This window comes from Stenotrophomonas sp. PE591, assembly GCF_018320795.1.
Classification (GTDB): Bacteria; Pseudomonadota; Gammaproteobacteria; order Xanthomonadales; family Xanthomonadaceae; genus Stenotrophomonas; species Stenotrophomonas maltophilia.
Genome location: NZ_JAAOKO010000002.1, coordinates 838,007 through 946,242, shown reverse-complemented (window position 1 = coordinate 946,242; position 108,236 = coordinate 838,007). Strand labels below are relative to the sequence as shown.

The 108,236-nt window shown below is 67.3% G+C and carries 97 protein-coding genes and 7 tRNA genes; 44 read left to right on the top strand and 60 right to left on the bottom strand.

Annotated features, from left to right (window positions below):
* Positions 1-449: 449 nt before the first annotated feature.
* The 7 genes from JLDANKMP_RS09770 to JLDANKMP_RS09740 all read right to left on the bottom strand — a co-directional run bounded on the left by JLDANKMP_RS09770 (position 450) and on the right by JLDANKMP_RS09740 (position 7,232).
* Positions 450-2,096 (bottom strand): MFS transporter, encoded by a 1,647-nt coding sequence (locus JLDANKMP_RS09770; protein WP_212560989.1) that lies wholly within the window; start codon positions 2,094-2,096, stop codon positions 450-452.
* Positions 2,090-3,379: an alginate export family protein gene (locus JLDANKMP_RS09765; RefSeq protein WP_212560988.1), complete on the bottom strand. Its 1,290-nt coding sequence runs from the start codon at positions 3,377-3,379 to the stop codon at positions 2,090-2,092. The genes JLDANKMP_RS09770 and JLDANKMP_RS09765 overlap by 7 nt, the downstream gene beginning before the upstream one ends.
* Positions 3,358-5,205, bottom strand: coding sequence for an amidohydrolase (locus JLDANKMP_RS09760; protein WP_212561000.1), 1,848 nt, complete (start codon positions 5,203-5,205; stop codon positions 3,358-3,360). The genes JLDANKMP_RS09765 and JLDANKMP_RS09760 overlap by 22 nt, the downstream gene beginning before the upstream one ends.
* 119 nt (positions 5,206-5,324) lie before the next feature.
* The gene (locus JLDANKMP_RS09755; protein ID WP_005410009.1) at positions 5,325-5,750 is read right to left on the bottom strand and encodes a DoxX family membrane protein; all 426 of its coding nucleotides are present in this window, start codon (positions 5,748-5,750) and stop codon (positions 5,325-5,327) included.
* 2 nt (positions 5,751-5,752) lie between these two features.
* Positions 5,753-6,409 carry a hydrolase gene (locus JLDANKMP_RS09750; protein WP_005410010.1) on the bottom strand — a complete coding sequence of 219 codons (657 nt, stop codon included), beginning with the start codon at positions 6,407-6,409 and terminating at the stop codon, positions 5,753-5,755.
* Entirely contained in the window at positions 6,406-6,849 is a 444-nt protein-coding gene (locus JLDANKMP_RS09745) for an AraC family transcriptional regulator (protein WP_049395203.1), read from the bottom strand. Before JLDANKMP_RS09745 ends, JLDANKMP_RS09750 begins: the two co-directional genes overlap by 4 nt.
* A gap of 50 nt (positions 6,850-6,899) precedes the next feature.
* Entirely contained in the window at positions 6,900-7,232 is a 333-nt protein-coding gene (locus JLDANKMP_RS09740; protein WP_005413754.1) for a hypothetical protein, read from the bottom strand.
* A gap of 96 nt (positions 7,233-7,328) precedes the next feature.
* Between JLDANKMP_RS09740 and JLDANKMP_RS09735 the strand changes: the two genes are divergently transcribed.
* Together JLDANKMP_RS09735 and JLDANKMP_RS09730 are read left to right on the top strand one after the other, a co-directional pair.
* Positions 7,329-10,358: a sensor histidine kinase gene (locus JLDANKMP_RS09735; RefSeq protein WP_212560987.1), complete on the top strand. Its 3,030-nt coding sequence runs from the start codon at positions 7,329-7,331 to the stop codon at positions 10,356-10,358.
* Entirely contained in the window at positions 10,351-11,004 is a 654-nt protein-coding gene (locus JLDANKMP_RS09730; RefSeq protein ID WP_212560986.1) for a response regulator transcription factor, read from the top strand. The genes JLDANKMP_RS09735 and JLDANKMP_RS09730 overlap by 8 nt, the downstream gene beginning before the upstream one ends.
* Before the next feature lie 727 nt (positions 11,005-11,731).
* Here the strand turns inward: JLDANKMP_RS09730 and JLDANKMP_RS09725 are convergent.
* Positions 11,732-12,925, bottom strand: coding sequence for an MFS transporter (locus JLDANKMP_RS09725; RefSeq protein WP_212560985.1), 1,194 nt, complete (start codon positions 12,923-12,925; stop codon positions 11,732-11,734).
* 93 nt (positions 12,926-13,018) lie between these two features.
* Between JLDANKMP_RS09725 and JLDANKMP_RS09720 the strand changes: the two genes are divergently transcribed.
* Positions 13,019-13,948, top strand: a complete 930-nt coding sequence (locus tag JLDANKMP_RS09720) for a LysR family transcriptional regulator (protein ID WP_049451846.1) — start codon at positions 13,019-13,021, stop codon at positions 13,946-13,948.
* Between the two features lie 93 nt (positions 13,949-14,041).
* Here the strand turns inward: JLDANKMP_RS09720 and JLDANKMP_RS09715 are convergent, their stop codons facing one another.
* Together JLDANKMP_RS09715 and JLDANKMP_RS09710 are read right to left on the bottom strand one after the other, a co-directional pair.
* Positions 14,042-15,499 carry an amidohydrolase family protein gene (locus tag JLDANKMP_RS09715; RefSeq protein WP_212560984.1) on the bottom strand — a complete coding sequence of 486 codons (1,458 nt, stop codon included), beginning with the start codon at positions 15,497-15,499 and terminating at the stop codon, positions 14,042-14,044.
* 51 nt (positions 15,500-15,550) lie between these two features.
* Positions 15,551-16,252 (bottom strand): ankyrin repeat domain-containing protein, encoded by a 702-nt coding sequence (locus JLDANKMP_RS09710; RefSeq protein ID WP_212560983.1) that lies wholly within the window; start codon positions 16,250-16,252, stop codon positions 15,551-15,553.
* A gap of 122 nt (positions 16,253-16,374) precedes the next feature.
* On the opposite strand from JLDANKMP_RS09710, the gene JLDANKMP_RS09705 reads away from it, so the two are divergent.
* Both JLDANKMP_RS09705 and JLDANKMP_RS09700 read left to right on the top strand, forming a co-directional pair.
* Positions 16,375-17,256, top strand: coding sequence for a LysR substrate-binding domain-containing protein (locus JLDANKMP_RS09705; protein ID WP_012480566.1), 882 nt, complete (start codon positions 16,375-16,377; stop codon positions 17,254-17,256).
* A gap of 131 nt (positions 17,257-17,387) precedes the next feature.
* Entirely contained in the window at positions 17,388-17,825 is a 438-nt protein-coding gene (locus JLDANKMP_RS09700; RefSeq protein ID WP_188485124.1) for a DUF3806 domain-containing protein, read from the top strand.
* A gap of 68 nt (positions 17,826-17,893) precedes the next feature.
* Here the strand turns inward: JLDANKMP_RS09700 and JLDANKMP_RS09695 are convergent, their stop codons facing one another.
* A complete protein-coding gene (locus tag JLDANKMP_RS09695; protein ID WP_212560982.1) occupies positions 17,894-19,054 on the bottom strand; it encodes an amidohydrolase family protein in 1,161 nt (386 codons plus the stop codon).
* Positions 19,055-19,236: 182 nt separating this feature from the next.
* On the opposite strand from JLDANKMP_RS09695, the gene JLDANKMP_RS09690 reads away from it, so the two are divergent.
* Positions 19,237-19,878 carry a hypothetical protein gene (locus tag JLDANKMP_RS09690; RefSeq protein ID WP_099530104.1) on the top strand — a complete coding sequence of 214 codons (642 nt, stop codon included), beginning with the start codon at positions 19,237-19,239 and terminating at the stop codon, positions 19,876-19,878.
* A 29-nt stretch (positions 19,879-19,907) separates the two neighbouring features.
* Here JLDANKMP_RS09690 and JLDANKMP_RS09685 read toward each other — a convergent pair whose 3' ends face one another.
* Both JLDANKMP_RS09685 and JLDANKMP_RS09680 read right to left on the bottom strand, forming a co-directional pair.
* The gene (locus tag JLDANKMP_RS09685; RefSeq protein WP_212560981.1) at positions 19,908-20,534 is read right to left on the bottom strand and encodes a hypothetical protein; all 627 of its coding nucleotides are present in this window, start codon (positions 20,532-20,534) and stop codon (positions 19,908-19,910) included.
* A 110-nt stretch (positions 20,535-20,644) separates the two neighbouring features.
* The gene (locus JLDANKMP_RS09680) at positions 20,645-23,371 is read right to left on the bottom strand and encodes a TonB-dependent receptor (RefSeq protein ID WP_212560980.1); all 2,727 of its coding nucleotides are present in this window, start codon (positions 23,369-23,371) and stop codon (positions 20,645-20,647) included.
* Between the two features lie 217 nt (positions 23,372-23,588).
* Between JLDANKMP_RS09680 and JLDANKMP_RS09675 the strand changes: the two genes are divergently transcribed.
* Positions 23,589-24,188 carry a GNAT family protein gene (locus JLDANKMP_RS09675; protein ID WP_212560979.1) on the top strand — a complete coding sequence of 200 codons (600 nt, stop codon included), beginning with the start codon at positions 23,589-23,591 and terminating at the stop codon, positions 24,186-24,188.
* Here the strand turns inward: JLDANKMP_RS09675 and JLDANKMP_RS09670 are convergent.
* Positions 24,185-24,961 carry a CDP-diacylglycerol diphosphatase gene (locus JLDANKMP_RS09670; protein ID WP_005413766.1) on the bottom strand — a complete coding sequence of 259 codons (777 nt, stop codon included), beginning with the start codon at positions 24,959-24,961 and terminating at the stop codon, positions 24,185-24,187. The two genes, JLDANKMP_RS09675 and JLDANKMP_RS09670, sit on opposite strands and share 4 nt — an antisense overlap.
* A 68-nt stretch (positions 24,962-25,029) precedes the next feature.
* Positions 25,030-25,686: a decarboxylase gene (locus JLDANKMP_RS09665; protein ID WP_212560978.1), complete on the bottom strand. Its 657-nt coding sequence runs from the start codon at positions 25,684-25,686 to the stop codon at positions 25,030-25,032.
* 171 nt (positions 25,687-25,857) lie between these two features.
* On the opposite strand from JLDANKMP_RS09665, the gene JLDANKMP_RS09660 reads away from it, so the two are divergent.
* Positions 25,858-26,154 (top strand): hypothetical protein, encoded by a 297-nt coding sequence (locus tag JLDANKMP_RS09660; RefSeq protein WP_005413768.1) that lies wholly within the window; start codon positions 25,858-25,860, stop codon positions 26,152-26,154.
* Positions 26,155-26,248: 94 nt separating this feature from the next.
* Here the strand turns inward: JLDANKMP_RS09660 and JLDANKMP_RS09655 are convergent, their stop codons facing one another.
* The 7 genes from JLDANKMP_RS09655 to JLDANKMP_RS09625 all read right to left on the bottom strand — a co-directional run bounded on the left by JLDANKMP_RS09655 (position 26,249) and on the right by JLDANKMP_RS09625 (position 34,126).
* A complete protein-coding gene (locus tag JLDANKMP_RS09655; RefSeq protein WP_212560977.1) occupies positions 26,249-27,133 on the bottom strand; it encodes a hypothetical protein in 885 nt (294 codons plus the stop codon).
* Positions 27,134-27,244: 111 nt separating this feature from the next.
* Complete coding sequence (dld, locus tag JLDANKMP_RS09650) at positions 27,245-28,945, bottom strand: D-lactate dehydrogenase (RefSeq protein ID WP_212560976.1); 1,701 nt, start codon at positions 28,943-28,945, stop codon at positions 27,245-27,247.
* Positions 28,942-30,081 carry an FMN-dependent L-lactate dehydrogenase LldD gene (gene lldD / locus JLDANKMP_RS09645; protein ID WP_005410033.1) on the bottom strand — a complete coding sequence of 380 codons (1,140 nt, stop codon included), beginning with the start codon at positions 30,079-30,081 and terminating at the stop codon, positions 28,942-28,944. The genes dld and lldD overlap by 4 nt, the downstream gene beginning before the upstream one ends.
* A 4-nt stretch (positions 30,082-30,085) precedes the next feature.
* On the bottom strand, positions 30,086-30,850 hold the full coding sequence (lldR, locus tag JLDANKMP_RS09640; RefSeq protein WP_024957564.1) for a transcriptional regulator LldR: 765 nt from the start codon (positions 30,848-30,850) through the stop codon (positions 30,086-30,088).
* Positions 30,851-30,903: 53 nt separating this feature from the next.
* Entirely contained in the window at positions 30,904-32,562 is a 1,659-nt protein-coding gene (gene lldP, locus JLDANKMP_RS09635) for an L-lactate permease (RefSeq protein WP_033833904.1), read from the bottom strand.
* A 223-nt stretch (positions 32,563-32,785) separates the two neighbouring features.
* On the bottom strand, positions 32,786-33,238 hold the full coding sequence (locus JLDANKMP_RS09630; protein WP_005413774.1) for an MgtC/SapB family protein: 453 nt from the start codon (positions 33,236-33,238) through the stop codon (positions 32,786-32,788).
* Between the two features lie 129 nt (positions 33,239-33,367).
* The gene (locus JLDANKMP_RS09625; protein ID WP_212560975.1) at positions 33,368-34,126 is read right to left on the bottom strand and encodes an SDR family NAD(P)-dependent oxidoreductase; all 759 of its coding nucleotides are present in this window, start codon (positions 34,124-34,126) and stop codon (positions 33,368-33,370) included.
* Positions 34,127-34,573: 447 nt separating this feature from the next.
* Here JLDANKMP_RS09625 and JLDANKMP_RS09620 point away from each other — a divergent pair, with 447 nt between their 5' ends.
* A complete protein-coding gene (locus tag JLDANKMP_RS09620) occupies positions 34,574-35,527 on the top strand; it encodes an AraC family transcriptional regulator (protein ID WP_005413776.1) in 954 nt (317 codons plus the stop codon).
* A gap of 248 nt (positions 35,528-35,775) precedes the next feature.
* Entirely contained in the window at positions 35,776-36,240 is a 465-nt protein-coding gene (locus JLDANKMP_RS09615) for an SMI1/KNR4 family protein (protein ID WP_108242564.1), read from the top strand.
* 176 nt (positions 36,241-36,416) lie between these two features.
* Here the strand turns inward: JLDANKMP_RS09615 and JLDANKMP_RS09610 are convergent, their stop codons facing one another.
* From JLDANKMP_RS09610 to JLDANKMP_RS09600, 3 genes are all read right to left on the bottom strand, one after another.
* Positions 36,417-38,327, bottom strand: coding sequence for a CocE/NonD family hydrolase (locus JLDANKMP_RS09610; RefSeq protein WP_043035207.1), 1,911 nt, complete (start codon positions 38,325-38,327; stop codon positions 36,417-36,419).
* A 219-nt stretch (positions 38,328-38,546) separates the two neighbouring features.
* On the bottom strand, positions 38,547-38,933 hold the full coding sequence (locus JLDANKMP_RS09605) for a DUF4440 domain-containing protein (protein ID WP_212560974.1): 387 nt from the start codon (positions 38,931-38,933) through the stop codon (positions 38,547-38,549).
* Complete coding sequence (locus JLDANKMP_RS09600) at positions 38,933-40,291, bottom strand: MFS transporter (protein WP_212560973.1); 1,359 nt, start codon at positions 40,289-40,291, stop codon at positions 38,933-38,935. Before JLDANKMP_RS09600 ends, JLDANKMP_RS09605 begins: the two co-directional genes overlap by 1 nt.
* A gap of 105 nt (positions 40,292-40,396) precedes the next feature.
* Here JLDANKMP_RS09600 and JLDANKMP_RS09595 point away from each other — a divergent pair, with 105 nt between their 5' ends.
* Positions 40,397-41,293, top strand: coding sequence for a LysR family transcriptional regulator (locus JLDANKMP_RS09595; protein WP_212560972.1), 897 nt, complete (start codon positions 40,397-40,399; stop codon positions 41,291-41,293).
* Between the two features lie 101 nt (positions 41,294-41,394).
* Here the strand turns inward: JLDANKMP_RS09595 and JLDANKMP_RS09590 are convergent, their stop codons facing one another.
* Positions 41,395-44,190 (bottom strand): glycoside hydrolase family 3 C-terminal domain-containing protein, encoded by a 2,796-nt coding sequence (locus JLDANKMP_RS09590; RefSeq protein WP_212560971.1) that lies wholly within the window; start codon positions 44,188-44,190, stop codon positions 41,395-41,397.
* Between the two features lie 337 nt (positions 44,191-44,527).
* Between JLDANKMP_RS09590 and JLDANKMP_RS09585 the strand changes: the two genes are divergently transcribed.
* Positions 44,528-44,962, top strand: a complete 435-nt coding sequence (locus JLDANKMP_RS09585; protein WP_005410044.1) for a glyoxalase/bleomycin resistance/dioxygenase family protein — start codon at positions 44,528-44,530, stop codon at positions 44,960-44,962.
* A 379-nt stretch (positions 44,963-45,341) separates the two neighbouring features.
* Positions 45,342-46,046 carry an AraC family transcriptional regulator gene (locus JLDANKMP_RS09580; RefSeq protein ID WP_212560970.1) on the top strand — a complete coding sequence of 235 codons (705 nt, stop codon included), beginning with the start codon at positions 45,342-45,344 and terminating at the stop codon, positions 46,044-46,046.
* A gap of 9 nt (positions 46,047-46,055) precedes the next feature.
* On the opposite strand, the gene JLDANKMP_RS09575 is transcribed toward JLDANKMP_RS09580, so the two are convergent.
* Complete coding sequence (locus tag JLDANKMP_RS09575) at positions 46,056-46,934, bottom strand: sterol desaturase family protein (protein ID WP_249336835.1); 879 nt, start codon at positions 46,932-46,934, stop codon at positions 46,056-46,058.
* A 142-nt stretch (positions 46,935-47,076) separates the two neighbouring features.
* Here JLDANKMP_RS09575 and JLDANKMP_RS09570 point away from each other — a divergent pair, with 142 nt between their 5' ends.
* The 7 genes from JLDANKMP_RS09570 (at position 47,077) to JLDANKMP_RS09540 (ending at position 55,882) form a co-directional block, all read left to right on the top strand.
* Positions 47,077-48,027 carry a LysR family transcriptional regulator gene (locus JLDANKMP_RS09570; protein ID WP_181453421.1) on the top strand — a complete coding sequence of 317 codons (951 nt, stop codon included), beginning with the start codon at positions 47,077-47,079 and terminating at the stop codon, positions 48,025-48,027.
* 92 nt (positions 48,028-48,119) lie between these two features.
* Positions 48,120-48,770, top strand: a complete 651-nt coding sequence (locus JLDANKMP_RS09565) for a DsbA family protein (protein ID WP_005410049.1) — start codon at positions 48,120-48,122, stop codon at positions 48,768-48,770.
* Between the two features lie 35 nt (positions 48,771-48,805).
* Complete coding sequence (locus JLDANKMP_RS09560; protein ID WP_212560968.1) at positions 48,806-49,813, top strand: cyclase family protein; 1,008 nt, start codon at positions 48,806-48,808, stop codon at positions 49,811-49,813.
* A gap of 220 nt (positions 49,814-50,033) precedes the next feature.
* Positions 50,034-50,648 carry a translesion DNA synthesis-associated protein ImuA gene (gene imuA, locus JLDANKMP_RS09555; protein WP_005413787.1) on the top strand — a complete coding sequence of 205 codons (615 nt, stop codon included), beginning with the start codon at positions 50,034-50,036 and terminating at the stop codon, positions 50,646-50,648.
* Between the two features lie 9 nt (positions 50,649-50,657).
* Complete coding sequence (locus tag JLDANKMP_RS09550; RefSeq protein ID WP_005413788.1) at positions 50,658-52,067, top strand: DNA polymerase Y family protein; 1,410 nt, start codon at positions 50,658-50,660, stop codon at positions 52,065-52,067.
* Between the two features lie 6 nt (positions 52,068-52,073).
* Complete coding sequence (locus JLDANKMP_RS09545) at positions 52,074-55,184, top strand: error-prone DNA polymerase (protein ID WP_212560967.1); 3,111 nt, start codon at positions 52,074-52,076, stop codon at positions 55,182-55,184.
* Positions 55,185-55,375: 191 nt separating this feature from the next.
* Positions 55,376-55,882, top strand: coding sequence for a hypothetical protein (locus JLDANKMP_RS09540; RefSeq protein ID WP_005410054.1), 507 nt, complete (start codon positions 55,376-55,378; stop codon positions 55,880-55,882).
* A gap of 32 nt (positions 55,883-55,914) precedes the next feature.
* Here JLDANKMP_RS09540 and ptsJ read toward each other — a convergent pair whose 3' ends face one another.
* Entirely contained in the window at positions 55,915-57,201 is a 1,287-nt protein-coding gene (gene ptsJ, locus JLDANKMP_RS09535) for a transcriptional regulator PtsJ (RefSeq protein WP_212560966.1), read from the bottom strand.
* Positions 57,202-57,277: 76 nt separating this feature from the next.
* On the opposite strand from ptsJ, the gene JLDANKMP_RS09530 reads away from it, so the two are divergent.
* From JLDANKMP_RS09530 to JLDANKMP_RS09490, 9 genes are all read left to right on the top strand, one after another.
* Entirely contained in the window at positions 57,278-58,051 is a 774-nt protein-coding gene (locus JLDANKMP_RS09530) for a YggS family pyridoxal phosphate-dependent enzyme (RefSeq protein WP_212560965.1), read from the top strand.
* Positions 58,048-58,749, top strand: coding sequence for a glutamine amidotransferase (locus JLDANKMP_RS09525; RefSeq protein ID WP_005410057.1), 702 nt, complete (start codon positions 58,048-58,050; stop codon positions 58,747-58,749). The genes JLDANKMP_RS09530 and JLDANKMP_RS09525 overlap by 4 nt, the downstream gene beginning before the upstream one ends.
* A complete protein-coding gene (locus JLDANKMP_RS09520) occupies positions 58,746-58,970 on the top strand; it encodes a hypothetical protein (RefSeq protein ID WP_005410058.1) in 225 nt (74 codons plus the stop codon). The genes JLDANKMP_RS09525 and JLDANKMP_RS09520 overlap by 4 nt, the downstream gene beginning before the upstream one ends.
* 94 nt (positions 58,971-59,064) lie before the next feature.
* A complete protein-coding gene (locus JLDANKMP_RS09515) occupies positions 59,065-59,571 on the top strand; it encodes a hypothetical protein (RefSeq protein ID WP_032967211.1) in 507 nt (168 codons plus the stop codon).
* A gap of 124 nt (positions 59,572-59,695) precedes the next feature.
* Positions 59,696-60,205, top strand: a complete 510-nt coding sequence (locus JLDANKMP_RS09510; RefSeq protein ID WP_212560964.1) for an RNA polymerase sigma factor — start codon at positions 59,696-59,698, stop codon at positions 60,203-60,205.
* Entirely contained in the window at positions 60,202-61,128 is a 927-nt protein-coding gene (locus JLDANKMP_RS09505) for a FecR domain-containing protein (protein ID WP_212560963.1), read from the top strand. The genes JLDANKMP_RS09510 and JLDANKMP_RS09505 overlap by 4 nt, the downstream gene beginning before the upstream one ends.
* Before the next feature lie 64 nt (positions 61,129-61,192).
* Positions 61,193-63,664, top strand: a complete 2,472-nt coding sequence (locus JLDANKMP_RS09500; protein ID WP_212560962.1) for a TonB-dependent receptor — start codon at positions 61,193-61,195, stop codon at positions 63,662-63,664.
* Positions 63,651-64,451: a ChaN family lipoprotein gene (locus JLDANKMP_RS09495; protein WP_212560961.1), complete on the top strand. Its 801-nt coding sequence runs from the start codon at positions 63,651-63,653 to the stop codon at positions 64,449-64,451. The genes JLDANKMP_RS09500 and JLDANKMP_RS09495 overlap by 14 nt, the downstream gene beginning before the upstream one ends.
* Positions 64,444-65,157 carry an energy transducer TonB gene (locus tag JLDANKMP_RS09490; RefSeq protein WP_212560960.1) on the top strand — a complete coding sequence of 238 codons (714 nt, stop codon included), beginning with the start codon at positions 64,444-64,446 and terminating at the stop codon, positions 65,155-65,157. Before JLDANKMP_RS09495 ends, JLDANKMP_RS09490 begins: the two co-directional genes overlap by 8 nt.
* Here the strand turns inward: JLDANKMP_RS09490 and JLDANKMP_RS09485 are convergent.
* The 8 genes from JLDANKMP_RS09485 to JLDANKMP_RS09450 form a co-directional block, all read right to left on the bottom strand.
* Positions 65,154-65,588, bottom strand: coding sequence for a Rid family hydrolase (locus tag JLDANKMP_RS09485; RefSeq protein ID WP_212560959.1), 435 nt, complete (start codon positions 65,586-65,588; stop codon positions 65,154-65,156). The two genes, JLDANKMP_RS09490 and JLDANKMP_RS09485, sit on opposite strands and share 4 nt — an antisense overlap.
* A 180-nt stretch (positions 65,589-65,768) precedes the next feature.
* Positions 65,769-66,671 (bottom strand): cation diffusion facilitator family transporter, encoded by a 903-nt coding sequence (locus JLDANKMP_RS09480; protein ID WP_212560958.1) that lies wholly within the window; start codon positions 66,669-66,671, stop codon positions 65,769-65,771.
* Positions 66,672-66,699: 28 nt separating this feature from the next.
* Positions 66,700-68,988, bottom strand: coding sequence for an Orn/Lys/Arg decarboxylase N-terminal domain-containing protein (locus JLDANKMP_RS09475; protein WP_212560957.1), 2,289 nt, complete (start codon positions 68,986-68,988; stop codon positions 66,700-66,702).
* Between the two features lie 20 nt (positions 68,989-69,008).
* Positions 69,009-70,361: an arginine/agmatine antiporter gene (gene adiC / locus JLDANKMP_RS09470; RefSeq protein WP_005410068.1), complete on the bottom strand. Its 1,353-nt coding sequence runs from the start codon at positions 70,359-70,361 to the stop codon at positions 69,009-69,011.
* A 76-nt stretch (positions 70,362-70,437) separates the two neighbouring features.
* Positions 70,438-71,871, bottom strand: a complete 1,434-nt coding sequence (locus JLDANKMP_RS09465; RefSeq protein ID WP_212560956.1) for a DcaP family trimeric outer membrane transporter — start codon at positions 71,869-71,871, stop codon at positions 70,438-70,440.
* A 512-nt stretch (positions 71,872-72,383) separates the two neighbouring features.
* Positions 72,384-73,226 carry a thiol:disulfide interchange protein DsbG gene (gene dsbG, locus JLDANKMP_RS09460; protein WP_005410070.1) on the bottom strand — a complete coding sequence of 281 codons (843 nt, stop codon included), beginning with the start codon at positions 73,224-73,226 and terminating at the stop codon, positions 72,384-72,386.
* Positions 73,227-73,256: 30 nt separating this feature from the next.
* Positions 73,257-74,060, bottom strand: a complete 804-nt coding sequence (locus JLDANKMP_RS09455; RefSeq protein ID WP_212560955.1) for a TlpA disulfide reductase family protein — start codon at positions 74,058-74,060, stop codon at positions 73,257-73,259.
* A gap of 80 nt (positions 74,061-74,140) precedes the next feature.
* Positions 74,141-75,208, bottom strand: coding sequence for a helix-turn-helix domain-containing protein (locus JLDANKMP_RS09450; RefSeq protein ID WP_212560954.1), 1,068 nt, complete (start codon positions 75,206-75,208; stop codon positions 74,141-74,143).
* 187 nt (positions 75,209-75,395) lie between these two features.
* On the opposite strand from JLDANKMP_RS09450, the gene JLDANKMP_RS09445 reads away from it, so the two are divergent.
* The 7 genes from JLDANKMP_RS09445 to JLDANKMP_RS09415 all read left to right on the top strand — a co-directional run bounded on the left by JLDANKMP_RS09445 (position 75,396) and on the right by JLDANKMP_RS09415 (position 76,729).
* On the top strand, positions 75,396-75,806 hold the full coding sequence (locus tag JLDANKMP_RS09445; protein WP_212560953.1) for a heavy metal-responsive transcriptional regulator: 411 nt from the start codon (positions 75,396-75,398) through the stop codon (positions 75,804-75,806).
* An 89-nt stretch (positions 75,807-75,895) separates the two neighbouring features.
* Positions 75,896-75,971, top strand: a tRNA-Ala gene (locus tag JLDANKMP_RS09440).
* 54 nt (positions 75,972-76,025) lie between these two features.
* Positions 76,026-76,101, top strand: a tRNA-Glu gene (locus JLDANKMP_RS09435).
* Between the two features lie 183 nt (positions 76,102-76,284).
* Positions 76,285-76,360: transfer RNA gene (locus tag JLDANKMP_RS09430), tRNA-Ala, on the top strand.
* Positions 76,361-76,409: 49 nt separating this feature from the next.
* Positions 76,410-76,485 (top strand) — tRNA-Glu (locus tag JLDANKMP_RS09425).
* Positions 76,486-76,530: 45 nt separating this feature from the next.
* Positions 76,531-76,606: transfer RNA gene (locus tag JLDANKMP_RS09420), tRNA-Ala, on the top strand.
* 47 nt (positions 76,607-76,653) lie between these two features.
* Positions 76,654-76,729 (top strand) — tRNA-Glu (locus tag JLDANKMP_RS09415).
* A 164-nt stretch (positions 76,730-76,893) separates the two neighbouring features.
* On the opposite strand, the gene JLDANKMP_RS09410 is transcribed toward JLDANKMP_RS09415, so the two are convergent.
* Positions 76,894-77,310 carry a GNAT family N-acetyltransferase gene (locus JLDANKMP_RS09410; RefSeq protein WP_005410074.1) on the bottom strand — a complete coding sequence of 139 codons (417 nt, stop codon included), beginning with the start codon at positions 77,308-77,310 and terminating at the stop codon, positions 76,894-76,896.
* 77 nt (positions 77,311-77,387) lie between these two features.
* Here JLDANKMP_RS09410 and JLDANKMP_RS09405 point away from each other — a divergent pair, with 77 nt between their 5' ends.
* The gene (locus JLDANKMP_RS09405) at positions 77,388-78,344 is read left to right on the top strand and encodes an SOS response-associated peptidase family protein (protein WP_212560952.1); all 957 of its coding nucleotides are present in this window, start codon (positions 77,388-77,390) and stop codon (positions 78,342-78,344) included.
* A 10-nt stretch (positions 78,345-78,354) separates the two neighbouring features.
* On the opposite strand, the gene JLDANKMP_RS09400 is transcribed toward JLDANKMP_RS09405, so the two are convergent.
* Positions 78,355-78,735, bottom strand: a complete 381-nt coding sequence (locus tag JLDANKMP_RS09400) for a response regulator (RefSeq protein ID WP_005410076.1) — start codon at positions 78,733-78,735, stop codon at positions 78,355-78,357.
* A gap of 132 nt (positions 78,736-78,867) precedes the next feature.
* Here JLDANKMP_RS09400 and JLDANKMP_RS09395 point away from each other — a divergent pair.
* Both JLDANKMP_RS09395 and JLDANKMP_RS09390 read left to right on the top strand, forming a co-directional pair.
* Positions 78,868-78,953, top strand: a tRNA-Leu gene (locus JLDANKMP_RS09395).
* A gap of 200 nt (positions 78,954-79,153) precedes the next feature.
* Entirely contained in the window at positions 79,154-80,587 is a 1,434-nt protein-coding gene (locus JLDANKMP_RS09390) for a GGDEF domain-containing protein (protein ID WP_212560951.1), read from the top strand.
* On the opposite strand, the gene JLDANKMP_RS09385 is transcribed toward JLDANKMP_RS09390, so the two are convergent.
* On the bottom strand, positions 80,584-82,410 hold the full coding sequence (locus JLDANKMP_RS09385) for a methyl-accepting chemotaxis protein (RefSeq protein WP_212560950.1): 1,827 nt from the start codon (positions 82,408-82,410) through the stop codon (positions 80,584-80,586). The genes JLDANKMP_RS09390 and JLDANKMP_RS09385 overlap by 4 nt on opposite strands.
* 252 nt (positions 82,411-82,662) lie before the next feature.
* Complete coding sequence (locus tag JLDANKMP_RS09380; RefSeq protein ID WP_322888701.1) at positions 82,663-82,923, bottom strand: GNAT family N-acetyltransferase; 261 nt, start codon at positions 82,921-82,923, stop codon at positions 82,663-82,665.
* A 273-nt stretch (positions 82,924-83,196) separates the two neighbouring features.
* On the opposite strand from JLDANKMP_RS09380, the gene JLDANKMP_RS09375 reads away from it, so the two are divergent.
* Together JLDANKMP_RS09375 and JLDANKMP_RS09370 are read left to right on the top strand one after the other, a co-directional pair.
* Positions 83,197-84,285, top strand: a complete 1,089-nt coding sequence (locus JLDANKMP_RS09375) for a DUF5694 domain-containing protein (RefSeq protein ID WP_212560949.1) — start codon at positions 83,197-83,199, stop codon at positions 84,283-84,285.
* 61 nt (positions 84,286-84,346) lie between these two features.
* On the top strand, positions 84,347-84,637 hold the full coding sequence (locus tag JLDANKMP_RS09370; protein ID WP_005410081.1) for a putative quinol monooxygenase: 291 nt from the start codon (positions 84,347-84,349) through the stop codon (positions 84,635-84,637).
* On the opposite strand, the gene JLDANKMP_RS09365 is transcribed toward JLDANKMP_RS09370, so the two are convergent.
* From JLDANKMP_RS09365 to JLDANKMP_RS09320, 10 genes are all read right to left on the bottom strand, one after another.
* A complete protein-coding gene (locus JLDANKMP_RS09365) occupies positions 84,579-84,881 on the bottom strand; it encodes a hypothetical protein (protein WP_212560948.1) in 303 nt (100 codons plus the stop codon). The genes JLDANKMP_RS09370 and JLDANKMP_RS09365 overlap by 59 nt on opposite strands.
* Before the next feature lie 62 nt (positions 84,882-84,943).
* Positions 84,944-87,133, bottom strand: a complete 2,190-nt coding sequence (locus JLDANKMP_RS09360) for a PAS domain S-box protein (protein WP_212560947.1) — start codon at positions 87,131-87,133, stop codon at positions 84,944-84,946.
* 208 nt (positions 87,134-87,341) lie between these two features.
* The gene (locus JLDANKMP_RS09355; protein WP_212560946.1) at positions 87,342-89,729 is read right to left on the bottom strand and encodes a Tex family protein; all 2,388 of its coding nucleotides are present in this window, start codon (positions 89,727-89,729) and stop codon (positions 87,342-87,344) included.
* A 208-nt stretch (positions 89,730-89,937) separates the two neighbouring features.
* The gene (locus tag JLDANKMP_RS09350; RefSeq protein WP_005410085.1) at positions 89,938-90,153 is read right to left on the bottom strand and encodes a hypothetical protein; all 216 of its coding nucleotides are present in this window, start codon (positions 90,151-90,153) and stop codon (positions 89,938-89,940) included.
* Positions 90,154-90,871: 718 nt separating this feature from the next.
* The gene (locus JLDANKMP_RS09345; RefSeq protein WP_033833143.1) at positions 90,872-91,324 is read right to left on the bottom strand and encodes a hypothetical protein; all 453 of its coding nucleotides are present in this window, start codon (positions 91,322-91,324) and stop codon (positions 90,872-90,874) included.
* Positions 91,321-91,524, bottom strand: coding sequence for a PspC domain-containing protein (locus tag JLDANKMP_RS09340; protein WP_005410087.1), 204 nt, complete (start codon positions 91,522-91,524; stop codon positions 91,321-91,323). The genes JLDANKMP_RS09345 and JLDANKMP_RS09340 overlap by 4 nt, the downstream gene beginning before the upstream one ends.
* A 64-nt stretch (positions 91,525-91,588) precedes the next feature.
* Positions 91,589-91,957: a YfeK family protein gene (locus JLDANKMP_RS09335; RefSeq protein ID WP_005413813.1), complete on the bottom strand. Its 369-nt coding sequence runs from the start codon at positions 91,955-91,957 to the stop codon at positions 91,589-91,591.
* Positions 91,958-91,988: 31 nt separating this feature from the next.
* On the bottom strand, positions 91,989-93,056 hold the full coding sequence (phaC, locus tag JLDANKMP_RS09330) for a class III poly(R)-hydroxyalkanoic acid synthase subunit PhaC (protein ID WP_005410089.1): 1,068 nt from the start codon (positions 93,054-93,056) through the stop codon (positions 91,989-91,991).
* Entirely contained in the window at positions 93,053-94,117 is a 1,065-nt protein-coding gene (gene phaE, locus JLDANKMP_RS09325; RefSeq protein ID WP_212560945.1) for a class III poly(R)-hydroxyalkanoic acid synthase subunit PhaE, read from the bottom strand. Before phaE ends, phaC begins: the two co-directional genes overlap by 4 nt.
* Positions 94,118-94,139: 22 nt before the next feature.
* Complete coding sequence (locus JLDANKMP_RS09320) at positions 94,140-94,754, bottom strand: phosphatidylcholine/phosphatidylserine synthase (RefSeq protein ID WP_005410091.1); 615 nt, start codon at positions 94,752-94,754, stop codon at positions 94,140-94,142.
* Between the two features lie 343 nt (positions 94,755-95,097).
* On the opposite strand from JLDANKMP_RS09320, the gene JLDANKMP_RS09315 reads away from it, so the two are divergent.
* Positions 95,098-95,748 carry a class I SAM-dependent methyltransferase gene (locus tag JLDANKMP_RS09315; protein WP_212560944.1) on the top strand — a complete coding sequence of 217 codons (651 nt, stop codon included), beginning with the start codon at positions 95,098-95,100 and terminating at the stop codon, positions 95,746-95,748.
* A 537-nt stretch (positions 95,749-96,285) separates the two neighbouring features.
* On the opposite strand, the gene JLDANKMP_RS09310 is transcribed toward JLDANKMP_RS09315, so the two are convergent.
* The 5 genes from JLDANKMP_RS09310 to JLDANKMP_RS09290 all read right to left on the bottom strand — a co-directional run bounded on the left by JLDANKMP_RS09310 (position 96,286) and on the right by JLDANKMP_RS09290 (position 100,594).
* The gene (locus JLDANKMP_RS09310) at positions 96,286-97,650 is read right to left on the bottom strand and encodes an MATE family efflux transporter (RefSeq protein ID WP_212560943.1); all 1,365 of its coding nucleotides are present in this window, start codon (positions 97,648-97,650) and stop codon (positions 96,286-96,288) included.
* Between the two features lie 120 nt (positions 97,651-97,770).
* Entirely contained in the window at positions 97,771-98,400 is a 630-nt protein-coding gene (locus JLDANKMP_RS09305) for a DUF2239 family protein (RefSeq protein ID WP_212560942.1), read from the bottom strand.
* Between the two features lie 164 nt (positions 98,401-98,564).
* A complete protein-coding gene (locus JLDANKMP_RS09300) occupies positions 98,565-99,053 on the bottom strand; it encodes an 8-oxo-dGTP diphosphatase (protein ID WP_005410095.1) in 489 nt (162 codons plus the stop codon).
* Positions 99,054-99,094: 41 nt separating this feature from the next.
* Positions 99,095-99,604: a DUF1249 domain-containing protein gene (locus JLDANKMP_RS09295; RefSeq protein WP_032966899.1), complete on the bottom strand. Its 510-nt coding sequence runs from the start codon at positions 99,602-99,604 to the stop codon at positions 99,095-99,097.
* Positions 99,605-99,772: 168 nt separating this feature from the next.
* The gene (locus JLDANKMP_RS09290; RefSeq protein ID WP_049444639.1) at positions 99,773-100,594 is read right to left on the bottom strand and encodes a pyruvate, water dikinase regulatory protein; all 822 of its coding nucleotides are present in this window, start codon (positions 100,592-100,594) and stop codon (positions 99,773-99,775) included.
* Between the two features lie 144 nt (positions 100,595-100,738).
* On the opposite strand from JLDANKMP_RS09290, the gene ppsA reads away from it, so the two are divergent.
* Both ppsA and JLDANKMP_RS09280 read left to right on the top strand, forming a co-directional pair.
* Complete coding sequence (gene ppsA, locus JLDANKMP_RS09285) at positions 100,739-103,117, top strand: phosphoenolpyruvate synthase (RefSeq protein WP_044570462.1); 2,379 nt, start codon at positions 100,739-100,741, stop codon at positions 103,115-103,117.
* Positions 103,118-103,268: 151 nt separating this feature from the next.
* Positions 103,269-104,165: a mechanosensitive ion channel domain-containing protein gene (locus tag JLDANKMP_RS09280; RefSeq protein ID WP_005410099.1), complete on the top strand. Its 897-nt coding sequence runs from the start codon at positions 103,269-103,271 to the stop codon at positions 104,163-104,165.
* Between the two features lie 134 nt (positions 104,166-104,299).
* Here JLDANKMP_RS09280 and JLDANKMP_RS09275 read toward each other — a convergent pair whose 3' ends face one another.
* From JLDANKMP_RS09275 to JLDANKMP_RS09255, 5 genes are all read right to left on the bottom strand, one after another.
* Positions 104,300-105,415 carry an alkene reductase gene (locus JLDANKMP_RS09275; protein ID WP_212560941.1) on the bottom strand — a complete coding sequence of 372 codons (1,116 nt, stop codon included), beginning with the start codon at positions 105,413-105,415 and terminating at the stop codon, positions 104,300-104,302.
* A gap of 139 nt (positions 105,416-105,554) precedes the next feature.
* The gene (locus JLDANKMP_RS09270) at positions 105,555-106,430 is read right to left on the bottom strand and encodes an EcsC family protein (RefSeq protein WP_005413826.1); all 876 of its coding nucleotides are present in this window, start codon (positions 106,428-106,430) and stop codon (positions 105,555-105,557) included.
* Between the two features lie 170 nt (positions 106,431-106,600).
* Positions 106,601-107,173 carry an oligoribonuclease gene (gene orn / locus JLDANKMP_RS09265; RefSeq protein WP_005413827.1) on the bottom strand — a complete coding sequence of 191 codons (573 nt, stop codon included), beginning with the start codon at positions 107,171-107,173 and terminating at the stop codon, positions 106,601-106,603.
* Positions 107,174-107,248: 75 nt separating this feature from the next.
* Positions 107,249-107,773: a tRNA adenosine(34) deaminase TadA gene (gene tadA / locus JLDANKMP_RS09260; protein ID WP_005410103.1), complete on the bottom strand. Its 525-nt coding sequence runs from the start codon at positions 107,771-107,773 to the stop codon at positions 107,249-107,251.
* A 75-nt stretch (positions 107,774-107,848) separates the two neighbouring features.
* Positions 107,849-108,208: a helix-turn-helix domain-containing protein gene (locus JLDANKMP_RS09255; RefSeq protein WP_005410104.1), complete on the bottom strand. Its 360-nt coding sequence runs from the start codon at positions 108,206-108,208 to the stop codon at positions 107,849-107,851.
* Between the last annotated feature and the right edge of the window lie 28 nt (positions 108,209-108,236).

Below are 108,236 nucleotides of genomic sequence, written 5' to 3'. Positions count from 1 at the left end.
CCGCTGGCCGGCAACCCCGATCACCCATCGTGATCACGCACAGCCGGCCAGCGGCCTCTGCTTCGGTAGTGCCGGCCGCTGGCCGGCAACCCCATCACCATCGTGATCACGCGCAGCCGGCCAGCGGCCGGCTCTACCACCGGCGGGTCAACCGCCTGTGCTTCGGTAGTGCCGGCCGCTGGCCGGCAACCCCATCACCATCGTGATCACGCGCAGCCGGCCAGCGGCTGGCTCTACCACCGGCGGGTCAACCGCCTCTGCTTCGGTAGTGCCGGCCGCTGGCCGGCAACCCCGATCACCCATCGTGATCACGCACAGCCGGCCAGCGGCCGGCTCTACCACCGGCGGGTCAACCGCCTCTGCTTCGGTAGTGCCGGCCGCTGGCCGGCAACCCGATCACCATCGTGATCACGCACAGCCGGCCAGCGGCCGGCTCTACCACCGGCGGGTCAGATGTCGGTGTGGTGATGCGGCACGGCGGCAGGCAGCGGGTCATGCCCACCCACGAAGTGACGCACCACGGGGGCACGCTCACCGCGATGCAGCTCCCGCAACACTTCCTGGATGGCCTTGTCATCAGCGGTGATGCGTTCGTGCTGGCGCAGGTGCTCCAGCCACGACGGGGTCACGAAATACTCCAGGTGGATGCCTGGACTGGCCACGTCCTCGACCACGCCCCAGACCACCGCGCCATCGCGGCGGCGGATCGTGCCCAGCGCGCGCATCTGCGACTGGAACGCGGCACGATCAGCACCGTCGATGCGGTACTCGATGGTGACCAGCACCGGGCCGCGATCGTTCGACACCGGCACCGACAGCTCGGGTGCGGGCCAGTGCCCGGCCGGACGCAGGTTCAGATCCTCGGTGCCAGCAATCCGCACGCGCCACACCAGCAGTCCGCCGATCACCGCACCTGCGGCAGCCACCAGCAACGCCAGCTCCGGCGAGGTGCGCTGTGCCAGCGCGCCCCAGCTCAGGCCACCGGCCGCCATGCCGGCCGAGAACACCATGATGTACAGCGCCAGCGCACGCGCACGTACCCATGCCGGCACCGCCGTCTGCGCGGCGATCTGCAGCGACGACAGTACGGTGATCCAGGCGAAGCCATTGACCAGCATCACAGCCGGAAGCACGTACCAGCTGCGGGTCAGCGCCAGCCCGACCAGGCTGAGCGCCAGCGACAGCGTGGCCAGCAGCACCAGCAGGTCGCGATCCAACTGCGCGCGCAGCTTCGGCAGCAGCAAGGCACCACCTACGGCACCGATACCGATGCAGCCCAGCAGCATGCCGTACTGCCCCGCCCCACCCTGCATCTGGCCGCGTACCACCACCGGCAGCAGTGCATTCATCGCCGCAGCAAAGAAGAAGAAGCCCACCGACTTGATCAGCACGGCCTGCAGGCGTCCAGCGCGGCTGGCATAGCGCAGGCCCGCCTTCAAGCCGGCACCGAAACCTTCCGGTGGCAGGCTGGATTGCTTGGGATCACGCTTCCAGCCCCACACCACGAACAGCATCGCGGCAAAGGTGATGGCATTGAAGCCGAACGCCCACACCGCACCCAGCTGCGCCACGATCACGCCACCAATGGCCGGGCCGATCGAGCGGGCGATGTTGATGCCGATCGAGTTCAGCGCCACCGCCGAGGCCAGCATCGGCTGCGGCACCAGCTCGGACACGATCGCGGCCTGCGCCGGCATTGCCATCGCTGCACCGCAACCCATGCAGAAGGTCAGCAGTACCAGCAGCTGCGGAGTCAGCATGTCCATCGCAGTCAGCGCCGCCATCACGGCCGCGACCAGCAGCATCCAGCCCTGGGTCGCCAACAGGTACCTGCGGCGATCGACGATGTCGGCCAGCGTTCCGGCGGCGAGTGCCAGCAGCACGATCGGCACCGTGGTGGCCGACTGCACCAGCGCCACCATCAACGGCGAACCGGTACGTTCGGCCATGACCCAGGCGGCCGCCACGTCATTGACCCAGGTGCCGATGTTGCTGGCCAGGATCGCCAGCCAGATCGAACGGAACATCTGGATCTTCAGCGGGGACCAGGCACCTGCGGGCTGTACGGGGGGTTGCGACGCGCTTGCGTTCACCATTGCCATGCTCCAACGATCGAGGCGAACAGCGTGTCCTGGCCACCGGCCTGCTTCAGCGCAGGACCGGCATCGACCCAGGCCAGCTGCAGCTGCCATTGCCAGTGTTCGCTGGCCTGCCAGCGGGTTTCGGATTTGTATTGATTACCGATGCGGCGCGCAGCACCGGCACTGCCGGGCAACGCCACCAACGGCGCCGGCGTGGTGTAGACCGCATCGGCGCGACGATGCTTCCAGGCCATCTGTACGCCCAGCTCCGTCGTCACCGTGTCGTGCAGGCGCAGGCTCAGGGTCGGCTGCACGTCCATCAGGTTGGCCGGGGCCAGCAGGCTGGCCTCGCTGAAGTAGGCCGATTTCGGGAACAGTGCATTGAAGGTCCCCAGGCTCCCGTCTCGCGGATTGCCATCGCCACTGGCGATGTCGGCCTTCAGCCCCAGACGCGGCTGCAGCGGCAGCTCCGTCCAGCGCCACCCTGTATCGGTGGCCAGCGTCCAGGCGCGGATATCGAGCGTGCCGACGGCCGTTCGCAGTTCACCGCCCTGCGCCACCAGCTCGCTGTTCCAGTCCAGTGCACCGGCCTGGCCGAACCAGCGTGTACCCACGGTGTGCCGACGTTCGATGCCGGAGCCCGCCGCGAAGCGCGCACCCTCGCGGCGATAGTCGAGCAGATACAGGTCCCACTGTCCCGCGCCCTGCCCGCGTGCCGTGGTGGCGTAGGCGCCCCACAGGTGGGCACCGTGTTCCCCTCGATCATCAAAGGCGCCCGGCCGGTTCTGCACCGGTCGCAGTGCCATCAGATCAAGCGTGCCGAGGCGGCTCTTCCAGCCCAGGCGCGCACCATCGAAGGCCAGGCGGATGTTCGGCCCGTCGCGCACCGACAACAGCCGTGAGCTTCCGTAGCCGGCTTCCTGCCGACCGAGCTGCAGGTGGAAGCCGCTGCGCTGCCAGCGCCAGTACGCCTGCTGCACGTCCAACGCGCTGCGGTCGGTCCGTCCCGGGCCGCCGGCCTTGCCATTCTCGGCATGCACGCCCAGCTGCAGCTTTGCCTGCCAGCGGTCCTCCACATAGGTGGCCGAGGCCAGCGCACGCAGCAGGCCATGGCCATCTTCGCTGCCACCGATACCGAACCGGGTCGGATCGTAGTACAGGCCACGCAGGCGCAGTGACGCATCCCACTGCAATTGGCCGTCACCGGCGTCAGTGCAGCGGCCACCCCCGCACGCCAGCGCCAGCGCCAGCGATGGCACGGTCAGCAGCGCCAGGCTCAGAACGCGAAGCACGAGCATCCCATCGCGCCCCAGAACGCGGTCAGGTCATCGGTGGGCGCCGCATGCTGCGCGGCGTGACCGTGAGCGCCATGCGTACTGCAGGCCACGCCGTGATGGTGGCGATGGGCGGTGGCCAACCCGGTGGCGGCACCGCCGACGTGGTAGCCACCGAACCGGTTGACCGGCGACCAGTCCGGCATCGCCGGCGGCAGCTGCGGCGCCAGCCCTGCATAGTCGGCATCTGCATGCACGATGCGTCCGCCGACCACGGTCAGCACGCTGGTGATGTCGGCGATCTGCGCGTCATCCACGCGGAAGAAGTCGGCCGAGAGCAGGATGAAATCAGCCAGCTGACCGGCTTTCAGCGTGCCCTTCACCGCTTCGTCGCCGGAGAACCAGGCGCTGCCCTGGGTCCACAGGCGCAGCGCCTGCTCGCGTTCGAGCAGGTTCTCATCGCCATACAGGGCCAGACCGCCCACGGTGCGCCCGGTCACCAGCCAGGACAACGCCACCCACGGGTTGTAGCTGGCCACGCGGGTGGCGTCGGTACCGGCACCGACCGGTACGCCTTCGGCCAGCATGCGCTTGACCGGCGGTGTATGCCGCGCGGCCTGCACGCCATAGCGCTCGACGAAGGCTTCGCCCTGGTAGGCCATGCGGTGCTGCACGGCAATGCCGCCACCCAGCGCACGGATGCGTTCGATGTTGCGCGGGGTGATCGTCTCGGCGTGGTCGATGAACCAGTGCAGGCCATCGAACGGCACCTCGCGGTTGACCTGTTCGTACACATCCAGGATGCGCGTGATGCTCTCGTCGTAGGTGGCGTGGATGCGGAACGGCCAGCGCTTCTCGACCAGCAGCTTCACCACGTCGTGCAGTTCCGGCTCAAGCTCCGGCGGCAGTTCCGGGCGGGGCTCGTTGAACAGCTCGAAGTCGGCGGCGGAGAACACCAGCATTTCCCCGGCACCGTTGTGGCGCAGCAGGTCGTCGCCCTGGCGCGGCTGCAGGATCTCGCTCCAGCCACGGAAGTCATCCACTTCCTTGCCCTTGTTCTGGGTGAACAGGTTGTAGGCAATGCGCACCGTCAGCTGGTCATCGCGGTGCAGCTGCTCGATGACCTGGTAATCCTCGGGATAGTTCTGGAAGCCACCGCCGGCGTCGATCACCGAGGTGATGCCAAGCCGGTTCAGTTCGCGCATGAAGTGGCGCGTCGAGTTCGCCTGGTACTCGATCGGCAGGCGCGGTCCCTTGGCCAGCGTCGCGTACAGGATCAACGCATTCGGCTTGGCCAGCAGCAGCCCGGTCGGGTTGCCCAGCGAGTCACGCACGATCTGCCCGCCCGGCGGATCCGGCGTGTCCTTGGTGTAGCCGCAGGCGCGCAGCGCGGCACGGTTGAGGAGTGCGCGGTCATACAGGTGCAGCAGGAACACCGGTGTATCCGGCGCGATGTCGTTGAGCTCCTGCAGGGTCGGCAGGCGCTTCTCGTTGAACTGCGCGGCCGTGAAGCCACCAACCACGCGTACCCACTGCGGTGCGGGCGTGCGGTCGACCTGGGCCTTCAGCATGTCCAGGGCGTCGCCAAGCGAACGCAGGCCGTCCCAGCGCAGCTCCAGGTTGTAGTTCAGGCCACCGCGGATCAGGTGGGTGTGGCTGTCGTTGAGGCCGGGCAGCAGGCGCCGGCCCTGGGCGTCGATCAAGGTCGCTTCATTGCCCCAGCCGCGCATGATCTCCTCGTCGCTGCCGACGGCAACAATGCGTCCTTCCTGCACGGCCAGCGCCTGCGCATGCGGCTGCTGCGGGTCGAGGGTGGTGATGCGGGCATTGCGGATGACCAGCGTGCTCATGCGACGCTCCTTGGAAGTGGAATCGAGTTCGGCACCGGCACGGCCGGCCAGACCGAGCGCAACAGCGGCGCCGCTGGCCAGCAGCACGTTGCGACGGCCGTGATCGAGGGGATCGTGACTCATGCTAGGTCTCCCGGAAGGCGATGGACGTCCAGTGCCCAGGTGCCGGGCCCGGCCAACGCGATGGCCAGCAGTACCGTGGTCCACATCAACGGGTACTCACTGCCACCGCGCATCCAGAACCAGCCCCTGGGCAGGGCCAACAGGACGGTGAAGCCGATGAAAGCAGCCGCCGCAAGCGCGGCGATGCGGGTCTGCCATCCCAGCAGCACGGCCAGCCCGGACAGCACCTGCAGCAGGGCCAGCAACAGCGGCAACGGTGCCACCGCTGGCAGCCCGAAGCCGCGCAGCTCGGTAGCGAAGCCGGACAGCCCCGGTCCACCGAACCAGCCGAACAGCTTGCCCAGTGCGTGCGGCAGCAGGAAGCCTCCTGCCGCCACGCGCAGCATCAGCAGGGCCAGGTCGAGGCCATGGCCAGCCAGCATGCTCAGTGCCCGCCTTCCTGCGCGCCGAACATGCGCTTGGCGTACTGGATGCCGATGCCGTAGCCGCCGGCATGGTCGCGGGCAATGCCGGTGGTCAGGTCGTAGGTTTCACCGCGTGCCCAGTCGCGCTGCAGTTCGAGCAGGTACTGCACGCTGGTCATCGGCACCGCGCCGGCCTGCACCATGCGGGTGATCGCACGCTCGTGCGCTTCTTCGCTGACATCGCCGCAGGCATCGGTGATCACGTAGACCTCGAAACCCTGCGCCAGCGCCGACAGCGCCGGCCCGACGATGCAGACGCTGGTCCAGAGGCCGGCAAGCACCAGGCGGCGCTTGCCGATGCGGTTGATCTCATCGATCACCGGCTGGTCTTCCCAGGTATTCATCGAGGTGCGGTCGAACACCGGCTGGCCAGGGAAGATCTGCGGCAGTTCCGGGAACATCGGGCCGGAGAACGACGCTTCTGCAACCGTGGTCAGCACCACCGGCACATTGAAGCCCTTGGCCCCCTTGCTGATCAACGACACGTTGTTGCGCAGCGCGGAGATGTCGATGGTATGGGTAGCGAATGCCATCTGTGACTGGAAGTCGATCAGCACCAGGGCATGGTCGGTGGGCGACAACAGGGCCGGGGCGGGCGTGGCGGTGGCAAGGCTCATGGGTGGACTCCGTTGGAAACACGATCAGGGGGAAGCAACAGGGCTGCATCGCCGGCCAGGTACTGGCCGGGGCTGCAGCCGGTCTCGGCGCGGAAGCTGCGGACGAAATGGCTCTGGTCGAAGAAGCCGAGCTGCTGCGCCAGGCAGGACATCGGCAGGTGCTGGGCCGACAACAGCTGGCGCGCACGTTCGATACGGCGACGGCGTACATAGCGCAGCGGGCTGGCGCCGGTACCGCTGCGGAACAGGCGCACCAGATGGAAGCGACTGACGCAGGCGACGGCCGCCAGCTCGGTGACCCGCAGCGGCTGTGACAGGTGTTCATCGACATAGCGCAATGCACGCTGCAATGCGGCGACCTGCTGCGGCGCCAGTGAAGCGGCGGGCGGATCAGGCGGAAAGATGGTGGCCATGCGGGACGCCGCGAAGGGATGCCCCATGGTGCGTGACCCCTGCGTAATGCCCTACCCCCGTCGGTCGAGGCCAGCACCTACCCGAATGGGGGAGGCCGACGGCCGAGCAGGCGGCGCCCGAACAACCGCGCATCCAGTGAATAAGCGCCAGGGCCCAGCGCCAGCAAGGCCAGCGGCAACACCACCAGTGGCCACGGCAGTGCCTGTGCATACAGGCCCAGTGTTGCCGGCACTACCGCCAGCGGCGTCAATACGCCCAGTGCAAGCATCGCCACCGCCAGCAGGCATAGCGCCGACAGCCAGCCCGCGTGCGTGCCCGGCGTGCACAATGCAGCGGCCACGCACAGCCGCAGCCACAGCAGGCCGATGCCCGGCCCGCGGTCGGGGAACATCACGAACAGGCGCTGCATGGCCGGACTCCACAGGACATGCCGGCGTGATAGCCGACCACGGCACCAGGCGCCTACCCCGTTCGGGTCACCCGCGGCTGCCCCGCACCTGCCAGAATGCGCGCCATGCACCGCCGCCCCTTCCCGTTCCTGCGTCGCCTGCCGGCGCTGCTGGCGTGCCTGCTGCTGTGGACCGCCCTGCCCGCCCTCGCCGTGCAGCGGCCGGCCGTGAGCAGCGGGTTGCCCGGCTACGAGCACACCGCCTGGCGGGTCGGCCAGGGTGCACCCGGTGACATCTGGGACATCAGCCAGGACCGTGACGGCCTGTTGTGGTTGGCTACCGGTTCGGGCCTGTACCGATTCGACGGACGTCGCTTCGAACGGCAGGCGCCACCGGCTGGCACCCGCTACCCGTCCACCAACATGGTCACGTTGGAACACAGCGCCGATGGCGCACTGTGGATCGGCTACTTCCAGGCAGGCATCAGCCGGTTCGCGCGCGGCCAGCTGTACAACTACGGCCGCGGCCAGGGCGTGCCGGTTGGCGTGGTACCGCACTTCAGCCAGGACCGCGACGGCCGGATGTGGGCAGCCATCAATGGAGGGCTGCGCGAGTTCGATGGCCAGCGCTGGCAGCCGCTGCCCGCAGACACGGGCGTTCCGGAACACCGCGTGCAATGGGTGCTGCACGACAGCCGTGGCACCTTCTGGGTACTGGCCAACCTCAGGATCTGGATGCGTCCTGCAGGCCAACCGCGTTTCGAGGACACCGGCATTGCTGTATCCCAGATGGCGACGCTGACCGAGAGCCCGCAGGGCGAAGTCTGGCTGGCCGACCGTGTGCGCGGCACCTCGCCGCTGGCCAATGCGCAGGGCCTGCTGCCAGACAGCGAACGCGAAGCGCGACGCCTGCCGGACCTGGTCGCCGCACGCCTGCAGTTCACTGCCGACGGCGCGTTATGGGCCACGATGAGCCCGCATGGCGGTGTAGCCCGGGTCACGTTCGACGGCAGCCGCGCCGTGCGCATGGAGCGCTTCGATTCGCCGCACGGGCTGACCGCCACCTCGGCCGTGCCGATCATCGCCGACCGCGAAGGCAATCTCTGGGTCGGCACCAATCTGGGCCTCAACCGCTTCCGCGTGCGCAGCGTGCACACGCTGGCGGTCGGCCCCAGTGATCCCTATCGCTCGCTGGTGCGGGCCAGCGATGGGCGTGTGTACGGCTACGGCGAGGACCTCAAGCCGTACGACCTGCGCCGGCCACTGCTGGAAGGCAGCGCCGCACAACTGCAGGCGGCCGCGCGCCGGGCGCCCACGCCGATCTGGCAGTTCGACTGGGTCAACCTGGCACGCACGGTGGCCGGCCACACCACGCTGATTCCGCTGCCCGAGCCCTTCACCGGGCAACCGCTGCATGCCCTGCTGTTCGCCGATGACGACCAGGCCTGGGTCTGCACCGGTGAACGTGGCGTGCTGCACTATCTGCACGGCCAGTGGCAGCGCGAAACGCGCCTGCCCGAACAGGCCTGCTCATCACTGGCGCTGGATGCCAATGGTCAGCTGCTGCTCGGCTATGCCGACGGCCGGCTGCGCAGCATGGGCGCGACCCGCATCGAAACCTTCGATGCCAACCACGGGCTGTTGGTCGGCCCGGTCACCGCGCTGCTGCACCACCAGGACCTGTTGCTGGTGGCCGGTGAGGCCGGGCTGGCCGCCCGCCTCGGCAATGGCCGCTTCGTGCCGGTCAACACCGACATGGCCGGCGTGCTGGAGGGCATCACCGGCATGGTTGCCGATGCGCACGGTCACCTGTGGCTCAATGGCAGTCGTGGCCTGGTCCGGTTGGGGAGCGATCAGTTGCGGCGGGCGCTGCGTACCGGGCAGCCGGTGACGCCACGCCTGTTCGATGCGGTGGATGGCATGCCGGGCATCGCCCTGCAGAGCGGACCGATCCCCACCGCCGTGCTGGCCGACGACGGCCTGCTATGGCTGGCCACCAACCAGGGCCTGGCCTGGCTGGACACCACCCGGTCGCACGTCAATGCGATGGCTCCCAGCGTGCGCATCGGCGACGTGCTGCATGGCAGCGAACAGCAACCACTGCGGGACGGCCTGCGCCTGCCGGCCGGCACCAGCCAGCTGCAGATCGACTACGTGGCGCTGTCGCTGGCACGCCCGGAACGCAACCGCTATCGCTATCGCCTGTCCGGCGTTGACGATGGCTGGCAGGACGCGGGCAGCAGCACCCGCGCGTATTACACCAACCTCGCGCCAGGCAACTACCGGTTCGAGGTGGAAGCGGCCAACGAGGACGGCATCTGGAGCACCGCACCGGCCAGCCGCAGCTTCCGCATCGCGCCTACCTTCATCCAGACCGCGTGGTTCAAACTGCTGTGCACCGCCGCCGTGCTCGCACTACTGGTGCTGGCGGTACGCATCCGCAGCGGGCAGCTGGCCGCGCTGTTCCGTGCGCGCCTGCAGGAACGCAATGGCGAACGCGAGCGCATCGCGCGCGACCTGCACGACACCCTGCTGCAGGGCAGCCAAGGCCTGATCCTGCGCCTGCATGCGATCAGCCAGTCACCCCAGACCCCCGAGCCGGTGCGCAGCCAGCTGGAGTCGGCGATGCAGCTGGCCGAGCGCAACCTGGCCGAGGGCCGCGAGCGGGTCAATGCGCTGCGCGAGGGGCCGTTCGCGGGTCGCGACCTCGCTTCGGCACTGGCCGATGTGCACGCCGAGTATGCCGGGCACGGCACCAATCCGCTGCGCCTGACCGTGGAAGGCACCCCTCCACCGCTGCAGGCCGATGCCGCCGAGGAAGTGTTCCTGATCGGACGCGAGGCGATCCGCAATGCGCTGCGCCATGCCAATGCCAGCGCCATCGAAGTGGAGCTGTCCTACGGCACGCGGTGCTTCCTTCTACACGTGCGCGATGATGGCGCGGGCATCGCCGACGAAAATGCCGGCCATGGCCATTGGGGCCTGCAGGGCATGCGCGAGCGCGCGCAGCGCCTTGGCGCGGAACTGCAGCTGTGGACCCGCCCCGGGCTGGGGACCGAAGTGGCGCTGGCAGTTCCCGCCCGGCGCCTGTATCACCGCCGCCCATCACGTTGGCGCTGGCCCTGGAGTAGAACGAGCCATGACTGAAACCCCTGCCCCGATCGGCGTACTGGTGGTCGACGACCACCCGCTGCTGCGTGACGGCCTGGCCGCCCTGCTGGGCGCACAACCCGATCTGCGCCTGCTCGGTGAAGCCGCCGACGGCGAGGAAGCCATCGCACGCTACCAGCAGCTGCAGCCGGACGTGGTGCTGATGGACCTGCAGATGCCCCGCCTGGATGGTGTGGAAGCCATCGTGCGGATCCGCGCGATGGACTCGCGCGCGCGCATCATCGTGCTGACCACCTACCGCGGTGACGTACGTGCGGTGCGGGCGTTGCAGGCCGGCGCCAGCGCCTACCTGCTGAAGGACATGCTGCGCCACGAGCTGGTCGACACGATCCGCATGGTTGCGGGCGGCCGGCGCGCGCCGATTCCACCAGCGGTGGCGGCGAGCATCGCCGCGCATGTGGTGGAAGACCGGTTGTCGCCGCGCGAGACCGAAGTACTGCGGCACGTGGCCGGTGGCCTGTCGAACAAGCGCATCGGCGAGCGCATGCAGATTTCCGAGCAGACGGTGAAGGCGCACATGAAGAGCCTGATGGACAAGCTGGGCGTGGGCGATCGCACGCACGCGGTGACCCAGGCGCTGCGGCGCGGCATCATCAGCCTGGACGACAGCGGTCACGATTAGGGGGTTGTTCGGCAGGGCTTGCAGCCCTGCACCCGCGGTAGTGCCGGCCGCTGGCCGGCAACCTCAACAGCAACAGCAACGGCGACGGCAACGGCAACAGCAACAGCGTGGATTCCGTGGGATGGCGGGGCGGTGTCGGAGTGCGGGGACGCTGCAAGTACGTCCCTGTAAGCTTGGCAGCCGCATCCATGCGGCTGACACCCCGCACTCCGACACCGCCCCACCTCTGACAGATTCCGATGGCGGTTGGTAGGTGTCGACCTTGGTCGACACTTCTGTCAGATATCGAAATCAATCAGGTGTCAGATCCGTTTTCCTTCGGAAAACGGATCTCACCCCAAGAGCCGTTCCAACAGACCGCAGGAACCTGTCGAAGGCGGAGTGGGTCCGGTTGCGGGGGCGTGAGCGCCATGGGCCCGAGGCATGCCTCAGGCGGGTTGGGCAGGACGCCCAACCCCGGTCTTGCCGTGTGCGCAGGACAGCGCACACGAGCAAGGCGCGACCGAGCCTCCATGGGTGAGGGCGCTTTGCTTGCGAAGCATTGCTTCGCAAGCGCCCGAACGCACAGCCGCCAGCGACTGGGCCGGACCGCGGAGCGGGGTTCACGGCGTCCCCCGCAATCGGACCCACCCCGCCTGCCTACAGGAAACCCGCTGTTTGTGCTGTTGCCGGCCAGCGGCCGGCACTACCGCAGGTGCAGGGCTGCAAGCCCTGCGGAACGCCCCCCTTACTTCAAGCGCAGCAGCAGGCTGCCGCCCGCACACACCACCGCCAGCCAGGCCACGCCGTGCCACCCCCACTGTGCCAGCGCCAGGCTGCCCAGCGCACCGCCGGCGGCCATGCCGATGAACATGCCCGTGAACAGCAGCGCATTGAGGCGGCTGCGGGCCGGCGGCACCAGGCCATAGACCAGCGTCTGGTGCGCTACCAGCGCCGACTGGAAACCGAAGTCGAACAGCAGCGCACTCACCACCAGCAGCGGCAGCAGCGCAACGGCCGGCAACCAGGCTTCGGCCAGCAGCAGGCCGAAGCCCACCAGCGCCACTGCGATCGCCAGCCGCGCCACCGCATGGCAACCCAGGCGATCGGCGAAACGTCCTGCAAACGGCGCAGCCAATGCGCCGGCCGCACCGGCGATACCGAACGCACCCGCCGCCGCACTGCCCAGGCCCAGGCGGGCATGCAGCATCAGCGCCAGCGTCGACCAGAACGCGCTGAAGCCCACTGCCAGCAATGACTGGCTGGCCACCGCACGGCGCAGCTGCGGCTGCTCGCGCCACAACGCCAGCAACGAACCCAGCAACGCCGGATAGCGCAGCGTGCTGGTCGGTGCGAAACGCGGCAGCGCGCGCGCCATCACCGCGCCCATCGCCGCCACCGATACCGCAGCCAGTACGAACTGCGTGCGCCAACCCCATGCTTCAGCCACCACGCCACTGACCACGCGCGACAGCAGGATGCCGAGCAGCAGGCCGGTCATCACCCGGCCGACGATCTGGCCGCGTTGTGCATCCGGCGCCAGCGCCGCAGCGGCGGGCACGATGTCCTGCGCCAGCGTGGCCATCAGCCCGACCAGCAGGCTGGCCATCAGCAGCCCCGGCAGGTGCCCGACCATCGCTGCGGCACCCAGTGCCAGCGCCAGCAATGCGGACTTCAACAGGATCAGGGTGCGGCGGTCGAAGCGGTCGCCCAGCGGTGCCAGCAGAAGGATGCCCAGCGCATAGCCGAGCTGGGTCAGGGTCGGTACCAGGCCGGCGGCGCGCTCGCCTGCGCCGAGGTCCTGGGCGATCAGGCCCAGCATCGGCTGGCTGTAGTAGAGGGAGGCGACCGAGAAGCCGGCGCCGGCCGCCATTGCCAGCACCAGCGGGGTGGAGGGTGCGGTCGCGGGCGCGGAGGCGACGGATAGCGAAGGGGTAGACATGGGGGAGCCCGGTGGAGGAAGTGGACGTATCCTGCCGGTATTCGCCAAACGTCTGTAGTAGGCTTCATTACATATTCTTCATACGCCATACGCATGAATGACCTCGCAACCGGTGCGGATCGCCTGGATCTGCTGCGCACCTTCCTGCGCATCGTCGATGCCGGCAGCTTGTCTGCCGCGGCCGTGCTGCTGGGCACCACCCAGCCGACAGTCAGCCGACGCCTGCAGGCCCTGGAGCGACAGCTCGGCCTGCGCCTGCTGCAGCGCTCCACCCACGGCCTGCAGCTGACCGAAGATGGCCTGCGTTGCCAGCGTCATGCGCAACGCGTGGTCGACGAATGGGAGTCGCTGCAGGCCGAACTGCACGGCGAACCGGAAACGCTGCGCGGACGCCTGCGGGTGATGGTGCCGCACGCGTTCGGCCAGGCACAGCTGCTGCCGACCATGCTCGCGTTCCTCGCCCAGCACCCGCAGCTGAGCCTGGAGTGGATCCTGGAAGATAGGCGCCCGGACTTCATCGCAGAAGGCATCGACTGCGCGGTGCGGGTGGGACCGGTCGACGAACCGCGCATGGTCGCACTGCCGCTGGCCGAAGTGCCGCGCATCGTCGTGGCAGCGCCGTCGCTGGTGCAGTCCACCGCGATCAGCACACCAGAACAGGCGCAGGCACTGCCATGGATCTCACTGGTCACCTACTACCGCGAACGCCTGTTGCTGCATGACGCACAGGGTCGCGCGCATACGCTGTCGATCAGCCCGCGCCTGCTCAGCGACAACCTGTTCGTGGTGCAGCAGGCTGCACGCGCCGGGCTGGGCGCAGCGGTGGTCTCGGCCTGGCTGGTGGCCGACGACCTCGCACAAGGACGTCTGGTGCAGCTGCTGCCGGACTGGCAGGCGCCGGCACTGCCGGTGCATGTCGTGTTTCCTGCTGCGCGCCAGCAGCCGCCGCGGCTGCGCGCCTTCATCGATGCGATGAAGGCCGCACTGCCGCAGCTGCATGGCATGCGGCCGGCACCGCGTTAGGCCAACGGCCGCGTCATCCACGCATGGCGTGGATGCCGTCCAACCCCATAGGGTCGGATCCCTTCCCGCCGGGAAGGGCGCTGACCCTGTCGATCACTGCCTCTTCGCCGCCTCGGCATTCCACGCCGCCACCTTGGCCTTGGTATCAGCCAACATCTTGTCCAGCGCAGCGCGGTCATACACGCTGCCACGCAGGATCACGCTGTCGATCTTCTCGGTGGCGGCGATGTCCTGCAGCGGATTGGCGGTCAGCAGCACCAGATCGGCCGCCTTGCCCTGTGCAACGCCACCGTAGCGGTCCATCTGGCCGAACCAGGCCGGGCCGGAACGGGTTGCGGCCGACAGCGCCTGCGGCGCGCTCAGGCCCTCCTTCACGAACAACTGCAGCTCCTGGTGCAGGGCGATGCCCGGGAAGTTGAACGAGTTGAGGAAGCCCGCATCGGTACCGGCGATGATCGTCACGCCGGCCTCCTGCAGCATCGGCAGCACTGCAGCGACCTGGTGGTACTGCGCGTGGCGCGCTTCGATCTGCGCCGGCGTGGCCTTCGCCGCGCGGTCCACACGCCACTGGTAGGTCGCACGCAGGCCGGGGCCGATGTAGGCCAGGTACGGGTCGTTGGCGTGGTCATCCTGGTCAAGGAAGTCGAGGATGCGGCCACCGTTGAGGGTCGGGGTCACGAATACGCCGCGCTTGGCGAAATCACGGTAGGCATGCATCGCAGTGTCACGGTCGAAGCTGGCGTCGAGGCGCCGGTTGGCTTCGGCGCGGTCGATGCGGCCTGCGCTGAAGTCGGCGGCGATCTGCGCTTCATCCTTGCTGCCGGCCTTGAATGCGTAGTCCAGATGCTCGATCGAAGCCAGGCCGGCATCGACCGCCTGCTCCACGGTCAGTGCCATCGGAATATGCCCCGAGGCCTTGAAGCCGGCCTTTCGCGCAGCGCTGGCCGAGTACAGGAACAGTTCCGGCTTCAGCGTGCTGTCGGTGATCTTCACGAAATCGACCTTGTCATGCTGCAGGCGGGCGATCGCCTTGTCGGCGTCGGCCTCGCTGCCCACTTCGATCGTGCCCTTCCAGACCGGCTTGATGCCTTCGATCTTCGCGCCGGAACTGAGCAGGCGCGGGCAGAACAAGGTGCCCTTGGCGATCTCGCCGCGCCACTGCAGCACCTGCTCGGGCAGATCGCCGGAGCAGTCACGCACCGTGGTGATGCCATGCGCGATGTACAGCGGCAGCAGCGCCTTGTTCTCTTCGATCAGCGCCGGACCACCACCGAAGTGCACATGCATGTCCCACAGGCCCGGAATCAGGTACTTGCCCTTGGCATCGATCTGGCGGGCCGCACTCCATTGGCTGCGCAGCTGCGCGTCCGGGCCGACGGCGACGATGTCCTCGCCACGGATCACCACGCTCTGCCCGGCCAGGGTGCTGGCGTGCTCGACATCGACCACGGTGGCATTGCGGATCAGGAGGTCGGCGCGCTCGGCGGCAGACGCCGACAGCGGTGCTACCGCAAGGAGGATGGCAAGGGACAACGGACGGGAACGGAACATGGACAGCATCCTGATGGGCACGCCCAGCGTGCGGGTGGAAGGGGTTTGCATTCAGCGCACCGCGCCGTGCTGGCGCAGCAGGGTCTCAATTCCGGTATAGCCGCGCTGGCGCGCGTGCGCCAGCGGCGTCACGCCGTCGCCGTCGGCAAGCTCCGGGTCGGCACCGGCCTCCAGCAGCAGCTGCACGATCTGCACGTGGCGCGCACCACCATCGCCGAGCAGGATCGCTTCCAGCAGCGCGGTCCAGTGCAGCCGGTTGACATGGTCCACCGCCACACCGGCCCGCAGCAGCGTGCGCACGGTGGCGACGTGACCGCGCTCGGCGGCCGGAATCAGCGCGGTGCCGCCATAGCGGTTGGTGCTGCGCAGATCGGCGCCGTGCGCCAAGGTCATCGCCAGGATCTCGTCCAGGCCGCGCGCACCGGCGTACAGGTAGGCGCTGTCCTGCAACGCGTCCTTGGCATTGACGTCTGCCCCGGCCTCGATCAGCTCACGCGCGGCATCCACGTTGTTGCCGTGCGTGGCCAGCAGCAGCGCGGTGCGGCCCTGGCCATCGCGCGCCTCCAGCGTGGCGCCATCCTCGATCGCCTGTCGCACCGCATCGGCGTCGCCGCGACTGGCGGCATCCCGCAGGCGCGCGTCTGCGTCGGCCCTGGACGTGGCAGTGCAGGCCGGGGTAACCATGGCCAGCAGGCACAACAGCAGCACGCGCGCGAAGGGCGCAGGCCAGCCAGCGGAATGATGGACGCGCATGACAGTGTCTCCTCATGTCCGTCGCCACGGAACGCCGTGCGACGGTAGCAACAGCCGGGCGTTGCCGGCCCCTGCCCTGCATGGTAGAAGTCGGCCTGGGTATCCAGAAGTGAAATGTTCAAATGCAAGACAGTGCCAAATCGAATAGAACCCTGTTCGAACTGGACCTGCTGCGGGCGCTGGTGATGGTGGCCGACTGCGGCAGCTTCACCACGGCGGCCACGCGCCTGCATTCGACCCAGTCCACGGTCAGCCAGAAGGTGCGCCGACTGGAGGAACTGGCCGGGCATCGCCTGCTCGAACGCGGCCATCGCGACGTGCACCCCACCGACGCCGGCCACACCCTGCTCGGCTACGCGCGGCGCATGCTCGACCTGAACGAGGAAATGGCGCAGGCGCTGGCCGGTGCGATGGTGGAGACCGCAGTCCGCATCGGCGTGCCCGAGGATTTCGTCAACGCGCAGACCACGCGCATGCTGGCCGCCTTCAGCCGTCGCCACCCGCAGGTGAAGCTGGAGATCAGCAGCGGCCTCAGCCGCGACCTGGCGCAGGGCTTCGACCACGGCGAGCTGGACCTGGTGCTGGTCAAGCAACGCCGCAACAGCCGCCAGGCGGTGCATTGCCGGCGCGAGCCGATGCACTGGATCGACAGCCTGCGCAGCAGCTGCCTGCAGCAGGACCCGCTGCCGCTGGTCACCTTCCCGCCGCGCGGGCTGTACCGCGACGAGATGATCCATGCCGTGGAAGCGCTGGGCCTGCGCTGGCGCATCGCCTTCACCAGTTCGTCGCTGAGCGGCATCCAGGGCGCGGTGGCCGATGGCATCGGCATCAGCCTGCTGCCACGCCGCGCGGTCAGCCGCGAGCACCGCATCATCGATGGCGAGCGCGAGCTGCCGGTGATCGACAACTACGAGATCGGCCTGCTGCATCGCGCGGACGCCGATGATGCCGTGCGCGCACTGGCCAGCGAGCTGTGGCGGCAGGTGCAGCGCGAACCGGACTGACCACGGTAGATCCACGCCATGCGTGGATGCCTTTCGCGCATCACGCATCGAAACATGGTCACTCCGGCCGTATAGCGGGCAACAATCGCCTCGTAGAGTGCCTGTTGTTTCCGTGCTCCGCGGCGCCTGCCATGTCCGACGAAATCCCTACCCGCTTCGATCCCCTACCCGCGGCCCTGCAGACGCATCTGCAGCACCAGCGCTCGCTGATCGCCGCGCGCGTGGCTGCGGGCTTCCCGACGTTGCCGGTGCAGTGGCCGCTGGCGGCCACCACACTGCAGCGCGTGGTCGATGCCGAGCTGATCGATCGTGACGATTGCGATGGCTGGGAAGCGCTGGGCGTGGCGTTCGGAGATACCCTGGCCCAGCGCGTGCCGGGCCTGGCCTGGATGCAGGTCACCGATGCCTGGGGCATCGATGCGGTGCTGCGCTATGCCGACAGCAGCCTGCAGATCGGCGCCAGCACGCTGCTGCTCAAGCGCGTCGAACAGGGCGAAGTCATCGACATCGCCCATCTGCTGGCGTGGCTTGAGGAATTCGTCGCCACCCGCGCCGACGATTACGCCTGATTAGTAGATCCACGCCATGCGTGGATGAATGAGACCACGCGATGGCGCATCCACGCCATGACGTGGATCTACAGCCAGCGGCCGTCGACCACCACGCGGCGCTCCACCGGCACTCCGGCCACGGCGGCCGGGCCGTGGTCGGCACGCACGGCCACGAACGTCGCCGGCCGGCCTTCGGCAATGCCATGCTGCGGCAGGCCGATCACCTGCGCGGCGTGGGTGGTGACCATGTCCAGCGCCAGCATCAGGTCGGCGTCGGTGTAGAACCCGGAACGGTAGCCCAGCAACATCGCGCGCTGCAGCAGGTCGCCATTGCCATACGGCCACCAGCAGTCGCGGATGTTGTCATTGCCTGCGAACACGCGCACACCGGCATCATGCAGCGCGCGCAGCGGCGGGAACGGATGATCGCCCGGCGCGTTGCTCATGATCGCCACACCCGCCGTGGCCAGTGCTTCGCCCACCTGCAGCGCGCGCGCCAGCGGCACGTCGCCCAGCGCATAGGCATGGCTGACCGCAACACGCCCCTGCAGGCCGGCGGCCCGCGTCCGCGCCGCGATGCGCAGCAGCTGGGCCAGGCCGGTTTCGCCGGGCTCGTGCAGATGGATGTCCAGCTGCACGCCGTAACGCTCGGCCAGGCCGAACAGCAGCGCCAGCTGGCCTTCGGCATCACCATCGAGCGTGGTCGGGTCGATGCCGCCGAGCACCTCCACGCCCGCGGCAAGCGCCTGCTCCAGTACGGCGGCGGTGCCGGGACAGGAAATCACCCCGGCCTGCGGAAACGCCACCAGCTGGATCCGCATGATGTCGGCGCAGCGCAGCGCCGCCTCGCGCACCGCTTCGAGATGGCCGAGACCGGTGCTGCCGTCGATATCGACATGGCAGCGCATCGCCACCGTACCGAAAGCACTGCATTGGCGGATCAGCGCCTCGGCACGGTCCACCATCGGTGCCGCACCCGCCACAGCCGCCTTCTCCACGGCCAGCCGCTCACGCAGGCTGTTCACCGGCTGGTGCGGGTGCCAACGGTCGCCGACGAAGCTCTTGTCGAGGTGAATGTGGCCGTCGACCAGCCCGGGCAGCACCGCGAAGCCCTGCAGGTCGACGCATTCCGCCCCTTCGACCGGCGTGGCCTCGCCATTGAGCCCGCTGATGCGGCCATCACGGATATGGAAATGCAGTGGCGCACCGTCGCGGTCGACACCGCCATGGACGAACTGGAGGGTCATCGGGAACTCCCGGAATGCCAAGAATGGCGCCATCGTGCGCCTCGCCGCAGCCATCGGCCAACGAAATATCTGGATGGCACGCATTCATCAGAACGATGACTGCCCTGCGACAGCCGGTCGCAGCCACGCCGTGCACACCCCTGAACGGGTAACATGGGCGCCTGTTTCCGCTGTGATGCCGCATGGGCCCGTCCGACCGCCACGATCGTCTCCGCCGCTGGCAGGCCGCGTCCCTGCTTGCCGCCGCCCCGATCGCCAGCCTGTCCGCCACCGATGCAGCGGCTGCCGCGCCGCTGCAGTCACCGCCGGGCCAGCAGCGCATCGCCCCGGCAGCGCTGGTCGAGCGCCTGCACCAGCGCGTGCTGTCCGGGCAGAGCGCCACCGCCACGCTGGAACACTGGTGTGCCGAACATGGCCTGGCCGAACAGGCGCGGGTCCGCGCGGTGCGCATACACGGTCACGACAAGCCGGCCCCGGCCGACGTACTGCAGGCACTGGGTGCAGCACCCGGCGCCGAGCTGCGCTATCGCCGCGTGCAGCTGGTCTGCGGCAGCCGCGTGCTGTCCGAGGCCGACAACTGGTACCTGCCCGGCCACCTCAGCCCGGCCATGAACCAGGTGCTGGACAGCACCGACGAACCCTTCGGTCGCGTGGTCGGCCCGCTCGGTTTCCAGCGCCAGACCTTGGCTGACCAGACGTTCTGGCCGCCGCGGGGCGAAGGCGACCGCGGCGTGATCCTGGAGGTGCGTGCCCTGCTGCGCGACCGCCAGCAGCAGCCTTTCAGCTACGTCATCGAGTCGTACCTGCAACAGGCGCTTCCATAACGCGCCGTGGCGCCGGTCATCCGCCGGCGCTACGGGCCCGTGATGCCGTTGGCGGCCGGATCCACCGAGAACACGAAGCGCCCACCATGCTGGTCCCTGCCCCATGTCATCGGCGCCGTGGCCAGGCTGTAGACCGGGGTCGCCTTGTCCATGCCGATCGCCTCGGACCAGGCACTGAAATCCTCATCGGTGCGGCTGCGGATCTCGCCAACGCACAGGCTGTAGCCGCAGGCAAAAGGCACCAGCGTGCCGTCGTTGCCGATGAGCCGGGTCGCGGCCGTCCTGTAGAGCCGGGTCAGGTCCTGCACTTCCGGGTGGCCGGCCGCATCGCGCTCGAACTGGCTGATCGCCTGCGCGAAGGCCTTGTCGGAACCCAGCACCGCCTCGCTCTTCTGTGCGGACACCGCCCCCTCGTTCAGCAGCATGCGCTCGCCCTCGAGGAAGTGACCCTCCGGTTGCGCGAGCCCAGGGGCAGCCGTCGTGGTACTCGATGCCGTTGGCACGCGCGCTGATACAGCATCGGTCGCGGGGTTGGAAAGGGACGGCGCAGGCGCGGCATTGGCCACCTCCGCGGCATCCTCCACGCTGGCCGCCTGCCTGCCACTGCAACCTGCAATGGCCAGCACGGCAATCACGCTCCACCCCCTGACATCCATGCGCATCCTCCTCCGTGTATCGCCACAGCATGCCATGTGCGCGACGGCAGCACGGATGCACTGCGCAAAGAAAAGCCCGGCAATGCCGGGCCTTTCGTTCGCCCCCGGGATCAGCGGAACCGGTAGTCCAGCTGCACCCAGTACTGACGGCCATACGGGTCGTAGTTGCCGACCGGGTAGAACGGCCAGCCGCCACCGTTCTTGTCCGCCGGCGGGCGGCTGTCACGCAGGTTGTTGACGATCACGCCCACCGACAGGTTCTCGCCGAACTGGCGGAACACGCTGGCGTTGTAGGTCATGTACGGCGCGATGCGGCCACTGCCATCGGTCTTCGGCAGCGAGCCGAAGCGGTTGCCGTACAGCGTGGTGGTCCAGTCACCCTGGTTCCAGGTGATGCTGCCGTTGGCCTTGCTGCGCCACTGGTAGTCATCCAGCGAATTGCGGATGTCACGCTCCGGATCATCGGAGAACTGCCGGTATTTGTGCTCCAGCACCACGGTGTAGGCCAGGCGCGTGGTGAAGCGGCCATAGCGACCGGCATCGAAACGCCAGTTGCCCTTCAGGTCCAGGCCGCGAACCGATTCAGAGGCGGCGTTGATCGGATTGATCAGCACACGGGTCACCTGGTCCGGCTGCACGGTTGCATTGGACGGGTTGCGGATCACACGCGACAGCGCGTCCTGGCACAGCGGTGAGCCGATGTCACGCGCCTCGCCGCCCAGCGTCTTGCCCAACCGGCAATCGGCCTCGTCGCGCAGGATGCGGCTGGTATCGAGGCTGGTCACCTCGTTGTCGATGCGGATGTCGTAGTAATCGGCACTGAAATCCAGGCCAGCCAGCGGCGACCAGACCACGCCGAAGCCATACGACTTGGCCGACTCCGGCTGCAGCTGCGGGTTGGCACGGTTGCTGTAATCGATCGACAGGCCGTTGTAGTCGCAGTTGTCATATGACTGGCCTGCGGTGCGGCAGCGCCAGTAGTCGGTCATGCCCGGGTTGTAACCACGCGTCTCGGTTGCGAACACGTAGTTCATGTCCGGCGCCCGGAAGCTGGTGGCAGCGGTACCACGGATCAGCAGGCTCTCGATCGGGCGGAACTCGACGCCGAAGCTCCAGGTCGCCTTGCCGATGTGCTCACCACCGGCTCGGTACTGGTCATAGCGCCCAGCCAGGGTGGTGGTCAGCGACTGCAGCAACGGCAGCTGCAGCTCCACGCCGGCAGCATAGCGGTCGCGCTCGCCACCGGCACCAATACCGGCGCTGGTGTTCCAGAATTCACCGGTGCCCAGTCGCGGGTCCGGTCGATTGCGATAGCCCTGGCTGCCAGCCTCGACCACCGCGGCCAGCGCAGCGTCGCCACCGGGCAGTGCGAACAGCCGGCCGTTGACGCTGGCGCTGAAGGTCTGCAGCCACGCCGCGTTGCGGCTCTCCTGGTAGCCGGACAGGCTCTGGTACTCGTTCGGGTTCAGCGGCTGGAACAGGCGCGCCGGATCCGGCGCATAGACCTCTACGCCATTGCGCACGCCCAGCTTCGGGCCAAGCAGGTATTCGTTGATACCGGCCAGCAGCACCGGGCGGCGGGTGCGGTTCTCGTAGCGCGAACGGCTGTAGACCGCCTCATAGTCCCAGCCACTGTCGCCGATCTGGCCGCGCGCGCCGACGTTGAATGACCACGAATTTTCCAGGAAACGATTGGCATTGCGCGGCAGGCCACCGATCTCCTCGGGCGCAAAGCGGCGGTACCAGCTTTCCAGGTTGCCGGTGGTCTGGTTGTAGAAGTAGTTGCGGGCCGAGGTCCAGGTGGGCGCACGGGTGTTGTTGGTGATGCGTGCGCTGCCCACGGCCAGATCGGCGAACAGGTCGGTGGTCTCGTTGACGTGGAAGGTCAGCAGGCCGTAGCCGTTGAGGTTGCGCTTCTCGGTCTGCACCGTCCAGTAGCTGGCGGCGGCCTCGTTGCTGCCGCAATACCAGCCCTGGCGCGGGTTGAAGGCACGGAACACGCTGCCGCCATAGATGTCCGACGCCGCGTCGCAGCCATTGGCGCCCGGATCGATGTTGCGACCGGTCGCGGCGTTGCGGCGATACGCGATCGCGGTCGCCTGCGGCGCCTTGCCGGCCGGGTCATCATCGAGCGAGTCCATGAAATCGCGCTGGCGCGCATGGATCGCCTTGCGCACATCGAACTCGAAGCCGAACAGCGCATCCCAGCGCTCGCCGGAACTGCCACCAACCACCTGCACGCGCTGGTTGTCGCCACCGCCCTGCTGGGTGCCGCCGGCCCGCACGTTCACGTCCACACCCTCAAAGCGGTCCTTGAGGATGATGTTGACCACACCGGCGATGGCATCGGAGCCGTACACCGCCGACGCACCCGCAGCCAGCACCTCGATGCGCTCGATCAGCGCGCTGGGAATGTTGGCCAGGTTGACCACGTTCACCGAGCCCTCGTAGGCCAGCGGGTAGTCGGCCTGGCGGCGGCCGTTGACCAGCACCAGCGTGCGGTTCGGGCCCAGCCCGCGCAGGTTGATGGTGTTGGCGGCCGGGGTGAAGGTGTTGCCGAAGTCCTCACCCTGCACGTTGCCGGTGTTTTCAGTCAGGGCGCTCAGCGCGTCGAACGCGTTGCGGTAGCCCTGCGCGTCGATCTGCTCGCGGCTGATCACGGTCACTGGCGACGGCCCTTCGACACTGGCGCGGGGAATGCGCGAGCCGGTGACCTTCACTTCCTGCAATGAGGTGGGTGCGCTTTCCTGCGCGAAGGCCGGCGACGAGACCAGCATCAGGGACGACAGCGCGAGCACCAGCGGACGCGGGCGCAGCGCCTTGTGGGAGGCAGACATGGGCTTCCTGGGGGAGTTGGACGGGTGGTATGGGACCGGAGGCCTGCGCGGCGCATAACGATCCCGTAACGAAAGTGTCCTGAATGGATGGTTTCAACGGAAATGACCAGCCCTGATGGACTTATGCCTGAACCGAATCAGGCTCCGCCCGGTGATCGTCGCGTTTTTGCAATCTTTTGAATGGTCTGGCGAACCGGGCATTGCCATCGTTCCGGGGATGATGACCCCGTACCCCACATCCCCCCTCCCCCCGCTGCGCCCGGTGTTGCGCCGTCACCTGCTGCAGCTGCAGGCCGCACCGGTCACCCTGCGCCCGTTCCAGCGTACCGACCTGCCGCGCTGGCGCCTGTTCGATGACCGCCGCCGACGCGGCCGCCGCCATCCGGCCGGTATCGACGAAGAAGCCCGCTTCCTTGCCCACATGCATCGCTCGCGGCTGGAGCAGGACAACGACCAGCTGCTGCTGGGTGTGTTCGATGACGAGCACGGCACTGTCCTGGACCAGCTGCATGTCCGCCTGCAGTCCCTGCATGCGCGCTGCGCCGAGCTGCTGTCGCTGCAGCATTGGCACCCGCACGTGGATGCAGCGCTGCGCGCGCTGTGCCCGTTCCTGTTCGAGGATGTGGGCGTGCACCGCCTGTTCGTGATGCTGCCACCGGACTGCAGTGACCCGTTCGCCACTGCGCTGCACGCCTTCGGCTTCGAGCACGAAGGCCTGTTGCGCGACCATCATCTGGATCTGGATGGCTGGCAGGACCGCCAGCTGCTGGCGCTGACTGCACCGGTCTGGCGCAGCCGCCAGCAGCCACCGGGTTAGCGGACCCGCTCCAACGCGTCGCCTGCGCCGGTCAGCACCGAGCAGGCGTGGTCCTGCAGTTCTTCGGCGCTGGCCTCGTTGCCGGTGCCGGCGTCCACCCGGGTCGCCAGCAGGATGAAGCCCGGGCCGCCCTGCACGGCGTCCCGGCCGGCCACGACCAGGCTCCACTGACCAACGTCGTCCACGCCTGCGAGATCGTAAGCCAGCAGATTGAGCGGATTGGCGGTCAGTTCCGCGCCCGCCAGCAGGCGTGCCTGGTATTGATGGCCGCGCAGCAGCACCGGCAGCGGTGCCCAGCGGCTGCCGAGGGCGGCAGCATGCGTGTCCAGCGCCTGCAGCACGTCGGCACGCAGGCAATCCACGTGGATATGCAGCTGGTGCTGCGAGCGGCCGTGCGGCGAGTTCAACGCCAGGCTGGCGACGTTGCGCGGCAGCGGTTGCCGCAAGGCCTGTTCGGTGTGGCTGCGCGCCTGCCAGGCGGCAGCGAAGTAGTTCGGTGCGCCACGCTGGTACAGGCTGCGGCTCTCGATACCGCTGACCTTGTCCAGCGGCATCAGCAGGAACTGGTAGTCGCCGTGCGCATCCTTGACCAGCACATCTCGGCGGTCTGCGGCTGTCTCCACGTGCAGGCAGTCGCCGCGTGGACCTTCGGCGCCCCGGCAGTCACGTTCGATCAATCGCCACAATGCGTCGGAATGGGCCGGCGGCGGCGGCGCACTGGCACAGGCGGACAACAGCAGCAGGGACGACAGCAGGAAGGGGCGCAGGGACACGGCAACGACTCACGGAGCAGGCACGGCAGACAGCGCCGCGCTGCATTCTAGCCAGTGCGAAGCTGCAATCAGTAGGTGCCGAACGGCACTTCAACCACGATCGGGGCGGCACCCTCGCCGGCCTGCAGGCTGTAGCGGTCCAGCGCCCCATCATCATCGGCGTGCGGCTGGCGCTGGAAATGCAGCGGGTAGCGGGTGTCCCCCAGGCGCACGGCGCTGCCGTCAGCCTCCAGCGCGGCACCTTCCGGAATCAGCAGCCCGCCCAGGTCACTGTAGGCGCCAGGCACATCGGCGAAGCTGTAGTCGGCCAGCTCGTCCACCCGCTGCATCGCATAGACGTGCGGCACATAGGGACGTGCGGAGCTGCGGCCATTGCTCAGGTCGGTCACCCAGGCCTGCGGCAGGTGGTACTGCTCGCGCAGCGCGGCCACGCCCAGCGAGGGGCTGGCCACCTGCAGGCAGCACACCGTGCGCTTGCCCTCACGGTCAAGAATGGCGAAACGGTCACCGCGGGTGGCCGCCTGCGGCAGCATGGCGAAAGCCAGGTTACGCTGGGCCGGCGCGTAGCCGGATTCGGTCTGCAGGTTGCGCCAGGCACCGAATACCGGGGTTTCGACCGGCGCGGGTTCCGGATCGGCAGCGGAGGCGGCAAACGCCATGCCCAGCAACGACAACACCAGCGCCGTCATCGTCTTGTCCTTGCTGCGGAAACTGCCTGCCGTCATACCGTATCCAACACCTGCGCCGGAAAGGCCCGGCCTGCCCGCTGGCGTATTGCCAGCCATTGCTCCCACTATGCAATGACCACGCTGTGCCGGCAATGACCGGGGTGCTGACGCCTTTCGCACGCTCGGTGCTATCGTTCCCGCCATCTTCCCCTGCGCAGGAGCGCTCGCATGTCTGCATTCCGTCTGTCCCTGTTGCTGCCGGCCTCTGCCCTGCTGCTGTCGGCCTGCGTCAGCACCCCTGGCCCGGAGGTCAAAGGCAGCGGCCGCTGCGACGCCAGCCAGCTGGGCTGGGCGATCGGCCAGCCGGCCAACGAGCCCAACATCCGCCGCCTGTCCCGCGAGAGTGGTGCCGGCCTGGTCAACCCGATCGGCCCCAGCACCATCACCACCAAGGACATCCGCCAGGACCGCCTGCGCGTGTTCGTGGACAAGGACAACATCATCACGTCCACGCGCTGCGAATAAGCGCCGCCACCGCTTTTGTAGGGTCGAGCCATGCTCGACTGGCTTTTCGCGCCGCCCATCCGAAGACCCGTCGAGCATCGCTCGACGCTACATTTCAGGGTTCGGTATAGCCGGCACAGTCCGGCAGTGCCTGGTCCGGGTGGAACATCCCCGCCCCGAAGCGGAACAGCCGCGTGTAGGTACACGCCGGGTCCTGTTCGATGCGCAGATCCTGCTTCTTCAGCGGCCCCCTGGCCAGCGAATCCTCGAAGCGTGAAACGCCGGCCGGGAACCGGGTCGCCACGGTCTGGTAGCGCAGCACCGGCATGCCCGCGGCAGCCGTATCCAGCGCCAGCTTCGCCGAGAACCCGTATTCGTCGTGGCAGGCACCTGCGCGCTGCTTGATGTCCTGCTCGCTGAAACAGGCACGGATCATCGCATTACCCAGCCATGGCACGGTCAGCACGTCGTCGTCCACCTGGATGTCGTCCTGCAGGTGACGTACGCGTGCCAGCTGCAGCGTGGACGCGTCGGCACCTCCACCGGAGTACATGGCGCTGAACTTGACGATGCCGCCCACCAGCACATTCTGGCGGGCGCGCTGCTGCGGGTCGGTCACTGGTTCATCGCTGCCCACGCCCGGCGCCAGGCGCACGATCCATGGCCACAGCGACAGCTCGCTTTCCTGTGGCACGTCGATGCTGACGTGGTAGGTGTGCGGCTTGCCCTGGCCCGGTGCGTTCTCAAGCACTTCCAGCACGGTCGGCCGGTCACCCTCCTCGGCGACCGGCTGCACGCGTACGCACCAGTTGCCGTCCCGCGTGCAGTCATAAAGCCCCGACGGTCCAGTCTCACTCGCGATCAGTACCTGTCCCAGCGGCTCCATCACGTTGCCGGCGGCATCGCGCTGCTGCGGCAGGATCGTGCTCTGGGCCAGCGCCAGCAGCGGGGTCGCCAGCAATGCAGTGCACAGGGTGGCGCGGACGGCGGCGGTGGGCATGGATGGCTCCTGCGGATGGGCTTCCGATGGTAACCGTTGCCCGGGCGGCGTCGAGCCATGCTCGTCTGCTGTCTGTCGGCAGGAGCAGCCGAGCATAGGGTCGGCTCTACATCATCCGCAATCGCAGCCACCCCAGCCCTTGGCTTTCGACGTCTGGCCAATGCCCGGATTGAACGTATTGCTCGGGTCCAGCTGCCTGTAGAACCCGGCCAGCGCCGGCTTGGCCGGGTACAGGTGACCGACATTGTGCTCGGCCGGGTACTCGGCACCACGCTGGTCCAGCAATGCCCACATCGCGTGCTCGATCGCCATCGGGTCTTCACCCTTGCGGGCGATGTAGTCCTGGTGGAACACGTGGCACAGGAAGTGCCCGTAATACAGCTTGTGCAGCAGACGGCCGTCGATATCGGCCGGCAACTGCTCGAACCAGTCGGCATCATCTCGGCGCAGGGCAATGTCCAGCGCCACGATGTCCTGCACCTGCCCGCGATGCACTTCGCGGTAGCGCACCGCGGCACCGGCCACGGCGAAGCGATGCAGGAACGCCTTGCGCCCCTCCTCGGCCGTGCAGTGGAAAAAGCCGCCTTCGTGCCCGGCGAAGAAGCCGCGCAACCAGGCCTCGGTTTCCGCAGCGTCCTGGGCAGAGACCTTCAGCAACAGGTGATGCTCGTAGCGCTGGCGGAACTCGCCCATGCGCTTGGGCAGGTGCGAGGGCAGCAGGCCGGTCAGAACCTGCATCACCCGGTCAGTCACCCCACGCAGGCCCAGCCGTTCGAACCAGCCGTCGACGCGGCTCTTCAATGCGAACGCGGCAGGTACACGTGCGGTGCCGAGGCGATCGATCAGCAGGAAGCTGTCCTTGCCGTAGCGCTCGCCGATGTCATAGGCATCGCGGTGGATGTACTCACCGGCAATCGGCACGCGCTCGAAGCCGGTCAGCAGCTGGCGACGGATCGCCGTGAGGCTGCCGGTGCGGTTGCTGCCGATGTAGAAGACTTCGGCGGCCTCCTTTTCGAAGGTATCCAGGCGCACCGCGAACACCGCCAGCTTGCCGGCCGAACCGGCAGCCTCGTAGTGGCGGCTGGGATCAGCATTGAAGCGCGCCGGGGTATCGGCGTCGACCTTGCGCACTTCGTCGGCGTAGCGCGGATCGGAGGCTGCGCGGCCGTCGCCGTCCCCCACATCCGACGCACTGTAGTCGCCGGCCTGCAGGCGCTGCAGGATCTGCTCGGGCGTATCGCCCAGCGCGATGCCGAGATGGTTGACCAGCTGTAGTTGGCCCTGCGCATCGACCCGCGCGTACAGCGCCAGCTCGGTGTAGGCCGGGCCACGGCGCACCAGCGCGCCGCCGGAGTTGTTGCAGATGCCGCCCAGCACCGAGGCGCCGATGCAGGACGAGCCGATCACCGAATGGGGTTCACGGCCCAGCGGTGCCAGCGTCTGCTCCAGGCGGTCGAGCGTGGCACCGGGCAGGCACAGCACTTGGCGGCCTTCGTTCAACAGCTGGATGCCGGTCAGGCGCAGCGTGCTGACCAGCACGATCGGCCGGCCGTAGTCATCGCCGTCCGGGGTCGAGCCACCGGTCAGCCCGGTATTGGCCGCCTGCAGGATGATCGCCGCCCCACCCTGCACCGCTGCCTGCAGCACGCGCCACAGTTCCAGCAAGGTACCCGGGCGCACCACCGCCAGTACCGGGCCATCACCGAAGCGGTAGCCGCGACGGAAGCGGCGCGTGGCCTTGTCGCCGGTCAGTACATGGCGGCTGCCGACCGCGTCGCGCAACTGTGCCAGCACGGCATCGTGGCCACTCATGGCAGGCTGACCAGCGAATCGCGGCCGATGTCAGCGATGCGGCGCGCACCGGTCAGTGTCATCGCCACGCGCATCTCCTTGGCGATAAGGTCCAGCAGGTTGGCCACGCCGGCCTCGCCCTGCGCGGCCAGCGCATAAACGAAGGCACGCCCCAGCAGCACGGTATCGGCACCGAGCGCCAGCATGCGCACCACGTCCAGGCCGGTACGGATGCCCGAATCGGCGAGAATCTTCAGATCGCCCTGTACCGCGTCGGCAATCGCCGGCAGTGCGCGCGCGGTGGACAGCACGCCGTCCAGCTGGCGGCCACCGTGGTTGGAGACCACGATGCCATCGGCACCGAACCTGACCGCATCACGCGCGTCATCCGGGTCAAGGATGCCCTTGATCACCATCGGGCCCTTCCAGAATTCGCGGATCCACTCCAGGTCCTTCCAGGAAATGGAGGGATCGAAGTTGCTGCCCAGCCAGCCGATGTAATCCTCCAGCCCGGTCGGGTTGCCACGGTAGGTGGAGATGTTGCCCAGATCATGCGGACGGCCGAACAGTCCCACGTCCCACGCCCAGTGCGGATGGGTGATGGCCTGGCCGATACGGCGCAGCGAGGCATTCGGGCCGCTCATGCCGGAGTGTGCATCGCGGTAGCGCGCGCCCGGCACCGGCATGTCAACGGTGAACACCAGCGTGGTCACGCCAGCGGCCTGCGCCCGCTCCAGTGCGTTGCGCATGAAGCCACGATCGCGCAGCACGTACAGCTGGAACCACATCGGCCGCTGGATGGCCGGTGCCACTTCCTCGATCGGGCACACCGATACGGTCGACAGCGTGAACGGGATGCCGCGGCTGTCGGCCGCGCGCGCCGCCTGCACTTCACCGCGCCGGGCATACATGCCGGTCAGGCCGACCGGCGCCAGCGCCACCGGCATCGCCAGCGTTTCGCCGAACAGCTCGGTTTCCAGGCTCAGGTCGGACATGTTGCGCAGGATGCGCTGGCGCAGCGCGATGTCGGACAGGTCGGAAACGTTGCGCTTCAGCGTGTGCTCGGCATACGCGCCGCCATCGATGTAGTGGAACAGGAACGGCGGCAGCCGCCGTTCGGCAGCAGCACGGTAATCGGTGGAGGCGGAGATGATCATGGGGTCAACCGTGTGGGGAAGGTAGACGCGAGGCCCGCGCACGCCGGGCTTCGTTGTCATCGAGGGTGCGCAGCGTGGTGTGCACGAACTCGAGGTGGGCATGCGCGGCGGCGCGCGCGCGTTCGGGGTCGCCGGCCAGCACCGCGTCCATCATCTCGCGGTGCTGGTCGGACAGCGGCGAGAAGGTCCTCGCCGAGGTGTAGAGCTTTTCGCGGCTCTGCGAGATGTTGGTCTGCAGCAGTTCGAACAGGCCGCGCATCACCTGCAGCAGCACCAGGTTGTGCGAGGCCTCGGCAATGGACAGGTGGAAGGCCGCGTCAGCCTCCGCTTCACCGGTGGGGTCGTCCTTGCCGTGCGCGTCCATCATGGTCTGGAAGGCCTGCGCGATGCGCGTGCGGTCCTCGTCGGTGGCACGCAGCGCCGCATGCCAGGCGGTGGCGCCTTCCAGCGCATGGCGGATCTCCAGTACGTCGAAGCGGTATTCCGGGTCGCCCTGGAACAGCGGCAGGTACGGCGCCAGCGGTTCATCCAGCGCCTGCCGCGCGCGTGCCGCAGGCTCGGCCACGTAGGTGCCGCCACCGACCCGTGCGGTCAACAGACCCTGGCTGGCAAGCTGCGCGATGGCCTCGCGCAGCGCGGTGCGCGAGACCCCCAGCTGCACCGCCAGGGTGCGCTCGGCCGGCAGCCGGTCGCCCGGCCGCAGCTGTTGTTCCTGCACCAGGCCGCGCAGCTGCGCGGCCACCTTGTCCGAGATACGTTGCGTGCTCATGGCGCCATTGTGGCCCGAAGCACCCAGCGCGTGGTCGGCCGGCCGTGCATGGCTCAGGGGATCATCCAGGTCAGCCAGTAGGCCTGGGCGAGGGTGATCAGGCCGACCATGGTGGTGAAGACCAGGCTGTGCTTGACCGTGAAACGGAACAGGTCCGATTCCTTGCCGGCCAGGCCAACCGCCGCGCAGGCAATGGCGATCGACTGCGGCGAGATCATCTTGCCGGTGACGCCGCCGGTGGTGTTGGCCGCCACCAGCAGCACGTCGGACACGCCGATCTGCTGTGCGGTGGTCGCCTGCAGCGCCGAGAACAGCGCATTGGACGAGGTGTCCGAGCCGGTCAGGAACACGCCCAGCCAGCCCAGGAACGGCGAGAAGAACGGGAACGCGTCTCCGGTGTGCGCCAATGCCAGCGCCAGCGTTGCCGACAGGCCCGAATAGTTGGCGATGAAGGCGAAGGCCAGCACCATGCCGATCGAGTAGATCGGCATGCGCAGCTCACGCACGGTTTCGCCGAAGGTCTGCAGCGCCGACCGGGCCGGCATGCGCAGCGCGATGATCGCGATCACCGCCGCGAGGATGATCGAGGTGCCGGTGGCCGAGAACCAGTCGAACTTGTAGACCGCCTCATAGCTGAGCGGCGCGTCCACGATCGGTGGCATCTTCTGCACCCTCTGGTCGAGGCCCGGCACCGGGAGCTTCAGCACCCAGCCTTCCAGCGGGCCGCCTGCCGCGAACAGCGACTTGAACGGCTTGATGCTCCACAGCGTGACCATCGCGGTGAGGATCAGGAACGGCGACCACGCCTTGGCGATCTGGCCGACGCTGTAGCGCGGCGCCTCCAGTGCCTGTGCGGCCGCCTCGGCGCTGGTTTCGGTATCGAAGCGGAAGATCCGTACCGGCTTCCAGCGGCGCAGGAACAGGGTCAGGCAGACCAGCGACGCCAGTGAGGCGGTGATATCCGGCAGCTCCGGGCCGATGAAGTTCGAGGTCAGGTACTGCGCAATGGCGAACGAGCCGCCGGCCACCAGCACCGCCGGCCAGGTTTCCTTGATGCCACGCCAGCCATCCATGATCGCCATGATCCAGAACAGCACGATGACGGTCAGGAACGGCAGCTGGCGGCCGGCCATCTGGCCGATCTCGAAGGCATCCAGGCCGGTGACCTGCCCGGCCACGATGATCGGAATGCCCATTGCACCGAACGCCACCGGCGCGGTGTTGACGATCAGGCACAGGCCGGCGGCGTACAGCGGCTTGAAGCCCAGCCCGACCAGTAGTGCCGCGGTGATCGCCACTGGCGCACCGAAACCGGCCGCGCCTTCCAGGAAGGCACCGAAGGCGAAGCCGACCATCAGCATCTGCAGGCGCTGGTCTTCGGTCACCGACAGGATCGAAGCGCGGATGATGTCGAACTGACCGGTCTTGACCGAGACCTTGTAGAGGAACACCGCGCCGATGATGATCCAGGCAATAGGCCACAGGCCGTAGACGAAGCCGAAGCCGGCCGCACCCAGCGCCTGGCTCAACGGCATGCGGTAGAACAGCAGCGCCACGCCAAGTGCGATGGCCACGGTGATCGTGCCGGCCAGCCAGCCCTTCATGCGCAGCACGGCCAGGGCAACGAAGAAGAACGCGATCGGCAGCAGCGCGATCAGGCTCGACAACCACAGGTTGCCGGCGGGGTCGTACAGGTGTTGCCAGGGCTGCATGAAGACTCTCGACTGGATGCGGAAGGTGCCCCACCGCAGGCGGTGGGTCGCCGTGGCTGTCGATTATTGGTCGTACCAATAATGGTTTCGATCAGACCACTTGCAGCGGATTTAACCGCCACTCCGGCGAGGAACCTATTAGACCATAGGGCTAGATGCCATATTGGTCCGACCATTTAGTCCGCATGGTAGTGCCGGCCGCTGGCCGGCAATTCGAGATTCCCTACGAGATCCGTTTCTCCAACCGCCGCATCACCGCCAGCACCAGCACGCACAGCACGCTCACGCCGATTGCAATCACGTACTTGCTGATCCCCACCGCAATCCCGATGGCCGCCGCCATGATCAACGAGCTGGCCGTGGTCAGGCCGCTGACCTGGTCCTCGCGTGACCCACGCAGGATGGTGCCAGCGGCAACGAAGCCGACACAGGCCACCACCGCTTCGATCAGGCGTACCGGATCAACCTGCAGCAGGTCGCGGTAGCGCTCCTGCTGGAAATGCTCGGCCACCGAGTCGCCAAGGCCGACGATCAACGCGGCGGCCCCTGCGATCAGCATGTGCGTACGCAGGCCAGCGGCGTGCTTGCCCATCTCGCGCTCGACGCCGAGCACGCCGCCGAACAGCATCGCTGCGGCAACGCGCAGCAGGATCGAGACATCCTGGGTGAGTTCCATGGCAAAGGCTCCGGGGGTTTTTCCCGGAGCGTTGCTCGGCGGTCGTGGGACGGCGGTGAAGGCGATGGCACGCCTTCTTCACCGCACGCTTTCATCCACGCATGGCGTGGATCTACTGACCGCATTCGCTCACTGCGCCAGGTAGCCACCGTCGATGGCGTAGTACGCGCCGGTCGCGAACGAGGCATCGTCGCTGGCCAGCCAGGCCACCAGCGCCGCCACCTCCTCGGCCGTACCCAGCCGCTTCAAGGCGTGACGGCCTTCCAGCGTGGCGCGCACCTTCGGGTCCATCTTCTCCAGCAGCGGTGTGCTGATGAAGCCCGGGCCGACCGCGTTGACACGAATGCCGTCGGCGGCATGTTCCCACGCGGCTGTCTGGGTCAGCCCGACCACGCCGTGCTTGGCCGCCGCATAAGCGGTGGAACCGGCATACCCCACCTGGCCCAGGATCGAGGCCATGTTGATGATGCTGCCGCCGGTTCCAGCGGCTCGCATTGCCCGGATCTGCGCACGCTGGCACAGGAACACGCTGGTGAGGTTGACGTCGATGACCCGCTGCCAGCCATCGATCGGATAGTCACCGCTGCTGGCGGCCGGCCCGCCGATACCGGCGTTGTTGACCGCCACATGCAGACCGTCGAGTTCCTTGATCGTGCGCTGCACCGCCGCCTCCACCGCTGCATCGTCGGTGACGTCCAGCGCGATGCCGATGGCCTGTGCGCCGGTGCTGCGCAACTGCGCCACGGTGGCATCCACCGCATCCTGCTTCAGGTCCCAGACCGAGATCCGCGCGCCGGACGCCGCCAGGGTCTGCGCCACGGCCAGACCAATGCCGGACACGCCGCCGGTCACGATCGCGGTCTTGCCGGTGAGTTGGTAGTCAATCATCTGCGTTCTCCATCAGTGGGGGTATCGAAGTGGCCTGCAGCAGCCAACTGGCCCACCCTACGCGCGTGCCTGTGATGGCCTGGCTGACACCGCGTCTACGGGCGATCGTTCCAGCCATGAAACCTCAACTCAAGTTGATGTATGGAATTGCGTACGGATATGCATGCAAAACGCCGGCGTATGCTCGGCGGCATTTTCACTTTGGCCGTAATCGTCAATCGTTTTGACCCTATTGGAATCAAAAGCGCGCGAATCAAGGCGACAATGGGAAACGTTTCCAGTTTCTTCGACACACTCCATTCAACCTGGCGTTTTCCCAGCCATCCAGAGTGCCCACGCCACTGCTTCCCAGCATGCCTGCGCGGGTAACGACCGGATCTGCATCTGCGTTGCAGAGCGCGTGGGCGAGGTAATGCCAGCGTCCACCTCCAAAGTACGTGCCGAGCGATGTCCCGATACTTCACTTTTGCCGATTACCGCCGCTTCGGCCACCGTCATGGCTTCGATTACCGCGCTGACCCCGAACACCTGCGCGACGACCAGTGGGCCGGCCATGGCGAGGTCAACGAGCAGTTCCTGCGCGGCGGCATGAGCCTGATCGCCTCCGACGTCCATAATCGCTTTCCTTATGTAGCGACCGCCCAGCAGAGTCCCGGCCTGGCCATCCGCGTGATGCTGCAGGGCCAGGTCGATGTGCGCATTCCGCGACGCGGTGGTTTCACCCTGCGCGCCGGCACGGCGATGACCGCGCACCACCGCGAGCAGGTCGAGATGACCGGTGCGCATCCCGGCGAAACGCGCATGCGCGGCGTCAGCGTCATGGTGCCCGGCCAGATCGATCCGGATCTGTTCCATCTGCCGCAGCTGGAGACCGCGCTCAACAGCCACCTGGAATGCCGCCACTGGGCCATTCCGCATACCCTGCTGCCGGTACTCGGCCAGTTGTTCGACAGCCCATGGGAAGATGGCATCGACGCCTTGTGGCGCGAGGGCGTTGCTCTGCAGCTGCTGGCCGTTGGCCTGAAGGCCGAGGATCTGCAGACCGACCCTGTACGAACGCTGCGGGCCGGCCAGCGCGAGCGCCTGGAGCGCGTGCGTGCCTACCTGCATGACGACCCCAGTCACGCCCACAGCCTGGTCGAGCTGGCCCAGCTGGCCTGCATGAGCCCCAGCTCGCTGCGCCGTCATTTCGCCCAGCAGTACGGCTGCTCGGTGTTCGACTACCTGCACGAGCAGCGCATGCGCCACGCCGAACAGGGCCTGCGCGAGGACGGCTGGACGGTCGAGCAGGCCGCCGCCGCCAGCGGCTACCGCCACCCCAGCAACTTCGCCGCGGCATTCCGCAAGCGTTTCGGCCTGGTCCCCAGCCGCTGGCGCACGGGCCCTTCGAAGGTGGGGTGAGGATCCCCGCTCCGGTAGGTGTCGACCTTGGTCGACACGCTCCCGCACCATCGCGGATGCCGGCCAGCGGCCGGCACTACCGCCGCCGCAATCGACATGCCATGGCCAAGCACTGGTAGGTGTCGACCTTGGTCGACACGCGCTGGAAGCGATCATATTCCCGGCACATCTTTGCGCATGTCGCATATGCCCATTGCCGCGAAAGATGGGCCGCGGCATCGTAGTAGGGCTGACTACAGGGACTTCTCGTGGACAACCGAGATCAACCAAGCACGCCTTACTTCATCCGATGCATCCAAAGTCCATGGCTACCCGAGACAGGCGCGCATGCGGACGATCTACGCAGCTTACAGGCACATTGGAGCGAGGCAGCAATTTCAGAGGATTTCATACAGCTCCTGCGTTGGTCAAACGGTGGGCGCTGCGTGTTCCCTCATGCTTATGTCGACCTATGGTCCGTCGCCAGCATCATTCAGCTCAACCGCAGCTACCAGATCCGGCGTTATCTTGGCGACTCCCTGATGGGCATTGGAACGGACGGTGGATCGACGCTCATCGCGCTGGTTCTCTGCCCGCTCAGTCGCGGACAGATCGTCTCATTCGATCTGGGCGATCTCGACATCAGCCGGGGAAAGCCCATCGCCGAATCTATCGCCGAACTCTTTCGGAAGTTCGACAGCGGGCTGCTGACGAGCGACAACATTTATCCTTGAGCTTAGAAATGCCGGCCAGCGGCCGGCACTACCACACCCGCCTGAATCGACCTGCCATGGCCCAGCCTTGGTAGGTGTCGACCTTGGTCGACACGCTCCTGCGCCATCGCGGATGCCGGCCAGCGGCCGGCACTACCACGTGCTGCCGGGCCATGCCCGGCGTCATCCTCTCCGCCTCAATACACCGGCAGATCGATGTAGCTCGCCTGCGCGGCGCTGTGCCAGACCCGCTGCGTGGCCTTCTGGTAATCGCCTGGCTTGGCCAGGTAGATGTTCGGCACGTAGGTCTGCGGGTTGCGGTCGTACAGCGGGAACAGGCTGGACTGCACCTGCACCATCACCCGGTGGCCCTTCTGGAACGTGTGGTTGGCGTTGGGCAGGTCGAAACGGTACGGCAGCACCTGGTTCGCCGCCAGCGGCTTCGGGTCGCTGAAGCTCTCGCGGTAGCGGCCGCGGAAGATCGCCAGCGACACCGGCAACTCGTAGCCCCCCATCTCCGGCGTCGACGCTTCCTGGTCCGGATACACGTCGATCAGCTTCACCACCCAGTCGCTGTCGGTGCCACTGGTCGAGGCCTGCAGGTGCACCACCGGCGCGCCGCCGATGCGCAACGGCGCGGTCAGCGGTTCAGTGATGAAGGTCAGCACGTCCGGGCGGCCATCGACAAAGCGCTGGTCCTTGACCAGCCAGGTGGTCCACATGTCGCGGTCACCGAAGCGGACCGGGCGCGGCACGAACGGCACCGGCTTGGCCGGGTCGGACACGTACTCCTCGAAGTCGCCCTCGCCCGCCGCCGGCGCCTGGAATGCCAGCTTGCCGCCGGCCCGCAGGTACAACGGCTTGCTGCTGGCTGCACAGCCCTTGTCGCAGCTGCGCGGCCAACCCTTCAGGCGATCCCAGTGGTTTTCGCCGGTGTTGTAGATCAGCACCGGCGGCGTGTCCGCCTTCGGCGCACCGTCCACCAGGTACTGGTCGAAGAACGGCTTGAGTACATCACGGCGGAACTGCAGCGCGGTATCGCCGTCGAACTTCAGCGCGCCCAGCTCACTGCCGCTGTAGTTCACCTGGCTGTGCCGCCACGGCCCCATCACCAGGTAATTGCGGTTGTTGCCGCTGTCGCGCCCTTCCATTGCCTGGTAGGCGTGGTTGGCGCCCCACATGTCCTCCTGGTCCCACAGGCCCTGCAGCCACATGGTCGGCACCTTCAGCGGTGTCTTCGCCATCACCGCATCCAGTGCCTGGCCCTGCCAGAAGCCGTCATAGGCCGGGTGCTCGACCAGCTTCTTCCACCAGGTCAGCTGGTCCACGCCGGTGAAGCGCGCGTAGTCGCCAGCCGAACCGATCCGCAGGAAAGTGCTGTAGTCGTCATAGCCGAGGCTGGGCAGCGGCGTACCCTTGCCGCGCTTCTCGGTCTGCATCGCGAAATAGTTGAAGTTGACCTGGCGGAACGCACCGTAGTTGAGCCAGTCGTCGCCCATCCAGCCATCGACCATCGGGCTCTGCGGTGCGGCCACCTTCAGCGCCGGATGCGGGTCGGTCAGCGCCATCACCACGGTGAAGCCCTCGTACGACGAGCCGAGCATGCCGACCTTGCCATTGCTCTCCGGCACGTTCTTCACCAGCCAGTCGATGGTGTCCCAGGCGTCGGTGGAGTGGTCGACTTTGGTGTTGTTCAACGGCCCGCGCAACGGCCGGGTCATCACGTAATCGCCTTCGGAGCCGTACTTGCCACGGATGTCCTGGAACACGCGGATGTAACCGCCGTCGACGAACACCTCGTCGCCCTGCGGCAGCAGGTCGCGCATGCGCGGCGAATCACTGCGGCTGGCGCGGCCAGCGGCATCGTAGGGGGTGCGGGTCAGCAGGATCGGGGCATTGCGGGCGCCCTTGGGCACCACGATCACCGTATACAGCTTGGTGCCATCACGCATCGGCACCATCACCACGCGCTTGTCGTAGTCACGACCGACATCGGGGGCAACGAAGGGCTTGCCGCTGATGTCCGGGGTCATCGGCGGGGTATCGGCGGCCAGCACGGTGCTGGACAGGCAAAGGGCAATGGCTACAGCGACGGCACGCACACGCATGGACAACCCCTCCCGGCAGGAAAGCCTCAAGCCTACTCCTGCCTTGAGCCGTGAGGTGTGGGCGGGCTTTGCATTCTGCGGCGGATGCAGGCAGGACTGATGGCACATGTGCCCGCAGTGCCGCCGCGCTCGCCAACGACCGGTAGTGCCGGCCGCTGGCCGGCAACTTCATGATCCCGGGGTGCGTTACGCGGTTGCCGGCCAGCGGCCGGCAACCGGTCAGGCCATCGGCACTTCGTGCAACGCAAGCCAACACCAACGCCCCTGCTCCTGGCGCAGCACCGCCAGCGACTCTCGCCATGTGGGCTGGCCGCCATCGAGCGAATGCCCTTCGCGATAGCGCAGCACCGCCAGCGGTGAAGGCGCTTCCACCCCGTGCACGGCGTCGATGGAAATCCGCAGCCCGGGGCGCGCGCCATGGCCTCCCTCGAACAGCGCCTGCACGGCATTCCGGTCCAGTCTGCGACCCGCGATGCCGACCATGCTGAAGTCCGCGCAGAAATGCGCCATCAGATCGTCCAGCGCATCGGCGCCGACATCGGCACGGAACCAGGCCTGCAGCTTGTCGTGCAGGTGGTGGACTTCATGTTCTGCGGTGATATCCATCAGGCATTCTCGGGTTGCGAAAGGGAAACAGAGTGCGAGTGGCGCAACAGCGCCATCGGCAACAGCGTCATTGCGGCGGCCAGACCCAGAGCCACGCTGGTGGCGCGTGCTGGCAGCCACTGCATGGCCAGCGCCAGCAACAGCGCAATGGCGGCAGTACCAAGGCAGAAACTGAGCTGACGGTTGAGGTTCCAAAGGGCACTGGCATCGCCCAGCGCTTCACCCTCCACGCCGTGGAAAGCCAGCGTCTGCGCGGTACTGCTGCACAGGCTGCCACCGGCGCCCATCAGCGCGAACAACAGCGCGGCCAAGGCGAAGGCCGGCTGCGGCAACAGCGCCATCAACAGCAGGCCGCTGGCCTGCAGCAGCATGCCGGCACGCAGTACCGTGGCCGGGCCGAAGCGCGCCAGCAGGCGCTTGCTGGCCGTGATCGCAATGGCCGAGGCCAGCGCCCAGGGCAGCATCAACGCGCCGATGCGTGCCGCGCTGTAACCGGCCTGGTGCAGCTGCAGGGTACTGACCAGCTGGCTGCCGATGAACACACCGGGCACTGCCAGATAGACCAGCATCGCCAGGCGCAGGCCCCGATGGGACAGCAGCGACCAGCGCAGCAGGGGCTGCGTCTGCTGCCGTGCATGCCGCAGGTGGGCCGCCGCCAACAGCATTGCGATCAACAGCAGTACGGCCCCGGCGGCCCGATAGCCGGGTTCACCCAGCCAGGTCAACGCCAGCAGCAGCGCGCCCAGCGCCAGCATCGCGGTGGACAGCGCATAGGCCTGCAGGCGCGGCGCACTGCGCGCGCCATCGGCCGGCATCCAGGCCAACACCAGGCTGATCGCCACCACCGCCAACGGCAGGCTGGCCCAGAGCACGCCGCGCCAGGACAACCACTGCACCAGCAGCCCACCGAGCGCGGGCGCCAGTGCCGGCACCAGCAGCGCCACCAGCAGGATGCGGCGGGTCAGCGCGCCACGCTGGTCGGACGTGCATTGTCGGTACGCTGCCGCCTGTGCCACCGGAATCAGCAGGCCACCGGCCAGCCCCTGCAGCAGGCGCCAGCCCAGCAGCCAGCCGATACCCGGTGCGGCGCCGGCCAGCACAGCGGCAACCGCGAACAACAGCAACGCCACCAGCAGCAGGCGACGCTCACCACAGCGCGCGGCCAACCAAGGCGCCAGCGGAATCACCACGCTCAGGCCCAGCATGTAGGCGGTGCCCACCCAGGCCAGGGTACCGACATCAGCGTGCAGTTCCGCTGCCAGTGCCGGATAGGCCACCGTGGCGATGAACATGTTGACCAGATCCAGGGCGAACACCAGCAGGAAGATCGCCTCATGGCGCAGGCGGGGGGACGGCATCGGCGGCGCTCCAGCAGGGAAGCGGCCAGCATGCCGTGCGGGCCTTGTTGGAAAAACACGCCAGCAGCTGCAACACTGTCAAATCCACTTTGACAATGAATTGCCATGGTCAGCCTCGATCGCTTCGATATCTTCCGCGCCGTGGTCGAGGCCGGCAGCCTGACCGCAGCAGCTGATCGGCTCGGCCTGAGCCGCGCGGTGGTCAGCTTCAACCTGAAGCGGCTGGAACAGGAGCTGGGCGTGACCCTGCTGCTGCGCAGTACCCGCCACCTGGCGCTGACCGAGGCCGGTGAACAGTTCCTGCAGCACTGCGTGCAGGCACTCGATGCCGCACAGGCGGCGATCGATGCAGCGCGTCGCGACCAGCATCAGCTGCAGGGCGTACTGCGCCTGACCACCACGCCGGAGTACGCCCAGCTACGCTTGATTCCAGCACTGGAAGCCTTCCGTGCGCGGCATCCGGCGCTGCAGCTGCACCTGTCGACCTCACCGGCACCGGCCGACCTGATTCCCGAACGCTTCGATCTGGCGATCCGCCTCGGCCGCCTGCCAGATTCAGGGCTGCATGCCAGCGAACTGGAACGGCATCCGCTGTGCGCGGTGGCGGCTCCGTCCCTACTGGCACGCCTGCCCTCTGCCGATGCTGCCGACGACCCCGTGCAGCTGGGCACCCTGCCCCGCCTCGGCTACCCGCGCCTGGCCGACGTGCCCGTGGTCGCGCCCGACGGCAGCGACGCCTTGTTTGCCACCAACCCGGGCAATGCGGTGGTGCGCGTAGATGGTGCCAGCAGCCTGCGTGCCTTCGCCGTGGCCGGCGCCGGGGTCACCGTGCTGCCACGCTGGCTGATCGAGGACGACCTGGCCCAGGACCGGCTGCGCCCGGTGCTGTGCCAGCACCGCTTCCCGCAGCAGAGCGTGTACGCGGTCTACCCGCACAGCACGCAGCCCTCACCGAAGGTACGGCAGCTGATCGATTTCCTGCGCGGGTGGTTTGGCAAATGAAAAATGGGGACGGAGGGGATTAAGTCGTTTGTGCATAAACGACTTAATCCCCTCCTTCCCCTTTTTCAGACACGGCCCTGTGCGGGCCGTGTCTTCAGGCATCAGCGCAGCACCTGCTCCACCAGCTGCACGTCCACGCTCTGCAGCGGTTCGGCCGCATTGCGCGACAGCTGCACCTGGTAGGTGCCGCCGTCGATCTTCCACTGGCGCGCCTGTGCATCGTAGTGGGCCAGGGTCTTCGGCTCGGCTTCGATGCGGATGCGGCGCTGTTCGCCCGGCTGCAGGTTCACCTTGTCATAGCCGATCAGGCGGATCGGCGTGGTGTTGCCGGCCGGCAACTTCAGGTACAGCTGCGCCACGTCGGCACCGGCACGCTTGCCGGTGTTGCGGATGTCGACGCTGGCGACCAGGCGCGAGCCCTCCACGCTCACCTTCAGGTTCTCATAGGCGAATGAGGTGTAGGACAGGCCATGGCCAAAGGCGAAGGTCGGGGTCAGACCCTTGGCCGCCATCCACTTGTAGCCGACGTTGGCGCCTTCGATATCGAAATCGAACACATCACCAAACGGCTTGGCCGGCTTGAAGCCGAGGCCGTCGATGTGCGGGCGTGGCAGCTGCGATTCGTCCGTCACCCAGGTCACCGGCAGGCGGCCCGACGGATTGACCTGGCCGGTCAGCAGCGCGGCGATGCCTTCGCCACCGCGGATGCCCGGGTACCAGGCCTGCAGCACCGCCGGCACCTGCGCCAGCCACGGCGTGCGCACCGGGCCATTGGTTTCCAGCACCAGCACGGTCTTCGGGTTGGCCTTGGCCACTGCCGAGATCAGGGCATCCTGGTTGTCCGGCAGCTGCATGTCCGGCAGGTCCACCGATTCGGCGGCCCACTGGGTGGCGAACACGATGGCCACGTCAGCCTGCGCGGCGGCCTTGGCCGCAGCGGCGGCATTGGTCCCGTCCACATACTCGATGGTCGCGTCCGGGCGCGCCGCACGCAGCGATTCCAGCGGCGAGGACGGATGGAAGATCACCGGGCCCGGCCAGGTGGTCGGCATCACGCCCGGCACCGCATTGGTGCCCTTGGCGGTGACGCCCACCATCGACGAACCACCGCCGCCGATCACGCCCTTGTCGGCATGGCCGCCGATGATGACGATGCGCTTCACGCTGTCGGCCAGCGGCAGCAGGTTGCCCTCATTGCGCAGCAGCACGCTGCCTTCTTCCACCGTGCGCTGGGCGACGGCGAAACCGGCCTCGGCATCGACCTTCTGGTGCTGCGGCGGGTTGTCGAAGTTGCCATGCAGGAACATCGTGCGCAGGATGCGCGCCACCATGTCGTTCAGGCGCGCCTGCGGCACTACGCCGCCGTGCAGGGCCAGGCGCAGCGGTTCGTCGAAGAACACTGCCGCGTCGAACACTTCACCGGCCGACTGCTGATCGAGGCCAGCCAGCGCCGCCTTCGAACCACTGTGCACGCCGCCCCAGTCGGACATCACGAAACCGGGGAACTTCCATTCCTGCTTCAGCACCTGGTTCATCAGGTAGCCGTTCTCGCAGCCGTAGGTGCCGTTGATCTTGTTGTACGAGCACATCGCCACGCCCGGGCGACCGGCTTCCAGCGCGATCTCGAAGGCCAGCAGGTCCGACTCGTGCATGGCCTGTTCGCCGATGCGCACGTCGTGGAAGTTGCGGCGGGTCTCCATGTCGTTCAGCGCGAAGTGCTTCATCGAGGAGATCACGTGCTGGCTCTGCACGCCCTGGATCAGCGCGCCAACCATCGAGCCGGCCAGCAGCGGATCTTCACCGGCATATTCGAAGTTGCGGCCGTTGCGCGGGTCGCGCTGCAGGTTGACGCTGCCCGACAGCAGGATGTTGAAGCGCTGCTGCCATGCCTCGCGGCCCATCGTGGCGCCACCGGCGAAGGCGACTTCACGGTTCCAGCTCGATGCGGTGGACGGGCCCGACGGCATCGCCGTGGCGAAATCGCCCGGGCGGATGCCACCCGGATTGGTCACGCCGACGCCGGCATCGGCCGATTGCTGCGACGGAATGCCCAGCCGCGCCACGCCCGGCACGAAACCGGCCGAACCGACTGCGCCTTCCGGCAGCGGGCCACCGTCCTTGCCCAGCCCGAAGTAGCTGTGCAGCATCTGGAACTTCTCATCCTCGGTCATCGCCTTCAGCAGCAGCGCAGCGCGCGCGTCGGCGTTGAGGGTGGTGTCCATCCACGGCCTGTCGCCATGCGTGTCGGCGGCGTAGGCCAGGGTCAGCAGGGTGGCGCGCAGGGTACTGCCTTCCACCTTGAACGGCGCACTGCTGGCGGCCTGGAAGCCATCGCTGAAATAGCTGGCATCGGCTTCCAGCGCGACACGCGCCGGATCGAAGCCTGCGGCCTTGGCCGATTCACCGGCCACCGCGCCGAGCAGCACCGCCGGTGCACCCAGCCGCGAACGGGTGACCAGCGCCGGCAGCTGCGCCGCACCTGCACCGGCATCGGTATAGACCGCCACGGTGTGGCGGCCGTCGTCCAGGCGCAGGTAGTTCAGGCTCGGCTGGTCGGGGCCGGATTCAGCGGCGATCGGCAACCGGGTCAGCACGGCCTGGCCGCGCTGGGTCTGGCCATCGTCCTTGCCGGCAGCAATGAAGCGGTACTCGTAGCCCAGGCCATCGGCCAGCACCTGCAGCGGATCGACCTGGCCGATGCCGCGCTGCACCTGGCGCACGCTCACCGCGTCCACCTGCAGGGTCTTCAGCTGGGCGGCCAGGGCCGGCATCGCCTCGGCGGTCGGGGCCTGTTCCAGGGTCAGCACAGTGAACGCGGCGGGGTCGGCCCAGGCCGGGGCGGCCAGTGCGGCAGACAGGGCCAGGGACAGTGCAAGCGGCTTTGTAAACGTTTTCATCGGCAGGCGTAATTCCGTTGCCAAGGCAATCGGTCCAGGGAAAGTGCCGCCGAAGGGTGCAGCGTTCATGCCGCGCAGGGGTTGCCAGGCAACTTCCCGCAGGCCGATGGACGGGCCGGTCTGCGCGCGGGACCCTCCTCCCGGCGTGACAACCTGCCTGCCCGGACCGCGCAGGGCGACCCAATCCTGTGAAGATTGTGCGAGGGCGTTCACACCTGTCAACAGGACCTAAGTCACAGGGGCAACCCGGCCAGCGGTTATCAGGCCATCACCGGCGGTCATCAGCGCGCCGCGCGAGGCTGCCGATAATGAGGGTCCCTGGCCACGAACCGAGCCCATGACCGTCCATCGCGACTTCGACCATCTCTGGCGCGACCGCTGTGACACCTCCAGCCAGCGCGCGCCGCGCGTGTTGATCCGGGTGTTCGTGGCCCCGGGGGAGTTGGAGCGCAGCGTGGCGTTCTACGAGCAGCTGCAGGGTGTGGTGGCCGATGCGGGGTTCCCGTTTCCGGAGGCCGGGCTGCGTCTGGCGATGGTCGGTGCGTTCCTGTTGATCGAGGGCAGCGAGACGGCGCTGGCGCCGTTCACTTCGACCACGGGAACGCTGCTGGTCGATGATGTTCGGCCCTATCACGACAAACTGGTCGCCGCCGGCGCCGAGATCATCTTCCCGCTGCAGGTGGTACCCACCGGGGCGGCGTTCAACGCGGTGCATCCCGATGGCACGGTGGTCGAGTACGTGCATCACCGGCCGGATCCGCACGGCCGGTGAGGGGACGGCCGGGCTGCGCCCGGCACCCGCGGTAGTGCCGGCCGCTGGCCGGCAACCTCAGAAGCAACAGCCGAAGCAAAAGCGGGCTTCCTGTGGGATGGCGGGGTGGGTCCGGCTGCGGGGGGCGCTGCAAGTACGTCCATGTAAGCTCGGTCGCCGCTTGCTCGTGCGCGCTGTCCTGCGCACACGGCAAGACCGGGGTTGGGCATCCTGCCCAACCCGCCCGACGCATGCCTCGGGCCCATGGCGCTCACGCCCCCGCCAACGGACCCACCCCGCCTTCGACAATTTCTCGCAACCTGCAGTAGATCCACGCCATGCGTGGATGCTCTTCGTTTCATTGTCGAAATATTTGATTTCGATGGAGATTCATCCACGCATGGCGTGGATCTACAATCCCTCCATGTCCTCCCCCGCCCTGCCTTGGAATGGCACGTTGCTGCTGGATGCTCACGTGGCCGTGCTGCAGGGCCATGCCGGTGGCAGCGCCTCCCACGCGCACTACGCCCATCAACTGTTGCTGAGCGACGGCGCGCCCTGGCAGGTCGAGGTCGATGGCGTACGGCAGCAGGGCCAGCGGCTGTGGCTGCCCTCCTTCCAGACACACGCGATCCTGTCGGCGCCGGAAGCGGGCTGCACGGTGTTCCTCGAACCCGCACATGCCGATCCCAAACAGATCCAGCAGCACCTGCACTCGCTGCCCGGCACTGCGATGGAACTGCACGACTGGCTGCCACGGTTGAGCCGGCCACAGCCGCTGGACCGCCGCGTGCAGGCGGCATTGGCCAGGATCGCCCAGCACCTGCCTGGCCCGGTGCCGGCTGCCGACATTGCCGAAGCCGCGCACCTGTCGACCAGCCAGCTGCACCGGCGTTTCCAGTCCGAGCTGGCGGTGACCCTGCGCGGCTGGGTGCTGTGGCAACGGTTGCGCCGCGCGCTGATGCATCATCTGAGCGGTCACAACCTGACCGACAGTGCGCATGCCGCTGGATTCGCCGATCTGGCCCATCTCTCGCGCAGCCTGCGCCGCATGTTCGGCATCGGTGCCGCGCAGCTGCAGGGCCTGCAGCTGCACGCGGCCTGACATGTTCAATCATTCGCGCCTGCGCAGGCCTTCCGGCAACTCCGGCACCTCGCCATGCGGCAGTTCGCGGAACGGCGCCAGCAGCTGCCCCGGATAATCGCGCGGATAGTCCGGCTGGCTGCCGATGCCAAGGTCGCGTTGCTGCAGCCGATAACCCGGCGCATCGAAGGCGGTCCCCAGCAGATGGTCCCAAGCGGTCAGGAACAGGCCGAAGTTGACGTCGCCCGCGGTGCCGTAACGCATGTGGTGGAAGCGGTGCAGCGGCGCCCAGGCCATCACCCGGCCGAGCACGCCGGGACGTATGTCAACGTTGGAGTGCTGCAGCAGCAGCTGGATGGCAATGGCGAAAGCCAGCACCGCAGCCACCGGCATCGGCAGGCCCAACAGCAGCAGCGGCAGCACGCCGCCCACCGCTTCGGCCGCCTGATGCAGCGGGTGTTTCATCAGCCCGTTGAAGCCGTACATGCGGGTGACGCTGTGGTGCACCGCATGCAGCCGCCACAACCAGCCGATGCGATGGCTGGCGTAGTGCACCAGGGTGATGCCGAGATCAGCGCAGACGATGGCCAGCAGCACCTGCAGCGCGAATGGCCACTGCACCGGCCACAACTGCCACGGAATGATTGCCGCCAGCAGCGGCACCGCCGCGATCGACAGCAGGTTCAGGCTTTCGTTGACCAGTGCATGCAGGGTGTCACGCAGGCTGTCGCCGTGGTCGTGGTTGAACGCGGGGTCGTACGGCCAGGCACGCTCGGCGGCGAACGAGACCGCGATGGCGGCCGCCAGCAAGGTCAGCAGCCACAACGGATCACCGTGGCAATGGCCGACCCAGACGACGGCAGTGGCAACGAAGCCCAGCAGGAACAGCGGGGCATACAGGCGGAGCATCCAGTGCTTCATGGGCAACCCGGAAAGTGAGGGGCCTGCATGCTGGCGCCGCGTATGGGGTGCTGGCTTGAACAAACGACGCAACCCGCGCGCACCGGGTAGACGCCGACCTTGGTCGGCGCCGCGTTTCCCACATCCACGCATGGCGCGGCTCTACAATGGCGCCCTCATCGCGCCCGGGGCCGGCATGGATTCCTTCAACCTGATGCGTGCCTTCCGCCGCATCGTCGAACGCGGCGGGCTGGCCCGCGCTGCCGAAGACCTGGGCATGTCGCCGGCCGGGCTGAGCAAGCAGTTGCGCACGCTGGAAGCGCATCTGGGCGTGGTACTGCTGCAGCGGACCACGCGGCGCATGAGCCTGACCGAGACCGGCCACGCCTATTACCGTGAATGCTGCCGCCTGCTCGACGAGCTGGACGCATTGGAACGTGGCATCGCCGAACAGCGCGGCGACGTGGCCGGGCGCCTACGCGTCAATGCGCCGCAGTCGTTCGCACTGAGCACGCTGTCGCCGCTGCTGCCACGCTTCCTGCAGCAGCATCCGCAGCTGTCGTTGGATCTGGTGATGGAAGATCGCCTGCTCGATGCAGTCGGTGAGGGTTTCGATGTATCGCTGCGGCTGCGTGCCGAGCTGGATGATTCACGCCTGGTGGCGCGCCGGCTGGCGTCGCTGCAGCAGGTGCTGTGCGCGGCCCCGTCCTACCTGCGGCAGCATCCGGCACCGCAGGCGGTGGACGATCTGCAGGCGCACAGCGTGCTGGCCTACAGCCTGTCCGACTCGCCCGGCAGCTGGCCGCTGCTCGGCCCCGATGGCCAGGTGACGATCACCCTGCCGGCGCGCGTCACCGTCAACAACAGCCTGCTGCTGCGCGACCTGCTGGTGGCCGGCATGGGCATCGGCGCCCTGCCCTCGTTCCTGGCGGCACCGGCACTGGCCCGTGGCGAACTGCAGCAGGTGCTGCCCGACCACCGCTATCCGCCACGCTTCGTGCATGCGGTCTACCCCACGTCGCGCCACCTGCAGCCCAAGGTGCGTGCGTTCATCGATTTCCTGCACGCCGAGCTGCCCGGCTGCGCCGGCCTGGATTCGTAACCGCCAGCGAAAACTGAGCTGCCCGCAGCGTGCTGTTTCGGCCACGCCGCGCTGCCTACTCTGCCGCCTCCCCTCTCACCGATGGCAGGCAGATGTCTTCCGTTCCTTCCCCCGCCACCGCCGCGCCGGTGGTCGATTTCTTCCACGACGTGGTCTGCGGCTGGTGCTTCGTGCTGGCCCCGCGCCTGCAGCAGGTCTCGGCCGAACTCGGCATCCAGGTGCGCCACCGCAGCTTCGTGCTGCAGGACTCGCGCGCGCAGATGGTCGAGGTGTTCGGCTCGATGGAGCGCGCCAAGGCGATCATCCTGCGCCACTGGACCGACTGCGCCGCGCATGAAGACACCGCGCGCATCGATATCGAAGGCATGCGCGCACAGGACTTCGAGTATCCGTCCGGCTGGCTCGGCGCACTGGCCTGCCAGGCCGCCGGCATGCTCGGTGGCAACGACGCCCATGGCGCGATGTTCGATGCCGTGCAGTGGGCGCACCTGCACCAGCACCGCAACATCGGCGATGCCGAAGTCCTGCTGGATATCGCCGAATCGCTGGGTCATCCACGTGGCGCCTTCGTTGACCACATGCGCAGCGACGCAGTACGCCAGCGCGTGCAGGCCGATCGTGCCGAAGCCGCTGCCCTCGGCATCCGTTCCATACCCACCGTGATCGGCGGCAACGGCCTGCGCCTGCAGACCCTGCCGCTGCCGCAACTGCGCCAGGCCCTGGCGCACCTGGTCGCGGCCTGAGCCGCACCGCCCCCCACCCTGCAAGGAGATTTCCCATGACCCCACGTACCCTGGGCACCGCGCTGGCCCTGCTGCTGGCCGGCACCGCCGCTTCCACCACCGTGTCCGCGCACGAACGCGTTCCCTCCGGCCAGCAGGTCGGCACCAGCCCCTGGGGGCCGAAGGACGAGATCGGCCGCCTCAACCTGATCACCGAGGCCTCGCGTGCGGCGATCCTGTCACGGGTCAGCGGCGGCAAGGCCTATGACCTGGCCACCGAATACTACGTCGGCATGCCCAGCTGGCAGGATGCCGGCGACCCGCACTACCAGTTCTGGATGACCCACACCCCGCGCGGCACGGTGATGGACGACCCGATGGGCGTGGGCGAAACCATGAACCTCACCCGCAGCTACACCGGCACCGCGTTCTCGATGTACAGCCACACCGGCACCCACATCGATGCGCTGAACCACTTCGGCATCCACGGGAAGATCTGGAACGGCTTCGAGGCCGACAAGCACCTCGGCGATCGTGGCTGGAATGTCACCGGCATCGAGAAGTTCCCGCCGCTGATCGCGCGTGGCGTGCTGATCGACGTGGCCGCCGCCAAGGGCGTGGACATGCTGCCTGACAGCTACCGCGTCACCCGCCAGGACCTGAAGGATGCGCTGGCACGCCAGAAGGTGAAACTGCAGCAGGGCGACGTGGTGCTGATCCGCACCGGCCGCATGCGCCTGTTCGAGCAGCCCAGGGCCTACATGGCCAACCCGCCGGGCATGGGTCTGGACGCGGCACGCTTCCTGGTCGAGGACAGCGGCGCGATGATCGTCGGTGCCGACAACCTCAGCTTCGAGACCTTCCCCTCGGAGGTGTCCGACGACTACGTGCCGCTGCACACCTACCTGCTGGCCCAGCAGGGCGCGCCGATCATCGAGCTGGTGGCGCTGGACGAACTGGCCCGCGACAAGGTCTACGAGTTCGCCTTCATCGGCGGCCCGCTGAAGATCCGCGGCGGCGATGCCGCGCCGCTGCGCCCGGTGGCGCTGCCGGTGCGCCCGTAACCAGGGCCTGTGGGTGCCGACCTTGGTCGGCACTCCTTTACCCCCTTCAGCAACCTGAAACCGGACCCTCCGATTTCATTAGTAATTCTACTCACAAGACGAGTAGCATGTCTGGTCTCAGCCCCTGATACCGGCCCGTCGATACTCGCGCCATGCCCGCTGTTTCCGCCCGTTCCTGCCGTTTCCAGCCCGCCCGGCGCCTCCCCTGGAGGGCCGGCTGATGGGTGCCGTCGTCGCCCTCGACCGGCTGCTGGACGGGCGCCAGCTGTGGCGCGGCCCGGCCCGCCAGGGGCCGGCCAGCGACCACCTGGCCAGCGGCCACCCGGCACTGGACGCACGCCTGCCCGGCGGTGGCTGGCCCACCAGCGGGCTGTGCGAGGTACTGCAGGCGGCGCCTGGGGTGGGTGAGCTGGCGCTGGTCTGGCCGGCGCTGGCCAAGCTGAGCCTGCGTGACCGCCCGATCGTGCTGGTCGCCCCGCCCTATCGCCCGCATGCCCCGGCCTGGGCGGCAGCCGGGCTGGACCTGGCCCAGCTGCAGATCATCCACGCAGCGCCGAAACAGGCGCTCTGGGCCACCGAGCAGTGCCTGCGCTCTGCCGCCTGCGCGGCGGTGCTGTGCTGGCCACACCAGGCCGACGATCGCGCCCTGCGCCGGCTGCAGGTCGCCGCCGACAGCGGCCAGTGCCTGGGCTTCGTGTTCCGCGAGGCGCAGGCGGCGCGCAATCCCTCTCCGGCCAGCCTGCGCCTGCAGCTCGACCACGGCCAGGTGCGGGTGCTGAAGTGCCGAGGCGGCCTGCCGCCGGCGCAGCCGTTGCCGCTGGCCATCGCCCACTGAGGCCGCGCCATGCACTGGGCCTGCCTGTTGTTGCCGCAGCTGGCGCTGGACAGCGTGCTGCGCCTGCAGCCGGATCCGCAGCGCCCACTGGTGCTGCTGCAGGGGCCGGCACAGCGTCGCGTACTGCGTGCGGTCAGCCCGTCGGCACGCGCAGCCGGGCTGCGCCCGGGCATGCTGCTGTCGGCTGCGCAGGTGCTGGTGCAGGACATGCACCTGCACGATTACGATCCCAACGCCGAACAGCACACCCGGCAGCTGCTGGCCAGCTGGGCCTACGCCTACAGCTCGCAGGTCAGCCTCGATTTCCCGCATGCACTGGTGCTGGAGATCGGCGCCAGCCGCGCCCTGTTCGGTGACTGGCTGACGATCCAGCAGCGGCTGCGCAACGAACTGCACGAACTCGGCTTCCGTCACCGTCTGGTGGCCGCACCTACCCCACATGCCGCGCGCGTGCTGGCCAACGTCCACGACGGCCTCGGCATCGATGCACAGCAACTGCCGGCGGCGCTGGCGCAGTTGCCCCTGCCGCGCTGCGGCCTGCCCAACGAGGCGGTGACGGTGCTCGGCCGCTCCGGCCTGCGCACGCTGGGCGCAGTGCTCGAGCTGCCGCGCGACAGCCTGGCCCGGCGCTTTGCCCCCGAGGTCCTGCAGCAGCTGGATGCGCTGCGTGGGCTACCCACCGCGCCACTGCGCTACTACCAGCCACCGGACCGTTTCGATGCACGCATCGAATTCGAGTACGAGATCGAATCCAGCCAGGCCCTGTTGTTTCCGCTGCGTCGCCTGCTGCTGGACCTGGCCGCGTTCCTGTGTTCGCGCGATGGCGGCGTGCAGCGCTTCGACCTGCATTTCGAGCACGACCTGCTGCCGGCCAGCGTGCTGACCATCGGCCTGCTGGCACCGGAACGCGATCCCGCGTTGCTGTTCGAGATCGCGCGCAACCGCATGGAAGCGTTCGCCCTGCCGGCCGGCAGCCGCGCACTGCGCCTGCAGGCCGAACAGCTGCCACCGTTCGTGCCCGCCGCGCGCGACCTGTTCGATACCCGGCCGGCACAGGCGATGCCCTGGAACCAGCTGCGCGAGCGCCTGCGCGCGCGGCTGGGCGATGACGCCGTGCAGCCGCTGGCGGTGCAGGCCGACCATCGCCCCGAACGCGCCAGTGGCAGCCAGCCCGCGGCCAAGCCTCCGTCGTACTGGCCGCTGCGCCCTGGCTGGTTGCTGGACACCCCGCAACCGCTGCGTGATCCGCGGCTGCGCATCGTCACCGGGCCGGAGCGGATCGAATCGGGCTGGTGGGACCAGGCCGACGCACGCCGCGACTACTACGTGGTGGAAACCGCACACGGCCAGCGCGGCTGGGCTTTCCGTGAGCGCAACGATCCGCATGCGCCGTGGATGCTGCACGGCTGGTTCGGCTGAGCCGCCATGCACAGCGAACTGCCCGGCTACGCCGAACTGCACTGCCTGTCGGCCTTCAGTTTCCAGCGTGGTGCTTCGATCGCCGAAGAGCTGTTCGCGCGCGCCGCCGGCCAGGGCTACCGCGCGTTGGCGATCACCGACGAATGCTCGCTGGCCGGCATCGTGCGTGCCTGGCAGGCGGCCAAGGCGCATGGCGTGGCGCTGATCGTCGGCGCCGAATTCCAGGTCGAGGACGGACCCAAGCTGGCCCTGCTGTGCACCGACCAGGCCGCCTATGCCGGGCTCTGCCAGTTGATCACTACCTGTCGGCGGCGCGCGGCCAAAGGCGAGTACCGTTGCCTGCGCGAGGACCTGCTCGGCCTGCCCGACGGCCTGCTGTGCCTGTGGCTGGACCGGCAACCGGCCGCCACCGACCTGGAACTGCTGCGCGCCGGCTTCAATGATCGGCTGTGGCTGGCGGTGGAACTGCACCACGAGCACGACGACGCACGCCGCCTGCAGCAGCTGCAGGCCTTCGGCGAACGCCACCGCCTGACGCTGGTCGCCAGTGGCGATGTGCACATGCACGTGCGACGCCGCCGCGCCCTGCAGGACACGCTGACCGCGATCCGCCATCGTTGCAGCGTGGCCGAAGCCGGCTGGCGCCTGTTTCCCAACGGCGAGCGCCACCTGCGCCCGCGCACCGCGCTGGCCCAGCTGTATCCCGCCGAACTGCTGGCCGAGACCCTGCGCATCGCCGAACGCTGCCACTTCACCCTGGAACAGCTGCAGTACACCTATCCACGCGAGCTGGTGCCGGAGGGGCATGACCCGGACAGCTGGCTGCGCGAGCTGGTCGAAGAAAAGATTCCCTGGCGTTGGCCAGAAGGCATCAAGGACGCACAGCGCAAGCAGATCGAACATGAGCTGGCGTTGATCCGGGAGAAAAACTACGCCTCCTACTTCCTTACCGTGCATGACATCGTGCGCTTCGCCCGCAGCCAGGACATCCTCTGCCAAGGGCGTGGCTCGGCGGCCAATTCGACGGTGTGCTTTGTGCTGGGCGTGACCGAGATCGATCCTGCGCGCAGCAATCTGTTGTTTGAACGCTTCATCTCCGCCGAGCGCAATGAGCCGCCGGACATCGACATCGACTTCGAGCACGAGCGCCGCGAGGAAGTGCTGCAGTACGTGTTCAAGCGCTATGGCCGCGAGCGCGCCGCACTGACCGCAGTAGCAATCAGCTACCGTGGCCGCAGCGCGATCCGCGACGTCGCCCGTGCGCTCGGCCTGCCGATGGACCAGGTCAACGAACTGGGCGCGGCAATGGATCATTGGGGCGGCAACATCCCACTGCCGGAAACCCTCCGCGAGCGCGGTTTCGATCCGGACACACCCTTGATGCGGCGGCTGCTGGCATTGACCGCCGAGCTGATCGACTTCCCACGCCACCTGTCTCAGCATCCGGGCGGTTTCGTCATCTCCGAGCATCCGCTGTCGACCCTGGTGCCGGTAGAAAACGCGGCGATGGCCGACCGCACCGTCATCCAGTGGGACAAGGACGATCTGGATGCCACCGGCCTGATGAAGGTCGACTGCCTGGCGCTGGGCATGCTCACCGCCATCCGCAAATGCCTGGCGATGTTGAAGCAGCACGGCCTGCATGAAGGACGCATGGATGCGATCCCGCCCAAGGATGCAAAGACCTTCGACATGATCTGCGCCGCCGATACCATCGGCGTGTTCCAGATCGAATCGCGCGCACAGATGGCGATGCTGCCGCGCATGCAGCCACGCACGTTCTATGACCTGGTGATCGAGGTGGCGATCGTGCGCCCTGGCCCGATCCAGGGCGACATGGTGCACCCCTATCTGGAGCGGCGCCGGATCCTGCGCGAACAGGGACCGGACGCGTTGAACGACCCGGACAACCCGCTCTACCCACCGCAGCTGGAACGCGTATTCGCACGCACGCTGGGCGTGCCGCTGTTCCAGGAACAGGTGATGCAGCTGGCGGTGGAAGCGGCCGGCTACACGCCGGGCCAGGCCGATGCCCTGCGCCGCTCGATGGCGGCATGGAAGCGCCGTGGCGGCCTGGAACCGCATCGCGAGAAGCTGCTGGCCGGCATGCTCAAGAACGGCTTCAGCCGCGAGTACGGCGAGCATCTGTTCGAGCAGATCAAGGGCTTCGGTGATTACGGTTTCCCGGAAAGCCACGCCGCCAGCTTCGCCCTGCTGACCTATAACAGCTGCTGGCTGAAATGCCATCACCCCGCCGCGTTCACCGCCAGCCTGATCAACAGCCAGCCGCTGGGCTTCTACAGCCCCGACCAGCTGCTGCAGGACGCGCGCCGGCACGGCATCCGCGTGCTGCCGGTGGACGTGCGCCACAGCGACTGGGACTGCACCCTGGATTTCAGCAAGGGGCCGGCGGCGATCCGGCTCGGCCTGCGCCTGGTCGATGGCTGCAACGAGCCCGCCGTGCAGGCCATCATGCGCGAACGTGCGCGGCGCCCGTTCGACGATGTCGGCGACCTGTGCCAGCGCACCGCCCTGGACCGCCGCCAGCAGGGCCTGTTGGCCGATGCCGGTGCGTTGCGTGGGCTCAGTGGCCATCGCCATCGTGCACGCTGGGATATCTCCGGCGTGGAAAACCGGCTGCCGCTGTTCGACCAGGCCCGCGCCACCGCCGAAGCCCGCGTGCCGTTGCCCCTGCCCAGCGCCTGGGAGGACATGCAGGCCGATTACCGCAGCACCGGCACCACCCTCGGCCGCCATCCGATCTCATTCCTGCGTGCGCAGCTGCGCAGCCGTGGCTGCCTGGATGCCGCGCAACTGGCGGGCCATGGCCATGGCCGTCGCGTGCGCATCGCCGGCCTGGTACGCATGCGCCAGCGCCCACAGACCGCCAGCGGTGTCACCTTCCTCACGCTCGAGGATGAGACCGGCATGGTCAACGCCGTGGTCTGGCGGCACCTGGCCGATCGCCAGCACCGGGTGCTGGTCGATACCCAGCTGATGCAGATCGATGGTCGCCTGGAACGCGTCGATGGCGTCCAGCACGTCATCGTGCAACGCATGCATTGCCTGGATGAACTGCTGCAGGGACTGCGCAGCCACAGCCGCGATTTCCACTGACGCCGGGAATCACCGCGTAACGGCCACTGGGTGATGTCGAGCAGGTAGAGGTAGAGTCGACTGTCAGTCGACTTGCGCGCGCCAGCGCGGGAATCTCCGTGATCTGATCGAACAGCAGTCGACTGACAGTCGACTCTACCCATCCCCTTTTGCATCCGCTATCGTCGGCACATCCAAGGAAGGACCACCCGATGCCCCGCGCGCTGCTGCTGACCACACTGGTGGTCTCCACCCTCGCCCTGCTTGTTTCCGGCTGGACCGCCTGGAACCTGCATCGCAGCCAATCGCCACAGCGCATCATCGAAGCACGCGGCCTGGTCATCCACGATGCAAGCGGCCAGCCGCGGGTGATCCTCGGCGCACCGGTCCCCGACCCGCTCAGCCAGGGCCGCACCCAGGGGCCGCGCGCCACCGCCCTGTCTGGCCTGATCCTGCTTGGCCCCGACGGTTCCGAGCGTGGTGGTTATGGCACCAGCGACCGCGGCGGCGAAGCCCTGCTCACCCTCGACGATGCCACCGGCACTACCGAAGTATTCAAGGTCGTCGCCAACCCGGATCGCGGCGCCAGCCTGATGGTCAAGCACCAGAACAACACCGGCGCCATGCTCACCTCCTGGCAGGGCAAGCCGGAGCTGATGTTCGTCGATGACAGCGGCCAGTCCTACTACGTGCGCCCTGGCGCCAACGCCGCGCCCTGATCGGCTTCTGTAGCGTCGAGCCATGCTCGACGCTACACCCCGCACACGGCCGCCAGGTCATCGGCCAGCTGCCGCAGCTGCGTCGTCCCCAGCGCCGCACAGGTGATGCGCAGGCCATGTCCCGGCGCCGCCACCGCGAACACTTCGCCCGCCCGCACATGCCATCCGCGCGAAGCCAGTGCCAGCACCTGAGGATGGCTGTCAGCCGACAACGGCAGCCACAGGTTCAATCCCTCCATTGGCAGCGGCGTCGGCATGCCACGCGCGCGCAGCAACTCCTGCAGCGACTGCAGGCGCTGCTGGTAACGCTCACCTGCCGAGGCGATCTTCGCCCGCTGCGTTGCCGACGCCAGCACCGACGTCGCCGCATCCTGCAGCAGATGACTGACCCAGCCGGTGCCGGACGCCAATCGCAGCCGCAACCGCAGCGCGGTTTCTTCATCGCAGGCCAACCAGGCCAGGCGCAGGTCGGGGCCGAGCGGTTTGGACAACGAACGCAACAGCGCCCAGCGCCGGCCATCCAGCGGCAGTACCGAGTGGTAGGCCTGCTGCGAAAGCAGCGCGTAATGATCGTCGACCAGCACCGCCACCTGCGGGTAGGCCGCCAGCAGCTGGCGCAACGCCCGTGCCCGCTTCGCATCCAGGCTGGCCCCGGTCGGGTTGTGCGCACGCGGGGTCAGCAGCACCGCGCGTGCACCGGCCTCCAGCGCCTGCCGAAGTGATTCGACCTGCATGCCATGCGCGTCCACCGCCACCGGCAACGGCGCGTGGCCCACGGCATTGAGCACATTGAGGCTGCCGAGGAAGCACGGATCCTCCACCGCGATGCGATCCCCCGGCAGCAGCCAGGCCGCCAGCAGGCGTTCAATGCCATCGACCGCGCCATGGGTCAGCTCCAGCGCATAACCCGCCGGGCAGTCCGCATCCAGCGAGGCGCGCGCCAGCGCCTGCAACCTCGGGTCGACCGTGCCCACGCCATACAACCGCGGTGCGGCCGGGGCCAGGCGCAGGTTCGGCAGCAGGCGCGGATCCGGATTGCCACCGGCCAGGTCCTGCAGGGCCAGCCCGGGCGTACTGCCCTCGCGCGCCAGCGGCGGCGGCAGGCCACGCACCACCGTGCCGCGGCGGCCCGCCGTGCTGGCCAGGCCCGCCGCATCCAGGCGCTTGTAGGCAGCGGCCACGGTGTTGCGGTTCACGCCCAGCTGCTCGGCCAGTTCACGCACCGGCGGCAGCACGCTGCCGGCCGGCAAGCGGCCCTCGCCGATGCCCTCACGGATGCTGTCGAAGATCGACTCGGCACTGTGCCCGGTGATTTTCATTTTGTCCTATGCCAAAATATCTCTTGTCCTGTGCCAGTGTATCCCACCCTGGCCGCCCTGCATTGGAGGTGCCCGCATGCCCCTTGCCGCCGCCGACTGGCCCGTCGCCCAGTCCGTTGAACAGATCGCCGCCAACCTGGTCACGGTGCGCCAACGCATCGCCGGTGCCTGCGCCCGCGTCGGCCGCGACCCGGCCAGCGTGCGCCTGCTGCCGGTCAGCAAGACCGTCGATGAAGCCCGCATCCGCATGGCGGTGGCCGCAGGCTGCCACGAACTTGGCGAGAACAAGGTGCAGGAGGCACAACGCAAGGCCGAAGCGATGGCCGACCTGGGCGTGCACTGGTCGGTGATCGGCCATCTGCAGACCAACAAGGCGCGCTACGTGGCGCGCTTTGCCAGCGAGTTCCAGGCGCTGGACAGCCTGCGCGTAGCCGAGGCCCTGCAGCAGCGCCTGCAACTGGAAGAGCGCACCCTGGATGTGTTCGTGCAGGTCAACACCTCGGCCGAACCCAGCAAGTACGGACTGGAACCCGACGCGGTCGAGGCCTTCGTGCAACAGCTGCCAGCCTTCGATCGCCTGCGCGTGCGCGGCCTGATGACCCTGGCCATCTTCACCCCCGACGTCGAGCGCGTGCGCGCCTGCTTCGTGCGCCTGCGCGAACTGCGCGACCAGCTGCAACGCACCGCCCCGCCCGGCCTGGACCTGTCGCAGCTGTCGATGGGCATGTCCGGTGATTTCGAAGTGGCCATCGAGGAAGGTGCCACCGTGGTCCGCGTCGGCCAGGCCATTTTCGGCGCCCGCGCCACCCCGGACAGCTTCTACTGGCCGAACAGCGGAGCCCCGGCATGAAGCACGCGGTTGTCCTGCAGCACGTTGGCTTTGAAGACCTCGGCACCCTGCAGCCACTGCTGTTGGCGCAAGGCTGGCAGCTGCAGCTGCTGCAGGCCGGGGTCGATGCGCTCGATGACGCCGAAACCGCCGACCTGCTGGTCGTGCTGGGCGGTCCCATCAGTGCCAATGACACAGGGACCTACCCCTTCGTCAACGACAGCATTGCCCTGCTGCAGCGCCGGCTGCAGCGGCAGCGGCCGACCCTGGGCATCTGCCTGGGTGCACAGCTGATGGCGCGCGCACTCGGTGCCAGTGTCGCTCCCAGTGGTGGCAAGGAAATCGGCTTTGCGCCACTGCTGCTGACCGATGAAGGCCAGCGTTCTCCGCTGCAGTCCCTGCAGGGCATTCCGGTACTGCATTGGCATGGTGAGGCGTTCGAACTTCCGGCCGGTGCACGCCGCCTGGCCAGTACGCCGGCCTGCCGTCATCAGGCCTTCGCCATCGGCAGCCACGCACTGGCCCTGCAATGCCATCCGGAACTGGACGCCCGCCAGTTCGAGCGCTGGCTGATCGGCCACACGCTGGAGCTGGCCCAGGCAGGCATCGATCCCAACGACCTGCGCGCACAGGCGCGTCGCTATGGCGCACCGCTGGCAGCGGCCGCCACCGCGATGTTCGACCATTGGCTGCAGGACCTGCCGGAGACACCGCAATGAACTACCGATTGCAGATCCACCGCGATGGCGCCCACTGGGGCCACTTCGATTGCAGCGGCCCCGATGCCCTGCAACGCATGGACGCCATTGCCGCACAGCTGCCTGCCGATCAGGGCTTCCAGCTGAAACGGCAGAAAGGTGTCGGCGAAGAGCGCATCCTGTCCAGCAATGCCGATGGCCTGCGGGTACTGGCTTCGCAGATCCAGTACCGCGACATCTGATCCGATGGTAGTGCCGGCTGCTGGCCGGCATCCGGATCTGCCGGCCAGCGGCCGGCACTACCGCGGCTGTTCGCCCGCGTGCGAAGCTTCACGCATGTTGACCCTGCATCGCGGCAACCACCACGGACTGCTCATCGCCCCGCGCTGGCCCTCCACCCGCATCCAACTGGAAGAAGAGGTACTGCAACGTCTGCTCGACGCGCAGGCGATGCTGCCTGCCGGGTTGCGCCTGCTGCTCACCCGTGGCTTCGAACCCGGCCACAGCCGTCTCGGTGGCTTCCGCCGCGCGGTACGACGGCTCGGTATCGCAGCATTCCGCACCTGCTACCCGCAACGCCGCGATGAGATCGATGCCATCTTCGGTGCCAACGGCCACGACATCGATGGCCGTCATGTCGATGTCTCACTGGTACTGCACGGCAAGCGGCTGCGGCTGCTGCCTCTGGGCGTGTTCACCCCACTGCGCTGGCAGGATCGTCGCGTTGCCCGTCATTCCGAAGCCGTCGCGCAGGTGAAGCGCAGCCTGCAGCAGTGCGGCTTCGAGCTGCATCACAACGCCACCGAAGCCCTGCAGATCCACTGCGACTATCGTCCGCGCTGACGCCGCGGTGGCCCATGCGTGCCGTGCCTCGCGCCATTGATGCAAATGATTCTCTTTTGCTGTAAGGTGCAGCCGCTGCCCTTGCCGCCGCGGGCTGTTCCCTTTCCCAGTTGTCGCCCGCCCCGTGTCCACGCCTGTCGAACCGACGGATGTCGCGCAGCTGTGCGCGGCCCATTACCGGCCGCTGCACGCCCATGTCCGCCGCAAACTCCCGCAACGCAGCGACGCCGATGACGTCGTCCAGGAAACCTGGCTGCGTGTCGTCAAAGTCGCCGCCAGCGGCCTGCTGAGCAACGGCCGCGCCTATCTGTACCGCGTCGCCCACAACCTGATCGCGGATCTCTACCGGCAGCGCCAGCGCCGTCGCGAAGAGGTACTGGATGACACGCAGCTGCAGGCCATCGCCGATCCTGCACCACTGCCCGAGCAGCGACTGCTCGACGCCGAACAGCTGCGCCACCTCGACGCGATCATCGCCGCGCTGCCACCGCGCTCGCGCCAGGTGTTCCTGCTGGCGCGGGTTGAACAATTGGCGCTGGCTGAGATCGGGCGCCAGCTCGGCATCAGCCGGCAGACCGCGCACGGCCATCTGCTGCGCGCCCTCGTCGCCCTGCAGCAGGTGCCCGGCGCATGAGCCAGGACGCGATCGCGCGCGAAGCCGCACGCTGGTGGCTGGACGGGCACGACGGTGACCGCGACGAGAACGCGTTCGACCAATGGTACCAGGCCGACCCCCGACATGCCGCGCAGTACCAGTATCTGCAGCACCTGTGGCAGGCAGGCGCGACGCTGCCCAGCCTGCAGCGGCAACAGCAGCGCAGGCAACGCCGTCGCCTGCGCGAAGCCGGCATTGCGGTACTGCTGCTGTGCGCGCTCGGCCTGTACAGCCGCACCGCCTCGCCACCCGCTGCGCAGGTACTGCGCACTGCTGCAGGCGAGATCCGTGATGAAGCCCTGCCAGACGGTTCGCACGTCCTGCTGTCACCGGGCAGCGAAGTGCATGTGCGCGTCGATGCACAGCGCCGCCAGTTGCAGCTGCAGCAGGGGCAAGCCTGGTTCAAGGTCGCCGCCGATGCCGACCGGCCATTCCAGGTACACACTCCACAGGGCACGGTCACTGCGCTGGGAACCGCGTTTGATCTGGCCGTGCAGGGCGACAACAGCGTGGTCACGGTCACCGAGCACAGCGTCCGTGTAGAAAGCGGTACCGCCAGCGTGCAGGCCAGTGAGGGGCAGCAGATACGCTTCAACGGACAAGCGACTGCTGCAGCACATCCGGCAGACGACAGCACCCTGGCCTGGCGCGAACGGCGCCTGCATTGGGTTTCGGCGCCGCTTGCCGACGTCACCCAGGGGCTGGACCGTTGGCATGGCGGACATACCTGGATCGTCGGTGCACGGCTTCGCCAACGGCCGGTCACCCTACTGGGCAATGCAGATGGTGCCGCCAGCAACCGCGACCAGCTCGCCGCGCAGCTGCATGTGCGTGTACTGCGTATCGGCGCGGGCATGCAGGTGTGGTTGCCGCCGCGCGAGGAGCAGCGCGATGCACCCTGACATTGGGCCCATCACCGCGTCTACCCAGGATGACGACGCTCTGCGTCAGCCCCTGGAGCTCCCGATGCTGTGCCCCCGCCCCCTTGTCCTCGCCCTGTCGCTGGCCTGCGCCAGCACCGTTCCACTGCTGCCAGACAGCGCCCACGCGCAGGCCGCCACTCGAAGCTACGATCTGCGCGCCCAGCCACTGGCGGCCGCGCTGGACGCCTACAGCCGGCTGACCGGTGTCGATCTGGTGATCGGCGCGGCGCTTCCCGCTGGCCATGCCGCGCCCGCCCTTCGCGGTGACTTCGACGATGCGCAGGCCCTGACGCGCCTGCTGGCGGGCAGCGGCCTGCGCCCGCGCTTCATCGATGCGCGCCGCGCCACTCTGGAGCCGGCGCCGGCCGAGCGCGGCGATGGCAGCCGCCGCACCGGGCCCTTGCGGGTGCAGGGCAATACCGCGCACGGCCATTCCCCCGGTGCAGGTGCCAGCCAGTATGTACCAGCCACCCGCGATGGCTTTGCGCCTTCGGTCGGCAGCGAGCGCGTGGCGATGGCCGAACGCCAGGAAGGCAACAGCCTGCTGCGCTCGATGCCTGGCACCCACAGCTTCCATTCGCGCAGCCAGCCGGGCCTGCAGGTCAACATCCGCGGCATGACCGGTGCTGGCCGGGTCAATACCATGATCGACGGTGTCACCCAGACCTTCCGCAACAATGCCGGGCATGGCTCGGGTGGTCCGTTCGCCTATGTCGATCCTTTCCTGCTGGCCGGCGTGGACGTGCAACGCGGTGCGGTCGCCGGTGGTGATGGTGCGGGTACGCTGGCCGGCAGTGCCAACTTCCGCACGCTGGATATCGACGATCTGCTCGGTGAGGGCCGTGACTGGGGCCTGCGTGCAGGCTATCGCCACGGCAACAACGGCTACGGCAGCGGCCGTACCTTCGCCGGTGCCTGGCGCCACAGTGAAGAGGGTGGCGACCGCCAGTTCGGCCTGCTGGCCGCTGCCAGCAGCAGCCGCAGCAGCGAATACGCGACCGCGCGTGGGCAGAAGAACAACGCCGACCCAGGCAGCCAGCAGCCCAGCAGCTGGCTGTTGAAAGCACGCCTGCAGCCCAGCGACCAGCACCGGCTGGACCTGAGCCACATGCGTTACGAAAACGACTTCTACCACAACTATCCGTGGCAGATTTCCGCGCGCAACCAGCGCGCCAGCTACCACTACACGCCCTATTCGCCGTGGATCGACCTGCGTGCAACCTTCGCCGGCAACAAGACCCGGCTGTTCTATCCGCCAGTGGAGGATTCCAGCTACATCGGTCGCCGCACCCACAGCAGCCTGAGCAGCTGGACCGTGGACAACACCAGCCGCTTCGACATCGGGGCACTGCAGGCGCGCTGGAACACCGGCATCAAGCACCAGTCGGACATCTATGTGGCCGACACCCCCGTCCTGCGCGGTGCCAACCCGCAAGGTCGCAGCCAGCTGGACAGCGTGTTCAGCACGCTGGAGCTGCAGTACGACATCTACGCGCTGACCGCCGGCCTGCGCCAGGACCGCTTCGGCATCCGTGGCCACATCCCGGTGTGCTCGGATGTGCCCGGCCAGTGCGCGGAGATCAATGGCGGCGGCATCGACGTGCGCCGTACCCAGCGCGCCCTCAGCCCCAGCCTGGCGGTATCGTGGCAGGCCACCGACTGGCTGCAACTGTTCGCAGAAGCCTCGCGTACTTCCCGCCCGCCGCGGGTGCAGGAGATGTTCTTCGAGAAGATCCCGCTGGAAGGCATGAGCGATGCCGATGGCGTGGGCGCCAACCCGTTCCTGCGCCGCGAGCGCTCGCGCAACCTGCAGTTCGGTGCCAACCTCAGCACCGACTCGCTGCTGGTCGACGGTGACCTGGCACAGCTGCGGATCACCCGCTTCGACAACCGCATCCGCGACTACATCAAGCCGCAGTACCTGCTGATCGTGCATCCGCCGGAAGTGGAACCGTTCGTGGTGCCGATCGACAGCGATCCGCAGCTCAATGCCTGGACCGATGCGCTGGACGTGGACGCCTTCAGCACCACCACGCGCTGGATGAACCACCCCGGCGTGGTGCGCATGCGCGGTATCGAACTGGAAGCGCATTACGCCAGCGAGCACTACCACGCCACGCTGAGCTGGACCCGCTCACACACCAGTGCGCCGGCCATCGAGTTCGTCAACCTGGAAGACATCACCGCCCTGCCCGACCGCTACTGGACGCTGGACGTGGGCGGCCGCTGGTGGCAGCAGCGCGTGCAGGCCGGCCTGCGCGCCGAGTACTCCGGGCCGACCGAGGAAGGCTACGACTTCTTCCAGACCCGCAAGACCGGCGGCACCGGCGTGCTGCTCGACTTCTACGCCAGCTTCAAGCCCCAGGCCAACACGACGCTGTGGCTGAACATCGAAAACCTGCAGAACAAGGCCTATGACAACAATGCCTCGATCGACAGCATCTTCAGCCCGATCCTGGACCGCGGCAACGGCCGTGGCCGTACCGTCTCGATGGGCGTCAATGTGGCGTTCTAGCCGTCGCTGGCTGCCCGTATGCCTGCTCGCGCTGGCGACCGTGGCCAGCGCGCAGTCGATGCCTGGCTCAGTGATCGACCTGGCCAACGGCCAGCACCTGGACGAAGCCGCGTTCGTGGCGCGTGCGGCGGACGCCCGGAGGCTGCTGCTGGGTGAGCGCCATGACCTCGCCGGAGACCACGCCGCCCAGCGCTGGCTGCTGCAGGCGCTGCAGCGGCGGCGCCCGCAGGGTTCGCTGGTGCTGGAAATGATCGCCAGCGAGCGCCAGCCACGCCTGCAGCGGGTGCAGCGCTGGCTGGCCAAGGGCAACCAGGCCGAAGGTGCACGCCTGCAGGAACTGCTGGACTGGGATACGCGTTGGCCGTGGGCCGCGTATGGCGGGCTGGTACAGGATGCTGCCGATGCAGGCACGCCGCTGTTCGGCGGCAACCTGTCGCGCGCCGAGGTCAACGCGCTGCTCGCGTCCACCGAGGGCGTGCGGTTCCCGGTGGCCGCTGCCCGCCAGCGCCTGTCGGCGGTGGTGCTGGCCCAGCACGCAGACGCAGCACCGATGCTGGAAGGGATGCTGGCCGTGCAACAGGCCCGCGACACACGCATGGCACAGGTGCTGCTCGATGCGCCCGCGCCGGCGCTGCTGGTAGCGGGGCGCTGGCATGTACTGCGCGGTACCGGGGTACCGGGCTACCTGTCACCGGCTACGCCTGCGCTGGTGATCGCATTGGCTTCGCCGGGTGAAACCGTGGATGCGGCGGATGCCGATCTGCTGTGGGTGCTGGACGATGCGTGAGCGCGGCCAACACTGGCAGGCGATCGCGATCACCGCCGTCCTGCACCTGCTGCCCCTGCTGCTGTTGGTGCACTGGGTGGCAGCGCCGCCGATGCTGCCGCCGCCGGAGCGGGACGTGCGCATCAGCCTGCGCCTGCTGGCGCCGGCCACGCCGCCACAGCCCGTAGAGGAGCGCCAGGCCGACACCCCCAGCCAGGCGCAGCAGGCGCGCGCATCGCAACCGGCAAAGTCGCCGCCGCCACCGAAACCCACCGCCGCGCGCGAGGGCGAGTTGGCCGCCAGCGAAACGGGCGGGACGGGTCGAACGCCGCTGCCGGTCGCCCCGCCGGCGGCCGCGACCGATGCCAGTCCCGCACCGGCATCGATCACGGCCGCTCCGCCCGCTCCAGACGCGCCACCGGCGGACTTCCAGGCCGGCGCCGCCAGCGACCAGTGGGAAGCCCACCTGATGGCGCGGCTGGAGCGTTACCGCTATTACCCAGCCGCCGCACGCTCGCGCCGGCAGCAGGGCACTGCTTGGGTCAGGGCCAGCATCGACCGCGAAGGCCGCCTGCTGGCTCTGCGGCTGGAACAGTCCAGTGGTCAGCCGATGCTCGATGACGCTGCGCTGCAGACCTTCCGTCGCGCGCAGCCGCTACCGCCCATTCCCGATGAACTGAAGGCACCACAGGAACTGGTGGTGCCGGTGGAGTACTACCTGCGCTAGGCGGCGTAGGCCTCCGCCTCGATCTCGAACAGCATGCCGTCCAGCGCCAGTCGCGGCACCGGGATCAGCATGCAGGTGGGCGCCGCACGGTTCGGCCAGCGCCGCCGTACCTGGTGGGCAATGATGCCCAGCCGATCCTCATCGTGGCCGACCACCAGGATGCGCAACCGCGCCACATCAACCAGGCTTGCCTGCGCCGAGCGCAGCGCGGTCTGCAGGTTGTCCAGCGCCTGCCCGACCTGGTCTTCGAAGCTGGGCGAGAGACGGCCCTGCGCATCTTCACCGCCCTGCCCGGCCACGTGGATCACCCGTGCCGGCAGGCGCACCACCGCCACGTGTGAGTAGCCGTTGGCCAAAGGATCGTAAAGGCCCGGTGGATTGAACAGCTCCAGCAGGCCATGGCTGAAGTCCGGTGTGGTCAGCAGGTTCATGCCGCGCGCTTCGTGGGGGTTGCCGGCAGTCTGTGACCTCAACCCCGGTTGAGGTCAAACGGATCCGGTGCAACAGACCGGTCTGCCACGCGCAACGATCACGCGATCCCGTGGAATCGGGCCTGCTCGACTTCCGCTGACGAAAAGCAGTCGGGCAATCTCGACTCTACAGAAGCGTGGTCACGTCCACGCCGGGTCTGCGGTGAAATCGATGGTCAGCCAGAACGTGCTGCCCCGAGCATCCAGCCTGACCGCGATCTCGTCACGCATCGCATCGACCTCGCCCACCGAGCCCAAGGGCGTAGCCGGATCAGCCAGCACATGGATCTCGATGAAGCGCATCCGCCCCATCTTCGCCACGTGGCTGGTGAAACCGGCATAGCCACGCTCGGCCACGAATGCCTGCATGACCCGCTGCACGCGCCGGTCCAGATCATCCGGCGCCACCTGCAGTACTTCGCGCATGGCCTTCCACGCACTGCGCGCCGGTACCGGCAGTACCGCCAGGCTGATCAATGCCAGCACGATCGAATCCAGGTACGGCACCCAGTGGTGCCACTCACCGCCATGCACGACCAGGGCCAGTACGAAGGCCAGCACTACCGCCAGGCTCATCAAGCCACCCAGCAGCCAGCCCCGTACATCCAGCCACAACAGCGCCGAGCGCAGGCGCCGCGCCCGCTGGGCGACGAACGCCGCCATCGCCAGGTTGCTGGCACTCAGCAGCGCCGCCCACCACAGCGCGGGCCCGAATCTCACCTCGTGTCCGCCCGTGGTCAAACCAATCACCGCGTTGGCCAGCGCATACACGCAGGCCAGCGACAGGATCACACCGCCCAGCGCCTCGACCATCGGCTCCAGGTGCCAGTAGCCGTACTGGAAGCGCGGGCTCTGTTCCCGCGCCACCAGCCGCAGCACCGACAACGACACCAGGGTCAGGGCAACGTCGACCAGGCTGTACACACCGTCGAACAGGATGGCCTGCGATCCCACCAGCAGGCCACCGCTGAAGCCGACCACGCTGACCGCGATGGTGACCCCGATCGAGAACTTCAGGATGCGTTGCTCGCGCGCGGTATCCATCGTTCGCCGAAGGGCCGACCGTCGCCGGTCAGGCCTTCAGTACCTCCACCTTGTACGAGGTCACATCGCCGTCGTTCTCGATGATGAGCCCGTGCACGTCCGACTCGAAGCCCGGGAAGCGGGCATTCTGCTCACGGGCGATGCGCAGCGACTGGATGATCGGCTCATCGCTGTCGCCAAAGCGCTCGCCCGGCATGATGGTCGGAATGCCCGGCGGGTACGGCACCAGCATGGTCGCGGCGATGCGACCACTGACCTGCTCGATGTCGACCCGCTCGATCTCGCCCTTCACCAGGTGGTTGTAGGCATCGGCCGGGGTCATCACCGGGGTTGGCAGATCCACGTACATCTCGCGCATCACCTTGGCCACCGCGAACTCCTGGTTGAACGCATGCAGCGCGTCGCACAGGTCACGCAGGCCCCAACCGGCGTAGGCATTCGGATAGTCGGCGGCCAGCGTCGGCAGTGCCTGGCTGAGCGGCGCGTTGCGGTCGTACAGTTCCTTGAACGCCATCAGTTCAGTGACCAGGGTGCTCCACTTGCCCTTGGTGATGCCCATCGAGAACAGGAACAGCACCGAGTACAGGTTGGTCTTCTCCACGGTGATGCCGCGGCCCCACAGGAACTTGCTCAGCACCGCCGCCGGAATGCCCAGCTTGCCCATGCTGCCGTCCATCGCCAGGCCCGGGGTCAGCAGGGTCACCTTGATCGGGTCGATCAGAACATAGTCATCCACCAGGTTCTCGAAGCCGTGCCAGTGCGCATCCGGCTGCAGGTACCACTCCTCGCGCTTGGCCACCATCGGTGCCGGCGTATCGCCCTTGTCCAGACTGCGCTCGACCTGGGTCGGCTGCCACACGCTGAACCACCAGTCGTCGCGGCCGAGATCATCGCGGACGTGCAGCATCGCGCGGCGGAAGGCGATCGCCTCGTCGTGCATTTCCTGTACCAGCGAACGGCCGGCATCGCCTTCCATCATCTTCGAGGCCACATCACAGGCCGCGATCACCCCGTAATGCGGGCTGGTCGAGGTGTGCATCATGAACGACTCGTTGAAGCGCTCGGCATCCAGGTTGCGCTGCGCCGAGTTGCGCACGTGGATCATCGAGGCCTGCGAGAACGCGGCCAGCAGCTTGTGCGTGGAATGCGTGGTGAAGATGATCGCATCCTGCTCGCGCGGCTTGCCCTTGGCCATGCCGTAGTGGTTCTCGTAGAACGGATGGAACGCAGCGTAGGCATACCAGGCTTCGTCGAAATGCAGGAAGTCCACCGCGCTGCCGATCTCGTCGGCGATCTTCTCGGCGTTGTAGCACAGGCCATCGTAGGTGGAATTGGTCACCACTGCGATGCGCGGCTTGGAGCCGGTCTTGTAGGCCTTGCTGGCCAGCGGGTTGGCGGCGATACGCTGCTGCAGCGACTCGGGCGTGAACTGGTCCAGGCTGATCGGGCCGATGATGCCATGCGCGTTGCGGCTGGGGGTGAAGTACACCGGCACCGCGCCGGTCATGATCAGCGCGTGCAGCAGCGACTTGTGGCAGTTGCGGTCGACGAATACCACGTCGCCGCGGGCCACTGTGCCGTGCCAGACGATCTTGTTGGCGGTGGAGGTGCCGTTGGTGACGAAGAAGGTATGGTCGGCACCGAAGTTGCGTGCCGCCTCGTTCTCGGCGTCCTTGATCGGCCCGGTGTGGTCAAGCAGCGAACCCAGCTCCGGCACCGAGATCGACAGATCGCTGCGCAGCGTGTTCTCGCCATAGAACTGATGGAACGCGCGGCCGACCGGCGATTTGGTGAACGCCACGCCGCCCGCATGGCCAGGCGTATGCCAGGAATAGTTCGACTCGGCCGCGTGATGGATCAGCGCCTTGAAGAACGGCGGCAGCAGGTTCTTCATGTAGTCTTCGGCCGCGCGCATCACCTGTCGCGAGATGAAGCTCTTGGTGTCTTCGAACAGGAAGATGAAGCCGTGAATGTACTTGAGCAGCTTGCTCGGCACCTTCTCGATGGTGCGGCGCTCGCCGTACAGGAACACCGGCAGGTTGGCGCGGCGCGCGCTCTGCTCGCGCAGGAAGGCGGTCAGGCGCTGGAACTCGCCATCCACCTCTTCGCTGCCATCGATCGAGATCAGCACCGCCGACGCTGCCACGTAGGTGCGGGCACCGGCACGGGCATCATCCAGGTTCAGGCCGCACAGCACGCGCTGGTCGTTGCTGCGCAGCTCTTCCACCAGGGCGCGGATCAGGATGCCGCCGATGCGCGGCGACTCGTAGTCGTTGTCGATGACAATGACCGGGTAGTCCAGGGACTTGAAGTACACGTTGATTCTCCTTGTCTAACTCAGGAACGCTGGGCGCCGGCGCTGATCGCCGAGGCCTCGCGGGCGCGCTGCCGCTGCTGGCGGCGCTCCTCGCTGAAGAAGGGATAGAACACGGTGATGAACAGCACGAACAGGAACGCGTACTGCACGATGGTTCCCGACGAGCCGTAGATCGCCCACAGGCAGTAAACGACGGTCAGGCTGGTCAGGGTCCAGAACGCACCGGTGTGGACCAGGGTGTGCGAGCGCTCGACCACGAAGTAGCAGGCCACGCACGAGTAGATGTAGGGCAGCAGGGTCAGCACCACCGCCGCCGATGTGATCACGTCGAACTGTGCCGACGCGGTTTCCGAGGTGGAAGTGACCAGCACCGCCAGGGTCATCAGCACGGCCACGATCAGCACACCCTTGACCGGCACGTCGTCCTTGTTGGTCTTGCTGAAGATGCTCGGGAACAGGCCGTCATCGGAGGCCGCCTTGGCGCTCTGCGCGGTCAGCAGGATCCAGCCGCCCAGCGAACCGGCGGCACCGATGAAGGCACACAGGCTGACCAGCGCACCACCCCAGCCACCGACGGCCTTGGCCGCAGCCAGTGCGAACGGCGCATCGGAAGTCTGCAGTTCGCCATTGGGCACCATGCCCATGATCACCGAGGAGCTGGCGATATAGGCGATGGCAGCCAGGAACACGCCGGCCAGGGTGGCACGGGCCACGTTCTTTTCCGGGTTCTCGACCACACCAGCGGTGACCGAGGCCGACTCGACGCCAATGAAGGCCCACAGCGTCAGCGCCGCGGCGCTGGAGATCGCGCCGAAGTTCGATTCGCCGGACACGTTGTAGGCGCCCTTGAAAATGTCGGCATCGAAGAAGAACCAGCCGAAGATGGCGATGCCCAGGATCGGCACCAGCGCAAAACTGGTGGTGACGGTCTGCACCCGGCTGACGAACGCCGGACCGATCACGTTGGCGAAACTCAGCGCCCACACCAGGATCAGCACCGCGATGCAGCGCACCAGCGGCTCGGACAGGATCGGGAAGAAGTAGCTGAAATAGCCCACTGCCGCGATCGGAATGGCGACGTTGCCGATCCAGTTGGCGAACCAGTAGATGGTGTTGGTCTGGAAGCCCATGTAGGGCCCGAACCAGTCGCGCGCATAGGCGTACGGGCCGCCCGCCTTGGGTGCCAGCTTGCCCAGCTTGGCGAACACGAAGGCCAGCAACAGCGCACCGGCGGTGGTGATCAACCAGCCCCAGATCGAGGCGGTACCAATCTTGGCCAGGCTCGATGGCAGCAGGAACACGCCTGAGCCCATCATGTTGCCGGCGACGAGGAAGGTGGCTCCGACCACCCCGATTTTCTTTGCTTCTGCCATGACGATCTCCGGTACTGGCATGAGCCCGGCAGCACCGGGCGTGGGGACGGTTGCGCTGGCGTACGACCGCTGGCGCCTATTTGATGAAGTTGTATTGCAGGCTGCCCTGCACCCGGACCGTGTCGCCGCGTGCGCCGCCCTGCTGTTCCAGGCGGCCGTACAACAGCTCCATGCCCATCGTCCAGGACGGCGCGGGGCTCCAGATCAGGTTGAATACGCCGTACCGGCTCTGCCGGAAGGCATCGGCCGCCAGTGCGGCGTTCCGCTCCAGGGTCAGCTGGCCGAAGATCAGGTTCGATCGCCACAACTCGGACCAGTAGTGGGTATAGCCGACGAAGCCGCCGTGCAGGTCCAACGCGTCGAGGCGGCCATCGGCACCGACCACCGCGTCCAGCCCGGAGCCGGTCAGGTCGGCGGTATAGCGGCTGAGGCCGCGTCCTCCCAGCGCACCGAACAGCAGCAGGTCGCGCTCGCCCACCGAGGCCGAGCCACTCAGCTGCAGGCCGCCGGCCATTCGCCGGTCGCGCTCGCCATCGCCGTCATAGGCCAGGCTGCGCGCCACCGCGGCCACCTGCAGGTGGCCCCAGTCGCGCTCCATGCGCGCGGTCACGGTTACGTCCGGCAGACGGTTCACCGCAGCCCGCTCATCACTGGCACCGGCAAGTTCAGTCTTCGGGTCTTCGGCCGCCACGGTCAGCGTGTTGCCCTTGCCCATCGTGAAGCTGTGGTGGATGCCGGCCACCAGCAGATAGCCGGCGCCGCCCGGCCCGGCGAAGTCCAGCGTGTCGGGCAGGCTGTCCGGGTCCATGAAGCTGGAGTAGCCATAGCCGGCATAGGTATTGCCGAGCTGTCCATAAGCATGCCGCAGGCGGAACTCGTAGCCATCGCTGCTGCCGAAGAAGTCGTTCTCCAGATAGAAGCGCAGGTTGCCGTGCGTGGTTGGACGCCGCGCCTCGAAGCTGAAGCGGGTCTGCTTGGCGTGGATGTTGAAGTTGGAGACATCGCGGTGGCTGCCGCCCACCGGCATCGACGAGGGAATGAACTGATCCTCGTCGCCGGCCGCGCGCGAATCGGCGATGGCATCCAGCTTGGCGTAACCGCCGATGCGGATCACCGTATCAGTGCCGGGTATGGCAAAGAACCCCTTCAGATCCGGGTCGGTCGGGCCCGCCGCACTGTCCGGTCGCGATGCCGCAGTGGACGGATCAGCGACCGAATCGCGCTGCGGCAGTACCGGCTGCGCCACACCCGGCACCTGGGTGCGATGGATCACGTCGGAAGGGGCGGCAGAGGCCATCGGCGCCATTGCAGGCGCGGCTGTTGCCTGCGCAGGCGCAGCATCGCGCTGCTCAAGCCGGTCCAGCCGTTGCTGCATGCCTTCCAGCGCCTGGCGCATGGCGGCCATCTCGCGCCGCAATGCCTGCGCATCCTCTGCATCACCCTGTTGAGCGTACGCCGGCGTGATCGCCAGTGCCCCCAGGCATGCCAGACTCAGTACGGCCAAACGCATTGCATCCTCCCCTGACGAACACTCGCATCACGGTTCCGGAGCGCATGCATGCGCCGCCCTGGCTTCGCGTTGCCGTTGCTGGAAATGCGGGTACTGCGTCGACGACATCGGCCAGCCTGCGCACGGCAGGCAACAGGACGATGACACTGCCCCGCCTGCACCCATGTCGACTCCATCAAGGCCGCGCTGCCAGAGAGGTGGCGACCGCAGCGGTCTGGGTAACAAGCACAGAGTGAGAGTGTCGTGAATGGCTGTGCCGGCCGACCCTGATCAGGGCGTGGCGAGCGCGGCATCCATCGCGCATTGACGCTGTATTCCATGCGTCAAAGGCTAGTCCGTTTGTCGCTTTTGGCCTTGATTGGAATCAAGGCACGATGCTTGATCTCAGTCACGATTCAGACGTGACGACGAACAGACAATGCGCAAGCGGTTGTGTTCGCCTGGGGCAGGAACGCAACAGGCCCGCATGTCACCATGCGGGCCTGTGGTCTACATCATCATGCAGGCGTGGATCAGCGCGGACCAAGCACCGTCTGCAGGTCGTCGCCCTGCGGCAATCCGGCCCGGCGCTGCACCTGGCCCTGTGCATCCTGGAACAGGATGCCCGGGGTGCCCTGGAACCCCATTTCCAGCATCAACACCTGGTTGGCGTCGAGCTTGCCGGCGATCTCGCGGCTGATGTTCGGCAGCGCTTTGATGCCGCCACGGTCGAACTGGTGTTCGTTCTCCAGCAGCGCCGCGCTCGGATCACGTGCGGACAGGATGGCTGCGGCCTTGGCCGGACTGTCCTCGCGGATCACACCCACCATGATGTGGCGCAGCTGTACCTTGCCGGCGTCGACCCACGGACGGGCCGCCTCCCAGAACTTGTGGCAATACGGGCAGTTGGCATCGCTGAAGGTATAGACCACGCGGGGCGCGTCGGCCTTGCCATCACGTACCCAGGCGCTGGCTTCAAGCTTAGTCCACATTTTGGCCGACATCGGTGCGGCAACCAGCTTCTCGACCGCTTCGGCAGCCACATCATTACCTTCGGCATCGAACAGGCTGCCCACCAGTACGTGCTTGCCATCGGCCGTGACATAGGCCGCTGCAGGCTGCTGCCCTCCCACCACGCCAGCAAAACCGCGCAGGCCGTCCGGCGCATCGAACTCGGCAACGACCTCGAAGCCGTGCTTCTCGATGCCCTTCAGCACGGCTGGACGGTCGCCCTTGGCGGCAGATGCCGGAGCAGTCGTCGCCGATGCCGTGGCGGCCTTGCCCGGCGGCGTCTGTGCCTGGCTGCAGGCGGCCAATGCCAGCATGACCGGCAGCAGGAGCACCGCCGGGGCGGTGCGCAGGGAAATCGACAACATGGGAACTCCGTAGTGAGATGCCCGCGCAGGCTACCGCAGCCGGCGCAGTTTGTGTTCAAGGCCGGCCGCAGTCAGTTCGCCCAGGTGCAGTTCACGCAGGCGCCCATCGGCGTCGAAAAAGAGCGTGGAAGGATATGCCTGAACGCCGAGCACGGTGGAAGCAGCAGCGTCATCATCCAGCAGCACGTTGCCCAGCATCAGTCGTTCGCCGGCCAGGAAACCCTGGACCTCATCCAGGGTTTCGCCCTGGTTGAGGAATACGAACTGCACGTCATCATGTGCCAGTTGTGCCGTCGCCAGCACCGGCATCTCACGGCGGCAGGGCCCGCACCATGTGGCCCACAGATTCAGCACCAGCGGCTTGCCGCGGAACTGCTGCAGATCGATACGATCGCCTTGAAGGTCCGCCACCTGCAGCGCCGGCAACGGCATCTGCCGCTCCTGCCATGCCGACAGCAACTGGCCACCGGCGACCCAGAACAACACGCCTACCAGTGCGCTCGTCAGCACCGGTGCACGCAACTGACGCCACGGCCGCAGACGCCATAATCCCCACGACAGCCCGGCCACCAGCACCACCATCAGGTGATAGCCACCATCGGTGACCTGCAGAATGCTCCAGGGCTCCGAACGATAGAGCGCGAAATTCAGCACAACAAAACTGAAACGACCACACAGCAAGCCGATCAGCAGCATGTCCAGCACCATGCCTGCTGCCGACGGCAGCGGCATTCCCACTGCCCTGCGCGGCCAAAGACGGGCAACGATCATGGCCAGCAACGTGCACATCAGGATCAACACCACCGGCATCGGTACCGGTCCAACACTCGACATCAGCCCACCTGTTCAAATTCCACTGCCTGCATGGTCAAAGCGTCACGCCCAGGTTGCAAGCGCTCGCCCGCCACCCATGGTCAGGCCGCACTCCGCCCCAACTGCATTCCGGGGGACGCCTGCAGGCCGCGCAGACTTCCGGCCACCGACGGCATCAACGGTCGCTCCCGCCGCTTGCAGTTGACGTGGCGGCGATAGTTGGCCGGTGTCATGCCCACGATGCGGAGGAACAGTCGCCGGAACGCGCTCTGATCAGCGTAGCCCACCCCCCAGGCCACCTCCTCGATGCCTGCACCCTGCTGCAGCAGGGTCTGCGCCTTGGCAATGCGCAGCCGTTGGCAGTATTCGATCGGCCGCAGACCGGTCGCCCGGAGGAAGCGCCGCTGCAGGGTGCGCGGTTCCAATCCGGAAACCTCGCAGATTGCGGCCAGAGTGGCTCCTCGTGCCGCAGTGGTATGCAGCCAGCGCTGGGCCTTCAGTACATCGCGGTCACCGTGGGCGAAGTTGGCACTGAAACGCTCAAGATCCTGCTGGATTCCTGCGGGCACGACGATCCCGAGCTGTTGCGCGACCGCGCTCGCCACGCCCTGCCCGTGCAGCCGGTACAGCAAACGCAGCCCGAGGAAACGCCAGGCCTGCGATCCGCCAACCGTCAGCAGATCACCATCGTCGACCAGCGTCCGCTCACTGGGCACCCAGCTCACCGCCTGCGCCTGCAACCCTGGATGTCGCCCCAGATCGGGGCCGCTGACCGTTCTTCCGGCCAGCAGTCCCGCACGGGCCAGTACACCGACCCCGTCGCTGGCAGCAGCCAGCAGGCTGCCCCCGTCATAATGGGCCCGCAACCAGTCCAGCAGGACCTCTTCGGCGCGCAGACAGGCTCCGGGGCTGATCTGGCCGGGAACCGCGATCACCGCGGGAATGGCGGCGTCGAGCATTTCAGCACCCGCGATGCGGTGTACACCGGTCTGGCTGGCGGGAACGATCCAGCGGGTGACAAGCACACGCTTGAAGGGTCGGCGCTGCTGTTGGGCCAGGCGGTTGGCGACGTGGGCCATTTCGGCCAGCACAGAGGCGGCGGAGGGGTCCCCCCCCGGATATTCGACCACCGCAACCTCTACGAATGCTTCGTTCCTGACTCCCTCCACAGACCACCTCCTCGGTTCGTTGCAGGCCATCGAACGGCCGGTTCAGGCGAAGGGTAGGAACAGGCCCATCTGCGGGGCTATGAAGAAAGTTGCAAAGTGGGCTGAATGCGCGCACCGAGCTGAAGCCTTGACTCTCGACCAGACTCCAGGCTTCACAATGGCCGGCAGGATCCGCAGGAACGCTGCCATGAACATTGGACAACTGGCCCGTCAGGCGGGCGTGCCGATCGATACGGTCCGCTATTACGAACGGCAGCAGCTGCTGCCGACGGCGGCGCGCTCGGCCGGGGGTTACCGCATCTTCGGCGAGCCGGATCTGCGCCGGCTGCGCTTCATCCGCCGCGCCAAGGCACTGGGCTTCAGCCTGGAGGAAATCGGAGAACTGCTCGCGCTCAGTGATCACCACCAGCAGGACATGGGCAGCGTGCGTGACACCGCGCAGGCCCGCCTGCAGGACATCGCACAACGGATGGCCGAACTGCAGCGCATGCACATCGCGCTGTCGCAGCTGGTCGACGCCTGCCCCGGCCATGGCGCGCTGGACCAGTGCCCGATCCTGGCCGCTCTGACCGACGACGCCACGGCAGCAGGCGACTGACATCGGCATCGCAACACGCGTGAAGAAAAGTGCAACAAATGCTTGCCAACCCCCTGGGGCAAGGCTATTATTTCGCTCCTCAGCGACGTGGGGCCATAGCTCAGCTGGGAGAGCGCCTGCATGGCATGCAGGAGGTCAGCGGTTCGATCCCGCTTGGCTCCACCAATCTTTCGGCATTAGGCCGTCGAAAGGTCGCTAAAGAACATTGATGAGAATTGCGTCCCCATCGTCTAGAGGCCTAGGACATCACCCTTTCACGGTGGCGACCGGGGTTCGAATCCCCGTGGGGACGCCACTCATCACGAACAACGAGGACCCGGCCGATAACCGGGTCTTTTTTGTTCACCGCCTACCGGCATTCAGGGTGTGGCGTTGCAGTTCCCCTGCCTCGTGGCTGCGGTTGAACCGTAACGAAAAAAGTTCAAAAAAGACTTCCACAAACGTGAACACGCAGGTATGATAGGCGGCTCGGTAACACGGGGCCATAGCTCAGCTGGGAGAGCGCCTGCATGGCATGCAGGAGGTCAGCGGTTCGATCCCGCTTGGCTCCACCACTTTCGACATTAGGCCGTCGAAGGTTCTACAACTTGAAGTTTTTCGTGCGTCCCCATCGTCTAGAGGCCTAGGACATCACCCTTTCACGGTGGCGACCGGGGTTCGAATCCCCGTGGGGACGCCAGTTTCAAAACGGACTCTGCTCCCGGCAGATCATCCGGAGTTTCATGGGGCCATAGCTCAGCTGGGAGAGCGCCTGCATGGCATGCAGGAGGTCAGCGGTTCGATCCCGCTTGGCTCCACCACTTCGACATTAGGCCGTCGAAGGATCTACAACTTGAAGTTTTCGTGCGTCCCCATCGTCTAGAGGCCTAGGACATCACCCTTTCACGGTGGCGACCGGGGTTCGAATCCCCGTGGGGACGCCAATTCTTGAAAACCCTGGCTTCGGCCGGGGTTTTTCTTTGCCTGAGATTCCCGGGAAAGCCCTGTCCACGCATGGCGCGGATCTACTGCAGGCCGGGATGGATCCGGCGGCCGGTTGGCCCAGTAGATCCATGCCACGCATGGATGGCCTCAGCCTGAACACACCTCAGAACCGGCGATACATCCCGATCGATGCAGGTGCGGTGGGTGCGAAACCAAACTGCGCGTACAACCGGTGCGCTTCACCATCGGCCAGAAGGCTGACGTATGCAGACGGCGGCAGGTTCGCCTGCATCCAGCCATCCAGGCGACGCATCACTTCCTTGCCCAGGCCCTGCCCCTGCAGGCGCGGCAGCACGGCGATATCACAGACCTGCAGGTGGCACCCACCATCGCCGACGATGCGGCCCATCGCTACCAGCTCATTGCCCTGGTAGGCGCACACGCCATACAGGGTATTGGGCAGCGCGCGTGCCGCCGCCTCCTGGCTCTTGGCACTGAGGCCCGCCAGCACACGCAGCTGGCAATAGTCTTCGACCGTGGGGACAGCCTCGCGGAACTGGCAGCTGACGGAATCATTCATGCGGTGTCTCCCTGTAGGTCGGGCTATCCTGCCGCATCCACGTCGCAACGACTGCGACCCAGGCCTGCAGAGTTCCCATGTGCTATTCCGCCCTGATCCGCGCTGACTACGCCAAGCTGGTCCGCGAGTTCGGTGCCATCCTGTCGCTGGAGGAGTTCGCCGAACTGTACGCGCACGATCCCGGCAAGAAGCGGCCGAAAACCCCCAAGGCCATGGACGACGGCTTTGCCGGCGCGCGCACCGAACAGGGTCGCGACATCGTCGCGAAGATCCAGCAGTGGCATGCGCAGGAACACCAGGCTCTGGAGGCGGAGCTGGCCCGCCAACGCGAGCGCCGCGATATCGCCCACGCGACGCTCGCCACCCGCCCTACCCAGAAGGCACGCAACGACCTGCGCGTGGCCGGCAACCGCATCGAGCGCGCCCAGGCCCGGCTTGAGGACCTGCACCGGGTACAACTACTGCCGCGCGACAACCGCATTTTTCCCGGCACCTACGCGCCGGTGATGGTCAGCGAGAGCGGCCGACGGGTGATCAAGCCGATGCGCTACCAATGCCGGCTGCCGGACAAGCCGGCACGCAACGACGTGCTCTACCCCGGCACCTACAACGCACGACGCGACAGCCTGGAAGGCTATTGGCGCGGCGCGTTCGGCCTTCGCCACGGCGTTGTCGTGGTGCAGGCGTTCTATGAGCACGTACCACGCCACGCGATCACAGGGCGCGCGCTTGGCGCCAGTGAAAAGGAACAGGATGTGGTGCTGGAGTTTCGCCCCGACCCGCCCCGCGACCTGCTTCTGGCCTGCCTTTGGGCGGAATGGGAGGGACCGGAAGGACGCCTGCTCTCATTCGCCACGATCACCGACACCCCGCCACGCGATGTCGCCGCGGCAGGTCACGATCGCGGCGTGATACCGATCCGCAGGGAGCATCTCGATGCGTGGCTCAACCCCGATCCGGACAACCTGGCCGGGCAATACAGCATCCTCGACGACCGCGAGGACATCCGTTACCTGTACGAGGAGGCCGGCTGAAGCGCTGTTCTCACGCCGTTGCGCTGGAACGGCCCACCGCACGGCTCAGCGCCCGGGTCAGGTCCGCCGACAGATACGGCTTGACCAGCAGTACTCCGGACAGCATAGACTCGGGCAGCTGCTCAGCCAGCATTCCGGTGGCAAGCACGAACGGTACGCCTCGCGCCGACAATGCTGCCGCCACCGGCTCGCTGGTCTCGTTGCGGGCCAGGCGATAGTCCAGCAGGGCCACATCGGGGACCGAGTCTTCCAGCACGCGCAATGCTTCAGCCACGCTCGCCGCCAACCCGACCACGGTCGCGCCGGCATGCACCAGCTGCATCTGCAGCAAGGCCGCGCTCATCTCGTCGTTCTCGACCACCAGCACCCTCAGGTCCTGCAACACTGTCATCGGCTATGGCTCCTGGAGGCATTCAAGCCGCCGCAGTATAGCCATCGCAGAGCCGATGCCGACAGGAAACGCCTCGATCTGCCTTGCCCCTATGAAAGCCCTGCCCTCCTCGGTTACACTCACACGCTGCCTGCCGGTGTGGCGGAATGGTATACGCAGCTGACTCAAAATCAGCCGGGGGTGACCCCATGAAGGTTCGAGTCCTTTCACCGGCACCACAGCATCAAAGGCCAGGTCCATGACCTGGCCTTTTGCTTTTCAGGCGATGCAGGCCCATATAGCCGCTCCGGTGTCACTGTGCTGACGCAAAACTGCGACCGCTGACAGGGTTGTCGCTAGACGTAGTGCACACTTTCCTTGCCAGCCTCACGTACATCTGCCTATCGTGATCCCGCCGGATCCGGGGGTGGGGGACTGCATGACGTTGCGTGCTGCACTGTTTTTTCTCGTCACGCACGCGCTCGTCATTGCCTTTGTCGGCCCGCAGGACCCGGTCGGCTCCTACCTGATGCTGATCACCGCCCCGCTGCTGGCTGCACTGGCCTGCGTACGGCGTGCACGTGTCAGCCAGGCGGCCTGCCAGTGGCGACTGCTCGGCGCGGCCGTCGGCCTGTTCTCTCTCGCGCTGCTGGCCCTGCTGTACCGCAATGTGGCCGGCCTCGCCCCTGCGCAGATGACCGCCTCAACACTGATCCTGTACGTGTTCTACCGGATCCCCCTGACCTACGTCGCTGCAAGCCCGGGCGGCGGGAACCGCTACATCCGTGCGGTGGACCTCGGGATCATTGCCCTGCTTTGGCTGCTGTACTACCTGCATGCGCGGGCGATGGCGCCGCTGAACACCGCCTTGTGGACGCAGTGCCTGAACACCATGAGCGGCGTGCAGAACAGCCTGGTGTTCTGCTTCGCACTGGTCCGTTTCCTGGCCGAGGACGATCCGGACCGCCGCGATTTTTTCCGGACGCTGACGATCTACGCGCTGGGCTACCTCCTACTGGCCTTCTACATCAATACCTATCAGCCGCAGGTGCCCGACGGCAACTGGGGCGACCTGCTGATCAGTGGACTGTTCGTGCTGCTGGCCATCCTGGCGGGCAGCCATCGTCGCTGCCCGGCAGTGGAGGTATCCCGCAGCCTGCGGCGCATCGTCGATGCCGGCGTACCACTGATGCTGCCCTTGCTGCTGATGCTGGTGGCGCTTCTGGTCGCGCGCCTGCAGCCGACCCTGGCCACGGTCGGCTTCATCGGCTCCCTGCTCGGCTATGCGCTGCGCAGCGTGCTGAGCCAGGTCGAGATCCAGCGCCAGCGCGATGAACTGGAAACGCTGGCGCGGCGCGATCCGCTGACCGGACTGGGCAACCGGCGCAGCTTCGATGAGTCGCTGGATCGGGCCCACCGCCGCGCGCGCCGCCAGGGCCAGGGCCTGGCGGTACTGATGATCGACATCGACCACTTCAAACGGCTGAACGACACCTACGGCCACCCGGAAGGTGATCGGCGCCTGCGTGCCGTCGCCGGCATCCTCGATGGCTGCCTGCAACGGGGCGACGATCTGCTGGCCCGCTATGGCGGCGAAGAGTTCATCGCCGCCCTGCCCTCGCCCGATGCCACCCACGCCCTGGGCCTGGGCGAACGGCTGCGCGCTTCGGTCGAAGCCGCAGCCCTGCCCGCCCCCGTGGCCACCGTCACCATCAGCATCGGCGTGGCCTGGCAGGCACCCGGCGAAGACGGCGATCCGCGCGGCCTGGTCGAACGCGCCGACCAGGCCCTGTATCGCGCCAAGCATGCCGGTCGCAACTGCGTACGCGGCGACACCGAAACCAAGGAAGAACAGTCCGGTCGCCGCGCCTAGACCGCATGCAGCGCCGCCGCTCCGTGCCGGTGCCCGGCGCCGCCCTGCAAGCGGAAGCTGGCCACCGTCTGCAGCAGCTGCGCCGACTGCTCTTCCATGCTGCGTGCCGCCGCCGACGCCTCCTCGACCAGGGCCGCGTTCTGCTGGGTGCCCTGGTCGATCAGATCGACGGCATGGTTCATCTGCTGGATGTCGTCGCTCTGCTGCTGCGAGGCAGTGCTGATTTCGGTCATCAGGTCGCTCACCCGGCGCACGTTGGTCACGATCTCGTCCATGGTGCGACCCGCGCTCTCAACCTGCGCCGTACCGGCACCCACATTGGCAACCGACTCATCGATCAGGTGCTTGATCTCCTTCGCTGCGCTGGCCGAACGCTGCGACAGCTCGCGGATCTCGGTGGCAACCACGGCAAATCCACGGCCGTGTTCACCGGCACGCGCCGCCTCCACCGCTGCGTTCAGCGCGAGAATGTTGGTCTGGAAGGCGATGCCGTCGATCACCCCGATGATGTCGACGATGCGCCGCGACGAGGCATTGATCACCGCCATCGTTTCGACCACCTCATGCACCACACTGCCGCCGCGCGCAGCGACATCGGCGGCTCCACCGGCCAGCTGGCTCGCCTGGCGCGCGTTGGTGGCGGTGCGCTGCACGGTCTCGGCCAAGCCCTTCATCGACACCGCGGTTTCCTCGAGCGAAGCCGCCTGCTGCTCGGTGCGCTGCGAGAGGTCGCTGTTGCCCTGTGCGATTTCAGTCGCGCCGACTGCGATGGTGTCCGCGGCGAACTTGATCTGGCCGATGATCGCGGCCATCGCCTCCACCAGCGAATTTACGCCTTCGCACAGTTCGGCGATCGAGCCATTCTTGTCGGCGGTGGCCACGCGCTGGGTCAGATCGCCCTGCTTGGCCGCGGCCACCACCTCGCGGGTCTGCGCCACCGCGCGCTGCATGGCCTGGTTTTCATGCACCTGCGCGGTGATGTCGGTGGCGTACTTGACGACCTTGAACGGCTTGCCATTGAGGTCCAGGATCGGGTTGTAGGACGCCTGGATCCAGACCTCACGCCCGCCTTTGCCAAGACGCCGATACTGGCCGGCGTCATATTCGCCGCGCCCCAGTTTCTCCCAGAACTGGCGATATTCGATGCTGCTGCGATGCTCGGGCTCGACAAACAACGAATGGTGCTGCCCGCGCACTTCGTCCAGGCTGTAGCCGGTGGCGGTCAGGAAATTGTCATTGGCCGACAGGATGCGGCCATCCATGCTGAACTCGATCACCGCCTGCGACTTGGTGATCGCGGCCAGTTGCCCCGCCGAGTCGGCCGCCTGCAGCTTCTGCGCGGTGATGTCGGTCGCGAACTTGACCACCTTGTACGGCCGCCCCTGGCGGTCCAGTACCGGGTTGTACGAGGCCTGGATCCAGATCTCGCGCTGGCCCTTGCCGAAGCGGCGGTACTGTCCGGCGTCGTATTCGCCGCGCCCCAAGCGCGCCCAGAAGTCGCGGTATTCGGCGCTACGCGCCAGCTCGGGGTCGACGAACAGGGAATGATGCTTGCCCTGGATCTCCTCCAGCCGGTAGCCCATCGCCTGCAGGAAATTGTCATTGGCCTGCAGGATGGTGCCGTCGAGCGCGAACTCGATGACGGCCTGCACGCGATGCAGCGCGGCCACCTGCGCTTCCAGCTCGGTGCGGTCGGTCATCGCCTTCTCTGTGCCGGTGCGTTGCTGCGGCGCCAGTACGCCAAGCAGCGCACGCCACGGCGACCAACGGGTGTGCAGCTCGGCCGGCGCCTGCGCGCCTGCCGTGAAGCCTGGAATGAGCATTGTCTGATCCTCGGTGTCCGGTAAGCGGTTGTGACCCGACGGGCGGGATGCCCGGCGGCAACATCAGTTGCCAGGGACTACAGGTGCCAACGGCACCTCTCGAGCGACTGCCAAGAACGTCTGCTGCGGGTGCGATCGGCATCTGGGAGCGGCGGCACACTGCGCGGACCGCCCATCGGGGGCAGCCTGGGGTCCTGCGGCGGGTGACTGGAGCGGGATCCAGAGGGAGTATCGGCGATGCCGTCGGCCGCTTTAGCGGGATTCCGCGACGTCCGTCGCAACTCCGTGCATTGCAGCCGGAATGCGGTAGACGATTGCCGTGTACTTCACGCCCTGCTCACGTGCTACAGGCAGTCCGCCGAGGGACTCAGCGAGGGAACGGCTGGACCGGTTCTGCTCGGCCACCGGATAGCGGAATGCAGCACAGCGCAGGCGCCCTGAGGCGGCCGACCACACCGCCGCCACGGCTTCGCGACCATAGCCGTGCCCATGCATCATTTCTGCGATCCAGATGCCCAGTTCGGGTTCTGCGTCACGGGCTCGATGCAGGCCTGCCAGGCCAAGGAATACACCGGGGCGTGAATGGCCGGAGGTGCAGCCGCGGACTGTCGATGGTCCAGTCGTCGGACGTCATGTTCTGCATTGCCTGAGCGCTGGGTACAGCATCGCTCAGCAGAAGGATGCAGCTCAAGGCAAAAAGGTTTACATGACCAATGCGGGATTCCGCGGCAGGAGAATATGACCAGCATGAAGGTCCCGCAGGATGCTCATCGACATGGAGATCGCATGTTCCCTCGCTTTGCCAGCCTTCTCTTCCTGGCCGTGTGCAGCAGCAGCGCGCTGGCCAACGACACCGCCTACCGACCGGCCTTCCACCCGGACCAGCTGAAGGGACCGCCCGCAGGGCGCCCGAACGAAGTGCTGGTGCTGGGCAGCCCGCACCTGTCCAGCCTGCCGGAGACCTTCACGCCGGCGATGCTGGAACCTCTGCTGCAGCGTCTGGAAGCCTGGCGGCCCACCGCGATCGCAGTGGAGAACCTGTCCGGCCTGCAGTGTGACTTCATGCGCCGCAATCCGGCCCGATACGCGGACAGCGTAGCGGACTACTGCGTCGATCCGGCACCGGCGCAGGCCGCCACCGGCCTGGACGTGCCCAGCGCCAACGTGGAGATGGAACGCCTGCTTGCGGATTGGCCGAAGGCGCCAACCGCCGCCCAGCGACGCCGATTGGCCGCAGTGTTCCTGGCTGCGGGCGAGAGCAGCTCGGCAGTCGTCCAATGGCTGCGGCTGCCCAGGGAAGAGCGACGTGCCTCGGACAGCCTGACACCGGAGCTGGTGCAGTTCCTCGACACGCGCATGGCACGCCGCAACGAGGCCGGCCTGGTGGCCGGCGTCCTCGCCGCGCGCCTGGGGCTGGAGCGGCTGTGGGCGGTCGACGACCACACTGCGGATTCGCCTACACCGGAATCGCAGCAGAAGGCCTACGCTGCCGCCATACGCGGTGCCTGGGACAATTCCTTCGTCAAAGCGCGCAGGGCGGCCGATGAACGACTGGAAGCCAATCTTGCTCAACCGGATGGGTTGCTCGCGATGTATCGCGCCTACAACGCACCCGAGGCCGCGATGCTGGCCTTCAACAGCGATTTCGGCGCCACGCTCGTCGAACCCTCGCCGGAAGGCTTCGGCCGCAACTACGTGGCCTACTGGGAAACCCGCAACCTGCGCATGGTCGCCAACATGCGCGACGTGCTCGGCCAGCACCCGGGCACCCGCATGCTGACCATCGTCGGTGCCTCGCACAAGGGCTACTACGAGGCGTACCTCAACCAGATGCACGATGTGCAGCTGGTCAGTGCGGACGCAGTATTGCGTTGACGGGATGGGTGCCGGCCACCCGCCGGCACTATCCTGCAGGGCCCCATCCAGAGGTGCATGCATGCTCAAGGTCATCGCCGAAGACTTCATCCATCCCGATGCCGTGGACACCGTGCTTCCGCTGTACCGGGAACTGGTCGCGTGCACGCAGCGCGAGCCGCTCTGCCTCGGCTATGAACTGTTCGTGGACCAGAAGGATCCCGGGCACTTCGTCTTCATCGAGCAATGGCCGGACCGCGCCGCCCTGGACATCCACTGCGCCAGCGAACATTTCCAGCGGCTGGTGCCGCAGATCAATGCCTTCCAGCGCGCGCCATGCCGGTTCCTGCTGATGGATGCTGCGCCTCTGTAGTGCCGGCATCAACGCGACGGTGATCCCGGCGCCTGTGCCGCCACAGCACCAGGCTGGCCGCCACCGTGCACGCCAGGGTGAGGGCCAGCAGCGCCACCACGCTCGCCTGCAGCACCGGCAACATTGCCTGGGCGAGACGGTCCTCACGCACCTCCTCCAGCCGGAGCCCGGCCGCCAGGGCCAGGCACCAACCGACCAGGGCCGGGGCGTAGGCACGCACCGCCATCGGGTTGCAGACATTCATGGGATCACCTGTAAGAGAGGAGGTGCGCGGAGTATTTGCGCCCGCCCTCTCACAGGCTGAGATCAGCCCTCGACGACCTCGGAATCATCGCCCGGCAGCTCACTGGCCTCGCCCTGCACCTGCACGTTGTTGCGACCCATCGCCTTGGCCCGGTAACACTGGGCATCGGCCGCGGCCACCGCCTGGTCCACGCTCATCCCCCCAGCCAGCGGCGCGATGCCGATGCTGGCCCCTACCCGCAACCGGTCCTGGTCCCACGGAATCGACAGCGACGCCAGGGTATGCAGCAGCTCGCCGCCAATGCGCGCTGCACGACGCGGCGTGCAACCGGACAGGATCACCGCGAACTCATCGCCGCCCAGCCGCGCCACCACATCCGAATCGCGCACCCCGTGACGCAGAACGCTGGCCACCGCCCAGAGCACCGCATCGCCAGCCAGATGGCCCCAGGTATCGTTGATCGGCTTGAACCGATCCAGATCGATGTACATCAGTGACGCGGCCTGGCCGGTACGTTCAACACGGGTGATCGCCTGCTGCAGATGCACCTCGAAGCCACGGCGGTTGCTCAGTTCGGTCAGCGGATCGATCTCGGCCAGATGACGCGCCTCGCGCTGGCGGGCACGCTGCTGGGTATCGTCGCGCAGCACCCAGACCGCGCCTCGCACGTGGCCCTCGTCATCGCGCAACCAGGCGCGGGTCAGATCCACCGGCACCGTGGCGGCACCCAGGCGCAGCAGCAGGTCGGCATGCAGGTCGACCGCATTGCTGTCCGGATCCAGCAGTACCGACACGTCCAGCACCGAACCCGGCGCGTATTCGGTGGTCAGCGCCAGCACATCCTGCACCTTGTGTCCGGCCAGCGACAACGCGCCATCGCCGGCCAACATGCGTACTGCAGCGGCATTGGCGTAATCGATACGGCCATCGAGGCTGACGCTCAGCACCAGGTCGGCCACGGCATCCAGGGTGATGCGGCTGCGCTGTTCGCTCTCGAACAGCCGCTGCTCGCTGCTGCGCTGGGCGGTGATGTCCTGGATCTGCGACACGAAATGCAACGGCTCGCCATGCTCGTTGCGCACCAGCGAGACCGACAATCGGGCCCAGATGACCTTGCCATCGCGATCGAGATAGCGCTTTTCCAGGTGGTAGTGGCTGCGACGCCCGGCCAGCAGGTCCTGCACCAGGGCCAGGTCGGTCTGCAGGTCATCAGGATGGGTGAGACGCTGGAAATCCACCTGCAGCAGCTCTTCCCGCGGATAGCCGAGGATCCGGCACAGCGCATCGTTGACGTCCAGCCATCGCCCTTCCAGTGACACCAGCGCCATGCCCAGCGCAGCCGAGGTGAACGCACCGGCGAACTTCTCCGCGGACAAGCGCGCTTCGGCCCTCGCCTGCAGGATCTCGGTGATGTCGATGGCCATCCCGACATAGCCGATGCGTACACCGTCGGCACCGTCCATGCGGCTGATCGAGAGGCGTACCTGGCGTGGCTGGCCGTCCTTGCGCAGCAGCGTCCATTGCCGCGAATAGGTCTGGCCATCGGCACGCGCACTGAGTGCCTCGAACACATCTGGCAGTTGGCCATCGGCATCGGCCAGCGGTCGCAGCCAGGCATTCAGTTCCTGCGGATCGTGGAAGGCATCCAGCCGGCGCTGGCCGACCACATCCGCCGCGCTGTAGCCCAGCAGGCGTTGCGCGCCCGTGTTGAACAGGGTGATGGAGCCATCGATATCGGTGGCGATCACCGCCACCTCGTCGGAGGCATCGACCACGGCCTGCAGGCGTTGCCGTGTTTCGGCCGCATCCTGTCGGGCCTGCTGCAGCTCGGTCACGTCGGCATGCGCGCCGGCCATCCACAATGGTTTGCCCTGCGCGTCCCATTCGAAGACGCGGCCACGGTCCTGGATCCATATCCACTGGCCATTCTTGTGGCGCATCCGCAGCAGGCACGCATAGTTGTCGGTGCGCCCCTCGAAATGCTCGTCCAGTGCCGCGTCCGACAGCGCTATGTCATCGGGATGGACCAGCTTCAGGAAGGTCTTCTGGCAGACCGGCTCCAGCTCTTCCAGGCGGTAACCGACAATCTCGGCCCAGCGCGCGTTGACCCGCATCTCGCCGTTCTGCACGTTCCATTCCCAGGTGCCCGCGGCGGTGCCATCGATGATCATCGCCAGCCGCCGGCGCTCTTCGGCCAGCGCCTGCAGGCGGCGCTCCAGCAACCCGTTGCCGTTGGTGCCCTGGCCCGCCATCACCGCTGCCCCCGGCCCGCGCAGGCAGGCAGCGGCCGCAGCGCGACGCTGCAGACCTCAACGAAGACGACGGGTCCTGCTGGCGTCATGGCCCTCCCCAGCGACAGCGGGGTGGCCGGACGCCTCCCCTCAAGCGCAAGTGTGCGCAATCACGGGGAAAATCGACAAGTCCCCCGCCACGAATCAAGCGTGACGGGGAACACGGTCCTCAACTACGCTTGGCGCGGGCGAAGGCCTCGGCCAGGGCGTTGTTGGCCGGGGGCGCGGACGCGGCGGGACGGCCACCATTGCCCTGGCCCCGGTTCGGCCCGCGGTTCTGGCCGCCTGCATCCCGGCGCGGACCCTGCCCATGGCCGCGCTCATCACGCTGGCCCGGGCGGCTGGTGGCCTGCCCGGGGGTATCGTCCAGGCGCCGGGTCAGGGCAATGCGCTTGCGCGCCACGTCCACCTCCAGCACCTTCACCTTGACGATATCGCCAGCCTTGACCACGTCACGCGGGTCCTTCACGAAGGTGTCGGACAGCGCCGAAATGTGGATCAGGCCGTCCTGGTGCACGCCGATATCGACGAAGGCACCGAAGGCCGCCACGTTGCTCACCACGCCTTCCAGCACCATGCCCTCGCGCAGGTCCTTGATGTCCTCCACGCCTTCGGCGAAGCGCGCAGCCTTGAACTCCGGACGCGGGTCGCGGCCCGGCTTCTCCAGTTCCCTCAGGATGTCGCGCACGGTCGGCAAGCCGAAGGTGTCATCGGTGAACTGCTCGGCCTTCAGGCCACGCAGGAAGCTGCCATCACCGATCAGCGCCTTGATCGGGCGTGCGGTGCTGGCCACGATGCGCTCGACCACCGGATAGGCTTCGGGGTGCACCGCCGACGCATCCAGCGGCTGGTCGCCGTCGGCGATGCGCAGGAAGCCGGCGCACTGTTCGAAGGTCTTCTCGCCCAGGCGCGCGACCTTCAGCAGATCCTTGCGGCGCTTGAACGGGCCGTTCTCGTCACGATGGCGCACGATGTTCTCGGCCACCGTGGCCGACAGGCCGGACACCCGCGACAGCAGCGCGGCCGATGCGGTGTTCACATACACGCCCACAGCGTTCACGCAGTCCTCCACGCGCGCATCCAGCGCCCGTGCCAGCCGGTACTGGTCCACATCGTGCTGGTACTGGCCGACACCGATCGCCTTGGGTTCGATCTTGACCAGTTCGGCCAGCGGGTCCTGCAGGCGACGCGCGATCGACACCGCGCCACGCAGCGACACGTCCAGCCCCGGGAACTCCTTGGCCGCGAACTCGGAGGCCGAGTACACCGAGGCGCCCGCCTCGCTGACCACGACCTTCTGCAGCTTCGGGTTGGCGGCAGCCTTGATCGCTTCGCCGGCCAGCTTGTCGGTTTCGCGGCTGGCGGTGCCGTTGCCGATCGCGATCAGTTCAACGTTGTGCTTGGCGCACAGTTGCTTGATCGTCTGCACCGACTGGTCCCACTGGCGACGTGGCTCATGCGGGTAGATGGTGTCGGTGGCCACCAGCTTGCCTGTGGCATCGACCACGGCGATCTTGCAGCCGGTGCGGATGCCCGGGTCCAGCCCAAGCACGGTCTTCGGGCCCGCCGGTGCGGCCAGCAGCAGATCCTTCAGGTTGTCGCCGAACACCGCGATGGCCTCAGCCTCGGCCTTCTCGCGGGCCTGGTTGAACAGGTCCAGCAGCAGATGGGTGTGCAGCTTGGCGCGCCAGGTCAGGCGGCAGGCGTCCAGCAGCCAGCGATCGGCGGCGCGGCCCCGGTCGGCGATGCCGGCCCTGCGCGCCACGCGGCCTTCGGCGTACTGGTGGCCGGCCTCGGCATCGCTGCCCGGGTCCAGTTCCAGGAACAGGATCTCTTCGCGGCGCGCGCGGAACAGCGCCAGCAACCGGTGCGAGGGAATCTTCGCCAGAGATTCGGCATGTTCGAAATAGTCGCGGTACTTGGCGCCTTCGGTTTCCTTGCCCTCGGCCACGCGGGCACGGATCACGCCGTTCTCTCCCAGCCAGGTGCGCAGCTCGCCGACCAGCGCAGCGTCCTCGCCCCAGCGCTCCATCAGGATCGCGCGCGCACCTTCCAGCGCGGCCTTGGTGTCGGCCACGCCCTTGTCGGTATTGACGAAGGCGGCCGCGAAGGCCAGCGGGTCCTGCGTGGGGTCGGCCAGCAGGCCATCGGCCAGCGGCTCCAGACCGGCCTCGCGGGCGATCTGGGCGCGGGTACGGCGCTTGGGCTTGTACGGCAGGTACAGGTCTTCCAGCCGGCTCTTGGTGTCGGCGGCCAGGATATCGTTGCGCAGCTCGTCGCTGAGCTTGCCCTGCTCGCCGATGCTGGCCAGCACCGCCGCACGGCGCTCCTCCAGCTCGCGCAGGTAGGTCAGCCGGGTTTCCAGGTTGCGCAGCTGGGTGTCGTCCAGGCCCCCGGTCACTTCCTTGCGGTAGCGCGCGATGAACGGAACGCTGGCGCCCTCGTCGAGCAGGCCGACGGCGGCGCGCACCTGGGCGGACTGGGCACCGATCTCGTCGGCGATGGTCTGGGCGATCTGCTGGGCGAGCGCGCTCTGGGCGTTCTTGGCGTCGTGCATTGCTTCAGGTCTGTGCCGCGGTACGGGGAAGATCCCATTCTGGCAATCCACGACGGAGCCGGACAAGGCATTGACAGGGGGCGAGGTTCAGCGGCGGGGCCGGAGTGGACGCCGGCATCCTGGCGGAGAGAGGGCTCGGACTGGCCCTGGGCTGGGATGCCGGCGCGGGCGCGCGATGGTGGGCGCGCCCTGCCGCGTGTTGCGAAGGTCAGCGGTAGTGGCGGGCGGCGCGCTGCATGACGATCTCGTCACGCATGCCTTCCAGGGCCATCAGGCGGACCTTGCCGACACCCTGCAGCTCCATGAACCGCTCCGTGTAGAACTCCGGCCCCAGCGCGGTGTCGGCGCGGGATTTGCTGAAGCCGTAGGGCACCACGCCCTTCTCGCCATCCTTGCTACCACCGACATAAAGAACGATTGCCATGTGATGTATTCCTCCAAATTGCTACTGCGTACTGCACTCGATGAGCGATGCTGCGAGCTCATCAAGGAAGAGCTTACCGCGTCGAACCTGACTGGAACGTCACGAAGGCTAATGACGATCGGTTGCATGCAGATGACTGCGGGATCGCAGCAGAATGCTTACGGATCTTTAACTTCCGGCTAACGAATCCGTGGCGGATTCCCGCCAACGGCGCAGCCCCTCGTGGGTGGTCGTGTAACGCGTTTCATGCGATTGGGCCGGGCGGGGTGGGTGCGCGGGACACGCCGTGGACCCGTCCCTGGGGGCTCGATGGCGCCATCCATGGCGCCAACGGTCCCGCGCACCCACCCCGCCCGGCCCCTGACAGTTTTTCGGGCACGTTCACCCACGGAAAAGAAAAAAGAAGATCAAAAGCAAAAACAGCTTGGCCGGCTGATTTGTTGCTTCCTGTAGAGCCAAGCCAAGCCATGCCCCGCTCGCGAGCAAGCGCAGCGCGCGACCCGCTTCTGCTGTTCTATTTCTTCTCCGTGGCTGGACGCGCACGGAAACTGTCAGGGGCCGGGCGGGGTGGGTGCGCGGGACCGTTGGCGCCATGGATGGCGCCATCGAGCCCCCAGGGACGGGTTTACGGCGTGTCCCGCGAACCCACCCCGCCCGGCCCAATCGCATGAAACGCATTCCGCGACCACCCACGAGGGGCTGCGCCGTTGGCTGGAAACTACGGCCACCAGCCACGCCCGAACCGGGCGAAATGATCGGCCGCCCGTTCGAACGGATTGCGCGCACTCACCCCGCCGCACAGCAGGTACACCGGCAGGTACAGCGGGCCCAGCACCATGTACTGGTACACGTGCGCCCGTTCGTGATCATCCAGCCGGATCAGCGGCTCCACGCCCCACCCTGCCTGATGCGCATAGGTGCGGCAGGAAATGCCCAGGTCATGGCCGGTGTGCAGGATCACGTTCCCCAGGGTGATCGCCCCGCCTGGCCCCCACGGCCAGTGGTCGAACACCAGCGCGCAGTCACGGCCGCTCCAGCGCAATGTCGCGCCGCCGAGCATGCCGGCCAGGCCGCCGATCACGCCGAGCAGGGAATTGGGTGACGTCCACACCGCGCCCAGCACCTGCAGCGCGCGCAGCCAGATCGGCCAGGGCGTTGCTCCAGTCTTCAATCGGCCTCGTTGGGGATCAGGAGCCACAGGATCAGGTAGACCAGGATGCCAGGGAAGGCGGCGGAGGCCAGCGAAACCAGCACGTAGATCACCCGCAGCAGGGTCGCATTCCAGCCGAAGCGATGGGCAATGCCGCCCATCACGCCGGCAATCATGCGGTCGTTCAATGAACGCGACAGCGTTTTGGGCGTGGTGTTCATGGCGGCAGCTCCGGGAAACGGACAAGGCAGTCGAACATGGCTCGACTCTACACCGCCCCCATGTCTACGGCGTGCGGTGGCGCAGGGCCTGCAGGCGTGCGCCGAACCAGGCGGCTGCGGTCTGTTCAGGCTGCCCCGGACACTGGATGCGGTAGGGTTTGCCACTCATGCTGCTCTGGCTGGCAGCGCGCTCGATGAACTGCTCGGCGCTGTCCACCATGCCCTTTTTCAGCAGGTAATCGTACTTGCGCTGCAGGTGCGCGCGCGCGTCGCTGCCGTCGTACCAGCTGCCATTGCGCTGGAAACGGCACTGGGAGCCGTCCAGGCTGGCGATCAGCTGGGCGATCTCCCGGCGTGCATCCGTACTGGGTGCGGCGTGGGCAAGTGGTGCTGTCAGCAGTGCCGCAAGAATCAACAAAATCCGGTACATCATCACCCCCAAGTCAGTCGAGCATGGCTCGACTCTACAGATCGCGCGCCTTCAACCAGCCATCGATCGTGGCCGGTACTTCGCGCTGCGCGCGGCCGGAAACGTAGATACCAATATGCCCACCACGGAAACTGGACTCGGTGTAGTCGTCCGTACCCAGCCGCCCGCGCATCGCGCGCGAGGCATCCGGTGGCACCAGATGGTCCTGCTCGGCATAGATGTTCAGCACCGGCAGCGTCACCTGCGACAGATCCACCGCTTCCTCGCCGATCCGCACCGTGCCGTTCACCAGCCCATTGCCCTGGTAGAACTGCTTGATGAAATCGCGAAACGCCTCGCCCGCCAGGTCCGGTGAATCGAAGATCCACTTCTCCATGCGCAGGAAATCCTCCAGCGCGGCCTTGTCATCGAGGATGTCGAGCAGGCCGACGTACTTCTGCACGTTCAGGCGGAATGGCTTGAGCATCAGGTAACTGGCATTCATCAGGTCGGCCGGGATGTTGCCCAGCGTGTCGACCAGCAGGTCCACGTCCACCTGCCGCGCCCAATGCGAGAGCATGTTGTCAGCCGTCTGGAAGTCGACCGGGGTGACCATGGTGATCAGCTTGCCCAGCTTCTGCCGGCGCAGCGCGGCGTAGCAGAGTGCGAACACGCCGCCCTGGCAGATACCCAGCAGGTCCACCGGGCCACCACTGCGCGCACGCAGCGCATCGACCGCGCCGTCGATGTAGCGCAGCAGGTAGTCCTCCAAGGTCTGGAAGCGTTCGGACCGGTCCGGGTAGCCCCAGTCCAGCACGTACACGTCCTGGCCCAGCGCCAGCAGCTTCTGCACCAGCGAACGGTCGGCCTGCAGGTCGACCATGTACGGCCGGTTCACCAGCGCATAGACGATCAGCAGCGGCGTGCGCCGGGTCGGTGCCTGTTCGCCGACGAAGCGGTACAGCACTACCTTGCCGTCACGCCAGACTTCCTCGCGCGCGGTCACGCCATAGTCCACGTCTTCCACCTGCGGCAGCAGCTTCAGCCCTTCCATCAGCTTGCGCTGCATGGCCAGGGTTTCCTGCATCAGGTCATCGGCGTTGAAGCCCAGCGGTCCTTTCATCGGTCACGCGCCCGAGTGGAAGCGCGAGACGCAGCCTTCTTCGCAGACACCTTCTTTGCAGGCGCCTTCTTCGCCGGCGCCGCCTTCTTCGCGGCTTTGCGCGCGGCCGGCTTCACCTTCGCCGGTGCCGGCTGCGACACCGGATCGACCGCGGCAGTCCCCGCCAGCACCGCCACCTGTGCCTGCAGGCGGCGAAGGCTGCGCTCCAGTTCGGCAATACGGCGATGCGCGGCGTCCATCTCGCTGCGGGTCGGCAGGCCGATACGCTCACTCATCTGTTCCACCTCGCGCTGCAGGCCGGCGCGCAGGCGCATCTGCGCGTTGCCCAGCGAGGCGTACACCTGCTGGAACGGTTCGGACATGGCGACCTTGGCGTAGGCCTCCTCGGCCACTTCGATCCACAGGTCGAACATCGCGCGGGCGCTGGTCAACTGGCTGCCGGGCTGTTCGTGCTCGGCCAGACGCTGCTCGAACAACGCGAAGGCCTCGTCCAACGCCTGCCTGATCTGATCAACGTAGGCGCGCGAATGCTGCTGGTACTCCTCCTGCGCCCGCAGCAGCGCCTGCCAGCGCGCCTGGTGCTCGCGGCCGGGGCCGAACGCCGGGCTCTGCAGCCACGGGCCCGCCTGCAGCTGGAACTGCTGCAGCCATGCGGCGAAGTCGGGCACGGTGGCGCCGGCGTGGGTGCTGCCACGGGCGCCCTGCAGCATCCACTGCAGCATGCCATCGCCCTGCCCCTGCACCGCCTCGCGCCAGGCCTGGGCCACCTCGGCGCTGCTGGCATCGCGGCCGGCGAAGCGCGCGGCCACTTCCTGCATGGTGCCGTACCAGCTGCGGGCCTGTTCGCGGAAACGGCGCACGGCATCTTCCGGCGCGCCCTGCCCCTGTTCGGGCAACAGCTGGCTCCACCAGTCGAACAGCCGTTGCCAGCTGCCGGGGTCGCCGCCGGCCGGTGCACCGGGCGTGCTCGCGTGGCGCAGCGCATCGCCCCAGGCACCGAAGTACTGCCGCGCCAGCGTTTCGAAATCGCTGCTGCCGGCGTCGTGGGCCGAGCTGGTCATCGCAGGCCTCCGCAGGGCTGGCTCATGGCTTGGGGATACGCAGGGTCTTGCTGATCATCAGCGACCCGGACAAGGCGAACAACAGCACCATCGGGTGCAGCTGCCACGGGCCGATCTGCCACTGGCCGAACCAGAGGTCCTGGCCGATGGCATCGGTACCGGCGGCAATCGCCAGTACGATCACCAGCACCAGGCTGGTCGGGATCGGGGTGCCCTCGAAATACGTGACCTTGCCCTCGTCGCCGGCCAGCGCCTCGGCGGTGACGTTGTAGCGTGCCAGGCGGCTGACACCGCAACAGACGAAGTAGCTCAGCACCAGCCAGTCCCAGCCGCCCTGCATGCCGCAGGCATAGGCCAGCGCCGCCGGCGCCACGCCGAAGGAGATCACGTCGGACAGCGAGTCCAGCTCGCGGCCCAGGGTGGAACTGGACTTGCGCCAGCGCGCGATGCGCCCGTCGAGCGCGTCGAAGATGAAGGCCAGCGGGATCAGCGCCATGCCGAACAGCAGGTAGCCACGCTCGCCGTCCTGCAGGAAGCGCATCGCGGCAAAGACCGCACCGGTGCCGCAGAAAGCATTGGCCAGGGTGAACCAGTCGGCCAGCTGGAATTCGCGCAGCATCGAGAAGTGACGTTTCATGGGGTCTCACGGAGCATCAAGGCCCACAGGTTACCGCGAGCGCCGCCGCTGGCGACAGCATTGGCAGGACCCGCCTTCACCGCTCCCTCACCCGCCCTCACCGGCGGTGAATTTTTCGCCACCCATCTTGACAGCCTAGGGGGGTGGCGCCTGTCGCGGCTTATCCACAAAGTTGCCCACGCGTAATCCACACCCCCTGTGGACAACCAGATCTCACCGACTGCGACGCTGGACATTTCCTCATCACCCGGAAGCGGGGTTTCCCTACTTCCCAAGCCACAAGGTCGGCGCTATGGTCACCGGCGGACCCGCCGCCGCCACGTCCGAAACTCTGCAACGGACGATGATGATGCTGGATGCTCCCACCCTGGCCGCGCAGCTGCGGCAGCCCCACGGCGAGGCCGCGCTGGCGGTGGCCGACTCGATGAACCGCAGCAACGGCGCACTCAACCTGGCCGCAATCGGGCTGCTGGCCGTCGGTGCCGGCGAACGGGTCCTGGAGGTCGGCCCGGGCAATGCCGCCTTCGCGCCACTGATGCTGCAGGCCACCGACAGCCACTATCTGGGCATCGAGCTGTCCACGGCCATGGTCGAGGCCGGCAACCAGCGGCTGGCCGACGCCGGGGTGGCCGAACGTGCGGCGATGCGACACGGCGACGCCCATGCACTGCCGGTCGCCGATGCCGCGATGGATGCCGCGCTGGCGGTCAACACCCTGTACTTCTGGCCGAACCTGGCCCCGGTGCTGGACGAACTGGCGCGGGTGCTACGCCGGGGCGGCCGCCTGTGCCTGGCCTTCGGCGATGCCAGCTTCATGCGCAGCCTGCCATTCGCCGCCGACTTCCAGCTGCATGAGCTGGACGCGGTGGAGCTGGCCCTGCGGGTATCGGGCTTCCGCGTCTCGGCCTGGCGCAGCCACCGCGAATCCGCGACCGGCAATGATGGCCAGACCCGAGAAAGGCACTTCCACCTGCTGCTGGCACAGCGGCACTGAAGTGGTAGAGCCGGCCGCTGGCCGGCTGCCCCGGCCATTGCGGATTGCCGGCCAGCGGCCGGCACTACCCAACCTGCACCCGCCGCCAGCGAACAAAACAGAACACCTGCATCCGCGGCGGATGCGATCCGTCCGAGTGGTAGAGCCGGCCGCTGGCCGGCTGCTCCGTCCATTGCGGATTGCCGGCCAGCGGCCGGCACTACCCAACCTGCACCTGCCGCCAGCGAGCAAAACAGAACACCTGCATCCGCGGCGGATGCGATCCGTCCGAGTGGTAGAGCCGGCCGCCAACGCGCGAAACAGAACACCTGCATCCGCGCCGGATGCGATCCGTCCGAGTGGTAGAGCCGGCCGCTGGCCGGCTGCTCCGTCCATTGCGGATTGCCGGCCAGCGGCCGGCACTACCCAACCTGCACCCGGCCGCCAGCGAACAAAGCAGAACATCTGCATCTGCGCCGGATGCGATCCGACCGAGTGGTAGCGCCGGCCGCTGGCCGGCTGCTCCGGCCGTTGCGGATTGCCGGCCAGCGGCCGGCACTACCCGGCCTGCACGCGGCGCCGCCAATGCGCGAAACAGAACACCTGCATCACCAGCATGGCCAGCAACCCCAGCGGCCATGCCCACCACAGCCCGGCCAGACCGTGCCGGGACTGCAGCCACATCGCCAACGGCAGCTCCAGCAGCAACACGGCAGCCATGCCCAGCAATGCCGGCAACAGCACCGTGCCGCTGCCGCGCATCACTCCGACCAGCACCGCACTGCCTCCCATCGCCAGCACGCCCCACACCACCGTGCGCAACTGCTGCGTGGCCAGTTCGCGCGGCTCTGCGGCCGCCAGGATCAAACCAGTCAGCCACGGCGCCAGCGCCATCACCAGCAGCACCACGACTGTCAGCATCGCAAGACCCAGCATCACCCCGGTGCGGGCGATGGCGGGCAGCCGTGCCGTACGCCCCGCGCCCATCGCATGCGCCGCGAGGATGGTGGCAGTGATGCCCAGCGACATCGCCGGCAGCTGCACCCAGCTCATCAACTGGTTGACCGCACCGTAGGCGGCCGTGGCCGTGTAGCCATAGCGGTTGATCCAGCCCAGCAATACGATTTCGGCGATGGCCAGGCTGAGCATCTGCAGCGAAGACGGTACGCCGATGCGCAGCATCGCGCGGATGAGCGCGCCGTCGAACCGAATGGCATGCAGCAGCTCGCGCCCCGGTGCCAGGGGATGACCTACCCGATGCCAGCGCCACAGCAACCAACCCAGGGCCAACAGCGAGGCGAACGCCGCCGATACGGCCGCACTGGCCGAGCCCATCCGCGGCAGGCCGGCCCAGCCCAGGATCAGCAGCGGCGTGCACAGCAGGCTGACCACCGTGGCCAGCAGCAGCGCATGCAGCGGCGTTTTGGCATCGCCCACCGCACGGCTCACCGCAGTGGCCAGCCACAGCAGGAAGAACGCCGGTGCCGCCAGCAGCAGAACACGGGCATAGACGATGGATTCGCCGAGGATCGGCGCTGGCGTGCCCAGTGCCGCCAGCAACTGTGGCGCGAAACCGCCGCCGACCGCCATCACCAGCACTGACAACAGCAGAATCAGTGCCACCGCACTGCCGGCCACCGCGCGAGCCTGTTGCGGCCGGCCCGCGCCCCAGGCTTGGCCGATCAGCACCATCGCACCGGTCGCCAGACCCATTACCAGGGCCAGCAGCAGGAAGAAGACAGGGAAGAACGCTGCGGCGGCGGCTACCGCCTGCGTACCCAGCAGATGGCCGAGGTAGATGTTGTCCAGCGTGCCTGCAGCCAGCTGCAATGCGTTGGTCAGCAGCATCGGCAGCAGCAGGGTCAGATAGGTGCGCCAGAGGGGCGGCGCGACCGGGGGGATGGGATGTGCGGGGGTGTCCATGGGGTTCTCTGGGCAAGGCGCTGCCCTGCCCGGCGTTTCCGCCAGCAAAGCAAGCAAAGGGGAGCGGGCGGCCGTGGCCCGCGATCAGGTGGCGCCGCCGCTCAGCAACGGCGCAGTGGCTCAGCCGTCTGCGTGGTCCGAAGAATCATCGAAGGCCAGGCGCAGGGCGTGATTGCGCACATCCTCCGGCCAGCTGCGCAACGCCATTTCCAGGCCCGCCCGGTCGTGCGCGAACAGGACACGGATGGCCTCCTCGAAACCCGGCAGGTCTCCGGCGATGGTCTGCAGGAAGTGATAGGCACGCTCACTGTGGCGGCGCTGCCGGTCCTTGTCGGCACCAGCACGGCTGGCCGCCTCCACCAGCTTGCGCAGCACTATCGAGGCCCCGCCGGGCTGCTCGGCCAGCCACGCCCAGTGGCGCGGCAGCAGGGTCACTTCGCGTGCGACCACGCCCAGCTTGGGGCGGCCGCGGCCACGCGGAGTTGCCGGCGCCTCTTCGGCAGTAACGTCGGCATCCGCCTCGACGGCGGCGGGAAAGGCTTCGACGACCCGCGCCAGCAGTTCTGCGTCACTGCCGCGCGTATCGAAATCAAGGGTGCGGCCGGTAGCGTTGTCGAACACAAGCAGCGGACCGGCAGCGTTGCCGGCGCGCAGCTGTTTCAGCGCAAGCGCAGCCACTTCCGGTGTACCGGAAGCGACCAGGCGGTGGCCGTCGAAGCAACTGAAGGGAGGGAGTCGGGACGCAGGCATGGCAATGGCATCGGAGGTGATGCGCTAATATTGCCCGGGTAATTTGTGTTCGTCAATATTGCCCGGGTATTAATCAGCCGGAAGAGCGTGCCAACCAAGGTTGGCACCCACCTGGAAGGTTGATCCCCACTCGAAAGATCGCCCCCCCCTCCCGATTCGCCGGGTTACAGCCGGCTGTAGGACCAGCTGACCATGCGGCCGTCCTTGTACGGCATCACGCCGTGGAACGGGCGCGGGTCGGCGTCGAACACCAGTGGCAGGAAGTTGCGGTCGCCCTCCCACATCGGCAGCGTATCCAGTTTGTCCAGGTCCACCCACTCCAGCGTGCCTTCATGGTTGCCGCCGTGCGGGGTGCCTTCGAAACTGTCGATGACGAACACGAAGCCCAGCCAGTCCTCGCCATGCTTGCCGAATCCCGGCCAGCTGATGGTGCCGCGCAGCCGCATGCCAGTGCAGTCGATGCCGGCTTCCTCGGCGATTTCGCGGCGCATGCCTGCCGCAACGTCTTCGGTCGGTTCGATCTTGCCGCCCAGCCCGTTGTACTTGCCCAGGTGGTGGTCACCGGGCCGGGTGTTGCGGTGGATCATCAGCACCTGGCGACGATCGGGCGATAGCACGTAGCCCAGGGTGGCGACGATCGGGGTGTACGGCATGGGCAGCATCCAGCGGCAGGTCAGCCGTGGATTATGGCCGATCAGCGCACCAGCGACAGGCGGCGTTCGGCAGCCGCAGTGGCGCCATCAGGATCGCGGCGCAGGGTGGCCACGCCGTGGCCGCGCTCGGCGAGGTATTCCAGCCACTTGCCGAGGAAGGTGTTCATCCGCATGCGGTGGCTGATCAGTTCCGCCGGCGGCGGGTACAGGCCCATGGTGTCCTGCCAGCGACGGCCCACGTAGCAGTGGGTGGTCTCGGCCTGGCGCGCGTCACGGTACAGGCGCACATAGGCTGACGGATCCGGCTCGCCGGTGACCGGGTCGGCCAGATCGTAGGTCAGGCGCAGTTCCACCGTGTAGCGGTGGCACTCGATCACGTCCAGGCGAACATCCAGGCCGTCGCCGATCGAGGAGATGTAGCTGCCCGCCACCAGTCCGGCCGGTTCGAACAGGCGCACCAGGTGACGGTAGTTTTCCGCGTACAGGCCCATGAGCCAGCTCAACCGGCTCAGGCGGGGAATGCGTTCGGTGCGGGGCAAGGCTCGGGCCATGGGTCGATCCTACACGTTGGTGCTTCAACGTGGGGGCGGGATCACCCCGACCAAAGGGGCTCGGTATCGACCAACGGTCGATACCCACCGTGCAGGAGGGTCGATGCCCCCGCGCAGGAGGGTCATCGCCCCGGAGGTAGGCCACGACCGTTGGTCGTGGCGCACGGATCAATACAGCTCGCGCTGCAGCCCCAACGTGGCCAGCACCTTGCTGGAAATCTCCTCGATCGAGGTGTGGGTGGTGCTCAGGGTCGGAATCCGCTCCATCTGGAACATCACCTCGGCCGCGGCCACCTCACGCTTGCAGGTGTCCAGGTTGGCGTAGCGCGAGTTCGGGCGGCGCTCCTGGCGGATCTGCTGCAGGCGGTCCGGGTCGATGGTCAGGCCGAACAGCTTGCGCCGGTAGGCACGCAGGCGCGGCGGCAGGCGGTCGCTTTCCAGATCCTCGTCGGTCAGCGGGTAGTTGGCCGCGCGCACCCCGTAATGCAGGGCCAGGTAGATGCAGGTCGGCGTTTTGCCGGCGCGCGAAACCGCCACCAGGATCACGTCGGCATCGTCGTAGTTCACCGCGATGCCGTCGTCATGGGTCAGGGCGAAGTTCATCGCATTGATGCGGCGGTGGTAGGTGTCGAAGTCCACCATGCCGTGGGCCTGGCCAACCCGGGCAAGGCGCGGGCTGGCCAGTTCACGCTCCAGCGGCTCGATGAACGGTGCGAACACGTCCAGCATCAGCGCCCCGCTGTCGGCCAGGATCAGGCTCAGGCTCTGGTCCACGCAGGAGTTCACCACGATCGGCCGGACCTGGTACCGCTCCCCCGCCGCCTGGATCCGGGCACAGGCTTCACGCGCTTTTTCGGGGTCGTCGACAAACGACATGCGGTCGGTAATGAAGCTGAACCCGGAGAACTGGGTGAGCAGGCTATGTCCAATGGTTTCAGCGGTGATACCGGTTCCATCGGAAACGTAGAACACCGGGCGGATGGTCGACATGCGCGCTTTTACCCCCTACGAAGCTTAAAAAGGCCGCCAGCACAAGCTTGTGCCGACAGTGGTCTGCCCGGCATCATATCGGCTTCTTCCTACGGACGCGGCCACTCAGCCCGCCTCGGGCGATGGCCAAACGGAGCATCGCGCTTGAACGAGAACATCCTGTGGTTGCACGAACTGCGTCTGGCCGATCTGGCCCGCGTAGGCGGCAAGAATTCGTCCCTGGGCGAGATGATCGGCAACCTGGCCGGTCTGGGCGTTTCGGTGCCGGGCGGTTATGCCACCACCGCTGAAGCCTTCAAGGACTTCATCGCGCACAACGACCTGTCCAAGCGCATCTTCGACAAGCTGGCCACGCTGGACGTCGAGGACGTCAACGCGCTGACCGCCGCCGGCAAGGAAATCCGCAGCTGGGTGATCGATGCGCCGCTGCAGCCGCAGCTGGACCAGGACATCCGCACCGCCTACGCCAAGCTGAGCGCCGACAACGGCGGCGGCGACGTGGCCGTGGCCGTGCGTTCGTCGGCCACCGCCGAGGATCTGCCGGATGCCTCCTTCGCCGGCCAGCAGGAAACCTTCCTCAACGTCACCGGTGCCGACGATGTCGTGCACAAGGTCAAGGAAGTGTTCGCCTCGCTGTACAACGACCGTGCCATCGCCTACCGCGTCCACCACGGCTTCAAGCATGAGGACGTGTTCCTGTCCGCCGGCGTGCAGCTGATGGTGCGTTCGGGCGTCGGTTCCTCCGGCGTGCTGTTCACCCTGGACACCGAGTCCGGCTTCCGCGACGTGGTGTTCGTCACCTCTTCGTTCGGCCTGGGCGAAATGGTCGTGCAGGGTGCGGTCAATCCGGACGAGTACTACGTCTACAAGCCCACCCTGCAGGCCGGCAAGCCGGCGATCCTGCGCCGCTCGCTCGGCAGCAAGGCGATCCGCATGGTGTATTCGGATGTTCCGGGTGAGCGCGTCAGGATCGAGGACACCCCGGTCGAACTGCGCAACACCTTCTCGATCAGCGACGAGGACGTGCAGGAACTGTCCAAGCAGGCGCTGGTCATCGAAAAGCACTACGGCCGCCCGATGGACATCGAGTGGGCCAAGGACGGTGTCAGCGGCAAGCTGTTCATCGTGCAGGCGCGCCCGGAAACGGTGAAGTCGCGCAGCCACGCCACCCAGATCGAGCGCTTCGCGCTGACCGAAAAGGGCGGCAACGTGCTGGCCGAAGGCCGTGCCGTCGGCGCCAAGATCGGCTCGGGTGTGGCCCGCGTGGTGAAGACGCTGGACGACATGAACCGCGTGCAGCCGGGCGACGTGCTGATCGCCGACATGACCGATCCCGATTGGGAGCCGGTGATGAAGCGCGCTTCGGCCATCGTCACCAACCGTGGTGGCCGCACCTGCCACGCCGCGATCATCGCGCGCGAGCTGGGCGTGCCCGCCGTGGTCGGTTCGGGCAACGCCACCAAGGTCATTGAAGATGGCCAGCTGGTCACCGTCAGCTGCGCTGAAGGCGATACCGGCTTCATCTACGAAGGCAAGCTCGGCTTCGAGCGCACCACCACCGATCTGGGCAACATGCCGCCGGCCCCGCTGAAGATCATGATGAACGTGGCCAACCCGGAACGTGCCTTCGACTTCGGCCAGCTGCCGAACGCCGGCATCGGCCTGGCCCGCCTGGAAATGATCATCGCCAGCCACATCGGCATCCACCCGAACGCACTGCTGGAATACGACCGCCAGGACGCGGCGACCAAGAAGAAGATCGATGAGAAGATCGCCGGCTACGGTGATCCGGTCAGCTTCTACGTCGACCGCCTGGCCGAAGGCATCGCCACCCTCACCGCCTCGGTTGCACCGAACCCGGTGATCGTGCGCCTGTCGGACTTCAAGTCCAACGAGTACGCCAACCTGATCGGCGGCAGCAACTACGAGCCGCACGAAGAGAACCCGATGATCGGCTTCCGCGGCGCCAGCCGTTACGTCGACCCGAGCTTCTCGGCCGCCTTCGCGCTGGAGTGCAAGGCCGTGCTGCGCGTGCGCAACGAAATGGGCCTGGACAACCTGTGGGTCATGATTCCGTTCGTGCGCACCCTGGAAGAAGGCCGCAAGGTCGTCGAGGTGCTGGAACAGAACGGCCTGAAGCAGGGCGAGAACGGCCTGAAGATCATCATGATGTGCGAAGTGCCGTCCAACGCACTGCTCGCCGATGAGTTCCTGGAGATCTTCGACGGCTTCTCGATCGGCTCCAACGACCTGACCCAGCTGAGCCTGGGCCTGGACCGCGACTCTTCGATCGTTGCGCACCTGTTCGACGAGCGGAACCCGGCAGTGAAGAAGCTGCTGTCGATGGCGATCAAGGCAGCACGTGCCAAGGGCAAGTACGTTGGCATCTGCGGCCAGGGCCCGTCCGATCACCCGGATCTGGCCGAATGGCTGATGCAGGAAGGCATCGAGTCGGTGTCGCTGAACCCGGACACCGTGGTCGATACCTGGCTGCGCCTGGCCAAGCTGAAGGCCAACGGCTGATGCCGTGATGGCCACGGGCTGACGTCGTGTTCATCGGCGTCGGCCGATACTGCTGCTGCATGCAAGCCCCGCCTCTGCGGGGCTTCGTGTTTCTGGCGTGCACGCACGCCCTGCCCCACGCAGACACCGTTTCTCAGCAAAGGACTTCCGCATGATCGCCGCAGCAGCACCCGCCGCCCCCGCCGCAACGCCCTGGTTCCACTCGCTCGACTGGGAACGCCTGCTGGAAACCTACGGCGTGCCGTTGCTGGCCGCGATCGTGGTGCTGCTGGTGGGCCTGTGGGTGGCACGTCGCTTGTCCAATGCAATGCCGCGCGCCACTGCGCGCATGGGTGTGGACCCCATGCTGGGAAGCTTCCTGCGCAACGTGGTGTATGCCGCCTCACTGGTGATCGTGGTGGTGCTGGCCATCGGCACGCTGGGCGTGCAGATCACCCCGCTGCTGGCCGTGCTCGGCACCGCTGGCCTGGCGGTCGGTCTGGCATTGAAGGATTCGCTGTCCAACATCGCCTCGGGCGTGATGCTGGTGACGCTGCGACCGTTCCGCGTGGGCGATGTGGTCACCGTGGCCGGCCAGACTGGCACGGTGCGCGAAGTGCGCATCTTCCAGACCGTGCTTACCGGCGCCGACAACCAGCACACCACCATTCCGAACACGCTGATCACCGCCGCGCCGATCATCAACCTCACCGCCGAGCCGACGCGCCGCGTCGAACTGGTGATCGGCATCGGCTACGAAGACAACATCCAGCTGGCACGCGACACCGCGCTGGCGCTGATGAAGGCCGACCCGCGCGTGCTGCAGACCCCCGCACCGGACGTGGTGGTCTACGAGCTGGGCGCACACGCCATCAACCTCGGCATCCGCTGCTACGTGAAGTCGGCCGACTGGTTCGGCACCAAGGTCACGCTGCTGGAGCAGCTGAAGCTGGGCTATGACAAGGCCGGCATCAACATCCCGTACCCGCAGCAGGACATGCACCTGTACCTGCATGGAAAGGATGGCGGTGTGGTCGAGGCCGATGCGCTGGTGCGCGACAAGCCGTGATCCATGCCGGTAGTGCCGACCAACGGTCGGCACCCACCCATCGGCGATACGACATTGAAATGCCGGCCAGCGGCCGGCACTACCCTGCCCCGCGCACCCTGGTAGTGCCGGCCGCTGGCCGGCAGCCTCCAGAATCAGGCAGCGACGCTCTCTTCCAGCGCCGGGTAATCAGTGAAACCCTCCGCGCCACCGCCAAAGAACGTGGCGCGATCCGGCGGATTCAGCGCCGCACCCGTACGCAGGCGCTCGGGCAGATCCGGGTTGGCGATGAACGGCCGGCCGAAGCCGATCAGGTCAGCCCAGCCTTCGGCCAGTGCCTGCTCGGCGCGCTCGGCGGTGTACTTGCCGGCGTAGATCAGCGTGCCCGGGTAGACCATGCGCAGCGCCTGCTTGAACGCCACCGGCATCGGCGGTGCATCGTCCCAGTCGGCCTCGGCAATGTGCAGGTAGCCCACCCCCATCTCACCGAGCAGGTGTGCGGCAGCCAGATAGGTCGCCTGCGGCGTATCGTCCACCGCCCCCTGCAGCGTAGTCAGCGGCGCCAAGCGCACGCCCACACGCTCGCCACCGGCAACCTCGACCACCGCCTGCACGACCTCGCGCAGGAAGCGCAGACGGTTCTGCAGCGAACCACCGTAACGATCGGTGCGCTGGTTGGCCTGTGAGTCGATGAACTGGTTGATCAGGTAGCCGTTGGCGCCGTGCAGTTCCACACCATCAAATCCTGCGGCCAGCGCATTGCGCGCAGCCTGCGCGTAGTCGGCGACGATGCCCGGAATCTCGTCCTCGCGCAGCGCGCGCGGCATCGAATGCTGGATCATCTCGCCCACACCGGCTTCGGGGCCCGCCCCTGTCGGGTCGACGAACACTTTCACGCCTTCGGCGAGCAATGCCGAGGAAGACACCGGCGCCGCGCCATCGGGCTGCAGGGCCACATGCGAGACACGGCCGACGTGCCACAGCTGGGCGTAGATGCGGCCACCGGCGGCGTGCACCGCATCGGTCACCTGCCGCCAGCCCTGCACCTGCTCGGCGCTGTGGATGCCCGGGGTCCAGGCATAGCCCTGGCCCTGCTGGCTGATCTGGGTACCTTCGCTGACGATCAGGCCGGCGCTGGCGCGTTGCGCATAGTAGGCGGCCATTTCCGCGGTGGCGACGTTGCCATCGGCGGCGCGCGAGCGGGTCATCGGCGGCATCACGATGCGGTTGGGCAGCGTCAACGCACCCAGGCGGTGGGGGGTGAACATCATGGCGGCAATCTCTTGCGGGGGGAGTGCCGCAAAGGATGGGGATGCCGGCTGCCAGGCAACAGGCATGCACTGGCAAAACAATTGTTCCCTCGAGGCAAGGATCACCCGCCACGAGGGCTCATCCACGCATGGCGTGGCTCTACTCCAGCCTTGGCTCGATCCTTACCGCACCATGCGCCACGCGGTCATAGCAGGCGCGCACCACATCCTCACCGTACTTGCGCTCCAGCCGGCGCACGATGAAGTGGCCGCGCGCCATGTCCTGGTAGTAGTCGGTGAACATGGTATTCAGTGTTGCACCGGCGGCAGCACCGACGATCGGCACCGCCTGTGCGGCGAATTTCTCGGTGACCACCACGCCGAAGCGCGCCGCCACCTTTTCCACCATCTTCGCCAGCAGCTTTCCAGCTTCCTTCGGTGCCACGCCCAGGGTCAGGTCGCGGCCGGTCACCACACGCCCAGCCAGTTCGGCCGAAAGATGCCGCATCACGTCGGTGGTGAAGCCACGGGCCAGGTAGTAGCCGGTCTCGCTGGCGTCGTCGCGCGGCGAGTTGCCACCGAGCGCGAACACCTCCAGGCACGCCTGCCGGGTGCTGAACTCGGACAGGTCGAAGCCCTCGCTGCGGGCCACGTCGGCCACGGCACGCATCATGATGGTGGTCGACACCGGCAGTTCGATGAACAAGGCCGCGAAACCAAAGGCCCCGCCGACCGCCCCCGAGGTGGCTGCCGCCAGCTTGTGCCAACGGGTCGACGCTCCCTTGCCGGGCGAGTTGTCCATGCTCCACAGCGCCGCCTGCGCGGACTTGGATAGCGCCGCCTGCACCGCACCGTGTATGCGGCCGGAGACCGCCTTGGGCAGCGCCTTCACCGCGAACTCCAGCGGCGTGCCGACCAGGTTGGCCATGCGCGCGGTGAGGGTCGGCGCTTCCAGCAGGGCCACCGCCCGCTGCAGGTCAGACCAGTCGCGGGCGTCGTGGGCAATATCGCGGGGGAGCAGGATGGGCTCGTTCATGGCGCCGATCTTAGCGCCAGGGAGTTGAACGGTTCGTCGCGAGGCACGACAGAGGGGTCAGAGCCCTTGCCGCGGGAAAGGGGTTCGGCCCCGACGCCTTGCCGGCCAGCGGCCGGCACTACCAGTTCGCGTGTCACCCGGTCGCGCCGGGCCTTGCCCGGCGTTGTTGTTCAGGCCGTGGGCAAGCCCGACAGCGCGCCCATGAACTGGCGGTAATGGCGCAGCTCGGCGATCGAGTCGTGCACGTCGCTCAGCGCGGTGTGGTTGCTGTTCTTGCCGACGCCGGCGGCCACGCTCGGCGCCCAGCGCTTGGCCAGTTCCTTCACCGTGGACACGTCCAGGTTGCGGTAATGGAAGTACTTCTCCAGGCGCGGCATCTGGCGGTGCAGGAAGCGGCGATCCTGGCAGATCGAGTTGCCGCACATCGGCGAAAGGCCGGCCGGGATCCACTGCGCCAGGAAGTTCACCGTCTGCGCCTCGGCCTGGCCGAGGGTGGTGGTGCTGTCCACCACGCGCTGCCACAGGCCCGAACGACGATGCTGGTTGCGGTTCCACTCGTCCATCGCCTCCAGCGTTTCCAGCGGATGATGGATGGCGAATTCCGGACCTTCGGCCAGTACGTTCAGCTGGGCGTCGGTGACCACGGTGGCGATCTCGATGATCGAATCGTTGTCGGTGTCCAACCCGGTCATTTCCAGGTCGATCCAGATCAGTCGTTCGTTGGCCGCGCCGGTGTCCGCCATTGTGTCGCCTCGTTGCTGGGCAGGCGCGCGGCCTACCGGTGAAGGAAAGAGGCGCCCATCATACCCGTTCGCCCCTCAGCCCTCGCCGACGTGGTCTTCCAGCAGCAGCGGCGGCTTGCCACGCTTGGCGCGGAAATAATTGGTCAGGCGCGTACTGGCTTCCTTGGCCAGCACCCCCCCGTGGATCTCGACCCGGTGGTTGTGGCGGGCATCGCCGAGCAGGTCGAACACGCTGCCGCACGCACCGGTCTTGGGGTCGCTGGCGCCGTAGACCAGGCGCGAAACGCGCGCATGCACGATCGCCATCGCGCACATCGCGCATGGCTCCAAGGTCACGTACAGCGTGCTGCCAAGCAGGCGATGGTTGGCGAGCAGCTTCCCACCGGCCCGCATGGCCACGATCTCGGCATGCGCACTGGGGTCGTGCGAGGCAATGTTGAGGTTCCAGCCCTCGCCCAGCAGCTGGCCGTCGGCGCCCACCAGCACCGCCCCGACCGGAATCTCGTCGAACTCACGCTGCGCGCGCTCGGCCAGGGCCAGTGCATGGCGCATCCAGTGTTCATCGGCGTCATGCACCGGTACACCCAGGACATCGGTCATGGCGGTTCTCGCTTTTCAACTGGGCCAGGATGGCCGCCGGGGGCGCATTGTACGCCCGGGGCCGTGCAGGCGCCGCTAGCGCGCGTCGAAGCGCTCGCGGGCCGCATCGAGCGCCGGGAAGTTGTGCTCGGCCCAGCGATCCAGGGCGGACAGCGTCTCGACCAGGCCGCGCGCGACCTCGGTCAGGCGGTACTCCACATGCAGTGGTTTGCTGCCCCGGTCACACCGCTCGACCAGCCCATTGCGCTCCAGCTGGCGCAGGGTCTGGGTCAGCACCTTCTGCGAGATGCCTTCGATCTTCCGCAGCAACGCGCCGTTGCGAAGCGGGCCCTGCGCCAATGCCGGCAGCAGCAGCATCACCCACTTGCCTGAAATCAGCGCAAGCGCATCGCGTGCCGAACAGTCGGCGGCATAGACATCCCCGGGAAAGGCCATGGTTACCTCAAGGTGCGTAATTGCCGGC

What these genes read in the sequence shown, in the direction of transcription:
- JLDANKMP_RS09770 (WP_212560989.1), bottom strand. Translation starts at nt 2,096, where the DNA reads ATGGTGAACGCAAGCGCGTCGCAACCCCCCGTACAGCCCGCAGGTGCC.
- JLDANKMP_RS09765 (WP_212560988.1), bottom strand. Translation starts at nt 3,379, where the DNA reads ATGCTCGTGCTTCGCGTTCTGAGCCTGGCGCTGCTGACCGTGCCATCG.
- JLDANKMP_RS09760 (WP_212561000.1), bottom strand. Translation starts at nt 5,205, where the DNA reads ATGAGCACGCTGGTCATCCGCAATGCCCGCATCACCACCCTCGACCCG.
- JLDANKMP_RS09755 (WP_005410009.1), bottom strand. Translation starts at nt 5,750, where the DNA reads ATGCTGGCTGGCCATGGCCTCGACCTGGCCCTGCTGATGCTGCGCGTG.
- JLDANKMP_RS09750 (WP_005410010.1), bottom strand. Translation starts at nt 6,409, where the DNA reads ATGAGCCTTGCCACCGCCACGCCCGCCCCGGCCCTGTTGTCGCCCACC.
- JLDANKMP_RS09745 (WP_049395203.1), bottom strand. Translation starts at nt 6,849, where the DNA reads ATGGGGCATCCCTTCGCGGCGTCCCGCATGGCCACCATCTTTCCGCCT.
- JLDANKMP_RS09740 (WP_005413754.1), bottom strand. Translation starts at nt 7,232, where the DNA reads ATGCAGCGCCTGTTCGTGATGTTCCCCGACCGCGGGCCGGGCATCGGC.
- JLDANKMP_RS09735 (WP_212560987.1), top strand. Translation starts at nt 7,329, where the DNA reads ATGCGCGCCATGCACCGCCGCCCCTTCCCGTTCCTGCGTCGCCTGCCG.
- JLDANKMP_RS09730 (WP_212560986.1), top strand. Translation starts at nt 10,351, where the DNA reads ATGACTGAAACCCCTGCCCCGATCGGCGTACTGGTGGTCGACGACCAC.
- JLDANKMP_RS09725 (WP_212560985.1), bottom strand. Translation starts at nt 12,925, where the DNA reads ATGTCTACCCCTTCGCTATCCGTCGCCTCCGCGCCCGCGACCGCACCC.
- JLDANKMP_RS09720 (WP_049451846.1), top strand. Translation starts at nt 13,019, where the DNA reads ATGAATGACCTCGCAACCGGTGCGGATCGCCTGGATCTGCTGCGCACC.
- JLDANKMP_RS09715 (WP_212560984.1), bottom strand. Translation starts at nt 15,499, where the DNA reads ATGTTCCGTTCCCGTCCGTTGTCCCTTGCCATCCTCCTTGCGGTAGCA.
- JLDANKMP_RS09710 (WP_212560983.1), bottom strand. Translation starts at nt 16,252, where the DNA reads ATGCGCGTCCATCATTCCGCTGGCTGGCCTGCGCCCTTCGCGCGCGTG.
- JLDANKMP_RS09705 (WP_012480566.1), top strand. Translation starts at nt 16,375, where the DNA reads ATGCAAGACAGTGCCAAATCGAATAGAACCCTGTTCGAACTGGACCTG.
- JLDANKMP_RS09700 (WP_188485124.1), top strand. Translation starts at nt 17,388, where the DNA reads ATGTCCGACGAAATCCCTACCCGCTTCGATCCCCTACCCGCGGCCCTG.
- JLDANKMP_RS09695 (WP_212560982.1), bottom strand. Translation starts at nt 19,054, where the DNA reads ATGACCCTCCAGTTCGTCCATGGCGGTGTCGACCGCGACGGTGCGCCA.
- JLDANKMP_RS09690 (WP_099530104.1), top strand. Translation starts at nt 19,237, where the DNA reads ATGGGCCCGTCCGACCGCCACGATCGTCTCCGCCGCTGGCAGGCCGCG.
- JLDANKMP_RS09685 (WP_212560981.1), bottom strand. Translation starts at nt 20,534, where the DNA reads ATGGATGTCAGGGGGTGGAGCGTGATTGCCGTGCTGGCCATTGCAGGT.
- JLDANKMP_RS09680 (WP_212560980.1), bottom strand. Translation starts at nt 23,371, where the DNA reads ATGTCTGCCTCCCACAAGGCGCTGCGCCCGCGTCCGCTGGTGCTCGCG.
- JLDANKMP_RS09675 (WP_212560979.1), top strand. Translation starts at nt 23,589, where the DNA reads ATGATGACCCCGTACCCCACATCCCCCCTCCCCCCGCTGCGCCCGGTG.
- JLDANKMP_RS09665 (WP_212560978.1), bottom strand. Translation starts at nt 25,686, where the DNA reads ATGACGGCAGGCAGTTTCCGCAGCAAGGACAAGACGATGACGGCGCTG.
- JLDANKMP_RS09660 (WP_005413768.1), top strand. Translation starts at nt 25,858, where the DNA reads ATGTCTGCATTCCGTCTGTCCCTGTTGCTGCCGGCCTCTGCCCTGCTG.
- JLDANKMP_RS09655 (WP_212560977.1), bottom strand. Translation starts at nt 27,133, where the DNA reads ATGCCCACCGCCGCCGTCCGCGCCACCCTGTGCACTGCATTGCTGGCG.
- dld (WP_212560976.1), bottom strand. Translation starts at nt 28,945, where the DNA reads ATGAGTGGCCACGATGCCGTGCTGGCACAGTTGCGCGACGCGGTCGGC.
- lldD (WP_005410033.1), bottom strand. Translation starts at nt 30,081, where the DNA reads ATGATCATCTCCGCCTCCACCGATTACCGTGCTGCTGCCGAACGGCGG.
- lldR (WP_024957564.1), bottom strand. Translation starts at nt 30,850, where the DNA reads ATGAGCACGCAACGTATCTCGGACAAGGTGGCCGCGCAGCTGCGCGGC.
- lldP (WP_033833904.1), bottom strand. Translation starts at nt 32,562, where the DNA reads ATGCAGCCCTGGCAACACCTGTACGACCCCGCCGGCAACCTGTGGTTG.
- JLDANKMP_RS09630 (WP_005413774.1), bottom strand. Translation starts at nt 33,238, where the DNA reads ATGGAACTCACCCAGGATGTCTCGATCCTGCTGCGCGTTGCCGCAGCG.
- JLDANKMP_RS09625 (WP_212560975.1), bottom strand. Translation starts at nt 34,126, where the DNA reads ATGATTGACTACCAACTCACCGGCAAGACCGCGATCGTGACCGGCGGC.
- JLDANKMP_RS09620 (WP_005413776.1), top strand. Translation starts at nt 34,574, where the DNA reads ATGTCCCGATACTTCACTTTTGCCGATTACCGCCGCTTCGGCCACCGT.
- JLDANKMP_RS09610 (WP_043035207.1), bottom strand. Translation starts at nt 38,327, where the DNA reads ATGCGTGTGCGTGCCGTCGCTGTAGCCATTGCCCTTTGCCTGTCCAGC.
- JLDANKMP_RS09605 (WP_212560974.1), bottom strand. Translation starts at nt 38,933, where the DNA reads ATGGATATCACCGCAGAACATGAAGTCCACCACCTGCACGACAAGCTG.
- JLDANKMP_RS09600 (WP_212560973.1), bottom strand. Translation starts at nt 40,291, where the DNA reads ATGCCGTCCCCCCGCCTGCGCCATGAGGCGATCTTCCTGCTGGTGTTC.
- JLDANKMP_RS09595 (WP_212560972.1), top strand. Translation starts at nt 40,397, where the DNA reads ATGGTCAGCCTCGATCGCTTCGATATCTTCCGCGCCGTGGTCGAGGCC.
- JLDANKMP_RS09590 (WP_212560971.1), bottom strand. Translation starts at nt 44,190, where the DNA reads ATGAAAACGTTTACAAAGCCGCTTGCACTGTCCCTGGCCCTGTCTGCC.
- JLDANKMP_RS09585 (WP_005410044.1), top strand. Translation starts at nt 44,528, where the DNA reads ATGACCGTCCATCGCGACTTCGACCATCTCTGGCGCGACCGCTGTGAC.
- JLDANKMP_RS09580 (WP_212560970.1), top strand. Translation starts at nt 45,342, where the DNA reads ATGGCGTGGATCTACAATCCCTCCATGTCCTCCCCCGCCCTGCCTTGG.
- JLDANKMP_RS09575 (WP_249336835.1), bottom strand. Translation starts at nt 46,934, where the DNA reads ATGCTCCGCCTGTATGCCCCGCTGTTCCTGCTGGGCTTCGTTGCCACT.
- JLDANKMP_RS09570 (WP_181453421.1), top strand. Translation starts at nt 47,077, where the DNA reads ATGGCGCGGCTCTACAATGGCGCCCTCATCGCGCCCGGGGCCGGCATG.
- JLDANKMP_RS09565 (WP_005410049.1), top strand. Translation starts at nt 48,120, where the DNA reads ATGTCTTCCGTTCCTTCCCCCGCCACCGCCGCGCCGGTGGTCGATTTC.
- JLDANKMP_RS09560 (WP_212560968.1), top strand. Translation starts at nt 48,806, where the DNA reads ATGACCCCACGTACCCTGGGCACCGCGCTGGCCCTGCTGCTGGCCGGC.
- imuA (WP_005413787.1), top strand. Translation starts at nt 50,034, where the DNA reads ATGGGTGCCGTCGTCGCCCTCGACCGGCTGCTGGACGGGCGCCAGCTG.
- JLDANKMP_RS09550 (WP_005413788.1), top strand. Translation starts at nt 50,658, where the DNA reads ATGCACTGGGCCTGCCTGTTGTTGCCGCAGCTGGCGCTGGACAGCGTG.
- JLDANKMP_RS09545 (WP_212560967.1), top strand. Translation starts at nt 52,074, where the DNA reads ATGCACAGCGAACTGCCCGGCTACGCCGAACTGCACTGCCTGTCGGCC.
- JLDANKMP_RS09540 (WP_005410054.1), top strand. Translation starts at nt 55,376, where the DNA reads ATGCCCCGCGCGCTGCTGCTGACCACACTGGTGGTCTCCACCCTCGCC.
- ptsJ (WP_212560966.1), bottom strand. Translation starts at nt 57,201, where the DNA reads ATGAAAATCACCGGGCACAGTGCCGAGTCGATCTTCGACAGCATCCGT.
- JLDANKMP_RS09530 (WP_212560965.1), top strand. Translation starts at nt 57,278, where the DNA reads ATGCCCCTTGCCGCCGCCGACTGGCCCGTCGCCCAGTCCGTTGAACAG.
- JLDANKMP_RS09525 (WP_005410057.1), top strand. Translation starts at nt 58,048, where the DNA reads ATGAAGCACGCGGTTGTCCTGCAGCACGTTGGCTTTGAAGACCTCGGC.
- JLDANKMP_RS09520 (WP_005410058.1), top strand. Translation starts at nt 58,746, where the DNA reads ATGAACTACCGATTGCAGATCCACCGCGATGGCGCCCACTGGGGCCAC.
- JLDANKMP_RS09515 (WP_032967211.1), top strand. Translation starts at nt 59,065, where the DNA reads ATGTTGACCCTGCATCGCGGCAACCACCACGGACTGCTCATCGCCCCG.
- JLDANKMP_RS09505 (WP_212560963.1), top strand. Translation starts at nt 60,202, where the DNA reads ATGAGCCAGGACGCGATCGCGCGCGAAGCCGCACGCTGGTGGCTGGAC.
- JLDANKMP_RS09500 (WP_212560962.1), top strand. Translation starts at nt 61,193, where the DNA reads ATGCTGTGCCCCCGCCCCCTTGTCCTCGCCCTGTCGCTGGCCTGCGCC.
- JLDANKMP_RS09495 (WP_212560961.1), top strand. Translation starts at nt 63,651, where the DNA reads ATGTGGCGTTCTAGCCGTCGCTGGCTGCCCGTATGCCTGCTCGCGCTG.
- JLDANKMP_RS09490 (WP_212560960.1), top strand. Translation starts at nt 64,444, where the DNA reads ATGCGTGAGCGCGGCCAACACTGGCAGGCGATCGCGATCACCGCCGTC.
- JLDANKMP_RS09485 (WP_212560959.1), bottom strand. Translation starts at nt 65,588, where the DNA reads ATGAACCTGCTGACCACACCGGACTTCAGCCATGGCCTGCTGGAGCTG.
- JLDANKMP_RS09480 (WP_212560958.1), bottom strand. Translation starts at nt 66,671, where the DNA reads ATGGATACCGCGCGCGAGCAACGCATCCTGAAGTTCTCGATCGGGGTC.
- adiC (WP_005410068.1), bottom strand. Translation starts at nt 70,361, where the DNA reads ATGGCAGAAGCAAAGAAAATCGGGGTGGTCGGAGCCACCTTCCTCGTC.
- JLDANKMP_RS09465 (WP_212560956.1), bottom strand. Translation starts at nt 71,871, where the DNA reads ATGCGTTTGGCCGTACTGAGTCTGGCATGCCTGGGGGCACTGGCGATC.
- dsbG (WP_005410070.1), bottom strand. Translation starts at nt 73,226, where the DNA reads ATGTTGTCGATTTCCCTGCGCACCGCCCCGGCGGTGCTCCTGCTGCCG.
- JLDANKMP_RS09455 (WP_212560955.1), bottom strand. Translation starts at nt 74,060, where the DNA reads ATGTCGAGTGTTGGACCGGTACCGATGCCGGTGGTGTTGATCCTGATG.
- JLDANKMP_RS09445 (WP_212560953.1), top strand. Translation starts at nt 75,396, where the DNA reads ATGAACATTGGACAACTGGCCCGTCAGGCGGGCGTGCCGATCGATACG.
- JLDANKMP_RS09410 (WP_005410074.1), bottom strand. Translation starts at nt 77,310, where the DNA reads ATGAATGATTCCGTCAGCTGCCAGTTCCGCGAGGCTGTCCCCACGGTC.
- JLDANKMP_RS09405 (WP_212560952.1), top strand. Translation starts at nt 77,388, where the DNA reads ATGTGCTATTCCGCCCTGATCCGCGCTGACTACGCCAAGCTGGTCCGC.
- JLDANKMP_RS09400 (WP_005410076.1), bottom strand. Translation starts at nt 78,735, where the DNA reads ATGACAGTGTTGCAGGACCTGAGGGTGCTGGTGGTCGAGAACGACGAG.
- JLDANKMP_RS09390 (WP_212560951.1), top strand. Translation starts at nt 79,154, where the DNA reads ATGACGTTGCGTGCTGCACTGTTTTTTCTCGTCACGCACGCGCTCGTC.
- JLDANKMP_RS09385 (WP_212560950.1), bottom strand. Translation starts at nt 82,410, where the DNA reads ATGCTCATTCCAGGCTTCACGGCAGGCGCGCAGGCGCCGGCCGAGCTG.
- JLDANKMP_RS09375 (WP_212560949.1), top strand. Translation starts at nt 83,197, where the DNA reads ATGTTCCCTCGCTTTGCCAGCCTTCTCTTCCTGGCCGTGTGCAGCAGC.
- JLDANKMP_RS09370 (WP_005410081.1), top strand. Translation starts at nt 84,347, where the DNA reads ATGCTCAAGGTCATCGCCGAAGACTTCATCCATCCCGATGCCGTGGAC.
- JLDANKMP_RS09365 (WP_212560948.1), bottom strand. Translation starts at nt 84,881, where the DNA reads ATGAATGTCTGCAACCCGATGGCGGTGCGTGCCTACGCCCCGGCCCTG.
- JLDANKMP_RS09360 (WP_212560947.1), bottom strand. Translation starts at nt 87,133, where the DNA reads ATGGCGGGCCAGGGCACCAACGGCAACGGGTTGCTGGAGCGCCGCCTG.
- JLDANKMP_RS09355 (WP_212560946.1), bottom strand. Translation starts at nt 89,729, where the DNA reads ATGCACGACGCCAAGAACGCCCAGAGCGCGCTCGCCCAGCAGATCGCC.
- JLDANKMP_RS09350 (WP_005410085.1), bottom strand. Translation starts at nt 90,153, where the DNA reads ATGGCAATCGTTCTTTATGTCGGTGGTAGCAAGGATGGCGAGAAGGGC.
- JLDANKMP_RS09340 (WP_005410087.1), bottom strand. Translation starts at nt 91,524, where the DNA reads ATGAACACCACGCCCAAAACGCTGTCGCGTTCATTGAACGACCGCATG.
- JLDANKMP_RS09335 (WP_005413813.1), bottom strand. Translation starts at nt 91,957, where the DNA reads ATGATGTACCGGATTTTGTTGATTCTTGCGGCACTGCTGACAGCACCA.
- phaC (WP_005410089.1), bottom strand. Translation starts at nt 93,056, where the DNA reads ATGAAAGGACCGCTGGGCTTCAACGCCGATGACCTGATGCAGGAAACC.
- phaE (WP_212560945.1), bottom strand. Translation starts at nt 94,117, where the DNA reads ATGACCAGCTCGGCCCACGACGCCGGCAGCAGCGATTTCGAAACGCTG.
- JLDANKMP_RS09320 (WP_005410091.1), bottom strand. Translation starts at nt 94,754, where the DNA reads ATGAAACGTCACTTCTCGATGCTGCGCGAATTCCAGCTGGCCGACTGG.
- JLDANKMP_RS09315 (WP_212560944.1), top strand. Translation starts at nt 95,098, where the DNA reads ATGATGATGCTGGATGCTCCCACCCTGGCCGCGCAGCTGCGGCAGCCC.
- JLDANKMP_RS09310 (WP_212560943.1), bottom strand. Translation starts at nt 97,650, where the DNA reads ATGGACACCCCCGCACATCCCATCCCCCCGGTCGCGCCGCCCCTCTGG.
- JLDANKMP_RS09305 (WP_212560942.1), bottom strand. Translation starts at nt 98,400, where the DNA reads ATGCCTGCGTCCCGACTCCCTCCCTTCAGTTGCTTCGACGGCCACCGC.
- JLDANKMP_RS09300 (WP_005410095.1), bottom strand. Translation starts at nt 99,053, where the DNA reads ATGCCGTACACCCCGATCGTCGCCACCCTGGGCTACGTGCTATCGCCC.
- JLDANKMP_RS09295 (WP_032966899.1), bottom strand. Translation starts at nt 99,604, where the DNA reads ATGGCCCGAGCCTTGCCCCGCACCGAACGCATTCCCCGCCTGAGCCGG.
- JLDANKMP_RS09290 (WP_049444639.1), bottom strand. Translation starts at nt 100,594, where the DNA reads ATGTCGACCATCCGCCCGGTGTTCTACGTTTCCGATGGAACCGGTATC.
- JLDANKMP_RS09280 (WP_005410099.1), top strand. Translation starts at nt 103,269, where the DNA reads ATGATCGCCGCAGCAGCACCCGCCGCCCCCGCCGCAACGCCCTGGTTC.
- JLDANKMP_RS09275 (WP_212560941.1), bottom strand. Translation starts at nt 105,415, where the DNA reads ATGATGTTCACCCCCCACCGCCTGGGTGCGTTGACGCTGCCCAACCGC.
- JLDANKMP_RS09270 (WP_005413826.1), bottom strand. Translation starts at nt 106,430, where the DNA reads ATGAACGAGCCCATCCTGCTCCCCCGCGATATTGCCCACGACGCCCGC.
- orn (WP_005413827.1), bottom strand. Translation starts at nt 107,173, where the DNA reads ATGGCGGACACCGGCGCGGCCAACGAACGACTGATCTGGATCGACCTG.
- tadA (WP_005410103.1), bottom strand. Translation starts at nt 107,773, where the DNA reads ATGACCGATGTCCTGGGTGTACCGGTGCATGACGCCGATGAACACTGG.
- JLDANKMP_RS09255 (WP_005410104.1), bottom strand. Translation starts at nt 108,208, where the DNA reads ATGGCCTTTCCCGGGGATGTCTATGCCGCCGACTGTTCGGCACGCGAT.